Origin of the sequence: Microbulbifer variabilis (genome assembly GCF_020524905.1) — a bacterium.
Taxonomy (GTDB): Bacteria; Pseudomonadota; Gammaproteobacteria; order Pseudomonadales; family Cellvibrionaceae; genus Microbulbifer; species Microbulbifer variabilis_A.
In genome coordinates this window covers 115,343-230,199 of sequence record NZ_JAIVKI010000002.1, presented here as the reverse complement: position 1 = coordinate 230,199, position 114,857 = coordinate 115,343, and the positions used below count along the sequence as shown (strand labels likewise).

The window sequence follows — 114,857 nt, the reverse complement described above, 5'->3', positions numbered from 1 at the left end:
GGCCCCGGCGGTCACTATCAATCGCAATATGGCCATGGTGCGTTGGCAGGAGGAGCTGATACTGGTGAACCCGATTCGCCTGCGGCCAGCCCAGGAGGAGAAGCTGCAGGACCTCGGCCGAATTTCCCATGCGGTACGCCTGGGATATCACCACGGTCAGGATGACCTCTACTACCGTGATCACTTCGACCTGACTTTTTGGCGGCAGACAGGTTCAAATTTTTATCCTCCCAGTGCAGATAAGTTGGTGAAAGACGGGGGTAGCACTCCAATACCGGGAAGTCAGTTTCTAGAGCTACGTTATAGCCGTCATCCTGAGGCCTTTTGGTGGTTACCCTTTAATGGCGGCTTGTTACTGGGTTGTGATGCCTTGCAGTATTGGGGGAAGTGGAGTGGCTGTAGCTGGTGTGGTCGCAATCTGATGCGCCTCTCGGGTATACGCGCCGGTATGCAGGTACCTCCCGCCTGGCGAACGCGAATGACCCCCGATGGCAGGGACCAGCGCTGTTGGCTACAGGAGGACTTTCAACGACTACTGCAGTTGCCATTTCTACACTACCTGGCCGCCCATGGAGAGTTTTGTGCTGACCGGGCCCATGAAGAGATTGCCGCAGCATTGACCCGAGCTTTCCCTGGCCTCTACAAAGCTGCTTGATTCCTATATATTGCGTCAATCAAAGTAAGTGACCACTTACTTTGGGCGTCACTGCATTCAGCCGGATCGTGTTAAGATTGCGCCCCATTTGGGCGCGGTACTGGTGCTATCTGGCTGGCCGCGATGATTTATTCGAGAAGTAGAGTTTCCATGAAAAGCAAAATCCTGCTCAGCGGCCTACTGGCAGTGCTGCTGGCGGCCTGCACCGCAGTGACCACTGACACAGCGCCCAGCGCGAATATCGACAATATCAGTCGGGATGTGAATTACCTGGCATCTGCAGAGCTGGCGGGAAGAAATACGGGCAGCGAAGGCTACCTCAAAGCGGCGCAATATGTGGCCGATCAGTTTCAGTCTATGGGCCTCACTCCGGCAGGGGTGCAGGGCTTCTTTCAAAATGTGCCCTTCCGCAGTGCCAGCTGGAATGGTGCTGAGCCCGGTCTCGTTGTGAAAGGGGAGAGTGATGAGATCACTTTTACCTTTGGTGAGGACTTTATCGCCTCGCCTTCTGCTGTTAGTGAGGAAGCTAACCTGGAAGCCGAGCTGGTGTTTGTCGGCTACGGAATTGAGGCGCCGGACTATGGCCTGGACGATTACACTGGGCTGGATGTGAAAGGGAAGATCGCGGTGATACTGAGTGGTCGCCCCAAGAGCCTGCCCAGTGAAGTAGGGGCTCACTATGCTTCCAGTTATAATAAACGTGAAACCGCCGCTCGCCACGGTGCGGTGGGTTATATCACCCTTTATACACCCGAGCGCGAAAAGCGTCGCCCCTTCGCTCGCTATGCGGAGCATCGCCACGAAGATACTTTCGACTGGGTAAAGCGTACAGGCGAACCGGGTAGTGCCACCCCAGGCTTGTATCCCGGTGTTATGCTCAACATTGATGCGGCGAGCAAACTCTTCAACGGTACCCAGCAGAGCCTGGAAGCTATCTTCAGCGATATGGAAAAAGGTCAAAATCCTAAAGGTTTTGAGCTTCCCTACCGTGCGGCGCTAAGCACAAGTTCTAAGCACCAGGATATTCTCAGCCCTAATGTAGTGGCGGTATTACCGGGCAGTGACCCGGCACTAAAAAATGAATATGTAGTCTTCTCTGCCCACTTGGACCATATCGGTAAAAAAGAGGATGGCCAGATTTATTATGGTGCTCAGGATAATGCTGCAGGCATCGCGGTCATGTTGGAAACAGCACGGTTGTTTGCGGAGTCAGGCCAGGCACCACGGCGCTCCCTTTTGTTTGTAGCTGTGACTGGAGAAGAGAAGGGATTGCTCGGTTCAGATTACTTTGCCGAATATCCCACCGTGCCTCTGCAGTCCATCGTGGCCAATATCAATCTGGATATGCCCATGCTGCTCTACCCGTTCCGCGACATTATTGCTTTTGGTGCCGAGCACTCGTCCCTGGGCCAGGTTGCCGAAAACGCCGCAATCCGTAGCGGCCTAAAGCTGAGCCCTGATCCCATGCCGGAAGAAGTGATCTTCGTACGCAGCGATCACTACAATTTTGTACGCCGTGGAGTGCCCTCTATCTACCTAATCACTGGGCGTGAAGCACAGGACCCGAATATCGATGGTACAGCGATGCAAGTGGCTTTTCTGAAAGAGAGTTATCACAAACCTGGAGACGCACCGGATGCAGGGGTGAGCTATGCAGCAGCTAGGCAGTTTACCGAAATTAATTACTTGATCGCTCGTGAAGTGGCGGATGCCGAAGATAAGCCATCATGGTATGAGGGGGATTTCTTTGGGGATTTGTTCAGCAAGTAATTAACTTGAGGTAGTCGTTATTGGTGATTCCCTTGATACCTGCTAAGTAGAAAAGGGGGTCGCCAAATCATGAAGCTTTTAGTCGAATTTCTCGTGTTGCTGGGCCTTCAAAACTATTGCGGTAAGTACCTATTACCTCTTTAGGAGTAAAACTGGGCGCAGGCCTAGCTACGAGGGAAAGGAAGATATCTTCTTGAGGCTGTCCACTCCAACAGCGGTATTCAGAATAGGGTTCAGGCCAATTGTTTTTTTGGCCAATCGGTGAAGAAATTTTAAGCAGTGTACCTAGTGCATCACCACTGCATTTGGCAAGCGCTTCCTTCATCGTCCAAGTTTTTATGAACTCTTCCTTTAATAAGGGGATTGGTAGACTCTGTAACCAGGACACTTCATAGGAACTAAAGTAATTTTGGGCGATTAGCAGCCAGTCTCTTGTTGGATGACCTCTTTCACAGTCAATACCAACGGGAATTTTTCCGATGGAGACCGCAAGGTAGTCTGCCGTATGACTGATCGAGAGATTAATAAAAGGGGTTCCTAAGAGGTAGGCAACTGAAGGGGTCTTAGGATCAATCTCTAGATCTGAGAGAGAGCATCCATACTGTTCAGCAATAAGGGTTTTCACGAGTAAACGCCCGGCTAAAAATTGCATCCTCCGTCTTGGGTTACGAATATTTTTTAAACGTAAATGTTCTGCGCTACTCAAGAATAGTGATGAGTTCGCCTGCCAGTCCCCAGGCCAATATTTAAACGACGAACAAGTAAAATAAAGCATGAAGTCTTATTTATCGAATCAGAAGTAGAGTGTAATCACAAACAAAGCAAAATAGCAGAGTGACCCTCACGATTGATAGTAGAGGAAAAGAGGGGTTACATCATCTGTTACATCTGAGAACTTTAATCTGATCTCCCTAAGGAATTAGATTATAGATGCTGGACTGGGCAATAAGAATCATTCTCTCCATTAGAATTTCTCCCCTAAATTTGAATATTTAGAGAAATTTTATTCTTTGCAAGAGTTTCATCTGGTCAGCTAACGCGTTGATTGACCTTATGTCAGTTAAAGTCTGGTCGGTAGTATACGAGAAATGTTCAAAGAAATAGTTCTTGTGTATGTCCGTGTAATGAAGAAACTCACCAGTCCCAATTGAAGGTTCTTTTGCTAGCGGGAATTGATCATTTTGTGTACCATTCCCGCCCTGTCACCGGTCACGAAAAGCTCAAAAAGCCACCTAAAAACAATGGCAGAGCTGACAGGTTAGAAAGACTTGGTATTTGAGGGGTGGAGCACGGCTCCATGAGAGTAGTTTGTCTATTGAATTTGTAATTTCCGATTGGCGAGCTTGGTATGCAGGGGTTTCGGAGCCTGCGGACTGGCAACGTTGGCGTAGTGGTGAGCTAAAGCTGCAGGAAGATATCCAGGCGGATGTGTCCTTTCTTCCAGCAATGCTTAGGCGCCGTCTGAGTCCCTTGTCTAAGGCCGTATTTAATACTGCTTACCCACTTCTTCAGCAGCGGGATATTCCCCTGTTGTGTTGCTCTGTACATGGAGAGGCGATGAGGACTTACTCTCTTCTTCAGGGTGTTGCTGCGGGTGAAGATTTGTCCCCTACTGCGTTTGGATTATCGGTACACAATGCAATTGTTGGTCAGCTGTCGATAGCTAATAAGGTGCGATCACCAGCTCTTGCTTTGGCGGGTGGTGACTACCCATTGCTAGCTGGTTTTATGGAAGCCGCTGGTATTTTGCAGGAAGGTATAAAAGAAATACTGCTGATATTTAGTGAGGAACCCCTACCACAAATGTATCACCCAAGTGCGGAAAGCCCTTCAGCAATTTGTGCTACAGCCTTACTTCTAACCTTACCCGCTGAGGGCATTAAAGGTACTGGAGTGACTCTGGTAAATTCTTCAAGCATCAAAGTAAAAACAGCATTTGAAGAGGCTGATTATCAGTTAGCCCTGGTAAATGCCCTTGTTGAAAACTCAGGGAAGATACCCCTAGCCAGAGAGTGGGAGTTACAAATCAATGCAAACTAAATTGCTATCTGGCAAGAGGGATGATCGGTATTGGCTTAGACTGATTGCAACAGCTGTTGCGTTTAGTCTATTTGGTCTGGGTGGTCTGGTTCTTCGATTTATATTATTTCCACCTCTGAGAATAATATATCCTAACGCAAGTGTACGAATACGTAAGGCAAGGCTGATCATACATTATGCCTTTCGTTTATTTATTGGATTAATGCACAAAACAGGGATATATACCTATGATTTTAGGGGTGAAGCTAAGTTGCAGGAGTCTGGCCAATTAATATTGGCAAATCATCCCACACTTATTGATGTTGTTTTTCTTATTTCTCGAATACCTAATGCAAACTGTATTGTAAAGGCGAGCCTGTTTCGAAATCCCTTTATGCGTGGAGCGGTAATGACCGCAGGTTATATTCCGAATGATGATCCTGAAAAAATAATAGAGCTCGCTTCAAAATCATTGAAAAAGGGTGAGTCAGTAGTTTTATTTCCAGAAGGGACCCGCTCCGTGCCTGGAAAACCATTTAAGTTTCAGCGGGGAGCTGCCTATATGGCAATTCGTTCCGGGGTTAGTCCGACTCTAGTTACCATTCGCTGTAACCCACCAATGTTAATGAAAAATATACCGTGGTACAGCATTCCGTTATCGCGACCACATTTTGAATTTGATGTCTCTGAGTCTTGGGAAAAGCTCAAGATGAAAGAGGAAAACGAAAGTCCACTGGTAGCCAGACAAGTTACCCAAGAATTAAAAGCATTTTATACTGAGGAGTGTGCTGCGTGAGTGAGTTGGTTGATGAGCTAAAGACACTGATTATTGAGGTACTAAACCTGGAGGATATTACACCAGAGGATATCATCGCGGATGAATCTTTATTTGGTGAAGGGCTTGGTTTGGATTCCATTGATGCGCTTGAACTAGGTCTGGCATTGCAGAAGAAATACAACATATCTATCGATGCGGAAAATAAAGAAACCAAATCACATTTTGCTAGTGTGAATAGCCTGGCCAAATTTGTCAGTGATAGTCGCGCTTAAGAGAAGTTTATATGTTGAAAGATAGAGAAGATATATTATCAAAATTGACCGAAATTCTTGTTGAGATGTTTGAGGTTGATGAAGAAGATATAACAGAAGATGCCCATCTTTCCGAAGATCTAGATATTGATAGCATTGATGCTGTTGACCTGATTGTTCGTTTGAAAGAGCTTACAGGTAAAAAAATTGCACCTGAAGAATTTAAGAGTGTGAGAACAGTAGGGGACGTTGTAAGCGCAATCCAAAAGGTAATGGAAGAGCAGTGAGTCGTTTCGCGCAGTTGATATTGGTCATAATTCTGACTCTTTACCCGTTTGCGATCTATCTTGGTATTGAATACCTGTCTCTTGGCAGTATTTTGATATTAATGTTAATCGTCGCAATCTTGCGGGTGTTGATTGGCAGCGCGAAAAAAACGATTGGTACAAAGTTACTGGCTTTAGCCTTGGCTCTTGCCGTTGGAATTTCTTGGCTAAGGGATGATCCAGCTGGGCTTCTTTGGTATCCAGTCCTTTGTAACCTGATATTATTTTCAGTGTTTTTTTATAGTTTAAAGCAACCCCAAACCTTAGTGGAGCGGTTAGCTCGCCTAATGGAGCCGGACTTACCGCCTGAAGGGGTTCTGTACACACGTAAAGTAACCAAAGCTTGGTGTCTTTTCTTTTTACTGAATGGGGGTCTCGCACTGGCAACCGTTATAAACGGTAATATGAAACTGTGGACTATTTATAATGGGCTGGTTTCATATGTATTAATGGGAATTATGATGAGCTGCGAATGGATATTGCGCCGTCGTATCCAGAATAAGGTGTGAGTTAAAGCCGTGAACGAAGTACTGTTCGAACAGCTGTTTGCTTACAGAAATGACAAAGCCATTGTAAGTTATACCAGCCGTGGAAAAATTTCCTTTGCACAATTTAAGCATGACTTGGCTTTTGTGGCTAGGGACCTGAAGGAAGTCATAGAGAAAAGAGGATCTACGAGTGTGGCCCTCTTCTGTGAAGATACCTATGAATTTAGTCTTCTGTTTTTTTCAGCTCTTTCTTGCGCTCAAAAGGTTATTATTCCTGCAAACAACAAACGTTTCACACAGAAAAATATCGATGAAGAAACTCTTTTGTTGGGTACTTGGTTAAATTGCCCATCTTTTAGGGTCGATATACCAGAAAACCACAGCAGTAATATTTCTCCTCCCAAAAGCTTTTCAACAGAAATTCGATTATTCACCTCGGGTAGCAGCGGTGAGCCACAGCTTGTTGTTAAATCTTTATGGCAGTTATTGGCTGAAGTGAAGGCGCATGAGTTGAGCTGGCCATCTCAGCTCACTGGTACAACGACTTTAGCAACAGTGAGTCACCAACATATTTATGGCCTTTTGTTTAAATTATTATGGCCTCTTTCCAGCGGTCGGCCGTTTGTCAGTAAGACATATGTTGATACCGCTGGTCTACTTAATGATTCTCACAAATATGCACCATCCGTTTGGATTGCTAGTCCTGCTCAATTAAGTCGTCGCATATCATCCTGGCCTTGGGAATTGGGTAAATCACTAGTAATGATATTTTCTTCCGGTGGACCCTTAAAGGAACTGGATGCTCAGGCTATTTACGATTTATGTGGTGTAGCTCCCCTTGAAATTTATGGGAGTACTGAAACTGGTGGTATTGCTTGGCGCAGTCAAATGAGCCAAAAGGATTGGATCCCTCTGGAAGGTGTAAAGATTGTAAAGACCTCTGATGGTCTTTTACAGGTTTCTTCTCCCTGGTTGCCTCAAGAGTTTATTTGCCAGGATAAAGTGGAAATATATGAAGGTGGCTCATTTGAATTACAGGGGAGGGCCGACCGAATTGTTAAACTTGAAGAAAAAAGAATTTCGTTGACGCAAATAGAATGCCTTTTAATGAGGGGTGAGTATATTAACAAAGCTTACACTCTTGTGATGGAACGAAAACGAAAGACTATTGCGGTAGTAGCCACATTAACTGAGTCTGGATTTAAAATATTGAAGAACAATGGGAAAGCATTTCTGATCCGAAAGTTGAGAGAGAGTCTTTCCGAAGATGTGGATGGTGTCGCCTTACCACGTTCCTGGCGCTTTGTTGATGAAATGCCGACCAATTCACAGGGAAAAATAACGAGAGACCTGCTAATGCAGCTTTTTGATGTAATGCCTGCGGCAATGGTGCCACAGATTATTAACTGCAATTTTTTAGATAATAGTGGGAAAGTTGAGTTCTCAGTAAATAACGATCTTCCTTGCCTGGCCGGCCATTTTGATGGATCTCCAGTAGTGCCTGGTGTGGTTCAATTGGATTGGGCCATGCATTTCGGCAGGACTCTTTTAAAAAATAATAGTACTTTTTCCCACATGGAAGTTATCAAGTTTAAACAGCTAATGATACCAGGTGACAGAGTTGAACTGGCACTGGAGTTTAATCAGGAAAAAAACAAACTAAATTTTTCTTTTCATAATGCTAATGATAACGGAACAGAATATAGCAGTGGTAGGTTGTGCTTTAGCCATGTCTAAATTTTGTTTTGTAATACCGGTTTACAATCACGAAGGCGCGATTGCAGAAACGCTTGGGTCCCTGGATACATTCAATCTTCCATATATCTTGGTGGATGATGGCTGTGATGAATCCTGCCGTAAGGAATTACAACGTTTAGAAAAGAGCTATGGCTCTCAAGTTCACCTGGTAATTCATCAGGTAAATGGTGGAAAAGGTGCAGCTGTAAAGAGTGGTCTACGAGCTGCGAAAGAACTTGGATATAGCCACGCAATTCAAGTCGATGCCGATGGCCAGCATAGCCCAGCCGATATCCCACAATTCTTTGAACAGAGTAAGAAATTTCCCAGAGCGCTAATATGTGGATATCCCTTATATGATAAATCTGTACCTAAAGTACGCCTATGGGGCCGTTATCTAACCCATATCTGGATATGGATTAATACACTTTCTCTAAAGATTAAGGATTCAATGTGCGGATTGCGTTGCTACCCCATATCCTTAGTGGTCAACCTGCTCGATAGAGAATTTACTGGAGATAGAATGGATTTTGACCCTGAGATCCTTGTGCGATGGTACTGGAATAAAGGAGAACTTCAACAGGTACCTGTTAATGTGAGCTACCCAAAAGATGGTGTTTCTCACTTCCGTGGCTTTGAGGATAACTTGTTAATATCGGCGATGCATACACGTTTATTCTTTGGCATGGTCACTCGGACTCTACGCATCTCGAGATTGGGGTTAAAGGTGTGAATAATTTGCACTGGTCTAAATATCGGGAGCAGGGCTTTTTCCTGGGTATACGATTTTTATTTTGGCTCCATCATAGATTGGGCCCTATTGCTTTCAAATTAGCGGTTTATCCAGTGGTGCTGTGTTACTACGTAAAGAATCATAGTGGCCGGAACTCGATAAAAGAGTATTTGGAATTATTTGCAAAGCGTTATCCAAATAGCAGTATTAAGCCTAGTTGGTTGTCAGGATTTAGAGTTTTTCTCAATTTTGCAGATAGCGCTAGAGAAAAACTGGAAGCCTGGTTTGTGGGTATTCCTGATAGCCAGGTTAATTTCCCAAAAAGAGCGGGCCTTCACCAGTTGGCAGCAAGTGGTCAGGGTGGTGTGATTATCGGGTCTCACCTTGGAAATTTAGAGGTATGCCGGGCACTTGGTAGCCTGACCAAAGTACGGGTAAATGTATTGGTGCATACCAAACATGCCGTAAAGTTTAATCGCATGATGAAGATGCTCAACCCACTTAGCCAGGTAAGACTTATTCAGGTAACTGAAGTATCTCCGGCATTGGCAATGCGGCTCTCGGAGGCCGTTGAAGCTGGAGAGCTAGTCGTAATTGTTGGTGATAGAACGCCGATTAATTCGCTAGGACGTACCTGTAAGGCAGAGTTTCTAGGGCGTAGGGCACCTTTTCCTCAGGGTCCCTACATTCTCGCCTCCTTATTAAAGTGCCCGGTTTATACATTGTTCTGTCTCCGTAGCGCCTCTGGTTACGATATCTATATGGAAAAACTCTGTGATCATGTCGTGATGAAGCGTGGCGATCGAGAGGGACATATCCGCTCCCTAGTTGAGGAATTTGCACGAAGGTTAGAGCGCTATTGCCAGATAGCACCTTTGCAATGGTATAACTTTTACCCATTCTGGGATCAGCAAAAATGAATTCAGCAGTACTACAACGCACCCAAATAGTCTTTGATGGGAAAGATCTATCAATTGACCAGGTAAATACTATCGCAGCTGGCCGTGGTGATATCTCTTTATCAGAGGAAGAGAGTTTTGTTAGCAGGATAAATCGCGGTGCTGAATTCCTTGATAGCCTTTGGCAAAAGGAAGGCGTGATTTATGGTGTAACTACTGGTTATGGCGACTCCTGTACCGAAAGTATTCCCGCAGACTTAGTTGAAGAATTGCCTCACCGGTTGTTCACTTTTCATGGTTGTGGAATGGGGGAAGTCTTTACTCTTGAGCAGAGTAGGGCAATCGTTGCAGCAAGAATTGCCAGCCTTGCAAAAGGTAGTTCTGGAGTTCGATATCGGTTATTACAGCAACTTGTTTTACTACTTCAAAAAGACATCATACCAGTAATACCACAAGAGGGCTCAGTTGGAGCCAGTGGTGATTTGACCCCGTTATCCTACGTTGCTGCAGTTTTATGCGGAGAGCGAAAGGTTTGGTATCGGGGCGATCAGAGAGATACCGCTGAAGTATTTGGTGAACTGAAGATTGAGCCATTGAAGCTGCGCCCAAAAGAGGGGTTGGCAATAATGAATGGCACTGCTGCGATGACTGGATTGGCTTGTCTGGCTTATAAACGCGCTGAATATCTTGCACAATTAAGCGCTCGTATTACTTCTATGATGAGTATTGCTTTAGATGGCAATGCCTACCATTTCGATAGTGCACTTTTTGCTGTGAAGCCTCACCCTGGTCAAAACCAAATTGCAAAATGGATTCATGATGATCTAAATGTAGGTGCTGCACCAAGACAGAATAGTCGATTGCAAGACCGCTATTCATTGCGATGTGCTCCCCATGTAATTGGTGTATTACAGGATTCCCTACCGTGGTTTAAACAGTTTATTCATAATGAATTAAACAGTGCCAATGACAATCCGATTATTGATGGTGAGAATGAGAGAGTACTTCACGGCGGGCATTTTTATGGTGGTCATATCGCTTTTGCCATGGACAGTCTGAAAAATGCGGTAGCAAATCTTTCTGATTTACTGGATCGACAAATAGCCCAACTGGTTGACGTTAAGTTTAATAATGGACTGCCTGCTAACTTATCCGGAGCTTCAGGGTCCCGTAGATCGATTAACCACGGGTTTAAGGCTGTTCAAATTGGTGCTAGTGCCTGGACTGCTGAAGCATTAAAACAAACCATGCCCGCGAGTGTCTTTTCCAGGTCTACGGAATGTCACAACCAGGATAAGGTTAGCATGGGCACAATTGCAGCTCGGGATTGTATTAGGGTATTACAGCTAACTGAACAGACAACTGCTGCAGCGCTAATGGTGGCGTGGCAAGGCATACAACTTCGTGTTCATACTGGCACTCTGGCTTTGGAGAAACTGTCAACTGCGCTTAATAACACAATTACGCAGGTAGCAGATGAGTTTTCTTTCTTGGAGGAAGACATAGAGCTTGAACAGCCTTTAAGAAAGTTTGTTACATTGATTCAACAAAGGCATTGGCGCTTGTATGAAAACAAGTAAATCGAGACGTCCAGAAAAATGGTCCGCGCAAGTTGAATTACAAATTCCATTCCATGATGTAGATATGATGGAGGTGGCTTGGCACGGGCATTATACTAAGTACTTTGAAATTGCCCGTTGTTCTTTGCTTGATCAACTGGATTACAACTACCCACAGATGAAAGAGTCTGGTTATGCCTGGCCGGTAATCGATTTACAAGTGCGCTATGTAAAACCGTTACGTTTTCAACAATGGATTGTTGTTCATGCCGAGATATCCGAGTATGAAAATCGATTTAAGATTAATTACACAATTACAGATAGAGATACAGGAGTTCGGTTGACAAAAGGGTATACGGTACAAGTAGCGGTTGAAATCAAAAGCTCAGAAATGTTGTTTGCCTCGCCCCCAATTTTATTAGAAAAGTTGGGAGTTAACTAGTGAAATCCATCAGTCTCCTATTCATATCTATAATTACATTATTGATTTCCACAGTAGTTTTTGCTTTGACTTCAGAACAACTGCAAGCTTTAAAAGAGATAGAACAAAAAGTAGATTCTTCTCCGCAGATGCTTGGTACATTTTCTCAAACAAAAATACTGCCACAATTGCCAAGGCCGCTGGTTTCTAATGGTATTTTAGCTGTTTCTGAAAATATAGGACTGAGTTGGCGAATTAATAGCCCTATTGAGTCACATCGCATTTTTAAAATTGCTAGCAGTGAAAATGATAGTCAATCTCCTAATGATATTATAGAAAGCCATGTAGCTGATCCCTTAATACAGATTGTCAATGGTGATTTTTCAAAGCTTAGCCAATCTTTTATTTTGAATCCAAAAATTGAGGATGAGTATTGGCAAATTAAGCTAGTCCCCAAGCAGGAATCTTTTAGAAATATCATCCAATCGATTGAAGTAACAGGTGATGAAAAAATTCGAAGAATTACTCTGGCTGAAGCCAGCAAGGCCATCACTGAAATAAAAATTGAAAATTTTCATTCAGTTGAACCAAATAATGGGCAACTTTTGAGTGAATTTTCCGAAGATAACCAGAAATAATTTCATGTCCCGTCGAGTTGCTATTTGGTTTTGTTTTGTTGGCCTACTTATAGTTCTAACGATATTTCGTTATCATGAAGGCTGGCTTCAAACAGATATTTTACAGTTAGCAGATAGTAGTAGCTCGCTGAGTAGTGAGAAGATTCAGAAAAAGGTCAATCAGCAATTACAAGGTAGTCTAATTTGGGTTTTGGTCTCTAAAGAAAAAGATGTACAGAACTTAGCTAGAAATACACATGTGCTGGCAAACAAGCTAAATTCAAGTAAAACCTTATTGTCTGTAGAATATCGTTGGGCCGATTCTGAAAACTATAAAAAGGAATGGGAACAACTTTTCCCACTGCGCCAGCAGTTACTAAGTCCTATTGATAGAGCTATTTTTAATGATCGGCCAGAACAGATCGTGCGGCGCCAGCTCGGTAAACTCTATGGGCCTGATGGTGCTGGAATTGATTTGGAGATGGATCCTTTTTCAACGTTTCGTAATTATTTTACGTCTGATATAGGAGTTACTCCAGAAGTCGTTGATGGTATTCCAATTCATAAGATGGAAAAGCAAGTTTATACCTTGCTTTTTACTGTAGCCGCACCGGTGGATTTGACAACGAATGGTGACTCATCGCTCCTTTCTTTACAGAAAGAACTAAAACTTTGGGCCATTAAAAATGGATCCTCATTACTTGTAGCTGGAGCTCCCCTGCACACAGAATATGCAGCAGCGCTGGCACAAAGTGAAATACGACTGATTGGTGCTCTCTCAATCATTACTATTTGTATTTTGTGTATTTTAGTTTTTCGTTCTCTAAAACCTCTTATTGCTTCTACTTTTGCAATTCTTTGTGGTGTAATTAGCGGCATCTCCGGCGTCATTATAATATTGGGTCAAATACATATATTGGCCTTTGTTTTTGGTTCTACAATTTCTGGGCTGGCAATAGACTACGCATTTCATTTCATCTGTAATAGATTGAGGCTTGGCGAGCCAAAGGATAAAGATATTCTGCCGAGCCTACTCTTGGGTTTGATATCAAGCTGCTTGGCCTTCTTCTCCCTTACCTTGACACCATTCCCTCTTTTAAAACAAATAGGAGTTTTTGTTGGTTGTGGATTAATTGGTGCCTGGTTGACTGTAATTTTACTTTTTCCAAGTTGGATTAACATTAAACCAAGAGCTTTATCCTTTTCCAAGCAGGTGCTCAAATTAAATATTAGCTACTATCTATTCCCACTGGTGGGTTTTTTAGTTTTGGGCGCTATAGCGCTTCAGAAAATCCAATTTAATGATGATTTGTCTTTATTTTATCAACCACCAGAATTCCTGCAGCAGGATGAAGCTCATATTAACTCATTGATTAAATCACGGCCTGACTCTCGTTATTTCCTTATTTCTGGTAAAGATGAACAAGAAGTATTGAGCAGAGAATGGCAGCTAAGAAGTCAGTTAAACAGGTTAGTAGAAAAGCAGATAATCAGTGGCTTTCAAGGGGTTACAAATCGCGTACCTCCAAAAGAGGTTCAGATATCTGATTGGAATCTACTCTCGAAATTTTATCGAGGAGATGCAGCGAGATCTTTCTATCAGCAGCTTGGATATTCAAAGCGAGAGATAGATCAGCAAATAGAGTCAAAAAACAAACCTTTCTATACACTAAGCTTCTCTGACTGGCTGTCAGTAGCGAGCCGTCAATACCAAGGACTTTGGTTAGGCTGTGAAGATAATGACTGTTATTCTATAGTACGTATTTATGGTCTGAAGGATGAACTTTCTAGTTTAGAATTAATACCAGGTGTTGTTTATGTAGATACCACCAAGAGTATCTCGGAAATTATGTCGCAACAACGTGACCTACTATTACAGTTGCTACCATTAATATTCGCAGTTGTATTTTTTGTAACTGTTTTCAGAGTTGGAATAAGTAAATCTTTAAGTATTGTTGTTATGCCTTCCAGTGCTGTATTGGGCACTTTAGCGATAATTATTTTTCTGGGGGCAGCAATTAATTTATTCCATGTTGCAGCCTTGTTACTCGTTTTTGGTATAGGCATTGATTACGCAATATTTAGTCATACAAGCCAGAAAGAAGAGCAACATTATACGTTGTTAGCTATCGCTATGGCTGGGTTAACAACCTTGTTAGGCTTTGGGTTACTGGCATTATCTGCCACACCGGCTATCGCAAATTTTGGGTTAGTTCTTGCTGTGGGTACAGTATTAACCTTGATATTGGCATTTTTATATTTTTGTACACGGGGTAAAGGATAATAGCCAATGAAGGAAATTAAATCAGATGTTGTTATTATTGGTGCCGGACCTGCTGGAGCAGTAGCGGGTGCTTTGTTGGCTAGAAATGGCTGGCGTGTCTCGATAGTTGAGCGTGAGATGTTCCCTCGCTTCTCTATAGGTGAGAGTTTGCTGGCACAATGTATGGAATCCCTTGAAAACGCGGATATGTTGGAGGCGGTAAAATCAGCCGGCTTCCAATTTAAAAATGGCGCTGCTTTCGAATGCGGCGGTGCTCGTACTTCATTTGACTTCCGTGAAAAATTCTCACCAGGACATGGTACTACTTTCCAGGTGCAGCGAGCCAAGTTTGACAAAATATTGGCCGATGAAGCCGAGCGCCAGGGAGTAATAATTTACTATCGTCATTCTATAGTTTCAGTGGATATTTCGGAAAATAGTGCAGAGCTGATCGCAGAGCACAATGGCGAAAAGCTTGCTTTTTACGGCCGTTTTGTCCTGGATGCGAGTGGTTTTGGTCGTGTTCTACCAAAATTTTTGGATCTGGATCGTCCATCAGAGTTTCCTGTACGTGAATCCGTATTCACACATGTAGAAGATAATATTACCGATAATAATTTTGATAGAGATAAAATTCTTATCACAGTTCATCCTAGTGAGAGGGATATTTGGTACTGGTTAATACCCTTTGCCGATGGCAGAGCTTCTATTGGAGTTGTTGGTGAGAAGGAAAAAATAGCAGCTTGGGGACAGGAACCAGAGCAGATTTTGAAAGGTGCTATCTCGTCTGCACCATCTCTGGAAAAAACCTTACGCCATGCAAAGTTTGATTCCGAGATTCAACGTATTCGTGGATATTCAAGCAATGTAACCAAGCTGGCAGGTCCAGGTTTTGCCCTTTTGGGAAATGCCGGTGAATTCCTGGATCCCGTGTTTTCATCCGGCGTTACCATCGCAATGAAATCATCAGAATTAGCTGCTGAGTGTCTACATCGTCAGCTTTCTGGCGAGACTGTTGATTGGGATAAAGAGTTTTCTGAACCCTTGAAGCACGGTGTCGAAGTTTTTAAAACATATGTTAAGGCTTGGTATGACGGCCGTTTTCAGGATGTAATTTTTTATCAGACCGAGCAAAAAGAAATTAAAAGAATGATTTGCTCAATATTGGCTGGCTATGCCTGGGATAAGAAAAATCCGTTTGTTGTTGCAGCGGAGCGCAGATTAAATACGCTGGTGGAAATATGCTCCGCTGGTTAGTACTTTTTATTAGTATTCTGACTCTCGTGGGTTGTATTTCCCCAAGGGTAGCAAATGATAAGCCAAAAAGTTGGCCTCTGGCTCCTCTTTTAGTTGAGCAAACGCGTCAGCTGAATCAGCATTTGCGCATTGTCTATCAAAACAATGTGTATGAAGTGATTGCTGCCACTTTGCTCTCTGCAGAACACTTGAAAGTTTCGTTGCTCAGCCCTGAGGGTATGAGTCTGTTGGATGTCATATATGACGGTAACGAGATCAGCACTCATTACTACATGCGTAAAGCGACGAGCCTGCCACCTGAAAAATTGTTAGCAGACCTCCAATTCGTATACTGGCCTGTTCCTCAGCTGCAAGAACAATTACCTGTTGGTTGGAAGCTGGAAGAGTCCATAGTTGACGGGACTTATACCCGTCAGCTTTTCCATAATGGGCAAGTGACTACAGAGGCACGCTTCAGTACTAATGATATTTGGGAAGCCCAAATTGAACTGGAGCATAAACGACTTGGTTACAGGTTAAGCATCAGGAATTTTTAGGTATGACAAATTTCTATCTTAATCATATGGGCATCATTTGTACCATGGGAGATTCTGCTGAATCGGTAGCAAACTCCCTGTTTCGCGGTGATGGTTCTTCTATGCAACCCGATGAAAGCCGATTACCAAACTATCTGGGAAACCTGGGTATTGTGAAGGGGAAGTTGCCAGAATTACCGGATTCGCTACGAGCTTATCATTGCCGTAATAATCAGCTCGCTTTGGCTGCACTGGAGCAAATCGAATCAGAGATCGGTGGCCTGATTGAAAGATATGGTGCAGGCCGAGTTGGAGTGGTTATGGGAACCTCAACCTCTGGCATCGATTCTGGTGAATCCTACCTTAGTGGTAAAAGAGACACGGGCTATAATTATCGCCTTCAACAACAAATGGCGGGTCTTAGTAGTTTTGTAGCAAAGTACCTGGGTGTGCAAGGCGTAAGACTTACAGTTTCTACAGCGTGTTCATCCAGTGCCAATGCCCTTGCCAGCGCCCGACGTCTTCTCTTTACCGATATTTGTGATGCTGTCGTTGTTGGTGGTGTGGACTCTCTTTGTGGTATGACGATTCGAGGCTTTCATAGCTTGGGAGCACTCAGTGCCGGTCGGACCAATCCTTTTAGTGTTAATAGGGATGGCATTAACCTTGGGGAAGCCGGTGCAATATTTGTGATGACCAAAGAACCAGGGCCTGTGGTTTTATCCGGTGTTGCTGCCACGTCCGATGCCCACCATATTTCGGCTCCAGATCCAGAGGGGCGCGGTGCGGAGGCCTGTATGCGCGGAGCACTGGAAAATGCGAGCTTAGATGCAACTGATATTGATTATCTAAACCTCCATGGTACTGGTACACCGCATAATGACTCAATGGAGGCTTTAGCCGTTGAGAGGGTGTTTGGAAGCGAGCTGCCTTGCTCTTCCACTAAACCTTTAACCGGGCACACATTGGGTGCCGCTGGTGCTCTTGAAGCGGCCTTTTGTTGGCTTGCTCTTCAACATGATCAACTTCCCCCCCATCAGTATGATGGTCAATATGATCCAGAGATTGTGCGGCTAAACCTGTATCAGGGGTGCAAAGCTCCTGGAAAATTGCGCTATGTAATGAGTAACTCCTTTGCATTTGGTGGGAGTAACTGCTCGGTAATTTTAGGGAGTCAGAGGTAAAATACGTGCAAAAATATATTGCTGAAGAATTAGTTCCACATAGTGGAAATATGTCACTTCTCGATGAAGTAGTGTCAGTAGGTGAGGAACAACTACAGGCAAAATTGCGGGTTCGAGATGACGGAATTTTTTCTCGCAATGGCCATGTTCCCGCCTATGTGGGAATTGAGTATATGGCCCAGACAATAGCGGCATTTTCCGGCTACCACGCGAAGGAACGAGGTGAAGAGGTTCGCCTGGGCTTTCTATTGGGTACCCGTAAATTTTTATCTAATGTTGAAAGTTATCGCTGTGGTGAAGAATTGACAATTAATGTCCAGCGTCTGCTGCAGGCTGAGAATGGCATGGCGACATTTGAGTGTGAAATAACGGGGCCCGCTATCGAGCAAACTGCACGGTTAAATGTATTTCAACCCGATAATGTTGAACAGTATTTGAAAGGTAGAAATTAAATGTCTGAGTGGATTTTAGTTACGGGCTCAAGCCGTGGCATAGGTCGGGCAATTGCACTTCAGCTGGCAGAAGATGGCTACAACATCGTTTTACATTGTCGCAGCCGAAGTGACCAAGCCGAAGAGGTCGCAAAGGAAATTACTAAGTTAGGACAGAGAAGCAGAATTCTGCAGTTTGATATTTCTGATCGGAACCAGGCCAGAGATATTTTGCTGGAAGATATTGAGGCTCACGGCTGTTACTACGGGGTTGTGTGCAATGCAGGTGTAACTGCTGACAACGCTTTTCCCGCAATGCCTGCCGAGGATTGGGATTCCGTCGTACACACCAATCTGGATGGCTTCTACAACGTCTTACATCCCCTGACCATGCCGCTGGTTAGACGCCGTGCTCCCGGTCGAATTGTTGTGATGACTTCGGTATCTGGTATCGCGGGAAACCGGGGACAGGTAAATTATTCCGCATCTAAAGCTGGCTTGATTGGTGCGAGTAAAGCGCTCGCGCTGGAGCTGGCTAAGCGAAAAATAACTGTAAATTGTGTTGCTCCGGGCCTTATTGATACCGACATGCTGGATGAAGACTTGCCCGTTGAAGACATATTAAAAATGGTACCTGCCCGCAGAATGGGTAAGCCTGAAGAAGTCGCAGCGACTGTAGCCTTTTTGATGCATGAACGAGCTGCTTACATTACCCGTCAAGTTATTTCCGTAAATGGTGGTCTCTGCTAATGAAGCGTGTTGTTGTTACAGGAATGGCCGGAATATCTCCAATCGGCCAAGATTGGGGGTCGGTTAGTGAGTCTTTGCAGAGCCGTCGTTCTGGAATTGTTTATATGGAAGACTGGGACAAGTATGAAGGACTTGAAACTCGTCTTGGTGCCCCAGTAAAAGACTTTGAAAAGCCATCTCATTATAACCGCAAACGCGTTCGAAGTATGGGACGTGTTTCATTAATGGCAGTTTGCGCGAGTGAGATTGCTCTTCAGGATGCTGGATTACTGGATGATCCAATTCTCAAAAGTGGCGCTGCCGGTGTCGCCTATGGTTCTTCTGCGGGAACTCCAGCTGCAATCGCTGACTTCGGCAATATGCTACTAAATCATCGTACTGATGGGCTGAATGCCACCAGCTATATAAAAATGATGTCTCACACGGCTGCGGTCAATATCGGAGTATTTTTTGGCTTATGTGGGCGGGTTTATACCACTAGCTCCGCTTGTACTTCTGGTAGTCAGGGAATTGGGTATGCCTACGAGGCGATCCGCAATGGTAGCCAGACCATTATGGTCGCTGGTGGCGCAGAGGAGCTGTGTGCAACAGAGGCAGCGGTATTCGATACCCTTTATGCTACCTCAACAAAAAATGATACACCTGAAGCCACTCCACGTCCCTTTGATCGAAACCGGGATGGATTGGTGATCGGAGAAGGCGCTGGCACACTGATTCTGGAGGAGTATGAACACGCTGTTGCACGTGGAGCGAAAATTTATGCGGAAGTTGTTGGCTTTGGGACCAACTCCGATGGTAGCCATGTTACCCAACCTCAGTCGGCGACTATGCAAGTAGCTCTGGAGCAAGCAATAGCTCAATCTGGTGTAGATGCTAATGAGATTGGTTATGTCAGTGCACATGGTACTGCCACGGATCGAGGAGATATCGCCGAGAGCCATGCGACTCGCAATGCGTTTGGTCGTGCTGTGCCTATCAGTTCCCTCAAAAGTTATACCGGCCATACTCTAGGCGCCTGCGGCGCTTTGGAAGCTTGGACAAGTATCCAGATGATGCGCAATGGTTGGTTCCATCCCACAATGAATTTGGCAGAGGTTGACTCTGATTGTGCCGACTTGGAATATATCCAAGGGCTTGGCAAGCATATCGATACAGAATATGTCATGAGTAATAATTTCGCTTTTGGTGGAATAAATACTTCGCTTATCTTTAAACGAAGTACTTAATTAATAGATAATAGAACTTTAAATAAGGGATAGCAGATGAAGTGGATACTGGCTGTAATTTCGATAATCTTCTTGGCTCAGCCTGTTTCCGCTGGTGAATTTTTGTTGAGTCTTGGTGGTGGACCACAGCCCGATTCCAAGCAAAATAACAAAACCTTTGGTGTAGATTACTCATTTAAAACGTTTGAGAAAAGTTATCGGCAGCATATTGATATAGGTGTAAGTTACACTGAAGTAAGTACGGATGCCGAAGAGAGTAAACATCTAAGAGCCTTTTCTATTTATCCTCAATTAAATCTATATCCTCGACAAAGGAGTTGGGGACAACCCTATTTTTTTGTACGAGCACTGGGACCTAGTTATATTTCAAGCAATCAGTTAGGTAATCGTAGACAAGACAATAATTTTTCTTTCCAGGCACAAGTGGGGTATGGGGCAAGAATAAACTGGAAAAGTAAGGAAGATTTGGTACTCATGGTTTCTTGGAAGCATTTCTCTAATGCTAACCTGTTTGATGATAATGATGGTATCGATATGCCATTCGTCATAAATTTCGGAGTGAAAATTTAACAGTTTGACTCGGGTGAATATTTCCCCGGTAATGTAAATGTTACCGGGGAAATATTTATTTAGATGGATAGTTCTTTAATAATCGCATCATTTAAATTTCTTACCCAGCGATTATAGTTTCTATGGATAGTGTAATATTTTTCGCTATAATCCAGCATGTCGCTATCTTTATAAGTAATACTATAACTATCCATATCGTATTTTATATCTGCTTCAGCATGATGTTTGCGAACATTAATTGAAGCTGTTATTTGTCCTGGAGCGACCTCGCGACAAATCCAATTTCTTGCAATACATCCCGCGATAATTGATTTTTTAATGGTGTCCTGAGTTTGGGCAGAACCATCAAGACGGTCAGGAATACTTCTTTCTTGTATGTTCATGACCGGGTTACTGGTGCAACCAGCGAGAGTTAATACAAAAGCCGCAGAGAAGAATATTTTCTTAAAATTTTTCATTTAAATTTCTTGTTGGTAGTTTTAAGATTAAATTTCGTGATTTTCCTTCATCCACTTGGCTACATCATTACCAAGTGTATGAACGCAACGTTGGAGAACTTGGCAAGAATTTTTAAAATTTGCACCAAATCCGCCACTAGAATTCCTGGTATTATTAAAGCTATCTACTAATATTCCGTTATTGTAAAGCTCAGCTTCAATTGATACCGATTTCCGATGCCCTAACCAAGCGTTACCAGAGCTCTGGGCATTGAGAATGCTTAGTTTGAGGCTATAGCCTTCTGACTGAAGATCTAGTTCAGGCGTTGAGGAGATATAGTAGCCATATTTACTAAGAAACTTCTGAGCTGAATTAGAAAACTGTGAACCTAGATCCGGGCATTCACTAAGTATATTGGCAGCAATTACTTTCTCATCATGATAGTGCGCTGCTGAATTGACCTTAACGACATCTTTTGCCATTGCTAAAGATGAAATACCTAAAATTGTACCAGCTAGTACGACTTTAAATCTGCTGATATTCATATAGCCTCAAAGGAATACTACAACTGCTGGGAAGTATACAGAGGTAGCCAAATTGATAAATTGTCGATTTTTTATGCGCGATAATTTACCAGATAAAACAGCCTGAAAATAGTGGTTAGACGAACTTTAGAGTAGGTAATCTCTTTGTCGAAAAGTAAGATAAAGGGACTCAATATTCATTTTTTACCCATCAGTCATCTTAAATTTTCTCGACATTGAGACAGATGTATGTTGCCGTCAAAAGCAAAATTTTAAGCAGTTCATATTGTAGCCTTTGGAAGAACTAAACACTTTAAAGGGATTCATTTAATTGTTTCCGATTGATTGACATAACTCCAGCCACCGCTCAATCCCCGCACTCCTATATTTTTGCCGATGCAGGGCGAAGTAAAACTCTCTATGGAAATCTCTTTGTGTTACCGGCAATTCGATCAATGACCCCCGCTTAAGAGCGTCGGCTAAAGAGACCCTGGATAGGCAGCTGATGCCGAGCCCAGCTTCCACGGCTCGCTTAATTGCCTCTGTATGCTGCAGTTCCAACAAAATATGGAGGTTTGGAAGTAATCCGACCATTGCTCGCTCAAAAGTCTGGCGTGTGCCAGAACCGGGTTCCCGGGTAATCCAGGTGGCTTTGAGCAGATCTCTGTCTGTCAGGCGCTTGCGCTTGGCCAGGGGATGAGAGGGGGCACAAAAGACGACCAGTTCGTCGCTGCGCCAGGGAATCATTTCCAGATCCGGGTGGTTAAATTCGCCCTCAATAAGCCCAAGGTCTAACTCAAAGTTGAGCACCCGCTCTGTTATTGCCGAGGTATTGGCGACCTCCAGCTCCACGCGTGTGCCGGGTTGCTCCTCCATGTAGCGCGCCATTACGTTCGCAGCCAGGTAATTGCCAATGGTTAGGGTTGCGCCAATTTTTAGTCGCCCCAGATCTCGATGACTGGCCAGGCTCTGTTCCAGTTCCTGTGCCCGTTCCAGCAGCTCTTCCGCCCTAGGCCATAGTTGCCTACCCAGCTCATTCAGGCGCAAGCGCTTGCCGGTGCGCTCAAACAGGCGCAGCTCAAACTGTTGTTCAAACTCTTTTAGGGCGGTGGAGGCGGCAGATTGTGACATGCTCAGGCTCTCGGCTGCACGGCTCACATTCTCGTGGTGGGCACAGGCCAAGAACACCTCCAGTTGGCGCAAGGTATAGCGCAAAGGGAAATCTCCACTTGATCGTTAAAATAGATAAGGAATATCGAAATATCCCACTTTGCCAATAGATCTTCCAGGGCTAAAATTCAACTATCAAGAGACTCGTGGAATAACCGGTTTTAAGTTTATGTCCAAATTGAATATAGAGAAGGTGTTGGAAGTCCATCATTGGAACGACACCCTGTTTAGCTTTAAGACCACCCGGGATTCGGGTTTTCGCTTTGAGAACGGACATTTCACAATGATCGGTCTGCAGCAGGACAATGGTCGCCCATTACTGCGCGCCTACTCCATTGCCAGCGCAAATTACGAGGATGAGCTGGAATTCTTCAGCATCAAGGTACCCGATGGTCCCCTGACATCCCGCCTGCAGAAGATTGTGCCGGGCGATGAGATCTACGTGAGCCAGAAGCCCACCGGAACTTTGGTTGCGGATCACTTGCTACCCGGCAAGCGCCTTTGGTTGCTGTCTACGGGTACTGGTTTGGCACCTTTCATGAGCATTATCAAAGACCCCACTGTCTACGAACGCTTTGACCAGGTGATACTTACCCACGGTGTTCGCTATGTTTCCGAGCTGGCCTATCAGGAGCATATTGAGAATGAGTTGCCGGAGCACGAGTACTTTGGCGAAATGGTACGCGAGCAATTGCTCTACTATCCGACTGTGACCCGTGAGCCCTATCGCAATACCGGACGCCTGACCGACCTGATGTTGTCTGGCAAGCTCTTCACAGATTTGGGTTTGCCAAAGCCGAATGTTGAAGATGACCGCTTTATGTTGTGCGGTAGCCCGGCGATGTTGAAGGATCTCACCAATATCCTAGATGACTGGGGATTCAAGGAAACACGTGCAGGTGTGCCTCATGAGTATGTGATCGAGCGTGCTTTCGTAGAAAAATAAGTTGGTCTGTCCAATGTTAAAGAAACCACCCTCGCGGTGGTTTTTTTATGGGGGAAATACCCATGATGGAAACTATCCTGACCTTGTGAAACACCTGTCTTTTATCCTGATTCGCGGGCGGATTTGCTGGGAGTCGCTAAATGAAGCTGTTTTCGTTGGGATTATTGCTATTTTCCTTCCTATGGCTGGGAGCCTGCACACGGGTACCGGAGGGGGTAGAGCCAGTACAAAATTTCCAACTACAGCGTTATTTAGGCCATTGGTATGAGATTGCTCGCCTGGATCATTCCTTTGAGCGGGGCCTGACATTGGTAACTGCGGATTACAGCCTCAACCCCGATGGGTCTGTCGCGGTGGTCAATACCGGCTATTCGCAAGGGCGCGATGCCTGGCAGCTTGTGGAAGGGAAGGCTGAGTTTGTCGGTCCCAAGGATGTTGGCCATTTGAAAGTCTCTTTTTTTGGACCTTTCTATTCTTCCTATATCGTTATCGCCCTGTCGGATGACTATCAATATGCGATGGTATCCGGCTATAACAAATCCTATTTGTGGATACTGTCCCGCACTCCGACTATGCCAAAGGATGTGCTGGAGCAGTTTTTGCAGAAGGCTAAGGCGATGGGATATCCCGTCGATCAGCTGATATTCCCCAAGCAGGAAGCACAGCCGGGTAATAAACCTTCGGCGCAGTCCTCAAGATAGTGATTTATTTAATTAGGCTGCGCTCCCGCCACCAGCTAATGCACACTAGTAATAGCAAAATCAGGGCCGGCCACTGGCGTTCAAGCGGTATTTTGCTTGAGTGATTACTTGCTGTTGGTCCTAAACGTGCGGTGGCCATTTGCCGAGTTTCTTTGGTATTTATAGATCGCTGCCACAAGGGCCAGTCCTCTTTGGCAAAAATATAGAAATCCAATGCCGCTTCACCCTTTATATCCGTCTTAAGCTGATGCCAGCCAGAACTCTGTGGCCAGAAGCTGTAGCACTGGCCCCGGGTATTACTGCCTACAGCGGTCCCGCCGCTAGGTTGGGGCTCAGCTTGAGAGCTAAATACGAATGGGCTCTGGTTAGAAAATTTTGGGCTGCACAGGGTGAGGCGTTCATGTATACGGGGTAATTCATCGGAGAGAGTTACTGACCGCTGGCTGCCCAAATACTTGAGTTGATAATCGACAATGGATTTCCACAAACTGGCAAATTCCGCAGTAAAGCCGCTTGTTAGCCAACGATGGCTGTCGCTAAATAGGATAAAACCCAGGTGCTGAGTTTCGGTCGAACGCCCCCAGAAAAGAGGGACTTCTCCATTTCCTAGTAAGAAGTCACTGGAGCCGGGCTGCACGGCTATAAAGCCAAGATTGCGCAATGTGGGAGTCCCCGGGTTGTTCGCTTTTTGGTAGCCAAAGCCAGAATGTAATTGGGTAGCTTCTCCCTTTTGTAGAGGCATGGAATGGGCAGCGGCGTATTGGAGAAACTCTTCAGAGCTATCGTCACTGACCAACCACAATAGTGACTTTGTTGTGGCTATTGCGTTGAGCCGATGCTTTTGCTCAATGGAAAATTGTGGCCACAAACTACTATCAAGAATTATTAAATCGAAGGGGCTCTCGTCTACAAGTAAGTCCGCAGACTCGATAAATGGCAATCTATTCAGGGTTTCTTTTCTTATAATTTTAGGTGCCAACTGAGTCATCACCTGTGCTGGAACGCCGGATTGACGTAACCAGCGGGAAAGGGCGGCTGTCTCGAAAGAAGGGCGTGCGAGCCAAAGCAATACTTTGGGCTGGAGCGGTTCCCGCACCAGAATGGGTAAGGGATTTGAATGGGACCCGCCAGCTTTGCTTTCAATTCGTACTCGGTATAGCTGGGGACCTGCAAGTTTTGGCGTGGTGGTGAGTTGTGCCTGTACTTTTTCTCCCGCATGCAGCTCAAGATTTTCCTCGATATGGCCGTAGGGATTTAGCAGGCTAATTTGTGTGTTTTCTGCCAGTGGTTGTCTGCTGTAAATCTTTAACTTTAGAGAACCCCCCAAGGTAATTTGCCGCTGCCAGTCGAACTCCCAGCCGGTATTCGATAACTGGGTCTTTGATAACTCCAGGCGCACCGGTGCCAGGTCTCGCAGGTTGTCGCGGCTGAGTGGCTTGCCATTGAGAGAGATACTTTCCACCCCTTTGAGATTTAGCGGATGTGAGCTCGCCAGCGCTTTGCTATCGACAGAGATATGGTGCTCGGCAGGAATTATTGGCGGAGGCTGCCAGAGCATCCAGGCACTGAACCAAATGGCTAGTTGCAGGCCACAGTCGAGTGGTTTGGCACGTCGACGGTGTCGCAACAGTAAAAGTGATGCTATACAGGCCAACAGGCATAGGGCGGGTATCAATAACTCAATCACAGTTACGTCTCCCCCTGCTTGTGTAGCCAACGGCTGAAATGGCCATTTGCTTCGGTTTGTAAAGGCAGTGAAGGCGCAGACTCCGGTGCAGGCAGTAACTGATAAAGCAGCTGATTAAGGGAGCCCTTGCAGTCGGCGCAGTCTGGTTGTTGGTGGCGCTGTTGGTATAAGCGCAGCTGTTTGGAGAGCTCCAAGCCGAGATCTTGTGATTGCTTTGCGGCGAGTTTATTGACTTGCTTTACCAACTCCGGGTCGAGTTCGATCCCAACCCTTACCTGTTCCATTAAGGTGAGCAGCTGTGCTCTTTGTTTTTGTTCAAAGGCACTGCTAACGGTTTCAGGCGCTACTTCTTCCCTTTCTCCGCTGAAGCGGCGGCTTTCGTCTATGGGCGGCGCTTCGAAGCCAATTCTCTGCAAGTAAATACGCGAGGCCTGTTGTACTTCCTTGATAAAGCGCAGAGCCCGGTGCTGATGGGGCAGGGAGGCCTGAGGTTCTATTACTGAAAGGTCGCGCCAGGAACTCCACATAGCATTCAGAGCGCTGCGCAGTAACTCCTTGGTTTGTGGGTCAAACAGGGTGGCATGTTCAGAACTGTCATGTAGATGTCCGGCAGAGGCGGCTATGCGAGCTGCCTGTTCGAAATGGGAATCCCGCTGGGCAAAAGGAGTGGCAGTTTCTTCGCTGTGTGCCTTATGTTCATTCTTCTCTGAATAATGGTGACTATCGTCGTGTTCGGATTCCTCTTCAGACGTGTGCTGTTCACCCTCTTCTTCAGGGTGTCCCTCTTCTGAATCCTCCTCACCGAGAAAACGGCCGTAGCGCAAACGCAACAGATTCTGTTCATAGGCCAAGCCTTCAGAGCGTTTGCGAAACTCCTCCGGCTGTAACTGCTCGCGCTCAGCTAATAGAGCTTCGGTATCAATAATCAGTTGGCGTTGGCTGCGGAAATACTCCGGCAAGACTTTAATCGCCATACCTTCGCTATCGCTCAGCCCAAAAATTTCCTCCTGTGGCCAACGCAAAATAAAGTGCTGACTCTTGGCCACGTTAGCGCTGGGCTCCCGGTTATCCCTGGCTTCAAGATACCAATAGAGTTCATCGCCCGCCTCCATGGAAAACCGGTGGATGGGCAGGGTGAAATCGTAACGAACTTCTTTATTGTTTGCCGAGGGGCTTATAGATAAAGGAGCGGACTGCAAGCTGGTGAGTGCAATGCGCTCCTCGCGAAAGCGTAAATTTTCCCCGGTGCCGCTGGTGAGGGTGACCAATAAATCCGCAGAGCTCACCTGATAATCATCATTAATGATCACTTTCACGGGAATATCTTCGGTGCTCCCTTGAATGGTATCGACGCGCAGACTGGGAGCCTCAAAGGTAAACTCAGGGGCATTATCTTTTTGCGCTCGGATATTGTGAATTTCCGGCAATAGTATTTGGCTCTCCGCGAGTTGCACTGAGAGCTGGTAAAAGTCTGCCTTGGCGATAGTGCGTTGTAATTGCCATTTTTTACTAGGTAGACCACCTAGCGGAGAAAAGGCAAAGCGCTCAGCTTCGGCCAACATTTCCAGTCCTTGCACAGGCTGATTCAATTCAAGTTGCCACTCGACTTTGGATTGCTCTGGTACATCGACTTGTAGGGATTGGCTGTCGTCTGCGAGCCCAGTGTAGGCGGGCGGCTGGATATAGGTTGCCGCGCGTGTTACTTCGACAACGGGAATAGCGGTATTTTGTTGCGTGGTCTCGGTTTTTTCCCCAATGACGTGAGAATCGCTCAGTACAAATAACAATAGTCCCAAGCAGGCACCGAAGGCATTTGCCAGGGCACTGCGCAGTCTTTTTGGACCGAAAGATGATTTATCGCCACTTTTCAGTAATTGTCGCAGCTCTGTTTCGACACGCGCACGCTGCAATTGCTGCAATGGACTTAGGTTGGTTTCCTGCTGCCTAAGCAGCTGGCTGCTGTCTTGCAGCTGTGGATATTGACCATCCAATTGTCGGCATAGGCGGTTAGAGCTTGGGCGCCAGGTGCGATCCAATAGAATTGCTGTAACAACAATTCCAAGCCAGGCGGGCAATAGCCACTGGGGCCAGCCAATTACAAAAACACCGAAGCCGGCCAGAAGGCTGAGGCCGGTGGCGAGCCAGAGGTAGGGTCGCAGGGCTGTCAGTTGCCAGCGTCTACGCACAGCATCCATGGTTGGCAGGCTCTTATCCATGGCTTGCCACTCTGTTACGTCTGGTTGCCATATTGGCTGGAGACCGCGATAGGGCAATTAGGCGTTCAAAAGCCAGCAGTAACAGTAAGGCGATGATCAACCAGGGTTGCAGTTGTTTAATTCGACGGTTTTCCACTTCAGTATCTGCTACAGGAAGGTCTGCCCCAGCTATGTCTGCCCCTATTGCGTTAGCAGACCAGTGGCCACGATTTTGGTGCTGTAGCGCCCAGTCTTGCCCAGACCATTGCTGCCATAAGCGTTCAGGCAAATCTGCGCGGCGATAAAACGCCTCGCTGTGCCAGTCGTCTTGGTAGCGCAGCCAGCTCCCCCGTCCAATTGAGGCCGCCTGAATTGATTGACTGTTATCCACCGTATCGAAGTTGAGGTTATCGAAAGGTGGGATACTGTTGTCGGTGATTAACAGGCCGCCGCTTGTCACAAACTCCAGCAAAGCTTGTGGCAGGGGAGCGGTGTCTGTGTAGATAAGCCAATCCGTTTGCCCGACGCTGGGCGCCTCTTCTTGTTCCAGAATGTGCACCGATAGTCCCGGCATGCTGCTGTGCCAGTCTTCCAGCACTGGCGCCCACCAATCGGGCGCTTTGCCCATTAAAGCGATACTCGGTAACACTGGGCTTAGAGCTGTGGATGGTTTATCGAGGCTGTGCCACTGCCAGTGGGGGCTGACTCTCAGTGCTTGATGGGAAGTTGGAACCCCGTTGTTTATCAACAGGATATGAGCCCTGCGTAAATCCGCGCGACGTGATAGCTGCGTTAGAGTTTTCCACAGGTCCACATTTTGTGGTGGGGGTGCGGTTATGGAAGGCGTTTCTGGGGATAACCACAGTACTTTGTAATCTTCCCCTAGAAGCTGCGGTAGTGAACTGTGGATAAATGTATTCGCTTCGCTCGACTCAATTCTGGGGTCCAACAGTATCACCCCCTCTTGGGGATAAATTTCCCGTTTTATCAGCGGCTGTGCTAACAAACTTGCCAGCAGGGCGACGATTAGTAGGCGCAATAGCAGTAGCCACTTGTTATCCACAATGGGGCGGTGAGCGCGACTCTGTGAATATCTTTGTACCCATTGCAGCGCAGCAAAGGAGATCTGCTGTGGATTACTTCGACGCAGCAAATGAATGGCGATAGGGATAATCAGGGCTGTGAAAAGCCATAGCCACTGTGGGGATTGAAATACGTTAGTTATCCACAACATCTCAGCACAACCTGTCGTGCAGTTGAATAAATTGCCGCAATGACTTTTCCACAGGCTGCTCGATAAGATCGGTCTGTAGTGAACAGGCCTGCGCGGCAAAGCGCGCTTTTAACTCGCTCTGTGCTTGGGCAAAAGCGTCCAGATAAGACTGGCGTTGTCGCTCGGCGTCCACTTCTAAAGTTGCGGGAGTACTGGCGCTTACTTCTGGATTGAGCAGCTTTAGCTCTCCACCAAAGGGAAAGGTCTGTTCGGCTTCCACTAACAACTGCAGTGGTAGGCAGGGGCGGCCGGCGGCATGCAGGCGTGCGGCAAAATCGCTGATCTCATTACCCTGTTGAAAAAAATCACTCAGCAACACCACCTGGCAGGGGCGTTCGAAGTATTGCCACAGCGGCGCCAGCTGAGAAGGATCTGGCCAGTGGTCGCTAGCTTTAAGTTTTTGTAGTTGCAGGGCGATTTGGCGTTGGTGGCCCTCGCCCCGGCCTTCGGGCACATAAACGGTCTGTCGGTTGTTAAATGCCAGTAGGGAAAAGCTATCTCCCTGGGCGTTGAGCAGCCAGCACAGGCTGGCGATCCAGCATTTGGCGTAATGCAGTTTATTCAGGCTGGGCTCGATAAAGCTCGCCTGGCCCAGAGAGGCACTGGTATCGAGCACAAAGCACAGGTGCATGCGGCTCTCCTGCTCGGTCTCGCGCACAAAGTAGCGATCGCTGCGGGCGAACAGTTTCCAGTCGATATGGCGGATGGAGTCACCCGCTTGATAGCCGCGGTATTGGTGAAATTCCAGACCGGTGCCACGGCGCTGGCTGTGTTGCACACCGAGCATCACGCCCTCGGCGATATGCCGCGACAGCCACACCAGATCGCGACAACTGGCCAGGGTTTTGGGGGACAGGTATTCCATGTCGATCAGTCCCGGCCCGGTTCAGGCACCGCTGCTAGTAATGCGTCAATCAGCTGTGGCATCTGTACGCCATCGGCCTGGGCCTGGAAGCTGAGCAGCACGCGGTGGCGCAATACTGGCAGTAGCAGGCTGCGGATATCCTCACGGGTGACGGCGAGGCGCCGCTGCAAAAGGGCCCGTGCCTTGGCGGCGAGAATCAGAGCCTGCCCCGCTCGGGGACCGGCGCCCCACTTGATCCACTGTTGCAGGGTATCGCTACCGCTGGTTTCCATGCGGGTGGCGCGCACTAGTGCCGCCACGTAGCGGTACAAGTCGTCGCTCACATGAATTTCCCGCACCAGTTGCTGCATTTCGCGCAATTGCTCCGCATCCAAGCTGGGGCTGGGTTTGACTCTGGCGGCCCCGGTAGTGGAGCGCAGGATTTCCACTTCATCCTGCTCATCGGGATAGTCGATATGAATATTTAACAGGAAGCGGTCTAGCTGCGCCTCCGGCAGCGGATAAGTGCCGGCCTGTTCGATGGGATTTTGTGTGGCCAGCACGAAATAGGGATCGGGCAATTTCAGCGTTTTGCCACCCACGGTTACCGAGCCCTCCTGCATGGACTCCAATAGGGCTGCCTGGGTCTTCGGCGGCGTGCGGTTAATTTCATCGGCGAGCAGGATATTGGTAAATACCGGGCCACGCTGGAATTTAAAAAAGCGTTTGCCGGTGCTGTGATCCTCTTCGAGGATCTCACTGCCGAGAATATCTCCGGGCATTAAATCCGGGGTGAACTGCACCCGCTTAAAATCCAGCGCACTGGCATCGGCGAGGGTTTTTACCAGCAGGGTTTTACCCAACCCCGGCACCCCTTCGAGCAGGGCGTGTCCCCCGGCCAACAGGCAGATCAGCATCTGCTCCACTACGGGCTTCTGGCCGACAATTACCCGCGCAATCTCCTGTTGCAGATTGTCGAGGCTGTGAAGTTGTTCTTCGATACTATTTTCCAGGGTGGTCAGCATAATCAGCTCGTCAGTGCGTAAATAACAAGGTTCACCGCAAATTTTGTGTTGTCGATGGCAAGCCAGCGCTTGTTGCGGTAGTCGTAGTCCCATTCGCAGCCGAAATCCTTGTTGCTGTAGAGCACGGCGATGCGGCCGTTAACAACAATGGCTTTTAGATAATCGTGTACCAGATCATCGCCCCAGCCATTTAACTCAAAGCTGGTTACCGGCAATTCATCAAATTGGAAGAAACAGCGGTAGAGGTCGTGATCATCGGGGAGTTTTTGCAGGCAGTCTTTGCCAAACAGCTCGGCCATTTGTGTTTCGAAGGATTTGGCAAAGAGACCGTCGATATCGTGGTTGCAGTCGTCGACAAATACAAAGCCGCCGCGATTGACGTAATCGCGAAAATTCTTTGCCTCTTCCTTGGTGAACTGCACCAGCTTGTGACCGGCCAGATAGCAGAAAGGGGCCAGCAGCATTTTCTTATCGGCCAGCGGCACTATGTGTTCTTTGGGATCGACCCTGAGGTTGGTGTATTCCACTAGCGAGTTGAGCAGGTTAGAGGGCATGCGCTGATCCACATCCCAGTCACCGGACTCGTACATTAAGCGGGTGAAATAAAAATCGTAGAGTTCCGGCGCGCTACCCGGGGCGGTATTTTGCGCGCGTGTACCCAGTGGCAGCGCTGCAGCGCAGCTACCCAGGATCAGGCGCTGGAGAAAAGCCTTGCGGGTGAGGGACACGGGATAACTCTATTACTGCGTTGGTTTTTATTGTCGGGAGCGAAGGGAAGAAGGTGCTCCGTTCGAGACATGCTGTGAATACATCCCTGTACGCTCGTAATCGGCATCCATGCCTCATACGGTCCCGAACGGAGCACCTTCTTTCCTTCTACCTACTTTTTTCAATGCTGGGAGCTGACCGGTTTTCGGTCTGCCGCCAGCATGGATCAATGATCATCCCAGCTTGCGCTTGGTGTTGATCACATTGATACCGTTAAAACGAGCGGTGGCACTGCCGTGGGATACGGCACTGCTCTGGCTGGGCTGCCCCTTGCCATCAAAGAAAGAGCCTCCCAGACGGTAGTCGCGTTTGTCACATACCTGCGAGCAGGCATTCCAGAATTCCTGGGTGTTGGACTGGTAAGCGACGTCCTCCACCATGCCGGTAATTTTGCCGTCTTCAATTTCGTAGAACAGCTGACCACCGAACTGGAAGTTGTAGCGCTGCTGGTCGATAGAGAAGGAGCCGTCACCGATAATGTAGATGCCTTTCTCCACATCCTTGATCATGTCGTCAACGCTCAGCTCTTTCTTGCCTGGTGATAGCGAGACGTTGGCCATACGCTGGAATTGCACGCTGGACCAGCTGTCGGCGTAGCAGCAGCCCTGGGATTCCTTCTGCCCCAGCATATGCACCTGATCGCGGATGGCCTGGTAGTTCACCAGAACGCCGTCCTTTATCAGATCCCATTTATCGGTTTTCACGCCCTCATCGTCATAGCCGACGGCGCCAAGGGAGCCGGGCTGCACCTTATCGGCAAAAATATTGACCTTTTCGCTGCCGTATTGGAATTTGCCACTGCGCCATTTATCCATAGTGGCAAAAGAGGTGCCGGCGAAGTTGGCCTCATAGCCGAGCACGCGGTCCAGTTCCAGCGGGTGGCCGACGGATTCATGGATAGTGAGCCAAAGGTGGCTTGGGTCCAGCACCAGGTCGTACTTGCCTGGTTTTACCGATTTAGCGGTGAGCTTTTCCTTGGCCTGTTGCGCCGCCAGGCGTGCATCTTCGGCCATATCATAGGAATCGCGGTAGAGCACCGTCTGCGATTGGATCTTGTCTTCGGCGCGGCCATCCAGGTATTCAAAGCCGCGTCCTACTGGCTGGCTGAGGCCCTGGCGGTTGCGAAAGCCGCCGGTTTTCTTGTCCACCGCAGTTACCCAGAAGGGCGCCCACAAACGGTGAACATCCTGGTCGATATAGGAGCCGTCGGTAGAGGCAAAATACTTTTGCTCGTTGACCAGGTACAGCATGGAGTTGATAAAGCTGGCACCCGCATCCATTGCGGACTTATTCACGTCCATCAATAGATCCACCTTGTCGGCCAGAGGGATCTGCATGGCATTTTTTTGGATTGGTGTCTGCCAGCTGATTTCGCCGTGGCCTTTTACCGGGGCCAGTTGTACTGGCTCCTGCTGGTACTTGGCGTTGGCCTTGGCGGTGGCAACCGCCTGGCGGGTGGCGCGGGCGACGCCATCGGCAGTCAGGTCATTGGTAGCGGCAAAACCCCAGGTGCCGTTGGCAATGACCCGAATACCCATACCGATAGATTCGGTATTCACCACATCCTGGACCTTCATCTCGCGGGTAACCACGTACTGGTTCAGGTAGCGGCCAATGCGCACATCGGCATAAGTAGCGCCGAGTTTCGTGGCGGTATTCAGGGCCACATCGGCAAATTCTTTTTTAACTGCAAGATCGATTCCGCTTTGCGTCAGTTTACTCTCGGCCACCAGATTGCCGGACAGCGGCAACATGGAAACACCCAGGCCGGCACCGCTGAGCTGGAGAAATTTTCTTCTATCCATTTTGTTATCCTCAATTGGTGCTGGCGGTTATACGGCGTCGGAAAGGCTGCTGAAGGTGAAGTCGCGTACCTTCAACGCGGGAATCATGGCGGACATGTCCCACATGCTTACGCGCTGGGGTATCCCCATATCCTCAATATTGTTGAGCATAATCACCGGACTCTCGTTGAAGCGGAAGTTCTTCACCGGGTATTTGATCTTGCCGTTTTCGATATAGAAGGTGCCGTCGCGGGTGAGGCCGGTCAGCAGCATGGACTGGGGATCGACCATACGGATATACCAGGTGCGGGTTACCAGGATGCCGCGACGAGTATTTTTGATCAGGGCTTCGGTGGTTTTATCGCCGCCGACCATAATCAGGTTGTTAGGCTCGGGCACCACTTCGCCTTTGCTTTGCTCGGCCCAGTAGCGGTCGCGCACCAGATTTTTCACTACACCATCTTTCACCCAGTCGGTGCGTTGCAATCTCATAAAGTCGTTGTCGGTCCAGGGCTGTGCCGGCACATCGAGATTGGTGGGATCGGAGTAGAAGTGTACGCGCTTGTCGAACATCTTCTCGCCGGTACGGTTGCCGCCGCCCTTCTTGCTCATAAAGCTGCGGCCTTCGTCGGCACTGCGCGCATCAAAGCCGCTCATCATATAACCCACCAAGCCGGACACCGCATTGGGTTCCAGAATTACGGTGTACTTGCCCGGCTCCAGGGCGCGGGCTTCTTGGGACAGTACCGCCTTGTCGATGGCTACAGAGGAAGTGCTGCCGGTATTCATCGCGCCGAAATCGGTAACATCACTTTCGGCCCAACCCGAACCCAAGCCATTCTCGGTGCGCATGGTCACGGTGAAGTTGGCGGAAGTGGAGGCGTGGTAGCCGAACAAGCCCTTGCTAGTGGCGACTGCGGCAAAAGAGCGCTCGTCCTCCAGGTAACCTGCGGCAACCACTTTCTTTTCCTTGGCTGCAATAATGGAATCTGCCGCTGCCTTGGCGCGCTGGTCTGGGGTGATATCCGCAGTGGACTTGGCAAAGCCGTCTACGCTGACATATTTCTGTGGGCCCAGCATCGGCATGGCTTCCGGATTTTCCGGCGACAGCTTGGCCAGCTCTTCCGCGCGGCGCATCACTTTTTCCAGGGAGGCATCGCTGAATTCGTTGATGGTAGCTACACCGGACTTCTTACCGAAACGGGCCTCCACAGCCAGCTCGATATCATTGACGATGCCACTGGTGGAAACACTATTGCGCGCGTAGCGAATATTACCGGTCTCGCTGCCGGCCAGCTGCGCGCTGGCTTCATCGGCGCGGCTGTATTTTAAAACCTTGTCGAGAATACGCTTCGCTTCACTTCTACTTAGAATTGCCATTGCCTTTCCTCCAATTATTTATTCTTGTGCGCTCTTCAGGAAATCTTGCGCTTGGTATTGATTACATTAATTTTGTCAAAACGGGTGGTGGAACAGCCGTGGGATACCGCGCTCACCTGGCTGGGCTGGCCCTTGCCATCGAAGAAGGTACCACCCAGGCGGTAATCACTGCTGTCGCAAATCGCTGAGCAGGAGTTCCAGAATCCCTGGGTGTTGGATTGGTAGGCGACATCCTCAACCTGGCCGACGATCTCGCCGTTTTTGATCTCGTAGAACAGCTGTCCGCCGAACTGGAAGTTGTAGCGCTGCTGATCGATGGAGTAGGAGCCGCGCCCGACAATGTAAATGCCTTTTTCCACATCGCCGATCATGTCTTTAGCCGAGTACTTTTTCTCGCCGGGAGCCAGTGAGACATTGGGCATCCGCTGGAATTGCACGCTGGACCAACTATCGCCGTAGCTGCAGCCAAGGGATTCCTTTTGGTCGATCATATGCACCTGATCGCGGGTCGCCTGGTAGTTCACCAGGATGCCATCTTTCACCAAATCCCAGCGCTTGGTTTTTACGCCTTCGTCGTCATAGGCAACGGCACCGAGGGAACCCGGCTGCACCTTGTCGGCAAACAGGGTGACTTTGTCACTGCCGTACTGGAACTTGCCGCTGCGCCACTTATCCAGAGTGGCGAAGGAAGTTCCGGCGTAGTTGGCCTCATAGCCCAGTACGCGGTCCAGCTCCAGTGGGTGACCCACGGATTCATGGATAGTGAGGCACAGGTGCGAGGGTTCCAGAACCAAGTCATATTTGCCTGGCTCGATAGACTTGGCCGATAGCTTGGCCTTGGCCTGTTCGGCGGCAAGCACCGCATCTTCGGCCATATCATAGGAGGCTTTATAGAGCGTCGTCTGTCCGCGAATTTTGTCTTTCTCATGACCCGCCAGGTATTCATAGCCTCTTCCCACCGGGTCGCTGAGACCATTGCGGGTTTTAAAGGCACCACTTTTCTTATCCACGGCAGTTACCTGCAGTGGCGCCCACAGGCGGTGGATATCCTGATCGATATAAGAACCGTCGCTGGAAGCGAAGTACTTCTGCTCATTCACCAAATACAGGGCTGACTGGATATAACTGGCTCCAGCTTCGAGTGCGCTGTTATTGACCTCCATGAGGAACTCAACTTTTTCACTGATGGGCACCTGTAGGGCATTTTTCTGAATCGGAGTTTGCCAGGAAACCTCACCGACCCCTTTAACCGGTGCCAGTCGCACGGGCTCCGTTTGGTATTTGGCGTTGGCCTTGGCCACGGCAACCGCCTGGCGTGCGGCGCGGGCGACGCCATCGGCGGTAAGGTCATTGGTAGCGGCAAAACCCCAGGTGCCATTGGCAATCACGCGAATACCAGCGCCGAGGGATTCCGTATTGACGATATCCTCCACGTTGGTTTCGCGGGTCATAACGTACTGGTTGAGATAGCGACCAATGCGCACGTCGGTATAACTGGCCCCGGCCTTGCGCGCCGTGTTCAGAACTACATCGGCCAGGTGTCGTTTTTGCGAGCTGTGCATACCCTCGTTGAGTAACTGCTCGGCGCAAACCTGAATGCCTTGCAGAGGTAACAAAATACCACTGGAGCCAGCGCCGGCAATCTTGAGGAATTTTCTTCTTTCCATTGGCTACCTTTGTCCCCTCAATGGGATTTGGGGGATATGATTATTGTTGTTGTGCCCGATACATAAAGAGGCCCGGCAGGAAAGAGCCCGGCTGAGCATATTGTCCAGACAATAAACCTATACAGGTAACAGGCCTTGATTGCTTTTGTAAAGTGTTAGCTCGGTGAAGTGAGGTTTGTTGGGGGCAAGTGGTTGTACTGGGAAGAGGGGGAGTACTGTTTGCTAAATGGCAGCGCGGTTACGTATCTCAGTAAAAGTTGTTTCTAGCAGGAGCTTTCCATTACAAAATACTGGTCTTAGTAGGTTTTTATGCTGTCCCAATTCCTCTATTCTGATGGTTCTGAACTTACCATTCTCCCCTTGAATCAGGGCCAGGCGCCCGCGCTTGGATCTTTTCTCTGGTCCTGTGCGCGGGTCTTTGTAGATATCCCGCCAAATACCGTTGATGCGTATGGCGCTGGCCTTCATGGCAAAGCTCATTAGGTCCCGGTCAACCTTTTGTAACAACTCGCCTCCCATACCAAAAGTGACATTTTCAGCGCTCTGTTTATGCTTCTTCATTGTCTGTAGTATTTTGGGAATAGTAATGCGAGAGATACTGTCCCCCTGGATTACACGAATGTAATCGGGCAAAACACGATAGCCTTTGCTATTGGTATGAGTTCCAAAAATTCGCATTAACCGCTCTATACATTCGACAACGATCTGCACGGGATTGCCGGAATCCGGGCGGATAACCAAAGTTCCTCCACTGTTTTGAATAGTATTTTTTAATCGCCCTCCCCAGATTTGTTCCACTGCGTTCCACAAGTCATAGCTATCACTAACCACAGCAACAGTTTTATTTTTTCCCGAGAAATGCTGTAGGATATTTTGATAGGCCAATGCTTCTCCATCACGACCCCAGGCTGTGATAGTACTGTGTTCTGCAGCTGGAATTGAAAAACCAGGCATATCGGCAGCGTAAAAATTCCTTGCACCTAATATTCCAGAGAGAGTATCAGTACCATGGAAATTCACCAAATGTGCCATGCCTCCCAATAAAGCGCTTTCATGGCTACTCACCCCGCGGGCGCCAAAATCGTGCAGTTGATAAAGAAGGCTATTTTGAGTGTCGGCCGTCTCCTGCAAAAAACGCGCAATAGTCTTTTTAATCTCCCGGCTCTGGGTGGCGACAGTGCAGGGATACCAGAGAGCGCGAACTAATGCGGTTTCAATATAACTTGTTAACCAGAAACAGGAAGGGCAGGTATTAACGATTTGCGCAGTGACATTGTGTAGAGGAATTACCGACCCCTCCTCGACAGCGCTGATCTCAAGAGGTAGTAAACCTTGATGTACGTGAACTATGTGTTCCCAACCCTCACGATAAAAGGGCAGGCCGTGGTCCTTAAGTAGCTGCCCTGCTTCCACAATATTGGAAATAGTGATGGGGCTTTGTAGATACTGCTTTATAAAAGCCTGCAAACCAAAAAATACCGTTTCAGAAAAATCCCCACCACGGCACTCGATATAGCTGCTGATAAATTCCGTGCCAGGCGGATATTGCAGGTAATGGCTGGCCTTATAGCTATCGACGTTGAGAATCAGGTTTTCTATCGACATTAAGTTCGTCAATTGGCGATGGGATTGTTGAGCTTGTCACCAAAAGCCTGTTCTGGTGGGCGGTAAATAAAAGTATTTTTGGCGGAAATTTATCCCTGTAAGCGTGTGTAATTTAAAACGTCTGGCGGAACTAAAAACAGTTTTTTACAAAAATACTCTGAATTATAGATAGCACAGTTACTAGCAGAATATTTTTCTACACGGGCTGGTTCTGCCGTACTAATAAGCCACGCGAGTTTTTATTGACCCCACGCGTAGTCGTGTGTACTTTTGTATACACGGCAAGTAAGGGATCATTATGCTCAATAAAACTCAATCTATATCGGCGCGCCTATCGGCGGAAGATTATGCGTATCTGATGTCGATTGATCGCAATGGGGCGATCACCCAAAGTGAGAAAGTACGCGAAATTATTGCAATGGCGAGAGAGTCAGTTGGCGGGGACAGCCTTTCCCGCAGCTATCTCTCCTCAGCAGAGGCCATGTTGCCGTTAAAGGCCCGCTATTTAGAGGAAAACCAGCGGAGCTTATTGATAGAAGCAGTAATGGAGTTGCTCACAGAAAGTGCCGCCATTATTCAAAATGGGGCTGGCAATGAGCCAATGGCGCCGGAATTGGAAAAAGACTTGTTGCCGAGCGTCGAGGCTTTCCTGGAAAAAATGTTGCTGCTATCGCAACAGAGCAGCCCACGAAGTATTCACCGTGATTCAGCTGTGAAAATTCGTGAACGTCTAGAAAGTGAAACTGCGGAATAAGCGTCGGCGAAATTTATTTTTATCGATAGACGATGAGACTCAGCTGCTGACATTAACGCATTAAGTCAGCGGTTTCTTGAGAAAGAATTTTTGAAGGTTTGTCGGATCGTGAGGGATTTGGTCTGGCTTTGGTAGAAATTGAAACAGTAAAAGGAAAGAAAATTATGAGAGAAGGATTAATTAAGCGCATCTCACGACTGATTTCGGCATCTGCCAACGCGGTGGTCGACTCGGTAGAAAGTGCAACTCCTCAGCTGGTCATGGAGCAAGCCATTCGTGAAATAGACGATGCTTCTGCCGACGTGCGCGAACAGCTTGGTAAGGTAGAGGCGGCCAAGTACCTCAATAGCAAGGCGCTCAATGAGGAAAATAATCGTCACAGTGCGTTGGCCGGGCAAATTGATATCGCGGTAAAGGAAGGTCGAGATGACCTGGCTGAAGCTGCCATTGCCAAGCAGATGGATATCGAAGCTCAGTTGCCGGTATTGGAAAAGGCCATCGCTGAGAACGACACAGAAATGCAGGAGCTCAATGCTTACATCAGCGCATTGCAAGGTAAAAAACGGGAAATGCGTGAGCAGCTGAAGGAATTTGTTAAGGCTAGCGAGCATGTGGCCAATGGTGTGAGTGACACAGGCCGCGGCACCAGCCGTAAAACCGAGACGCAAGTGGAACAGGCAAGCGACGTCTTTGACCGTGTGCTGGAGCGGGCCGGTGTACACACCTCCAAATCCAGTGCAAATGCAAGCAAGTTGGCTGAGCTCGAGGAGCTAGCGCGTAACAATCGCATTAAAGAACGGCTAGCCAAACTCAAGTCGGAGGCCTGATGGCTTTTCTGTTACAAGACCAGAATCTGATATTTACCGGCGCTCTGATATTGATGTTAATGATCGCGGTTCTTGAGGGCGTGATGACATTAATTGGCATCGGTATTTCGGATCTACTCGATAACATGCTGCCAGATATTGATATCAATGGGCCGGATGGTAGTGCATCAGGTGGATTGACTAAAGTTTTGGGCTGGCTGCGTTTTGGCGAGGTGCCAGCACTGATCCTTTTAGTGGCACTCTTGGTTGGTTTCGGTGTTACCGGTTTACTGATCCAGATGTTTGTTGAGTCTACTTTTGGTCTGTTATTACCGGGCGGCTTGTTGGCGCTGGTAGTTTTTTTCCTGGCGCTGCCACAGGTGCGTTTTGTCGGTAATTTACTGCGACGTTTTGCTGTTGGTGATGAAACGCAAGCGGTGGGAAGAAAATCCTTTATCGGTCGGGTGGCGGTAATTACCATCGGCAAAGCCGAAGCCGGATCACCCGCAGAAGCGCGTTTTAAAGATGAATTTGGCACTACCCACTATGTGATGGTGGAGCCGGATGAAAGTGAAATTTTTAACCAGGGGGAGAAGGTGTTACTGGTAGAGGAATTGGGTGTGCATTTCCGTGTGACTCGTCCCACCAGCCAGCATCTGATGGAAAATAATTAAATGGAGAATCTAGCAGTGATAGGAAACCTACCCGTCGTAGTATTTATTGCCGGTGCAGTACTCGTTGGCCTGATTGTAATCGGTACTATTTTCGCTCGGCTTTATACCCGTGCCTCTAAAGAGCGTTCTTTTGTGCGTACCGGCATGGGTGGACAAAAAGTCATTATGAATGGCGGCGCACTGGTGTTACCGGTATTACATGAAATTATCCCGGTGAATATGAATACCCTGCGCCTTGCAGTTTCCCGTAAAGAGCATCAGGCGCTAATTACCAAGGATCGTATGCGTGTGGATGTACTCGCTGAGTTCTATTTGCGCGTGAAACCCGATGCCGAAGCGATTGCCAATGCGGCACAGACTTTGGGTTTGCGCACCCTGGACCCTGAAGCCTTAAAGGAAATGATTGAAGGTAAATTTGTCGATGCTCTACGCTCTGTGGCTGCCGAAATGGAAATGGCAGAGTTGCATGAACAGCGCAGTCAGTTTGTACAAAAAGTGCAGCAAGTGGTCTCTGAGGATCTACTGAAAAACGGATTGGAGCTGGAGTCTGTCTCTTTGACTGGATTGGATCAGACCCATAAAGAGTTCTTTAACCAGGACAATGTGTTCGATGCTGAAGGTCTTGCCAGCATGACCCGCTCTATTGAAGCGCGCCGCAAGGAAGTTAATGACGTCGAACAGGAAACTATGGTGCAGATCGAGAAGAAAAATCTCGAAGCTGAGCGCCAGAAACTGGAAATCGATAAGGAAAAACGCTACGCCCATTTGGAGCAACAACGTGAGTTGGAAAATCGCGAAGCCGCGCAAAAAGCTGATATCGCCCGTGAACTGGCTGCACAAGAAAGGGCTGCACGTCAGGCAGAGATTGAAGCCCAGCGAGAGGTGGATCAGGCGCGCATAACTGCGGAACAGGCGACCAAGCTCTTGGAAATCGAGAAGGAGCGTCGCCTGAGAGAACAGGAAATCGAGCGTGAGCGTATCCTCGATGAGCAGCGTATCTCTAAAGAAAAATCTGTAGAGATTGCTGAGCAGGAACGTGCAATTGCCGTTGCAGAGAAATCCAAAGAGCAGTCCCTGGCTGACCAACAGGCGAACGTGGCCTTGGCGGAAGCAGTAAAAGCCGAAGAGATGGTGCGCACTGCCAAAGATGTGGAAATCGCTGAACGTAACAAGCGTATCGAGATTATTGAAGCGCAAAAGGTGGCTGAGCGTCAGGCTACTGGCATTAAGGTAATGGCTGAAGCGGAGAAAGCGGCTGCAGAAGATAAAGCCGAAGCGTTACGCCTGCAGGCTTCTGCGGAAGCCGAAGCGGTTCGAATCAAGGTTGAAGCAGATCGTGAAAAATACGCGGTAGATGCCGAAGGCCAGCGCTTGATGAACGAAGCATATAACAGCCTCAATGAAGCGCAGATCGCATTGAAGAAAGTGCTGAGTCTGCACGAGAATCTGCCCAATATTATCCGTGAAAGTGTTAAGCCTCTTGAGAGTATCGAGGGAATGAAAATCATCTCTGTCGAAGGCTTAAATGGCCTGAATGGTCGCACATCTAGCGGAATTTTAGATGGAGAATCGGAAGGCAAAAGTCAAAGTTTGCCGGAAGCTTTAATTGGTAGCGCACTTAAACATCGTGCGATGGCGCCATTGGTAGATTCACTATTAAAAGAAGCGGGCGTTGGTAATTTGAGTAAGCCTGTTGAGACCGAGGTTTAGTGTATTTAAAATTTTTCAAATTGGAAAATTTAGGTTTTAATTAATTAATTAGTTAATTAACTAACAGATTAAAACCATAACTTCTCAACCCAGACTTTTGAGATAAGTCTGGGTAATTTATTTAAGGGAATGAATTAATGCGGCGCTGTACGAGTTGTAAAGAAGGTGTATTAAAGCCAGATCTTATTGAAGGGTTGTTTCGCGCATATACCTGTTCAAACTGTGAAGGTAACTGGATTCTGGTTGAAGACTACTTAACTTGGAAAAGAAAAAATCCTGAATATCAATTTCCAGAAAAGCTAAAAGGTCTAAGTGAGGTCGTTGCAGAAGACACCAAACGAGCTATTTTATGTCCTGTATCGGGCGTAATTATGCAGAAGTTTAAAATTGTAGCTGGCAGTGAACACCGTTTGGATTACAGTCCTGCGGTTGGTGGTATTTGGTTGGATAAAGGGGAATGGGAGCTGCTTAAGGCTGAAGGACTTGCAGATTCCTTGAACTTTTTAGTTACCAATGAGTGGCAAAAGAAAGTCAGAGACAGTAATGCCAGGGGCACTTTCTCTGAAGTTTATCGGAAACGTTTTGGAGAGGAGACCTATGGAAAGGTGAAGGAGTTTCGTGAGTGGCTACAAACCCAAGAGAACAAGGCAGATATTACAGCCTATTTAGTTGCAGAAGATCCTTATTCTGCCGAGCGCTGAGTTGAATCAAATTCAGTGTGTCGAAGGCAACTATATGCCGTAGAATTTTCCTCTTTTCATGGCAGACTGCAATATCAACGGCTTATATTAAACCCATGGAATACAAGGACTACTACAAGATTCTCGGTCTGGAACGCAGTGTCGATCAGGCGGAGATCAAGCGAGCTTATCGCAAGTTGGCGCGTAAGTATCATCCCGATGTCAGTAGTGAAAAGGATGCGGAGGAGCGCTTTAAAGAGGTGAATGAGGCCTACGAGGTGCTTAAGGACCCGGAGAAGCGCACGGCTTACGACCAGTTGGGAAGTGGCTTCCAGTCTGGTCAGGACTTCCGCCCACCACCTAATTGGGATCAGGGCTTTGAATTCCATGGCGGTGGGTATACCGATACCGATAGTGAGGCTTTCAGTGACTTCTTTGAGAGCCTGTTTGGGCGGGGTGGCTTCAACCAGGGCTATGGCGGCAGGCAAAGGCGCCAATACAGCGCTCAGGGGGAAAATACCTATGCACGTATCGCGATAGACCTGGAGGACAGCTATCGCGGCAGCAGCCGGCAGATTACCCTCAAGCACACGGTGTTGGGAGCGGACGGGCGTCCCCAACTGCAGGAACGCACTCTAAACGTCAAGATTCCCAAAGGTATTACCGAAGGCCAACAAATCCGCCTGGCCGGGCAGGGGGAAGCGGGCATTGGCGGTGGTAAGGCTGGCGACCTCTATCTGGAGATCACATTCAATCCCCACCGCCTCTATCATACTGAGGGCACAACGGTTTACCTGGATCTACCCCTGGCGCCCTGGGAGATGGCACTTGGCGCCAAGGTACAGGTGCCAACACCGAGCGGTTCCCTAAAAGTTACCATTCCCGCTAATAGTGACAACGGCAAGAAACTTCGCCTAAAGGGTCGGGGTATACCCGCCAAGCAGCCTGGGGATATGTATATTGTTTTGCAAACGGTTACTCCCAAGGCCACGACTGATACCCAGCGCGAAGCTTATCGCCAATTAAGCGAGGCATTTGATTTCAATCCGCGCCAATCCATGGGGAGCTGATAATGAAGGTCAGAAAGATTGAGCAAGTGACCGGTGTGCTCCTGGATGAAGAGAGCGAATTGAGTTTGAGTGAGTTGTGCCGCGCCTGTGGGGTCCCGGCGGAACGCATCTTGGCACTTGTAGAAGAGGGAGTTATTGAGCCCCGTGCGCGCAAACCCCGCTGGCGCTTCAGCGGTATTTGTGTGGGCCGGGTTCGCCGAGTTTACACGCTGGAGCGGGATCTTGGGGTTAATCTTGCCGGTGCGGCACTGGCGCTGGAATTGCTTGAAGAGATTGAGCGGTTGCAGGCACAGTTAGCCAGACTGGAGGAGCGTCGACGGCGCTAAGCTGGGTTGCTAGATGTTGATAGTTGTTTGGGGCCGTTTCGGCCCCAAACAAGTTATTAGCTGTTAAAGAGCGGCTTTGGTAATCGTGGTGATCAGATAGCCGGTATAAACGAGGTAGGCGGTTAGCAGGGCGCCCCCTTCCCAGCGGTTGATACGTCCCTGGCCGCGAAAGCCATAGGCGAAGACAAACAGGGCGAGAGTCAGGCCGATAACCATGGGCCAGTCCCTGGTGAGTACTTCCGGTGGGACGTTGGACATCGGGGCGATCGTGCCGGCAATCCCCACTACGGCCAGCAAATTGAACATATTAGAGCCCACTACGTTGCCGATGGCGATATCGTGTTCGCCTTTGCGCGCGGCTATTATGGTTGCGGCAAGTTCCGGTAGGGATGTACCCAGGGCGACGATAGTGAGGCCGATAATCAGGTCGCTGACCCCCAGAGACTCGGCGATAGTTACCGCCCCCCAAACCAGCAGCCGAGAGCTGACAATCAGTAGTACCAAGCCGGCCAAAACCCAGAATAGTGCACGGCCCAGGGGCATGGCGTGTTCTTCCAACTCCCCGGCTACCTCGCCTTCCAACATATCGCCCTTGCCACGCAGGGCCGAAAATACACTCCAGCCAATCAGACCGAAGAAACCTAACAAGAGGATAACCGCTTCCCAGCGTTCTAATTTGTCATCCAATAGGAAAGCGCCACTCAGCAGGGTGATCGCCATTAATAGTGGCAGCTCCTTACGCACGATTTTTGAGTGTACGCTCAAGGGAATAATCAGGGCGGTGAGGCCCAGGATCAAACCGGTATTGGTGATATTGGAGCCGTAGGCGTTGCCCAGGGCCAAGCCAGGGCTGCCATCCAGTGCGGCGATGGCGGAGACCACCATTTCCGGGGCAGAGGTACCAAAGCCGACAATCACCATGCCGATCAACAGCGTGGGCATACCGGCGTGTTTGGCCGTGGCTGCGGCGCCCTCCACGAAGCGGTCAGCACTCCAGACCAACACAATAAAGCCGGCGATGATGGAGAGAGCGGCGAGAAGCATAGGCAGTCCTCAAAAAATACAGGCGGATTTGGTGCATAGCCCGACAAACGGGGTGCGATTGTACCGGCTCTCGGTGTCACAATCAGTGGATTGCCAAAGAGACAGGCACGATATCTGTAAAAAATCGAAAGTGACTAATTGGTCAGATGCTTCTGCTGCCAGTGTGGGCTACAGTCAATGCATGGCCCGGTAAATCTACGGGATGGCTGAGAGGCTCTGTGCCCCGGTGCGAAGTCCGCTCAGTTGGTGGAGATGTCGGGCATGTTTACGCGGGTCGCACAGAGCCATGGGCGGCGGATTCCGCGACATCCATGTCACCGGCCACTCGCCGGCTAGTTAGGAGGCCTATATGCAACTCAAAGCTTCAATCGGAATACTGGCGGCTGCGCTGGTGCTGACCCTGTCTGCCTGTGAACAGAGGAAAAAGGAAGAATCCATGGACAAAGGCGGAATGGGCGCCGCCGAAACCGGATGCTGCCAGCATGCGGAAAGTGCCTGCGCTGGGGATGTGACCAAGTCTCAGTGTGACCAGATGAGCGGTAAGTTTCATAAGGATCATATGTGCCGAACGGATACCGGCAAGTGCGCCCGCAAATAGCGCTAGTTGCTGAGGGTGCGGCACAAGCCAGTGCTGCACCCACTTTTCTCACATCGCGCAATACCGCTAAGCCTCCCTTCTGACTGTTCGCACACTCGCGAAAACCACCCATCTCAAGTGACCAAAGACGGCCCTTTGGTATGCCTTTCTGGCACTCTTGACATTAGTTACATCTGCAACTAACTTCGTTTGCGCTTGAAATTAACCAGCGCGCAGCCTCGATAAATGGCGCCGCGAAGATAAGAGACGGAGGACTGCATGGCCGACTTATTTGAGAACCCGATGGGTTTGGATGGCTTCGAATTTGTAGAATTCACTGCGCCGGAAAAAGGCATTCTCGAAACTGTGTTTACCGCCATGGGCTTTACTAAGGTGGCCCGCCACCGCTCCAAAGCGGTGGAGTTGTGGCGCCAGGGTGATATCAACTTTGTCACCAACTACGAGCCCAGCAGCCACGCCTATTACTATGCCCAGGAGCATGGTCCCTCCGCCTGTGGTCTGGCCTTCCGTGTGAAAGATGCCAAGTTTGCCTACGAGGAGGCTCTGCGCAAGGGCGCTCAGCCAGTAAACGTACAGACTGGCCCGATGGAACTGAAACTGCCGGCCATCAAAGGCATTGGTGGTGCCACTTTATACCTGATTGATCGCTACAAAGATGGCGAATCCATCTACGATATCGACTTTATCTGGGAGGAGGGCGTAGAGCGCCGTCCGGAAGGTTGTGGCTTCCACACCTTGGACCACCTCACCCACAACGTCTATCGCGGCCGCATGGATTACTGGGCCAAGTACTACGAGGATCTGTTTAATTTCCGCGAGATCCGCTATTTCGATATTAAGGGCGAATACACCGGTCTGCTGTCCAAGGCTATGACCGCGCCGGATGGCAAGATCCGCATCCCGCTGAACGAAGAAGCAGCCGGCGGCGGCGGCCAGATCGAAGAATTCCTGATGAAGTACAACGGCGAGGGTATCCAACACATCGCCTTTGCCTGTGACGATCTGGTGGCCTGTTGGGATCGCCTGAAAGAGCGCGGTATGGAGTTTATGACCCCACCGCCGGACACCTACTACGAAATGCTGGAAGAGCGCCTGCCCGGCCATGGTGAGCCCACTGAGGAATTCCAGAGCCGCGGCATCCTGCTTGATGGCACTACCGAGGGCGGTCAACCGCGTCTGCTGTTACAGATTTTCTCTGCCAATATGCTCGGCCCGGTCTTCTTCGAGTTTATCCAGCGCAAGGAAGACGAAGGGTTTGGCGAGGGCAACTTCAAGGCCCTGTTTGAATCCATTGAGCGCGACCAGCTCAAGCGCGGCGTCATTAAAGAAAAGGAATAACAACCGGAGGCTTCAATGGGCATTAAGCGCATTCACCACGTGGCGTATCGCTGCAGGGACGCCAAAGAGACCGTGGAATTCTATCGTGATCTTCTCGGCATGGACTTCCAGCTGGCCATTGCCGAAAACGAGGTACCCTCAACCGGTGAGCCGGACCCTTACATGCATGTCTTTATGGATGCGGGTATGGGGAATGTGCTTGCCTTCTTCGAAATCCCCAACTCCCCGGAGATGGGGCGCGATGAAAATACCCCCAAGTGGGTGCAGCATATCGCTTTCGAAGTGGAGTCCATGGAAGAAATGCTCGCGACCAAAGAGAAGCTGGAAGCGGCGGGGGTTGATGTACTCGGCCCCACCGATCACACCATTTTCCAGTCGATCTACTTCTTTGATCCGAACGGCCACCGTATCGAGCTGGCTGCTAACACCGCTAAGCCCGGTATGCACAAAGAGCTGAAGCGTGTTGCGGAAGATATGCTGGAAGAGTGGTCGCGCACTAAAAAAGCCCCAAGGCATGCAGCCTGGATGCATGGGGAAGAAGAGTTTGTGGAAAAAGTTGAAGGGGAGGCACAGTGAAGTTAGCCAGCCTTAAATCCGGCCGTGATGGCCAACTGGTTGTCGTTAGCGACGATCTCACCCGTATGGTGCCGGCCGGCGATATCGCTCCCACCATGCAGAGTGCATTGGACAACTGGGCAGCAGTGAATGGCGAGCTGGAGAAGCTGCACGAGCGTTTGCACAATGGCGAGATTGCCGGAGAGCCATTCGAGCAGGGCCTGTGTGCATCGCCTCTACCGCGTGCCTATCACTGGGCCGATGGCAGTGCCTATGTGAACCATGTGGAGTTGGTGCGCAAGGCTCGCGGTGCCGAGGTGCCGGAGAGCTTTTACAGCGATCCGCTGATGTACCAGGGTGGCTCCGATACCTTCCTGGCCCCACGCGAGCCGGTGACCATGCCCCAAAGTGAGGGCTTCGGCATCGACTTTGAAGCGGAAATTGCCGTGATCACCGACGATGTGCCCATGGGAGTAACTGCCGAGGATGCGCTCTCCCATATCAAACTGGTGATGCTGGTAAATGACGTTTCCCTGCGCGGTTTGATTCCTGCTGAGCTGGCCAAGGGTTTTGGTTTCTATCAGTCCAAGCCCTCCAGTGCTTTCTCACCGGTGTGCGTCACGCCCGAGCAACTAGGAGAGAACTGGCGTGAGGGCAAATTGCACCTGCCTCTGGTTTCCCACCTGAACGGCGAGAAGTTCGGTGAGCCCAATGCCGGGGTGGATATGACCTTCCACTTTGGCCAGTTGATTGCCCATGCGGCCAGGACCCGCCCACTCTGTGCCGGCACTATTATCGGTTCTGGTACCGTGTCCAATAAGATGGATGGCGGCCCCGGTAAGCCGGTGGCAGAGGGTGGAGTTGGCTACAGCTGCATCGCTGAGATTCGCATGATCGAAACCATCCAGAATGGTGCGCCCAGTACACCATTTATGGATTTCGGCAACACGATCGCTATCGAGATGTTCGATGGTGAAGGCCAGTCAATTTTTGGGCGTATCGAGCAGACCGTGGAGAAGGTGTAATACCGCCTTTTCGCCACGGTTTACACTGTAAAAAAAAGGGGCACCTAACGGTCGCCCCTTTTTTATTTAGATACTCATTATTTAGACACTTTCTATTATTTAGACTATTTAGATTCCTAGTCGGCGCATGGAAAGTAATGGCATTTGTTGCCTCACCTTAGCCAGTCTCTCAGCATCCAGTGTGGCAGTGATGACGGTTTCACCCTCGCCGGCTTCGGCCAGGATCTCACCCCAGGGATCGATGATCGCTGAATGTCCCCAGGTGCGTCTTTTTTCCGAGTGGATGCCGCCCTGATTGGCCGCAATCACAAAGCAGCCATTCTCTATCGCGCGTGCTCGCAACAGGGTCATCCAGTGCGCTTTCCCAGTGGTATGGGTAAAAGCCGCTGGTACCACAAAAATCTCAGCGCCGTTCATTGCCAGTTGTCGGTAGAGTTCGGGAAAGCGCAGATCGAAACAGATGCTGAGCCCCAGTACACCCCAGGGTAATATCGCCACACAGGGATCGTCACCGGCTTCAATACTGGCGGATTCACGGTAGCTTCCGGCTGAGTCTTCAACTTCCACATCAAACAAGTGCATCTTGTCGTAGCGGGCCTGCAAAACACCGCGATCATCGAACAGCAGGCAAGCTGAGCGACTGCGCCTGCCCTCGGTTGCAGTGCCATCTGGCCGTTCCAGCAAGGGTACCGCGCCGGCTACCACCCAGATACCCAGCTCCGCTGCCCAGCTCTGTAGCGCGTGTTGAATGGGTTGTCTGTCTGCGCTGGCCTTATCGTTTCCGCAGAAGGGTTCGGCCGCGGAGAAACTGCCCTTATCGGAAAAGTGTGCAAAATTTTCCGGTAGCAGTATTAGCTGGGCTCCGCCTCCGGTGGCTTCCTTCAGAAGTTTGTAGGCTTGTGCGAGATTGTCCTTGACACTCTCACCGCTGATCATCTGCACTGCTGCGACACAAAGGGTTTTCACAAAGACTCTCCTGATTTTCCGCTAGCCTCGAGGGGCAGGGAAAAGCTAGTGTCTGACAGTATAAATCTCAAATGTGGTTAGCCGTACAAACTATTCACAGGTCAAAAATACAATGAAATGAATAGCTCAGTCTGTTGCGGCTAGGGTAAGCTGGTAACGTAAAGTTAGTGGTATTTATGACGGTGTAAGATCTATTGATCTTGAAGTGTTCGATAGTGATTGTGAATTCACTGTCGGTATAGTGATGCATTCTCAGAGCAGGTAAAATCTTCTAAGCAAAGACTAACCGGTTAAAAACGCTAAGAAATTTTCTAGAAGTCCCTCCCCGATTTTTCACTCACATTTTTTGACCAATTAAAAAACTGGATGGTTTTGTATATAGTCTTAGCGGAAATGGTAATTCCTCTGCACTCATTGAGTGACTAAAATCTTGCGTATTGTTCTAAAAATGATTTTTTCTCAACTGCCTAGCATTTTGTTTAAAAAACTATCGCATTAGCCGATAAAAATTGGTTAACACTTCTCATTCTCTCCCTCCTAAATAAGCCTTTATGCGGCCTGGAAAAATAGTGCCAGAGTCGATTTAAAAAGCTTTTGTATTTCCTGTTGGCGCTGAAACTTTTCTGCTTCAATGCCGGCCCAATTCGATAAGTGGCGTAGAAAAATTCCACAAAATTTTTAAAAGGGATTTTAAAAGCGCTTTTCTTGCCAAGCAGAAGTGAGAGAATAAAAATGCCTATTTGGGTCGACAAAACAATTCTGAACGTGACCGGCACACGTGTACGACCAGTGCAGCAAGCGGTGCCCAACTACAATGGGCACGTTGTTAAGGACTTCAGTCAGTGCTTCGATCCGGTAAAGGGATTGATTACGGTTCACGAGGATACCTCTGGCGGCGTTTGCGAATCGCTCTCGGCCTTCTGGATGAAGTATCACTCCGAAGGCGGTAGCCTGTGGAGCTGGTTATATCCCAATAACACCCTTGATGAGCGTCATCTTTTTCATGTGATGACCCTACAGCAAGCGGGCATGCACGATAATCAGGACAGGGTTACCGAAGCCTGGCTGGGTGTGCATAACCTGTATCCAGTCAGTCAAAATGTGTTTGGTGGTGCCTTCCCCAATGGACGTGGAGGCAATACGATTCACGGGATCAATAATCCGCGTAGAGCCAATGGACAAAGTGGTTTGTTTTCCCCCAACGCCTTGGCTCGGGAAATCATTCTGGATCAGACTGGCGGTGCGGGTTGCTATAAGAAAATCAGCCTGGATGGCGCCTTCTCCGGCCATACTATGTCTGCTTGGGTAGCGCAGGACATCGCATTCTTCGATCCAAACTTTGGTGAGTTTTGGTTTGAGTCCCGCGCCTCATTCTTTAATTGGTTTACTCAGTCCTTCTGGTATCAGTCCATGTATTCTGCGGGTCTGAGTGGTAGCTATGCTATTCGGTCTTATGCACGCAGGGGCTAACTAGCCACAGATATTGAGGGAGCCGCAGGTATGGCGGTTCCTTTAATGTATTGCACTTCCCGCTTCTGCTCTCACCCAATTTCCCATTTGCTCACCCATAAGTCATAAAACCTTCCTGGTTCCAGGGTCACAGATAGCAATCTCGCCGAGTGTCACTCGTGTTAAGGTTGACCGATCATTACAAAAACACTTTTGAGTGCAACAAACGGAGCACTCGCGAACAGAATTAATGGAGAGTAGCGTGAAATCCGGCAAGGCCTTGGCAAAATACCTCAAGCGGGCATCTGGCTTTATCTTGGTCACTTGGGTGCTGGCTCCCACATCCTGGGCCGCAACGGCAACCGAGCGACTGCAGGATTTGATCGAAGATCACTGGCAGTACTCTTTGCGTGAGAATCCGATAACCGCCGGGCGTATGGGGGTGTCAGAATATAATCGTCAACTGCCTGGGGTGACTACCGAGGATAGAGCGCGTCGATTGAAGACCGAACAAGAGTTACTGCAGCGCCTGCAGTCCATAGATGCCAGCAAACTGGAGAGTTCCGATCAGGTAAATCGAGAATTACTTTCCTGGGTACTGGAAAATTCCATCGAGGCCAATCAGTTATTCTTGAAGCGCATACCGCTTAATACCTTCTCCAGTTTTTTCGGAGAAGCCCTGGATGCGCACCGTGGTCTGGCGATGACCAGCGTCGCCGATTACGAGGATTACATCGCTCGTATCCGCGAGTTTGGCCGCTTCTTCGATGAGAATATTACCAATATGCGCGAGGGTATCCGCACAGGTTTTGTCTTGCCCAAAATAGTGGTACAGGGCATAGCGCCTACGGTGCGAGCCCAGGTTTATAAAGACCCAACTAAAAGCAGCTTGTATAAGCCCTTTACCGAGATGCCTGCTGTAATTACTGCTGAGGAGCAACAACGCCTGCGCAATGCCGGCAAAGAAGCCATTGAACAGGTAGCCATTCCGGCTTTTGACCGTGTAGCAAATTTCCTGGAGGGGGATTACCTGAAAGCCGCCAGCGAAACCCTTGGGGTCGAGCAAATGCCTGGTGGTGAGGATTACTACCGCCACAATATTGGCTATTACGTTACCCTGGATATGGATCCAACAGAAATCCACCGCACAGGTCTTGCCGAAGTGAAGCGCATTCGTGCGGAAATGGAAGCGCTTATCAAAGAGTCTGGTTTTAAGGGTAGCTTTGAAGAATTTACCCATTTTCTTCGCACTGATCCCCAGTTCTATGCAAAAACCCCGGAAGAATTGCTGAAAGAGACTGCCTATATCTCTAAGCGAATCGACTATGTATTACCGGAGTTCTTTAACCTGCTGCCACGCACTCCCTATGGAGTGGTTCCGGTACCCAGCGAAATCGCACCCAACTACACCACGGCTTCCTATAATCCTGCCGCTATCGGTGGCACCCGTGGTGGGGCCTATTGGCTGAATACACACGGCCTGGATCAGCGCCCACTGTATGAGCTTCCTGCCTTAACCCTGCATGAGGCGGTGCCCGGCCACCACCTGCAAGGCGCCCTGTCTCAGGAGCTGGAGAATGTGCCGGATTTCCGCCGTGATCTGTATTTGAGTGCATTTGGTGAAGGATGGGCACTTTACTCCGAGCGCTTGGGCAAGGAGATGGGCATATACACTACTCCCTATGAGCATTTTGGCCGCCTAAGCTATGAAATGTGGCGCGCTGCGCGGTTGGTGATTGATACTGGAATCCACTCCCAGGGCTGGACTCGCCAGCAGGCGCTTGATTTCCTCTCCAGCAATACCTCCCTATCTCCCGCGAATGTACGCGCAGAAGTGGATCGTTATATTTCCTGGCCGGGCCAAGCTCTCTCTTACAAAATGGGAGAAATTAAGATCCGCCAGTTGCGCGCACAGGCGGAAAAGGAGCTGGGAGATAAATTTGATCTTCGCGCTTTCCATGATGCACTGTTAAAAAATGGAGCCCTACCACTCTCCATGTTGGAAGAGCAGGTGCAGCGATTTATTGCCGAGCAGAAAGCCTCTTAAAATATCTAGGCATCACTCGCTTAAAGCGGATGGTGCCTTATCAGGCATATTTTAAGATTCTTAATGTTAAATTACCTATTGATTATTTGAAGCTCTGAATACAATCTCAGCACACAAACTTTTGTAAAATCTATTAAAAAATAAAAATATGATTACCAATTTAGAGACAGAACGACTTTTATTGAAGGCTCCAGGCAAGGACAATCTCTCATTGTATAATTTATTTTATACAGATGAAGAAGCTTCTAGGGATTACGGTGGCCCTCTTTCTCCCATTGAAGTTTGGAATAGGTTAAAAGCTGATCTTGGTTCCTGGTATCTCTGTGGGTTTGGTGTTTGGGTAATAGAAGAAAAATATACAGGGACACAATTAGGTACCTGTGGGTTTTGGCAGGGGATCGGGTGGCCAAGGGAATTAACCTGGTGGCTGTTGCCCGAGGCTAGGGGCAAAGGCATAGCTCACGAGGCTTCTCTTGCGGCTATCAACCACGCCTATACTAATTTCCAGTGGGATTCCGTGGAAACTTATATGAATGATAATAATGTCCCGGCCCGTTCTCTAGTCGAAAGGTTAGGCGGTATCAAGATAAATAGAATTCAGTTTCCAGACGGGCTGTACAGGGATATTTACCAATTACCCAAGAGTTAATTAATAAGGCGTTTTAATACGGTGAGGATAGCACCATATTTTCATCCTGGATGTAAAAGTATTATCGCAGTTACATATTAGTCACTTCTTTTGTTCAACATAAGATTTGGAGATTTGGTCTAATTATTCGGTTTGTATCTTGAAGATATAATAGGGGTTTAGGTTTTAATAAGCTGCTCAAATTTAAGTCCGTATTTCTCCAATAATTGCCTCACCCGGTGAGAATCGTTATTGGATTTTTTGGTGGCGCGACTCACCTGGAATAGTTTGCGACCGGCTTCTGCCATGGAATTGGATTCCTCGCATACCTGGATTAGCCCTGCCAGTTTGATTTGCTCGTAGTAATCCATTTGTTCAAAACTGCCAGGGCCCAGTAACGCTTCGATACGCGCAAAGGGTAGCGATGCTTCATTATTATTTGGGGTTTGCCACTTGAAGCGCAGCCGCTGAATTTCCTCCTCCACCACTTCAGTGGTGATGCGCCCACCATCGGCAAGAGTGCCCATACGCAGGATACTGGCATTAAGGTCGCGGAAGTTAGCGGACCAGCTGGCCTCTGCTGAACGGCCAAAGTTGAGGTACCTCTCCCGTGCCGCTTTATTGAAACTCACCAAGTGGCCGGACTTTCTGGAAAAAGCTTCCAGCTCAAAGTCGATATTGGGTTCCAGGTCTTCAATGCGCTCACGCAGGGAGGGTAGGCGGTAGGTCCATAAGTCGATACGAGCCAGTAGGTCTGCGCGAAACTTACCCTCGCGGCTGAGCTGTACAAGATCCCGGTTGGTGCCAGCGATCAACTGGAAGTGACTGCTCACTTCTTTGTCTGAGCCGAAGGGCATAAAGCGCTTGTGTTCTATGGCTCGCAGCAGCATTGCCTGCTCATCCAGTCCAAATTCACCGATTTCATCCAGAAATAGCAGGCCCTTATCCGCCTCCATTAATAGCCCAGGGCGGTGTGTGGTGGCACCGGTAAAGGCGCCTTTGCGGTGGCCGAATAGGGCGGACATGGCATTCTCGCCGCGCAGGGTAGCGCAGTTTACCGCTACCAGGCCCCCTTCCAATTTTCCCCGTTGCTTGCGTAACTCATAGACACGCTGGGCCAGCTGCGATTTTCCTGCTCCCGTCGGTCCTGTAATCAGAATGGGCGCGTCGGAGCGGATAGAGACCTGCTCCAACTGCTCGATCATCTGATTAAAGGCGAGATTATTCGTCTCAATGCCTCCTTTCAGGTAGGTGGTGCCCTCCTGGTGTTCTCGCTGGAAGCGTGAGGCAATCTGGTCGTACTTGGATAGATCCAAATCGATAATCTGGTACTGACCCGGCAGGTTACTGTTTTTATGTGCAGGAGAAGTTTGCAGCAGGCGCCCAGGGAAATAACCGGCCTCTGTGAGCAGGTATAGGCAGATCTGGGCCACATGGGTGCCAGTCGTGATATGTACCAGGTATTGCTCCCGGTCCGGCTTAAAAGAGTAGTCGCGAGCGAAATCCAGCAGGTTGCTGTACACACTCTCGAAATCCCAGGGGTCATTGAAGTTGACTCGGTGATGGACCACCTCCGTTTCAGGGGAAACGCGTGCAATGTCCTCGGTGACCTGGTCTGCCAGGCTCTTCGAATGGTTGTCGAAAAGGAGTTCCAGCCGATCGATCAGTAGGTCATCGTGCTGACACATGGAGATATTGGGCCGCCACTTATCCCAACGCTTGTCGCCTTTGCCGCGCCGATCCTTAGTGGTACCGAGAATACTGATAGCTACTGTTTTCATGCTATCTAAAATAATAAATAGCTATCTAAAAAGATAGATATCTATTGTTTTCAACTTGGCTAAGGTTTCCTTAGAAATCTACTTATGAAATTATTTTTCTTTTAAAAACAATGACCTACATGATTTCCAGAAGTTTTTTCAAAAGTTGGCACCCAATTCGCTATATCAATGGCAAGAGAAACCCATGAAGTGATAACGCGGTTTCACGAGATTTCAGCGGTTTCATGAGATTTAAAAGGAGCGAGAGATGAAACCATTGCCGTATGAAGTGATGCAGGCAGGTGGGGTACCGATTAAGTCCTGGACCTTAGGTGTGCCCTTTGAAGAAGAAGCCAGGGCTCAGCTCAGAAATATTTCGCAGTTGCCTTTTATCCACAAGTGGGTGGCGGCAATGCCCGATGTACACCTGGGCAAAGGGGCCACCATTGGCAGTGTGGTACCCACCCTGGGCGCGGTAATCCCCGCAGCCGTGGGTGTGGATATTGGCTGCGGCATGATGGCGGTGCGCACCAGCCTCACGGCGGCACAGCTGCCAGATAACCTGGCGGGTGTACGCAATGCCATTGAGCGCGCCGTGCCCCACGGGCGCACTGGTCGGCACCGGGGCAGAGGTAGGGATAAGGGTGCCTGGGAGAATCCGCCAGATGATGCACTAGCCGGTTGGGCGCCTTTGGCAGCGCCGTTTGAGTTGCTCAGGGAGAAGCACCCAGTACTTAAAAATACCAATAATATCAATCACTTGGGGACTCTTGGCACCGGTAACCATTTTATTGAGATGTGTCTCGATGAGCACGGCAGTGTGTGGCTGATGTTACATAGTGGTTCTCGCGGTGTGGGTAACCGTATTGGCACTTACTTTATCGAGAAAGCCAAGCGGGATATGGAGCGTTGGCATATTCATTTGCCGGATAGCGACTTGGCCTATTTCCCCGAGGGCACAGAGCATTTCGATGACTATGTGCAGGCGGTAGAGTGGGCACAGGAATTTGCTCGCATCAATCGCGAGGTCATGATGGCGCGTACTATCGGCGCGGTGAAGCAGGCACTGGGCATGGATTTTGAGGCGCGTATGGAGGCGGTTAACTGCCACCACAATTACGTTTCCCACGAGCACCACTACGGCAAGGATGTACTGGTAACCCGCAAGGGAGCTGTAAGGGCGCGTGTTGATGAAATGGGCATTATTCCCGGAAGTATGGGGGCCAAGTCTTTTATTGTGCGGGGGTTAGGAAACGAAGAAAGCTTCTGCAGCTGTAGCCATGGTGCCGGGCGGGTGATGTCCCGTACCAAGGCGAAAAAACTGGTATCCCTGGAAGAGCATCGCGCGGCTACTGTCGACGTGGAATGCCGTAAAGACGAAGGTGTGATCGACGAAACCCCATCGGCCTACAAACCTATTGAGAAGGTTATGGCAGCACAACAAGACCTGGTGGAAATCGTTTACACCCTCAAGCAGGTAGTCTGCGTCAAAGGATAGTCAGCGCTGGCCACGGAAAGGCCTTTAGTAGTGAGGAATGTCGGAAGTTACGCCCAAAGGGCAGGCTCTCCGCAAACAAGTTTGAATGTTTTGTCCCAGTCAGCGGAGCCGGTTCTGTATGCCGGCCTGACACCATCGTCGCTGGCGGCAGGTGTATCCACTGGAACAACACTCAAACGCTAACTTTGTAGCTCAATTGGTAGAGCAACCGTTTTATCGGTTTGTTACAGGTTCAATTCCTGTCAAAGTCATGTCGTCTGGAAAGCGACCTTAAGGAAAGGCGAGAGCCTGGGGTTCGAACCCCTACAAAGAAGTCCTCTTTGTTGAAATCTATCCGGGGCCCACTGTGTCTATGGTTTGGACTGTTGGATTTTGCATCAATGGTCAAATACAAAGGCACACCGGTGACAGTGTCGCCTTGCGTGGGTTTGCGTTGTGCGAGTGGATTACAGGATTTGCATTGATTCTATTTTAGCCAGGGATATTGGCTGTGTTACCCGGGAGGGGTGAATGAAGAACTCCGCAAAACCGCTGTAATTTGCTCCACTGTGTACAAGCGTTGGGCCACCCTGTGATCGAGTGGGCCCCACCCAAAGGAATAAAAAGATAAGAGATCAGAGAAATGAAATCTCTCTTTAAAATATGGAAGATTGTGGATGTAGCCGATAGCGAGAGAGCATTACTGTTTCGGCGTAGCCGCTTTGAAAGAGTGCTACCTCCAGGGCGTCACCGAATCTGGCTGCTTTCTGGTGATGTGCGAGTGGAAACTTATGATATTACCGAAGTGGTTTTTGATGCGATCAAGGCAAAGTTCCTACTGAACACTTACGGAGAAATACTGGGAGAGTATTTGCAGTCCTATGAGCTGTCAGATCACCAAGTCGGCCTTTTCTATCGGGATGGTCACTTGGTGGACATCCTTCCTCCCGGTACTTACCGTGCTGTATGGAAGGGTATTGAAACCGTGCGTGTGGGTATTGTGGATATCTCTGAGGAATACTCAATTGATGAGCAAGTACTAGGGCTCCTCGGTCGGGGTGTTCGCGCAAATCAAATGCGCATTGCCGCACAGGCGATTAGCTACAATGAAATCCCCGATGAGCACGTAGGCCTTTTGGTTGTAAACGGCAAGCTAGAAAAAGTTCTGCAACCTGGTCGTTATGGCTTCTGGAAATACAATCGCTCTATTGCAGTAAAATTAATGGATATGCGTCTGCAAACTATTGAAGTGAGTGGCCAGGAAATACTTACCAAAGATCGGGTAAGTTTGCGTATCAACCTGAGTGGAAGTTTCAAAATTACTGATCCACAGCGGTTGGCATTAAAGCTTAGTGACTACAAAAACTATATTTATCGTGAACTACAACTGTATCTGCGAGAAGCGGTGGGTACCCAGACTCTGGATAGTTTATTAGCAGATAAAGATCGCCTGAATATTGTCATTGCAACAGGTATCCGAAAAAAACTAGCTGAGTATGGTATCGAGATTGTCAGTGTGGGAGTGAAAGATATTATTTTACCCGGTGATATGAAGATGATTCTCAATCAAGTGGTAGAAGCACAAAAAGAATCTGAAGCGAATTTAATAAAGCGACGTGAAGAGACCCAGGCTATGCGATCCCTGCATAATACTGCCAAGATGATGGATAACAATCCTACATTGCTGCGTTTAAAAGAATTGGAGTCTCTGGAAAGGGTTAGTAATCGCATCGATAAAATTTCAGTTTATGGCGGCCTAGAAGGTGTGCTTAATGATCTGGTGAAACTACGCTCAACTGCTTGATGAAAAAAATCAACTGAATTATTTAATAGTAAGAAAGGAATCAATTAGTGATTGAGATAGACGGCGCCCAGGGGGAGGGCGGCGGGCAGATTTTACGAATCTCTCTGACTTTGTCCATGTGCCTGGGGGTAGCGGTTCGTATAAAAAATATTCGCAGAGGCCGTGAAAAGCCAGGTCTGTTACGTCAGCATCTTGCCTGTTTGCGAGCAGCAAAAACGATCAGCAATGCCGAAGTCTCAGGCGAGCAGCTGGGGGCTGTAGAAGTGACGTTCATACCGGGAAAGGTGCAATCCGGTGAATATCATTTTCCGATTGGCTCAGCCGGCAGCACCAGTTTGGTATTGCAAACGGTGCTTTTGCCACTTTTATTTGCAGATGGCATTAGTGAGCTGTGTTTGGAGGGGGGTACCCATAATAAAAAGGCACCGAGTTTCGACTTTATTAAACAGGTCTATTTACCACTGTTAGCTCGAATGGGTGCGGGAGTGGAAGTGGAGCTACAGGATTATGGCTTTTATCCTGCTGGTGGTGGTTCTTGGCGCACACGTATCCAGCCTCTTACCTCACTGTCGGAACTGGACCTGACTGAGAGGGGCGAATCACTGGGCCGTAAAGCCCTAGCGATTTCCGCAAGTATTCCGGCACATGTTGGTCAGCGTGAATTGGCTCAGGTTAGTAAGCTTTGTGGTTGGCCGGATGAGCATTTACAGCGAATACAAGTGTTCTCCCAAGGGCCAGGTAATCTCCTGTCGTTACGTTTGCAGTTTGAACAGATAGTAGAAATTTTTGACTCGATGGGGGAGCAAGGCGTAAGTGCTGAACGCGTTGCCCAGCGTGCAATCCGGCAGATGCATCGGTACTTAAAAGCTGGTGTGCCGGTAGGTGAGCACCTGGCCGATCAGTTAATACTGCCTATGGCTCTTGGTAAAGGCGGTCGCTTCCACACTTTAAAACCGAGTCAGCACCTACTGACGAATATTCAGGTGATCAAGCGAATTACCGGCGCCAGGATAGACCTACGTGAAATGAGCGAAGATTGTTGGGAAGTGACTGTGGAGACAAAGCTCGTCGATCTGTGAACATTTTTGGGATTAAATGGATTTAGTACCTGATCCAGATCCATTCTTTGCTTGCTTCTTTACAGGAGAAAGGGGAGATAAAGCTGAGTTTGAATCTTGTGCTGGTATGCAGAAGTTACTTATCCAAACTATGCTTTTAATTCGGCAATATTTATTAAAGCCGATATGAGAATCTGGAAATGCTAATAGTAATAAGTGTTTTTCAAGAATTAACTTCTTGATTTTATGCGAGTCGATAGTCACCTTCATATTTGGGATTTAAGTCGTGGCGACTACTCCTGGATTAATGAGAAACTACCAATCCTAAATCGTAGTTATCTGCCGGATGAGTATGAGCCACTTATACAGAAACATGGTATTGAACGTTCGGTGCTGATCCAGGCGGCGGAAACAGATGCAGAAACTGACTACCTGTTAGCTTTGGCAGATAAATATAATTTTATAGCCGGAGTTGTGGGGTGGGTTGATATGGCCAGTAAGCAGGTAGGGTCTAGACTCAATGAATTGAAAAGAAATTCAAAATTTCTTGGAATTCGGCCAATATTACAGGATATGCCAGATAGTAACTGGATTCTGAGGGAAAAATTAGGTCGATGCTTCAAGTGGTTGGAGATTAATGAGAAAGCTTTTGATGCGCTTGTCCGCCCCAGGCATTTCGCAGCACTGCTCACTCTATCTAAACGTTATCCTCGATTGAGAATAGTGATTGATCATTGCGGGCAGCCGGAGATAAGCAATAAAAATGATTTGTTTTGGTATCAGGGCATAGAAGAGTTAGCATTAAGAAAGAATATCTACTGCAAGCTTTCATGTTTTCCAATTTTAACAGAAATTGTGGCTGAAAGATTAGCGATCGAACCCTATTTTCAGCATATTCTCCAATACTTTGGCGCTCATCGAATCATGTGGGGAAGCAATTGGCCAGTAGTAAATTTGGTATGTAATTTTTCAACTTGGTTTCATGTCACTAATCAGTTGCTAAGTTCACTGCATGTATCACAACAAGAAGCAATCTATGGGGGCAGTGCTCAAACCTTCTATAAACTAGTGGATTAAAGACTCTTTCGTTGAAGGGTGAATCTCTGGAGATACATTTACTTTGCGCATCAAGGTTTTAAAACTGCTCGATAATACTTCCAGAGATTCTTGTAAAAAGAAACGTTTGCGAGTGGCTTGATTAGTTGAGGTTTCACTTGCTCTTTTCTAACAGCCCGGTAACTTCGCCCTTTGGATTCATTTGGGTATGTAAGTTTACGTAAACCTTACCTCCCATTAAATCTCCGCGGTACTGCTCTTCTACAAGCCATTTTCCCATAATAGCGCCGCTGGTACCTGTGGAGCATTTTGCCTCAAGTCCCTGGCGACCCTGATTGGCTTTGGTTGATGGCCAATCGGGGGTTTTACCCGGTTGTGTAGGCATGCCGCAGATGGTTTGAATAACTGGGGCGCTGGGGCTGCCAGGTTTGCATATCGCTGGTTCTTTACCCTCACCTGAACAGCGAAGGTGGAAATGTGACATGGATACCCCTGACCCGGAAAGGTTTTGATATCCGATCATAAAGTTCAGCATATGGGTTTGTTGATTATAAACGCCTAAGAAATAACCACGGGCATCGGCGGGTGTTTGCTTATCCACGGCATTATTACTGAGTATCTTTTCTTCTCCTGGTGTGAGATTAGCTTTGAAAATGTAATAATTATTATTTTCGCCAGCCTCGGACCAAGCATTTTTATCCGAAGATTGTTCGGTGCCCGTTTGGTTTTTTTCTTTCTTTGCCTGAGGATCAGCGAAGGTAAAGGCTGAATAGATAGATAGAAAAAAGGTTAGGATGAAAGAGGTAAGTGTTGAAAAAGTATGCAATTTCATAAGTAGTGCTTCTTAATTAGATGACTCGTTCAATCATATAGTTTGTGGCGAAAGCTGGGTTGGCTGGCGTCCAACACTACCCATTTTCACGATTACTTCCTGAAGAAGTATCCATGTTTGAACCACAGGGTACTTGTAGCATAAGAAGGGGAGGGCAGCCTTTCTAAGAAATCTTAAAGGCGACAACTTGAATATTTGATTCTTATTAAGTTTGAATACAAATTCTAAAGATTGATTAAACGACATTAACTCCAGGGGGAAGCCTTATAATGAATCAAGCGGTATCCCGCCAAATCACTTCTCGCTCCCTTGCATAGTGAGGCACAAATTGAAAACGCACTTCTGTCCCGCCCTCTTGGCGCCGGCGGATTTTCAATTTGCCATTTAAATTGCTGGCACGCTCCTGCATGATCGACATACCGAAGTGATTACGTTTCTCCGGCAGACTACTGATTCCAACACCATTATCGCGAATATGCACATTGAGGGCATGGTTTTCAGCCTGGGTCAGGCTAATCTGGATCATATCTCCTTGAGAGTGATACACAGCGTTCTGAGTGGCTTCGCGCACTAGTTGCAGTAAATGAATCTCCTCGTGGGGCGTGAAAGGCACTTCGTCCAGGTGGTAGTCCAACAGAATGGTGATTTGTGGGTGCTGCTGCCGGTAGGCGAGGATGGATTGCTCCAATATATTGCGCAGGCCGCCGGGACCAATTTGTAGGCGGAAGGTGGTGAGCAGCTCGCGAAGCTGTCGATAAGAAGAATCCAGGCCTTCCCTCAGCTCAGTGATAATTTCCTCCACCTGGGCCTTGTCCACCCGTTCGCTAAGGTTGGCGCGACTGAGCCGGGTTACCTGGATTTTCAGATAGGAGAGGGACTGGGCCAGGGAATCGTGTAGTTCGCGCGCAATAATGGCACGCTCGTCGAGCAGAGCTACACGGCGGTCTTGAGCCTCGCGTTCATTGATAGCGATGGCAGCGGTAACGCTATCGGCGAATGTGGCCAGACGTTGCAGCTGTTCTTCATCCAGGTCCTTGCCCTGAGGCAGGGTGCAAGTCAGCACACCATAGTTGCGTTTATCCACCTCCAGGGGGAAACGGTGGATGTGAAAGCTGCCCTCATCGGATGGCCCACAGCTACTCACACAGATTCTGCATTCGTAGCTCTCACAGTGGTTATATCCTTTTCCCTCTACCAGGTGCTCGTAGGGTGCCTCGCCCTCCGGGGTCATCAGACACAAGTCGAGGTTATCCAGGTCTGCCACATTGGCAAACTCCTCTAACCATTTACCTAGTTCAGCGCCGGCTAGAGGCCCCTCGCTGATACGCCGCGCCAGGCGGTACTGGAAATCCAAGGCCTCATGGCTTTTTTGTAACTGTTCAGTTTTCAGTTCTACGCGCTTGGCCAGCTGTTGATGGGTCGCATGGATCTCGTCGCTCATGTAGTTGATGGTGCGCGCGAGCACCCCGAGTTCATCCTCGCTATCGATTTCCAGGCGATGTTGATGGAAGTTGCCCTGGGCGATGCTCAGTGAACGGCTGGTAAGTTGTTTGAGAGGCAGTTCCACCGAGCGATGCAGAATATAAAGAGACAGGTAGACAAGTACTACGATAGCGAACAGTGAGCCCAGCTGCACCAAGCGCAATAGGCTGATTTTCTCCTCGGCGATAGTTTGGTAGTCAAATACCAGGGTATCGACATCGCCGATAAAGGGCTCTAAGTAGGTGGCTAGTTGCAGGGAATCCATGGATAAGCGACCGGCGGCAATGGATTCCAGTAGCGGGCGAATCTCCCGCTCCCAGCTCCCAATCACTTTGCGATAGTTACGTGCTGCGCGTAAGTTGTCGCTGGCGCTGAAGTCAGAAATGCTAAGGACACGTGCCAGGCGCTTGGCGACTTCGTCGGCAAGATCAGCTGTTGCCTGTACATTACCGGAGGGCGCTGTGGCCGAGAGCCGATAACTCATAGCGCGTAGGGAGCCTGCAAGGTTTACTGCGGCAGCGTCGTTCTCGGCCGCATCGGAGATCACATAGGATGCTACCATGGAGCTGAGGGCCACCAGAACGGTGAGTAACATCAGCGTGCCGATGCGGTAAACAATAGACTGTTGTATTCGGTTCAGCATACTGACTTCGCTTCTTCCCTGATTGGCTATTATTCCTAGCCACTGAATGTCTTTCCTTGCTGTGCAACTGTGTGAGTCGCAGCGGGTAATAGTAAAGCTCTGTCAGTTTTCTACAATATCAAAGTCCTGAGCTTCTAACTGATTTTGGTTTTTAGAGAGTATTTAGGGGTACTTCTCACACTTGACGTAGATCAAGATCCGTTGAAATACCTCCATTACACTTCCGTTATCGAAAGCGATTACACTCTTAAGGCCACTTCTTAGTCTGTGTAATAGCTAGGCAGATCGATGTTGCCACAGAAATTGATATTTTCAGATAGTTCAAAATAAATTTCGTTCTTTTGGAATGGGATATGCATTGATTGCCGAAATAGGAGTGAGATATTTTTTTGTAGTAATAAAGAAATGATGCTTTAAAGAATTTCTTATTCACTACGGAGAGTCCGCAGTTTTATAAAAAATTTTACCAGTACCTTTTATCCTTATTAGGAATTCATGCACAAACTTAGTGCACCTAAAATATTTTTCAGAATTACTTGGATACGTTTGCGAGAAGGTTTACCGGTTTATCTGATAAGCATGTATGGAAATTATGGAAACAGTTCGCAATTTTTACTAAGTCAATAGGTTACTTGTGAGGCATTAAAATAGTCCAGTATTCAGTCAAAAAAATTCTTATTGTGAGTTTGATGAGGTAACTAGAGCATTACACGGATAGGTAGTACCCACTAGCTAAGGATGACTCTATTGGTTCACATGTGATGAGAACAAAAAAATTTCTCCACAAGGAAAATTGTGTTTTCAACGCTATCGAAAAAAATGTAATTTACTTCTGTCCACATCGCTGATGCAAAGGAAAAGCGAAATGACCATGCAAAGATTACCAAAATTTCTTGGAGCTATACTGCTCGGTGCTTGTAGCACTGCGGCATTGCAGGCTAGTGCACAGGATGGCGAAAATACCACTCTTGCCGATGCCCTGAAATCCGGTGAGGCGCACTTAAATCTCCGCTATCGTGTAGAGATTGTCGACCAGGAAGATTATGATCAGGATGGTATCAATGGGGACGCACTTGCTTCCACCCTGAGAACCCGCCTTAACTGGTTAAGCGGTAGTTACCATGGCTTTAGTGGTTTTCTAGAGTTGGATGATGTTACTGCTGTTGGCAATGACAATTACAATTCTACCGTCAACGGTAAAACCAATTATCCGGTGGTTGCTGATCCGGATGGTACCGAGGTTAACCAGGCCTACGTTCGCTATAACGGAGTGAATTCTGTAATTACTGCCGGTCGCCAGCGCATCAATCTGGATAACCAGCGCTTAGTCGGTGGGGTTGGCTGGAGACAGAATGAGCAGACCTACGATGGCGTGCGCTACCAGTATGGCAGTGCCGATAGCCTGCAGCTGGACTACAGCTACATTTACAATGTGAACCGTGTTTTCGGTGAGGACAGCTCGAACGCCGAATTCGAAGGCAATATCCAATTACTGCACGCCAGTTACCCTTTGGTCGAGGGGCATAAGATTAGCGGCTTCGCCTATAACCTCGACCTGGAAAATGCCCAGAGTAATTCAAGCCGTACTTACGGCGTGGATTACAAAGGAGATTTTGGCCTGTTGAATGCCAACCTGAGCTATGCACGTCAGAGCGATACGGGTGATAACCAACAAGACTACAGCGCAAACTATTATCTGGCAGAACTGGGTGCGGAAAAGGGTCTGCTAAGTGCTAAGGTCGGTTATGAAGTGCTGGGTTCTGATAACGGCATTGGTTTCAAAACTCCACTGGCCACACTGCATAAGTTCCAGGGCTATACCGATCAATTCCTGGCGACTCCTGCTGATGGTATTGAGGACCTGTATGCCTCAGCTGCCGTAAAAGTCGCTGGAGGCAAGCTGAATATGGCCTACCATAATTTCGATGCAAACGAAAACTCAACGGATTATGGTCATGAATGGAATGTGAGCTATGGCCGTAATCTCACCGAAGATATTTCTTTGTTAGTTAAGTACGCTTCCTACCAAGCGCATCAGTACAAACTGGATACCGATAAGTTTTGGTTGATGGTGAGTGCTAACTTCTAAGGTTGGTCTGATACAAGCTGTCTGATATATATTGACAAAACCCCGGCATTGGCCGGGGTTTTGCTTTTTATATGGCTAATTTTTTGCAAGCACTTTCAGCGCGTTATCGAATTTTCTTTAATTTATAGTTTCGACCTTTCTTTTGCATTATTTAGGTGCAAATAAAAAAAGAATGAGCTTTTTTGCTTCATCACAGGGCGGACATATTTTATTCGAGCATAAATTTAATACCCTGTTACACTGGCACCCGTTTAAACACCGAGTCCCGCAATCTAAACAGCAATACCTAATGGTACTTCTGCATGGTTTCGGCACCGTGGCTGTAACAGCCACCAGGGTTGGGTAGGAAACTGCACAGCCTCCCGGCTATGGAAAGGCGTTTAATGTTACAAGACAATTTTGGTCGTAGGTTTTACTACCTGCGTCTGTCCGTGACGGATATTTGCAATTACCGTTGCAACTACTGCCTGCCCGAAGGTATTGGTTGCGACCGTTCCCTGATGGGTGAAAATCCTCTCTCAGTCGCTGAAGTGGGCACCCTTGTGCGCGCTTTCGCCTCTTTGGGTACGGAGAAAGTGCGCCTCACCGGCGGCGAGCCGTCCCTACGCAAAGACCTGGTGTCGCTTCTCGAAGCGGTGCGGGCCAGTGACAAGATTCGCCGCATTGCTATCACCACCAACGGTTACCGCCTGCCGAGCCAGATTGACGACTGGCACCGTGCCGGGCTGAACCAGGTTAATGTCAGTATCGACAGCCTCGATCCGGCTCAATTCCACCATATCACCGGCCATGACCGTCTCGACAAAGCCCTCGCCGGTTTGGATCGCGCCCTGGCCCTAGGTATCGATACCAAGGTCAATGCAGTGCTGCTGCGCCAGTACAATCTGGCCGAGCTGGATAATTTCCTCGCCTGGATTCGGGAAACCCCAGTAACCCTGCGCTTTATCGAATTAATGCGTACCGGCGACAACCGCGAGTTCTTTGCCAGCAATCATGTCTCCGGCAATGATATCGAATCCCTGTTATTGCGCGATGGTTGGCAGCAGGTCGCCCGCGCCCGCGACGCCGGTCCTGCGCGGGAGTATTTTCACCCGGACTACGTAGGTCGTATCGGCCTGATAACCCCCTACGGCAAAGACTTCTGCGCAAGCTGCAACCGCCTGCGGGTATCGGCCCAGGGCAAGCTGCACCTGTGCCTGTTTGCCGATCAGGGCTTTGATATGCGCGAGATAATCGCCGCTGGTGATAGTGACGTGTTGGCGGCGCATATCCGCGAGTTGATTGTCGATAAGACCGCTGGCCACCAGCTGCACGAAGGTTTTACCGGCGCCACCCGCAACCTGGCGATGCTGGGGGGCTAGGGTTATGGCCAGGACTTTAGTTGGCAAATCAACAATCGGCGTGGTGCTGGCCGGCGGCCGCTCCAGCCGGATGGGCCGAGACAAGGCCCTGCTGTCACACCCCCAGCGAGGCAATTTTTTGCAGAATGCTGAGGCATTGCTGAGTGAGTTGCCGCTGGAAAAAGTCGTAACCAGCGGCGCCCGCCCGGGGGCTATTGAAGACCTTGTGCCAGAGCGGGGTCCACTGGGTGGTATCTATTCAGTAGCGATGGCAACTGATGCCGATGCGGCTCTTGTGATTCCCGTTGATATGCCCCTGCTCGGGCGAGAGCACCTTTCAGAGTTATTGGCCGAGGGGCAGGCAAGTGGCCGGCCCTGTTATTTTGCAGACTTCTTTTTTCCCCTGTGGCTGCCTTTCAATAGCGACTGCCTGGATTATTTACGCCATGCGGTCGAAGGCAGTGCGCGCAATTCCGTTGGCGCACTGCTGCGTCACTTGGGAGCCAAATCCATACCCATAAAAAGTGCTGACGATTGGCATCGCAATATCAATACGCCGGCAGATTATCTTGGCCTGAACTCGCCGGATAAGACTTCTGAATTCCATTTTGAAAACAGTTTTTGAGAGACCACTGATTATGTCCGCCCACGCCAGCAAAGAATTTGTACCGCTCAATATCGCGGTGCTGACTGTATCCGATACCCGCAACGAGCAGACTGATACTTCTGGCCAATACCTAGCGGAGGCACTTAAAACTGCCGGCCATCAGCTCGCAGATAAGCGCATTACCCCAGACGATATTTACCAGCTGCGTGCTGTGGTCTCCGCCTGGATTGCAGATCCCAATGTGCAGGTAGTACTGGTGACTGGCGGCACGGGTTTTACCCAGCGCGATTCAACACCGGAGGCCTTGAGTCCGCTGTTCGATAAAACCGTCGATGGCTTCGGCGAGCTGTTCCGCCATATTTCCCTGGAGGATATCGGCAGCTCCACCATTCAATCCCGCGCATTCGCCGGCCTTGCCAATCGCACACTGATATGTTGTATGCCCGGTTCCACCGGTGCCTGTCGCACTGCCTGGGAAGGTATATTGCTGGAGCAGCTGGATGCCCGCCATAAGCCCTGTAACTTTATCCCCCATGTGCGTGCTGCCAGTGGGGCCTGCGAGAGCAGGGGGTAATTCGTGAGTCAGTTAACCCATTTAAACCAGCAGGGTGAAGCCAGCATGGTGGATGTTACCGAGAAGGACATCACCGACCGCAGCGCCCTGGCCGAGAGCAGTATCCACATGAGTGCGGAGGCTTTTGCATTGCTGAGCCAGGGGGCGCACAAGAAAGGCGACGTGCTTTCTGTAGCTCGCATTGCCGGTATACAGGCAGCGAAAAAAACCGCAGATTTAATTCCCCTTTGCCACCCACTGGCGCTGACCAAGGTGGCAGTGGATTTCGAATTACAGCCAGAAAAACACAGCGTGCATATCACCGCTTTCTGCCGCCTGGCCGGGCGCACCGGCGTAGAGATGGAAGCTTTAACAGCGGCTTCCGTAGCGGCGTTGACCATTTACGATATGTGCAAAGCCGTGGACCCGGGGATGGAAATCGGTCCAACCCGCCTGCTGCAAAAAACCGGCGGCAAGCGTGGCCACTGGCGTGGCGATACCACGGAAAAGGCGTAAGAAATTTAGAGATAAGTAGCAATGGTAAAGGTTCTGTTTTTCGCACGCCTGCGCGAGCAATTGGGCGTGGGTGAGATTACCCTGGAAGACTTTTCCGGCAGCCTCGGCGACCTGCGCAAAACCCTATGTGAGCAACACCCTAATTGGAGCCCACACCTGCAGAGGGACGATATCCGTATGGCCCTGAATCAGGAACTGGCTGAAACCGGGGCCCAGGTGAAGGCTGGGGATGAAGTTGCATTTTTCCCGCCGGTAACAGGCGGCTAGTGGTGCCAATATGAAAGCCGTTGATCGTATCGAAGTCTGTGAAACGCCCTTCGATGTAGCGGCTGAATATACCGCGCTGCAAGGCAACAGTGGCGATGGTGCCTGTGCTTTGTTTGTGGGGTCTGTGCGGGACTTCAATGCCGGTAGTAATGTTTGCGGCTTGGCCCTGGAACACTACCCAGGCATGACCGAAAAAAGCCTGCAACGGATTATTAATGATGCCCGCGATCGCTGGTCCCTGGGGCGTGTGGTCATTGTTCACCGGGTTGGCCCTATGCAGATCAACGACGAGATTGTTTTTGTCGGCGTTACCAGCCCCCACCGCCAGGCCGCCTTTGCCGCCTGCCAATACATCATGGATCGCCTCAAAACCGAGGCGCCTTTTTGGAAGCGCGAAGTGGTTGTGGACACGTCTGGTAAGCCTTCAGAGCGCTGGGTGGCGGCTCGGGCCAGCGATGCTGCGGAGATGGAAAAGTGGTCCGCCGGTTGAATCTGCTGCTATCTGCTTTTCTGGTGGCAATCGCGCTGCCAATAAATGCAGATAATTGCACCTTGCGAGTCGCGGTAGCGGCCAGCTTTCGACCGGCACTGGAACAAGTACTGCCGGAATTTGAGCGTCACCATGCCTGTGTGGTGCAAATCAGCAGTGGCAGTTCCGGAGTGCTCTACCAGCAAATAGCACACCGCGCACCCTTCGATTTATTCCTGTCTGCCGACCGCGAACGGCCCAAGCTATTGGAAAAGCAGGGCTGGGTGCTGGGTAACAGTCGCCAGACCTACGCCCTGGGCTTACTCGCTCTCTGGCACCCAAAATCGGAATCGAATATCGAGCAGCTTCTGCAAAGTTGGCCCGATAAAATCGTACTAGCTGATCCCAAGGTGGCCCCTTTTGGCAGCGCTGCCCGGCAGGCACTGCAAAGCCTGGGCTTGTGGGAGAAAAAACAAACCCAACTGGCCTGTACGCACAACGCAGGCCAGGCCTATTTAATGCTGGATTCCGGCAATGCGCAGTTGGGCTTTGTCGCTGCCAGCCAGATGCAAGCAGCTGGCCGAGATAACTTCTGGTTGCTGCCGCAGCATTTGTATAACCCGATTGAGCAGCAGCTAGTAATTCCTACTCAGAGCCTCCAGCCTGAAGAGGCAGGGTTCCTCGCCGACTATTTGCGTTCAGCGAAAGTACAGGCGCAACTGCACCACTTGGGTTACGGTGTTTTGCCTGCGCAATATAGTGAAACAGACGGGGGGCGACGGTTATGAATATCGCCATTGCCGACTGGCAGGCCCTGTGGCTAACCTTAAAATTGGCCGGCCTTACCACCTTACTGTTATTTATTATCGGCGTGCCTCTGGCCTGGAAATTGAGCCGATGGCAGAGCCGCTGGCGTCACGCTATAGAGGTATTGATTACCCTGCCGTTGGTACTGCCACCCACGGTATTGGGCTTTTATTTACTGCTCTTATTTTCCCCTAACTATGCTCCTGGTCAGTGGCTGTCGCACATTTTTGATGGCCCCCTGGTGTTTTCTTTCACCGGCCTGGTGTTTGCCTCTGTTATTTATTCCCTGCCGTTTATGGTGCAGCCATTACTGGCCACCTTTAATACCAATGGCCAGCGCCTGATCCAGGCCGCCGCAGTACTGGGTATTCCGCCCTGGGCGGCATTGTTCAAAGTACTTTTACCGGCGAGTCGCGCCGCTATTGTGAGTGCCTGTGCTTTAACGTTTGCCCATACCCTGGGTGAGTTTGGGGTAGTGCTGATGATTGGTGGCGCTATTCCCGGTGAGACCCAGGTGGTTTCTATCGCTCTTTATCAACATGTGGAGGCGATGGAATACGGTGCGGCGCACCGGCTGGCTTTGATGCTGATGGGAATTACTACGGTACTCCTACTCGCTGCCCGCTGGCTGGGACATAATTTGGCCCCACGCGGATTAAACAGCGAGCAGGTTAAACCGGTAATGGGGGTGCTGGGTTAATGGAAATCACCTTACCCCTATTCGGTGCTGCGACTACCACCTCTGATTCCACCGGACTGAACGTTGCGGGGCTGGTGACCTCACTTAATGCAGCCACACCCTGGCAATTAAACCTGCCTGATTCTGGGATTTTTGGCCTGACCGGTCCCTCCGGCAGCGGCAAAAGTACATTGCTGGCGGCCTTGGCTGGCCAGCGCCATTGCCGTGGCCATATCACTTTTGCCAATACGGTCTGGCAGCGCGGACACCGCGGCCTGGCTACCCACAAAAGAACCCTCTCTCTGGGCTTTCAGGACAGCCGCCTGTTTTCCGGCCAGTCGGCGGCAGATAACCTGGCATTGGCCCGTCGTTACAGCCGCAGGCCACTGCCTGTAGCTGAGTGTGATCGGCTGCTAGAAGCTTTTGGTATTGAACCACTGCTACATCAGCCGGTGGAGTTATTGTCTGGCGGAGAGGCGCAGCGAGTGGCCGTATTGCGCCAGCTTTTTAACAATGCACCGTTACAGTTGTTTGATGAACCGCTATCAGCGGTAGACCGCGCCCAAGTGCTACGACGCTTATTGCCGACCCTGCGGGATTTCTGGGCCCGATATCCGGCGCTGGTAATCTGGACCAGTCACGACTTTGATGAAATACAGCTGCTGGCTCAGCGCTGTTTGTGGATGGATTCTGCCAATTTGTCTGCACCGCTTCCCCTGCATGAAGTTGCCCAGCGCTTGGATAGCCGTGGTGTGGGGGATAGTTGTCGCAGTCGGATCGAAGCGCGAGTGGAATCCCTTAACGATGGTCTGCTGACTTTGGATTTCGGTGGGATTTCCATCTTTGCAGATAGAGTGACAGGTCATTACCGTAAAGGTGATACCGCAGCTTTTCTACTGGAAGCTGGAGATATCAGCCTCAGTGTAGAGAAGCCGGGTCTTTCCAGCATCCTCAACTGCCTGCCGGTAACTCTAATCGCTAAGCAAAAGCTCGCCGATGGCCGCATTCGTCTGCAATTAACTGCTGCAGAGCAGGTATTTTATGCCGATATTTCTCACCTATCTTACGAGCGTTTGCAGCTGTATATAGGTGGACCTTACTTTGCCCAGTTTAAGGCCGGCAGTCTTACCGGTTTGTAATCCCGGCCCTGAAATAGCCAATACATCAGTAACAAAAAAGGGGAGGTAAAACCTCCCCGTATCAATAGAATCCTGTGAGAAAAATCGAATTATGGGTTATAGAATTCGCCATTCTTGCGCAGGTAGAACCAGTAATTAATTACCAGGCAAACCGCATAGAAAATGGCCATGCCCGCCAGTGCATATTCCGGTGTGGTCGCCTTGATCTGTTCGCCGAAGACTTTGGGAATGTAGAAGGCTCCGTAGGCGGCTACCGCTGAGGTCCAGCCCAATACCGGCCCGGCCTGCTCCTTGGGAAATACCATGGCGATAGTACGGAAGGTGGAGCCATTGCCAATACCGGTGGCAGCAAACAACAGTAGGAACAATAGGAAGAAGGGCAGGAAGAATTCTTCTGGAGTGGCCGAGGCATAGGCGGCTTTCATGTAGTAGGCCACCCCCAGGGCGCTTCCCACCATTAGCGCGGCACAGATCTGGGTCACCAGGGCGCCACCGATACGATCGGCAATCCAACCACCTACCGGGCGAATCAGTGCACCAATAAATGGGCCCATCCAGGCATACATTAGGGCACTGGGACCATTACTATTGATGGTATCGTGGGTCATGACTCCATCCACCATCACGTGGCTGTAGCCGAAGATAACTTTAATGGCCAGCGGGAAGGCAGCGGCGAAACCGATAAAACTGCCGAAGGTCATGGTGTAAATAACACTCATCACCCAGGTATGTTTGTTGTTGAAGATGCGATATTGGCGTTGCAGGCTGGCTCTGATGGCGCCGGGCAGGAGTTTCAGTCCGAATACCGTAGCACTAATAACCAGCACCAACACAACTTCTTTGGGCACCCCCCAACCGGAGCCGTTGGCGGCTTCGGGCAATAACAACCACAGGCCGATCACCGCGGTAAACAGGCCGATACTCAGCATTAAGGTCATTTTTGCCATAGCGCCGAGGGTGCTGCCCACATCTGGGCTCACTTCTTCCGTGCGCAGGTTGTTCATACCGAACCAACCTAATAGGGCCAGCGGAAGCAGGAACAGTAGCCACACAAAGCCGGCGTTTTGAATCCATGTTTCGGAGCCCGCCGGCACCTTGCCGATCAGTGAGCCGGAGCCGCTCACCAGTATCATGGGATCGCCGCCGGCCGCGCCAAAAGCGCCGAAGGTCATAAAGAGCGGTACCAGTATCTGCATACTGGTTACGCCGAAATTTCCCAGGCCCGCATTTAGGCCCAGTGCCAGCCCCTGTTTTTCTTTGGGAAAAAAGAAACTGATATTCGACATGGAGGAGGCGAAGTTACCGCCACCGATTCCAGATAGCAGCGCCAGCAATTGGAAAACCCACAGTGGAGTTTCCTTGCTCTGCAGGGCAATGCCGGTACCCAGAGCGGGAATCATCAGCAACGCGGTGGTGAACACAATGGTGTTGCGACCGCCGAACAGACGAATAAAAAAGCTACTGGGAATGCGCAGGGTGGCACCGGTCAAGCCAGCGATTGCCATCAGGGTGAATAAATCAGCCTTGGCGAAGGGAAAGCCCAGGTTGAGCATTTGCACCGTGATAATGCCCCAGTAGAGCCACACGGCGAACCCACACAAAAGGCTGGGAATAGAAATCCATAAATTGCGGTTTGCGATTTTCTTGCCCTGGGACTGCCAGAAGCGGCGGTCCTCCGGGGCCCACTCATAAATATCAGACACGGCGGCCATATCCTCCTATCAATGTTCCTTGCAGCCACTATGGGCCGCTGCCTCAGCGCACTCAATCACCATCAGTAAGTAATCCCTTTGCGCCGTGTTCAGTGCACTTACCTCCAAGGGAGTAAGCGCAGTCTGTGGGCGCTATGGTAAAGTCATTGGCATCATTTAATACAGACTGAATCACTAAAGCAGGATATTGCATGACCCAATCTGCCACGGTAATGATGGTTGACGACCACCCGTTGTTTCGCAAAGGTCTCAAACAGCTGTTTGCCATGGAGCCCGGTTTGGAATTAGTGGCGGAGGCCAGTAGTGGCGAGGAAGCCCTGCAGAAGGCCAAACTGCATGAGCCGGATTTGATCTTGCTGGATTTAAATATGCGCGGCATGGATGGGCTCGATACCCTGCGGGCGATGCGCGCCGCTGATATTTCCTCACGAATCATTATTCTCACCGTGTCCGATAACAACGCCGACGTGGTGTCCTGTATTCGTGCCGGAGCGGATGGCTACCTGCTCAAGGACATGGAGCCGGAGGATATTCTCGACCAGGTGATACAGGCTACCCATGGCAAGCTCGCAATCAGCCAGCGCTTGACCGAGGTACTTGCCTCGGCCCTGCGCCAGCCGGACACCTCTGGAGCGGATACCTTATCCACTCTCACCAGTCGTGAATTTCAGATACTGCAGCTAATTGCCGATGGCCTCAGCAACAAACTGATTGCCCGCGAGTTGGATATCAGCGACGCAACAGTGAAAGTCCACGTAAAACATTTATTAAAGAAATTAGGGATGCGCTCGCGCGTGGAGGCCGCCGTTTGGATGGTCAATCAAAAGCGCCCGGAATCCCTGGAGCGGGTTCATTGAAAAAGCTATCCCGATAGCAAACGAATGAAGTGAGAGAGTTGTCCATGCCTATCATCGATTCTTGCAGCACCCATGGCCTGATGACCATAGAGGGCGCTCGTGAAAAACTGCTGCAAGCACTGAGACCGATTCATGGCACCGAAACTTTGCCGCTAGTCCAGAGCACTGGCCGAGTATTGGCCGAGCCGGTTTCCTCCAGCGTAAATCTACCTCCCTGTGACAATTCTGCGATGGATGGCTATGCCTTGCGCTTTGCAGACTTGGCTAGCGGTCTGCCACTGGAGTTGATTGGCAAGTCCTTCGCCGGTGCGCCTTTCGAGGGGGTGGTGAATCCTGGTACCTGTGTGCGAATTATGACTGGAGCGCCGCTGCCTGCAGGGGCCGACACCGTAGTTATGCAGGAGCATGTCGAAGCCCAGGCAGAGTCTGTCCGTATCACCTGTGAAGTGCGCAAAGGCGAAAATATTCGCCGCCGCGGTGAAGATGTGGTCGAGGGTGCAACCCTGCTGCAAGCGGGGGAACCTATCAGCGTTGCCTATATTGCCCTGCTCGCCGCCGCCGGTGTCAGTATGGTTACGGTAGTGCGCAAGCCTGTGATCGCACTCTTCTCCACCGGCGATGAGTTACGCCAGCCAGGTGAATCCCTGAGTGAGGGCGATATTTACGATAGTAATCGTAACGCCCTGCTGGCAGCTCTAGCTCAGATGGACCTGGATGTACTGGACCTGGGCATACTGCCCGATAATAAACAGGCCATCGGCGATGCCCTACAGCGTGCTGCCAGAGAGGCCGATGCCATTATTACTTCCGGTGGTGTCTCTGTTGGTGAAGCGGACTACACCCGTGAGGTGCTGGAAGAACTGGGTGAGATCGCTTTCTGGAAAGTGGCTATGAAACCCGGCAAGCCATTTGCTTTTGGTTTTCTGCAAGGAATTCCATTCTTTGGCCTACCTGGAAATCCCGTCTCCGCCCTGGTGACCTTTTACCAACTGGTTGTGCCCGCCCTGAGTGTAATGAAAGGTAACCAGTGGAGTGGCCCGAAGATTTTGCAGGCCCAGCTTTTAAAGCCCCTAAAGAAAAAGCCTGGCCGTACTGATTTCCAACGGGGAGTTTATCGCAGTAATGAAAATGGGGTACTGGTGGTGGAGCCAGTTGGTACCCAGGGCAGTCATATTCTTACCGGCCTGGCTGTTGCTAACTGCTTTATTGTACTGGCACGGGAGAGTGGCAGTGTGGAGGCTGGAGAACAGGTGGTGATTGAGCCTTTGGGGGTGCCGTTGGGATAATAATGCACTACAGATAAATTTTAATACTCCATGATTGCTGTAAGTCAGCAAGGGGTATCAATACCTCTATTAAAATCTAATTTTGGCGTAGGTCGGACGTTGTTGCTTTAGAACCCTATCAGTTTATCTGGCTAAGCAATTTTTAATATTGTTTACGAAAATTTCAGCAATATTCTCTAGTTTTTCCTTCAAGTGATTATCTCGATCGTATCTATTATTTCCTGAGGTTTTCTGGGCCAATTGGCACTCTCGGTGATAAGACGTACCGAGATTACGCTGTGCTGGCGGGCACGTTTAGTCCACGTTGCACTGCCGGTCGCGCCAGCGCCCGATCGAGCCATGCTGGAAGGTGTGTGAGACTGTCGTAATCGACAAGCTCTCGCGCCTCATAGAACGTGATGAGGTTTTGGACCCAACCAATGGTGGCGATATCGGCGATGGTGTACTGATCACCCATGATCCACTTGCTTCCTTCGAGCCGATGGTCAAGCACGACCAGGAGTCGTCGCGCCTCCGCGACGTAGCGCTGGAGCGGCCGTTTGTCTTCGATGGCCTTGCCCGCGAACTTGTTGAAGTAGCCGACCTGCCCGAATATAGGACCGATCGCGGCCATCTGGAAAAAGAGCCACTGAATGGTTTCGAGTCGAAGCGACCCATTCGCTGGTACAAGCCTTCCAGTCTTGTCCGCTAAGTAGAGCAGGATTGCTCCAGACTCGAACATGGCGATGGGCTCACCTTCAGGGCCGTCCGGGTCGAGGATGGCCGGGATCTTGCCGTTCGGATTCAATGAGAGAAACTCTGGCGTCGCATTTTCATCCGTCATGATGTCCACACGATGCGCCTCGTAGGCCAGCCCGGTTTCTTCCAGCATGATCGAAACCTTGACCCCATTGGGCGTTGCCAGGGAATAGAATTGCAGCCAATCAGGGTGGCGCGCTGGCCAACGACGTGTGATCGGGAAGTTCGTTAATCTGTTCATGGTTTCTCCTGTGCAAAACCCTCTCGAAAATTATCTTGACGCAAAGATAAATCGCAGATAGTTTTGCGTCAAGATAAATTGAGGAGTGCCGGGATATGGCGAGTGACGAACGGAAAGCGAGCGGCATCCAGCCCGATGACGTGGACCGGTTCATCGAACAGCGGTCGATCGAGACGCCGGAAATCGACACTTCGGGCATGGCCATCTTTGGCCGCATCTACCGGCTCGCCGCACGTATCACGCCGCACATGGAGGCGCTGTTCGCCCGGCACGGGCTCGAGCGCGGTGAATTCGACGTACTGGCCACTCTCCAGCGCGAGGGCCCCCCCTACCGGCTGACACCGACCGCGCTTTGCGCCTCGCTCATGGTTTCCTCAGGTGGGTTGACCCATCGACTGAAGCGGCTGGAGAAGTCGGGCTGGATTGAACGGGTTCCTTCCGAAGAGGATAAACGCAGCCTGATTGTCGTACTCACTGATGCTGGCTATGACCTTGCACGCCGGGCCTTCGACGAAGACATGAGACTGGAATGTGACTGGCTCGCGTCGCTAGATGCCGGCGAACAGCGCAAGCTGGCAGAACTGTTGCGCAAGCTCGGTCATGCCGTGCCGGTTTTTGGCAGGGAAAGCGACCCGCCGGGTTAGGGCCGCCACTCAACGCGACTTCTCAAGTTCAATTTGATCCACCCAAGGGTTCCGTTTGCCGGAAATCGAACGGTTCTGCTCGCCAAGAGTAATGAAACCATGACTTCTCACGTCCAGCCTTCTTCGCACGCCATACGCTGTTTTGCCTCGTCCCCCCTTGGCCTCCTGCTGGTCGTCGGATCGTTGCTCGCGATCTCTTTACTCTTGTCGAAAATCGCTGCGGGCCTGCAAGCGCCGATGCTGACCTATCTCGCCCTGGCCATGGGCGGATCTGGTCTGGTCCTGATGCTGATTACGCGAGGCGTCCGTGTCGGTTCAGCCGGAATGCTTGCGGTCCTGGTCTACAGCCTTGGCGCCGGTGGTCTGATGGCGCTCGGCAGCGCTGTTGGCTACATGACCATTCATGAAGTGGGTGCGGCGTTCATCGCGCTCGTACTTGCTTTTCCTCCCATGTTCACATGGCTCCTGCCGCTAGTCCTGAAGTTGGAGCGGTTCGACGCCTTTCGGTTGCTCGGACTTCTGATCGGTTTAGCGGGTGGTGCATTTCTGGCCGTGAGCAAGGGAATCAATGCCCCCACGGACATGGGTGCGCTCCTCGTCGCTTGTACGATGCCTATGATCCTGGCGGCCGGCAACGTGTTCCGCGCCAGGTACTGGCCCAAGGGCGCAAGTCCACGCGAATTGGCGAGCGCGATGCTGATCTGCGGGGCATTACTGACACTTCCCTTCGCTATTTATATTGAAGGCGGGAGGGCCTTTCTGGCCGTTTTCCAATCGCCCATGCTGGTTGTTCTCACAGTCGCAATCATGACCTTCGTCGCACAGTATGTGTCTCTATTTCGACTTCAGCAGGTCGCCGGTCCTATCTACTTGAGCCAGATCGGCTCAGTTGCGGCAATCGTTGGTAGTCCGGTGGCCGTGCTTGCCATGGGTGAGCACCTACCTGATGGATTTGTCGTTGCGACGATGCTGATCGTGCTGGGTCTCTCGATTTTTCAGTATCGAACCGCTATGCCCTTCACAGCGATTTCGTCATGAATCAGATCATCGCCAACAACACACTAACCCTCGACTATAAGAAAATGCTTTATGCAAAGGTCGTTGAGCGGGTGGTGATTGAGCCTTGGGGTTAGCCATATACAAAGAAGCCCGCTTAATCGGGTAGCGTAGGAGAGGATTAGCTTCGCCCTTTGGGCTCGCTGCTCTGCGGCAGCTGGGCTGCCTCCGAGTCGAACCTGAGTTCGAGCGAACCCTGGGAGTGGGCCATACATAAGAAAGCCCGCTTATAGCGGGCTTTCTTATGTATGGCCCGCCCGAGAGGATTCGAACCTCTGACCTTCGCCTCCGGAGGGCGACGCTCTATCCAGCTGAGCTACGGGCGGATTTGGCTATCTGTGCCAATGGGAGGCGGATTATACAGAAGGGTGGGGGCGGGTGAAAGGACTTATGGCGCTTCTACGCAGGCTTTGGCAGGGGGCTGCACAGTGCTTATAATGCGCGGCGTGTAAGTTTGCGGCAGTAAATCGATAGTCTACGGGCCAACTCACCTCGGTCCTTTGGGGGAATAGCATGAAGAGCATTTTGGGTATTGTGGCGGCACTGGCCGTCAGTGCAGCTGCGGCAGTGGCCCAGTCTGTTGACCAGGAAATTGAACAGCGCACCGCTCCGGCGGGTGAGACCTGTATGAAGGGCGAGGAGTGCGCGGCAGCGGTAGCGGCAGCTCCAGAAGCTGCCAGTGGCGGCGCCCGTAGTGGTGAGGACATCTACAACAAGACCTGCACTACTTGTCATGGGGCAGGCGTAGCAGGCGCGCCAAAGTTTGGCGATGCAGCCGCCTGGGCTCCGCGTATCGCCCAGGGCATGGATACCCTCTATACCCACGCCCTAAATGGCTTCAACGCCATGCCGCCCAAAGGCCTGTGTATGGATTGTAGCGATGACGAGATCAAAGCTGCCGTGAACTATATGACAGATAACAGCAAGTAAGCTGTTTAGCTGTTAGAAAAAGGCCGCTAATTAAGCGGCCTTTTTTATTTCTCGCTAAGAAAACTTACCTTCAGCCAATTGGCATTTTTCTTTTTGTGACTTTCAGCTACCACCTTGATCTTCAAATAAGCTTATTAAATGTCACATAAAACCAAACGATGCTGACTGTCGTAACCGACCATAAGAAAATTCAGCATTAGATAAGCTGTAACAGTAAATGCACTAAATCGCAATTAGGCATTTAATTCCTCCTGACGAGACAACTCTGTATTATCCGCGCCTGCTCGTAAAAATATGTACAAAACAACACAGGAAATAGCTTATGAAGCTGGGGAAATTACTTTCTTTTACTGCTCTATCGTTTGTATTGGCTGCTTGCAGCGGCGGAGGCAGTAGCGGAGGTGATAGCGATACTGACGGATCATCGGAACCGTCTGGCGGAAGTGGTTCACAGTCAGCCCAGATTACTATTCAAGGTTTAATAGGGGAAAAGGTTGAAGGCGTTGCTTCTGTACAAGTCAAGGTAGGTAGTATTGATTACAATGCAACTGTCGATGGAAAAACGTTTAAAGCGGAAATCAAAAATGCAGCAGCTGATGAATTAATTAGTGTAGTTGTCCGATATCCTGCCACCGAAGAGCACAAAGAAATTATCCTCAAGTCTTATGTAGGGAATGTTTCACAGTTCGAGGCGCGAGAAAAAGAAGGCTCTGTTTCTGTTGATGAACTGCCGACACTTTATGTCAATGCTTTGTCTACCGCTTCGGCTGCTTTTCTGGAAAAAGTGAACGAAGGTGATATCACTACATCTAATGAGTTATTAAGTGCTTCACAGGTTTTACCGCAGGAAATATTATTAGAGAGTGCTGTTGGACTTCGTTATATTATTAATGGTGGTGAGTCGCCGTTATTTTCTCATGAAAATACTTATGACTTTGTTCGGGAATATCCCGTGGCTGCAAAAGTAGCATTAGAGTTAAAAAATAAATCTTCTTCAGGTTTTGAAAAATATAAGCAGATTTTTGAACAGTTTGTAAGTGATAATGAACAGATTTTACCTGTTGAAAATTACTCTGGTGAGGATTTGATATTTGTCGCAGTGGATCCCACAGTAGCACGTATATATGGATTTGCTATGAATCTAACCGGGGAGGAATCGGGTTCTGGGTATTTCGCTGATAGTAATTATTCAGACCAGTTAAATAATTCTGTGAGTTATGTAAAAAAAGACAATTTGATAACTTTGGAAATGTCTGGCTCGGATCGAGTAAATTTTTCTTTCAGTGAGTGTTGGGGAGAAAATGGAAACTCTGGAGCCAAGTTGAATAGTGTCCAGTTGAAAAAATATTACGATGCTGCATTTTATTCGGCGTATAAGGTTGACTATGATTATTCTTGCCAACAGTTAGGTGGAAACGAAGTATCTGCTGATTCCTTTGTGGTGACTAGCTTTGTTCAAGTGGATACCCAGAGAACAGGAGGTTTAGAAGAGATATCTTCAGCTGCGTTTTCTATCGCAGGATTCAGGGATAGATCGGATGACGATAGCCTTTCAAAGACCCATGCCTGGGAGCCGTCCATTATTGGTCCAAATACAAAGGGCACAATTAACCAAAGATTTGATCATCGCTCGGGCTATGTAGATGATGGAATACTTTCATTCAATGATGCTGGGAATTTGGTTATCGAAAGCAATCGGGGGAGTAAAGTAGAGTATTATACTTTCGGTGCTGATGGTGTGGCTATGCGGACTTTGGGAGTGTTACGTCGAGAAGACGGTTCTTTAGTTTCGGTTGGTGGGCACTATGCCACTCCGGTTGTGCGTGTTACGGAGATGCCTGTTGCTTCAGATATTTTCAATTACGGTGGAATCTTCGATTTACTTGATCCGGAATTTCCTAATTATTATGACCAATTTGGATTTAGGTACTATGCGGATGGAAGTGGTTATCAAGTGTATAAAGGGACAGACTACATAACCGAGGCCGAGTGGAGTCGTTTTGGTTGGTCTGATAAAGATAATTTTCGAGAACAAAGATATTTTGTAGATTCTGTTACTCGTGAAACATATAGTAGTTGTCCTGAAGACAACATGAATTGTGTAGAGTGGCGTTATCGGGAAGTTGAGCCTCTATTTTTTGATGGTACCTTTTATTATCTCCGTGTTTATCAGGAAATTGATAGTTGTAAAATGAATGGCACCGGCTCTTGTGTGGACATCTCAGGTTATATTGATCGCTGGAAGGTGTCTGCAATACAATGATTTGTTAACGCTTCTAGCTGTTGAAGTGAAATGGCAGGTTTAGAGGGGTTTATACGAGTGTATGTAAGATATTACTGGCAATATGAAATAGAGTTTTTTAGCCAACTAATTATCTGAAGTAAAAAGGCCGCTTAATAAGCGGCCTTTTTGTGGCGTTGATTGAGTGGTCTAATTCCCTTCATCAAACATACTCAACAGCGATCCCAAAGTTTCCTCCCCCTTCGCCTGATTCTGCTCCGGCGTCGCCTTACCAAATCCCTCCAGCAACACATCCTCTTCCGGCAGCTCGTCGATAAAGCGGCTGGGCGTGGTATCCTGTGTTTCGCCAAACTGTTTGCGCTTGCCCGCCAAGGTCATGGTGAGAGTGCGCTGGGCGCGGGTGATACCCACGTAGGTGAGGCGGCGTTCCTCTTCGATATTGTCGTCTTCGATGCTGTTGCGATGAGGAAGTAAGTTCTCTTCCATGCCGATCATAAACACGTGGGGGAACTCCAGGCCCTTGGCGGCGTGTAGGGTCATCAGGCTGACCTTATCTGTAGCTTCCTCTTCTTCCTGGCGTTCCAGCATGTCCCGCAAGATCAGTTTGGAGATGGCCTGTTCCAGACGGATATCCTGTTCCAGTTCATCGTCGGTGCCCTCCATAATCTTGTTGAGGCTTTCCAGCAGCCAGTACACATTCTCCATGCGCTTTTCGGCCACCTTCTCGCTGCTGGCGTTTTGTGAGAGCCAGCCGGCGTAATCGATATCTTCCAGCATTTCGCGCAGTGCGCCGTTGGGGCTGGTGTCGCGACAGTTGCGCTGCACCCCTTCGAGCCACAGGGCGAAACGATTAAGGCGCTCGTAGCCCTGCTCGTTGATATGTTCCTTAAAGCCCAGTTCCGAGCAGGCTTTGAACATGGAGATCTCACGGCCCTTGGCATAATTGCCCAGGGCTTCCAGGCTGCTGGTACCAATCTGGCGGCGTGGAGTGTTGATAATGCGCAGGAACGCGTTGTCATCGTCCGGGTTTACCAGGAGGCGCAGGTACGCCATTACGTCCTTGATCTCGGAGCGGGCAAAGAAGGAGGTGCCGCCGGACATCTGGTAGGGGATCTGGTGTTCCTGCAATTTCATTTCGATCAGGCGCGCTTGGTGGTTGCCGCGATAGAGCACGGCAAAATCCATAAACTTGCAGCCGCGACGACTCTTTTGCAGGAAGATCTCGGTCGCGACCCGCTCCGCTTCCTCGTTTTCATTGGCCACTTTGAGTACGCGGATCTCCTCCCCCAGGCCGCGATCGGACCACAACGCCTTGTCGAACTCGTGCGGGTTGTGGGCGATCAGGTGGTTGGCCACTTTCAGGATGCGGCTGGTGGAGCGATAGTTCTGCTCCAGCTTGATCAGGCGCAGGTTGGGGAAGTCGGTCTTGAGCGCACTCATATTCTCCGGGCGTGCGCCACGCCAGGCATAGATAGATTGGTCATCATCCCCCACCACAGTGAGGCCGCCACGTCCGCCGACCAGCAATTTCACCAGCAGGTACTGAGAGTTGTTGGTGTCCTGATATTCGTCCACCAGCAGGTAGCGAATCTTCCTGCGCCAGCGTTGCAGCAGCTCTGGGTCTTTGTCAAACAGCTGTACGGGTAACAGGATCAGGTCGTCGAAGTCGACCGCATTGTAGGCTTTTAGGGCCTCGCAGTAGCGATCGTAGGCGATAGCAATGGCCTGCTCACCGGGGCTTTGCGCCTGCTCCAGGGCGCGGCGCGGGGTGAGCATATCGTTCTTCCAGTTGGAGATTTGGTTCTGTACTCGATCCAGCAGATCCGTATCCAGATCGCCATCCCTGAGCATCAGCTCCTTGATCAGAGCGCGGGCGTCCTCGGCATCGAAAATGGAGAAACCGGGCTTAAAGCCGGCAGCGCGATACTCCTTGCGCAGAATATTCAGCCCCAGGTTGTGGAAGGTCGACACGGTGAGGCCATGGCTCGCCTTAGAGCGCTTGCCATTTGGGCCCGCCAGCAGCTTGCCGACCCGCTCTTTCATCTCCCGTGCCGCCTTATTAGTGAAGGTGAGGGCGGCGATATTGCGCGCGGCATAGCCACACTGATCGATCAGGTAAGCGATCTTGCGGGTGATTACGCTGGTCTTGCCGGAGCCGGCACCGGCCAGTACCAGGCAGGGGCCATCGACATACTTCACGGCTTCAGATTGGCGGGGGTTGAGCTGGGTCATAGATGGGGTTGCATCTTTGCGTCGCGGAAAAGCGGGAGATTCTAGCAGCCTTGGCTCGAATCATCCCAGCCCAGTGCGAACCATCGGCCACACGTGTACTTTGCCACTGGGATTGGCTATAACTGCGCCTTATTCCCTGTTTGTGTAAACCCATGCAACAACCTATTGCCGGCTATCACTTGGATGAAGAAGAGCACTGGGTCGCGGAGCTCGTCTGTGGCCATTTCCAACATGTGCGCCACAATCCCCCCTGGACCAATCGACCCTGGGTGATTACCGAAGAGGGCCGCGAGTCTATGTTGGGCTACCAACTCAACTGCAAAAAATGCGATGAGGGCGCGCCGCCTGATACGCTTAAAAAGGCTGTACAACCATGACAAAACTCTGGGTCGATGCCGACGCCTGCCCGGTTGTGATTAAAGAAATCCTGTTCCGCGCCGCCGAGCGCACCGCCACGGAATTGACGCTCGTTGCCAATCAGGCGGTGCGGGTGCCGCCGTCGCGTTATATACGCTCTCTGCAAGTGACCGCCGGCTTTGATGTTGCCGACAGTGAAATCGTGCAGCGTTGCGAAGCGGGGGACCTGGTGATTACCAGCGATATTCCCCTGGCGGCGGAAGTGATCGATAAAGGTGCAGAGGCCCTGAATCCCCGCGGTGAGCGCTACACCAAGGCCAATATCCGCGCGCGCCTGAATATGCGTGACTTTATGGAAACCCTCCGTTCGAGCGGCGTTCATACCGGTGGACCTCCGGCCCTGAGTCAGGCGGATCGTAAGGCCTTTGCCGATCAGTTGGATCGGTGGCTGGCAAAGAGTCGCAAGTAAGTCTAAGGAGAATTGCCATGGAAAGTTTAAGCCTAAAACCAATAGAGGAATGGCAATTCCCAACATTAATGTCCTGGCTACCGGATAAGGAGCAATGCCAACAGTGGGGTGGCCCCAATTTCAGGTTCCCGTTCGAGCTGGAGGCTTTCTTGGAGGACTGTCGTTGGCCAGAGCTGCCCAGCTATGCGCTTCAGGACAGTAGCGACGATTTGCTGGCTTTCGGCCAGTATTACCAAAACCTGGACCGCTGCCATTTGAGCCGCTTAATTGTCGCTCCTAATCATCGTGGAGCCGGATTAGGGCGCGCCCTGATAACACAGCTTGCCCAAATCGGTGCTGGAGCCCTGGATACAACAGAGTGTTCCCTATTTGTGCTGCGCACCAATTTGGCAGCACGCAGGCTTTACCAAAAGTTGGGTTTTGTGGAAGCGATCTATCCCGAGCAACGTGAATGGCTGGAATTGTGCGATTTTATGGTTGCCCCGGCTGAAGGTTTTCAACCAGAACAAAAAAAGAAATAGTACTTTTTCAATGTCTGAATTAATACAACCCATCACCGAACGCTTACAGCTGCGCCAGTGGCGTGAGGAAGATAAACCTGCGTTTGCCGCAATGAATGCCGATCCGAGGGTGATGGAGTTTTTTCCAGCGCAACTCTCAAGGCAAGAAAGCGATGCGGGCGTCGACCGCTGTAGTGCCCATATAGAAAAATACGGTTGGGGTTTCTGGGCGCTGGAGTTGAGGGAAAGTGGGGAGTTTCTCGGCTTTGTCGGTATTAAAAATGTTACCGAGGATCTGCCCTTTGCTCCAGCGGTGGAGATCGGTTGGCGACTGGCCTATCCCTATTGGGGGAAAGGCTATGCCAGTGAGGCCGCGCGTGCATCTTTACAAGTTGCTTTTGATATTTTGCATCTCAATGAAGTGGTTTCTTTTACCCCCCTGCAAAATATTCGCTCGCAGCGGGTAATGGAACGGCTGGATATGCAGCGGGATTCCCTGGTGTTTGAACACCCCCAGGTCCCCAGTGAGAGCCCGCTATTGCGCCATTGCCTTTATCGCTTACCTGCAAAAGAGTGGAAAAAACGATCCGAATAAAATCATTACGCGGGTGACATTCTTTAAAAAAGATCTCGATTCGACCCGCTAATTAGACATGCCAGGCCAGTCAGCACGGGCGGTTCATACCCGCTCGACTTTTCCCGGTACGATATCTACTCAAATCAACTTTGGGAAAAAACTTTTCTTAATTAACGTCGATATCGATGGCCATGAACTCCCCCGATGGCGTCAGCATACGGATATCGTAGCCGCTCGAAGTGCAGTCAGCCCAGGCGGCAACGTTCACCGGCAACAAGCTGTTGCAGGGGGCGGATAGCAGTTCAGAAGTCAGAAACACATCCCAAAAGGGAAGGGTTTGGTTGGTGTCGGCATTGTCGATTGCTGCATCGTAGCTGATAAAGCGGCGCAGTAGGCGGATACTGCGACGAGCCTGGGTATCCTGGATACCGAAGGGCAACCACTGGCTATCGGGCACCCCCCGGGGTGAGTTGCCGTTGTCGGTCCGCTCGCCGGCGATATGCCAGATGCCGATTCCACTGTCGCCCAGCCCCTGGTCATAAAAGCCGGGGGTGTTTGATCGCCGGTTTTCCAACAGGTAGTACTCGTCCCCCAAAGGCTCGTTATTGAAGTGCGGCAGCACCAATACGCGATCACCAACTTTTATGTCCTGCAGTAGGTAGGTGCCCCCCGAGTGCACCGTCACCGGTGTCACCCAGCCCAACGCCAACTTGTGGAAGGGGCCCGGATGGGGCGAGATTCCCTCGGCTCCATCGCCAGATTCAGCCCGCGCAGACATCAGACTAAACTGCCAGGGGCCGACCACTTCACGCGCTTTGGCGGCGCTGTTGCCGCTGTGATAGATATCGTCAAGGCCAAAAATCTGGTGGGCCAGCTCATGCGCAGCTACCAGAAAGTCGGAGGGCTCGGCATCGGTGAACCACTCTGCGACATCGGGAATCTCTACCCCATCCACAATGAAAGGGCCACCGCCGCAGGCCGGGTCCGTCAGCCGTCCGCGGGCGGTGCCGAAGTCACTGTTTTGGGCGATAACAATAACGACCGCCAACTCGTTCCATTCCAGGAAACCATCATCATTGGTGTCGAAGGCAGAAAAGTCGAAGAGGGGATCGGCCTGCAGTATCGCATCTGCACGCTTTTCAATCTGGCGATTCATATAGCCGTTAATGCAGAAGGGTTTGGGCACCGTGTAGTCGGCCCCTAAGGTGCTCGGGAACCAGCCGAGTACGCCGGCATTGTTGAGACGAAAGCGCCCGCTGGATGTCTCGCGAAAATAATCATCTGCGCTATCGGTTGCGCCGAATAACCGGTTGCTGACATCCATCATCGGTGCCGGCATCACGTCGTCTCTGAGAGGGTCCCACAAGATAGCGATTACATTGCGACTGCCGATCATCGGTTCGAGACCGACCACATTATCGTTGACGGGTTCTTCCTCACCATCGACGACTTCGCTATAGCGAGCCGGCGATAGCGGCAGAGCCTCGGCTAGATCTGGAATAAAACCCTTTTCGCTCAGCACCGTCAGGCTGCGATCGCCCATGCCGGCGGTGCCGCCGCCCTCGGCCCGCCAATAGACGGCAATATTGTGTATCCCTGGTGTAAGGCGCTTAGCGTCAAAGTTGAAGGCTTTTGCCTGACCCGCCTCCTGACTGTTGATATAGCGAGTGGATATCTCGTCCAGGATCACGCCATCGACCGCAAGCGCCAGGGCGGTAGTCGCGCCGTTGTTGGCGAAAACCTCGGCGCTGACGATGGCCGCCACTTCACCATTACCCCTGGGACTGACGCCAACAGTCGCAGTGAGGCCGGGCACCGGCTGAAAATTGCTCGATGAGGTCTCCAGGTTGGCGCCGCTGGGAGGTGAGACAAAGGCGTGGGTGGGATTGCTGGTGGTTGATGGATAAGCGGCCAGCACCATGGTCCTGTCCGCGATGGTCGCGGTCGCCCCTACTTCGGCGAACCACTGGAAACGGACCCGATGCCAACCGGGCGCAATGTTAGGTGTGCCGAAGGTGTAGGCGTGTGACTGAATGCGCGAGCCGCGACGGAACACCACGTTAGAGGGTGCCAGCGGTACACCGTCTACCAGCGCGCGCACCACCATGGCCAGGTTACCGCCGCCGCTGACCGTGGTTTCACCGCCGAGACTGGCGGTCAGTATTGCGTTCGGAGGCACATAGATCCAGCGCGCCATGCCCGGAATATCCTGCCAGGCATTGCTCGAGGTAGAGGGTGGCGTAACGCCTCCGGGCTGTGATTCGGCGACCAGGGTGCCGTTCTGTGATATCGCGGGGCCGGTGCGCACCAGTACTGAGGCGTTACGCAGGAAGCCGGTGGCCCCCTTATCGACTAACCACTGCATTTCCACCGTGTGTATACCTGCATCCACAGTGGTGCTAAACAGCATCGAGCGCGGCGATTGTTCCGAACCCACGGCAAACACCACATCTCCCGGTGTAATAGGGCTACCGTCGATTAGAGCGCGAACAAACAAGCGTCGATTGCTGCCGGTATTGTCGTCTTCCACGTAAGCTTCCGCCGAGAAGTGGATAGCAACCTGCATGTTGTCGCGTTCGGCGACGAACGAAGAGGTCATTTGGTTGCCGGCGGTTTGCTGAAATTGCCCCCTGAAAAAGGCGGTGCGCTTCATATTGATAAAATTTGGCGACCGAGTACTCAGCCAGGGCCCTTCCTGGCAGTAATCCGTATTGTTGTCCAGGCTCTGCTGAGTGCAGGATGGGGTGCCTAGCTCGGCTTCCACGCGTATTCCAAATTCCTCTACCGCCCTGGGCGCTATGCCAAATCCCAGGTTGAATAGCGGTACTGCGTCGAGCACCGTGGCGACCTGAAGGGTGAGAGCGTCAATTTGTTCGCGCAGCGCATCGCGTTGATGTTCGGGCAGGGTCTGCAACTGTTCCAGCGCTTCCTGGAGTGCCTCCAACCGCAGCTCGATATCATTTAACCGCTGACTCTGTGTTGGTGCGCCAGGAAGTTGCTGTGCCTGGTTAAGATGGCTGCGTGCAGCGGCAAGTGCTTGCTGCAGCTGCGATAAGGGCGTTGCCACTGCTGCCTGTGCGTCTTCGCTCATGGCGGTGGTGAGGAATAGGCAAATTAGCAGTAACAGACCTGTAACAGACATTTTCAGATTTACGGGAATGCTCACAGAGTGCTTCATCATCAATAAATCCATATCGATGCACTGGGGTAAAAATAGTGTAATTCAGGAAGATGAGGCCACTGAGTTTGCAAAGACATCGGAGTCGGAAAAGGTGTCGGTATTATATTTGAAAATGTCAGCCGCAGTTCAATGGAATTCCTCATCGGCTACAGGTGTTCGAAGAAAGTACTGCCGCAGTGAATCAGCGCAGAGAGAGACTAAATCCATAAATAGGTCTCTTCGCCTGGATAGGCAAAACTGAACGGTCAGAATTGCAATAAGTGATTGATCTTTCAGTAACCATTTAGATCCTATCCACTTTAAGATTACTTTTAGGAGTAAACCCATGAAGTTTATTAGAACTTAGTATTTGGATTACCGGGCAATGGGCAGATTAATTCAGCCGGAGTCTCAGCGATTGCAATTGCGTCAATGGTATGAAGAAGACAGAGGGGCTTTTGCAGTTTTGAATGCTGATCCTCAGGTCATGAGGTATTTTCCAGCGACTTTCAGCCGGGATCAAAGTGATACTATCCTGGACAGCCTTAAAGCACATATCAATGAATATGGGTGGGGCTACTGGGCGCTGGAACTTAAAAGCAACAAAGAATTTTTAGGTTTTGTTGGTATCAAACACGCTTTAAAAGAGTTGCCCTTTTCTCCCTGTGTAGAAATTGGTTTTCGCCTTGCCCAGCCCTATTGGGGATATGGGTATGCGAGTGAAGCTGCGCGTGCTGTATTTAAAATGGCATTCAAAGAACTGAATCTCACTGAGATCGTTGGCTTTACCGCATTACAAAATCTGCCCTCGCAAAGGGTGATGCAAGGCTTGGGTATGGACCGCGACGCTTTGATATTCGATCACCCTTTGGTTCCAGAAAACAATCCTTTGCGCCCCCATTGTTTGTATCGTCTCTCATCAGAGAAATGGTTGGAACAGCAAGGGAAAAATGCTCTGGAAGTTAGTTAAGCCGAGCATTTTAAGTATTCTTTAAGTTAGTTGATGGAACGAATGTAGGATACATGTATCTCAAACAGCACTTTTAATAAGCATAAGAAATAAATACTACTGGAGGTGCATCGTGGAAAACTGGTTTTGCGCCGGGGTAATAAGAATTGCCCTGATTCATATTCTACTTATCTATGGTACCCAGCAAGTTAATGCTGACCCTTTAACAAACACCAGTAAACGTCCGGATGGATCTACAATCTACTGGTCTATTGAACACCCCTCCCAAAGTGAGCCACACGGTCTTTTCCTGATCGCCCAGGGATCGGGTTGTCTGCCGGCCATTAAAAATTCATCGATTCAACAAGCTAAGAAGATTGCTCCAAATTTTGCCGTATTAATGGTAGAGAAATATGGCGTAACTCACCATGATAGCCCCGAGGAACCATTTAAAGATTGCTCACAAGTGTATGTGGCCAACCACACTGTTGAACAGCGTGCACTGGATATAGTGAATATTATTGAAGAGCAAAAAAGGTCTGACTGGTGGAATGGTCAACTCGTTCTACTTGGTGGTTCAGAGGGTGGAGCTGTTGTCGCTCGCTTGGTTCCAAGATTGCACCCGGATGCCGCAATGATTTTCTCCAGTGGTCTGGGGAAGTCTTTTGCAGAGGTATTAAAAGACTTGGTCCCTCCCGATGTGGTTAAAGAGGTGGATGCAAAGCTCGCTTTTGCGCGAGCGAACCCCAACAGTGGTGAGGTCTGGGGAGGGAATTCCATACGCTGGTGGGCTGATGTCGCAGACCGGGTACCGGTAAATGACCTACTTCAGAGCCAATCCCCTGTTTTGTTGATCCATGGCACTGAGGATAAGTCCTCCCCCGTCAGCTCTGCCCGTGCAGCGCGCGACGCTTATGCCTCTGCGGGGCGCTGTGAGCTGAGCTACTGGGAGTATCCTGGTTACGATCACTTTATGACCGATAGTGAAGGGGTGAATCACCGTGAGCAGGTCTTTAATCGTATGGCTATTTGGCTAGAAAGTACTCTTGCCGAAGGTGCTTTGGGATGTAAGAACGATAAAATTAAAAATGTTTATCGAGGCTACCGATAAATTTAATCGTAAGGAAAAGAGATGGCTTTAAGAGCGGAATTAGGCGCACTGATTATGGCGATGTTTTCTGGCTTCGTCGTAGCGGAGGACTTCGCCCTGCTACCACAACTAGAAAACTATAAAGCGCCTAAATCCTGGCGACAGCCTGTAGCTCCACTGAAAATTTCCGATCATACTTGGCAGATTGGGACACAGGGAATTACTTCACTCCTTTTAATTGGTAGTGAGGGTGCCATCCTGATTGATGGCGGCATGGCACAAACGGCAGACCATTTACTGAGCAATATAGGTCGGCTTGGATTAAAACCCAGTGATCTTAAGTTGATTCTGCATAGCCATGCCCATGCCGATCACGTGGGTTCGCTCGCTGCAGTACAGCGCGCAACCGGTGCCAAAATCGTGACCAATGCGGAGTCTGCAGTGCTGCTAGCACGTGGCGGTGCTAATGATATCCACTTCGCCGATAAAATCCTGTACCCTCCGGTAAAAGCCGATCGTATTTTGCATCACGGTGAAGAAGTTATTCTTGGTAATTTACACCTGCGTGTGCATTTTGTGCCAGGTCATACTCCGGGCAGTATGGCTTGGACCTGGCAGGATAAAGTGGAAGGGGAAGATACGAAGATCGCTTATGTGGACAGCCTTACCGCCCCTGGCTATCAGCTGATTGATAATCCCCGTTATCCAGATATTTTGCAGGACTTCGGTACAAGCCTTAAACGGGTGCGCACCCTGCCTTGTGATTTACTCATCACACCCCACACTGATGCCAGTGGCTGGGTATTTCAAGAGAGTATCGAGAGAGGCTCGGTACTCGATTGTAAGGAATACGCTGATATTGCCGAGCAAAAATTGGGGCTAAAGCGGTTGGAATAATAGGTTAGTTAGTGTTTGATCGCTGTTCAGTCAGTAGGGGTGCCAAGGTATATGCTTGCAGTAGAACGTTTCTCTGATATTTATTCGGCCGATGTATTACGTATTTCCCTTCCCCCTGATCAATTACAATACGTCTGTACTCCGGAAAGCTTTATCTCCGATAGAAGTGATACAACCCATCTTTACCTGATTAAGATGGGTGATGAAATCATTGGCTTCTTTAAGGTGGATCTGGCTTACTCGACATCTTACTCTTTCTGCCCGGAAGATGGGCTCGGTCTACGCGCATTCGCGATTGATATGGCGTGTCAGGGTAGGGGGATCGGGGTCTTGTCGGTTAATTCAATCGTAGACTATTTGGCAAAAGCGTATAGCAACTATGCCACCGTGTATTTGACCGTTAACTGCAACAACTTAAAAGCTATTCGCTGTTATAAAAAATGTGATTTTCTGGATACGGGAGATCTGTATTTGGGTGGGACTGCGGGACCCCAACATGTCCTTAGAAGAAGTCTCCGTTAATTTTTTTGTCCGATATTTTGCGTGATGGGTAGAGATTGCAATGTTAAAAGAAAAGATAAAAGAAACTATTAATAAGCATTGGCGAGTACGTTTTACTGCTCTGGGTCTTGCCGGGATATTGTTCACAATGGGTGTTCCGCAGGCATATTGCGCAGACACCTTCGCAATTGAGGGGGGCCGTTGGTTTGATGGGACCGAGTTTAAACCGGCAACCTGGTTTGTGGATAAAAATGGCTCCTTAACTAAAACCCGCCCGAAAAAGATTGATCACATCATTGATGCCAATGGGAAATTTGTAGTACCGCCCTATGGTGAAGGACACAATCACAATCTGCAAAACGCCTATACAGCTAAGAATTTTGGGCCACTGCAGGTCAGTTCTGGGGTTTTTTACAGTGTGCAGATGTGTAGCTTTGGTGAGGAGGTCAAGACGCAGTTCAGCAGTAGGGATACCATGGACGTCTTGTTTGCTTCAGACTGCATGACCGCATCGGATGGACATCCAATCGCTTACTTTTTTAAAGATCGCTTGAATCCGACTGAAGAAGAGGCTGAGGAGGGAAGACGTGGACAGTTGATCGTCGACAGTTTGACGGATCTTGATAAAGTATGGCCGGCGGTCCAAGAGAAGGCCCCAAGATTTCTTAAAATTGTTCTTGTTGGCAGTGAAAAGTTTGAGGAGCGCCACGGTGATAAGAAATATCTTGGTATCAATGGCCTCAATCCGAAATTAGTACCCAGGATAGTCGAGCGCGCTCATCAATCGGGAATTCCTGTGGTGGCCCATGTGGATACCGCCCACGATGCTGAAGTAGCTATTAAGGCAGGTGTCGACGTACTTGGGCATTTGCCCGGATATCGAATCGCCAGAGATGAGGGCTTCGATAGGCAGGACTATGTGTTGAGCGATGCCGTCATTGCCGAAGCGGCCAGGCTCGGTACCAAATTGATCGCCACAGCCAGTGCCCCCTCTATGAGCAACTACTCCGAAGAGGCGCTTTCGGAAATTCAAGCCATCCAGAGAGATAACCTGAGACGTCTGCGCAAAGCCAAAGTGCCCATGTTGATGGGGAGCGATAACTTCGCCGGTACGGTTCTTATTGAGATTCGTTACCTGGATGCTTTGGATATTGCCCCGAGAGAAGCACTGTTGAAATCCCTGACCATGGATACACCGAAGTGGATGTTTCCAGAGCGCCGTTTAGGGGTATTTGCCGAGGGTGCTGAAGGCAGCTTCCTGATATTGGAAGGGAACCCTCTGGAGGACCTTGGTTTTCTCGATAAGATTCATATTGGCGTTAAGCAGGGCTATATTTTGACTGGTAGTCCCAAATAATAGTGAAACAGAAAAAATCTTTCGGTGGATCTAAAGCCTCTGCAGAATGATCTGCAGAGGTCTGTGAGATAACGGTAGGCTCAAGTCTATTAGTTGCTGGCTAGGAAAATTTTTAAAGAGAAGCCGTAACTGTTTGACGCCTGTCTAGATTTCGATAGGCCAACGCCTCGGCAATTTGTGCGGTGCCAATCTTTTCCAGTTTGGCCAGGTCCGCTAGAGTGCGCGCCACCTTGAGCACCCGGTGGTAGCTGCGCGCGGAAAGCCCCAACTTTTCTACGGACTGCCGCAGTAGCAGTTTTTCTTTATCCCCCAGTGCGCAGTGGTTTTCCAGCTGTGCGCCTTTTAACAGGCTGTTGATCGTCCCCTGCCGTTGTAGTTGCTGTTGCCGGGCATGACAGACCCGCTCTCGTACACATTCCGATGACTCTCCGGCAGGCGAGTCCTGCAGCTGCACTGCACTCATTGCCCCCACTTCCACCTGCATATCAATTCGATCTAATAGTGGTCCAGACAGCTTGCCGCGGTAGCGGTCAATCTGATCCGGGGTGCAGCGGCAGCGCGGTTCCCCCAGATAACCACAGGGGCAAGGATTCATGGCGGCCACCAGCTGGAAGTGGGCGGGGAAGGTGACCTGGGCTCGTGCACGTGAGATACGCACCTCACCATTTTCCAATGGTTCGCGCAGTATCTCCAAAGCGTGGCGGGGAAACTCCGGCATTTCATCCAGAAACAGGACGCCGCGGTGGGCTAGGGAGATCTCCCCTGGGCGCGGGGTACTGCCGCCGCCGACCAGGGAAGTCGGGGAGGCGCTGTGATGCGGCGCACGGAATGGTCTGTGACTCTGATAGGGTAAGCCGGCGCTGGAGTATACGGCTGCGACTTCAATAGATTCATGGCTGGTAAGAGGTGGCAATATCCCAGGTAGACGGCTGGCCAGCATGGTTTTGCCTGTACCCGGGGGCCCGTAGAACAAAAGGTTGTGGCCACCCGCTGCGGCGACTTCCAAAGCGCGCCTCGCCTTGAGCTGGCCGCGCACATCGGCGAGGTCTGTGGTGTGAGTGATCACTTGCTCAATTCGCGCTTTCCCGCGTGGCAACTTCTCTCGGCCGTGCAGTTCTGCGCACACTTCAAGTAGCGAGTTGGCGCTAGCTACTTCGCTACCGGCCAGGGCAGCTTCGCTACTATTTTCGTTGGGCACTATTAATAGACGCTCGGCGGCGGCGCTGGCGATAGCTGCTGGTAGTGCGCCACTGACTTGGCGTATTCCGCCGGTAAGGGCGAGCTCTCCGATAAATTCGTAGCTTTCCAGCGGTTCACTGGGTACCTGGCCGGAGGCGGCGAGTATGCCGATAGCAATAGCGAGGTCGTAGCGCCCGCCCTCTTTGGGCAGATCGGCGGGCGCCAGGTTAACGGTGATACGTCGTTGTGGGAATTCAAAATGGCTGTTGATTAGGGCACTGCGTACCCGGTCGCGGCTCTCGCGTACGGCGGCTTCCGGCAGGCCGACGATATGGAAGGCGGGGAGCCCGTTGGCTAGGTGGGTCTCAACGGTGACCAGTGGGGCGTTAACACCCAGCTGTGCGCGGGTGTAGGTAACTGACAGGCTCACATTTTCATCCTTGATGTGGAGGCTTGTGGGGGAAACTAGTCCTCGGGCTTGCGTTCTCTTTGTGTGAGGGCCTGCTCCAGTATTTCCACCTTGTCTTCCAAGCGGGCCAGTTTTTCCCTGGTGCGTCTCAGTATCTCCACTTGGGTATCGAACTCGCGCTGGGAGACCAGCGGTAACTTGTCCAGGGAGACCTCCAGGGCACTGCGCAGGTCATTAGTGACTACAGTGCCCTGCTGTTGCAGTTCTTTTAAGAGTTGTTGCAGTTTGTCCGCAGCCACGGGCAACTCCTTACTGTTTAAAACATTTCTATTGGCACAGGATTGTAACTCACACCCTATAGCCACAAAAGCTGACTCTTTGTGCACTATTCTGAACTTTGCCTCTGCAAGATTCCCCACTTCTGTGCACGCAATGACAAATGGTCCCATCTTGGTGCGTAAGATTTTGCGGGCACTTTGTTCGTATTTATTCCGATTGCTTATTCTGCCGCTAACTTGTTGATTTTATTGTGTATTGCAGTCTTGGCACTAACTCTGCAAAGAAAGGGCAGGTGTGCCATTTACGATCACGGGAGTCTGGGAAAGTAGCGGTTCACAAGACGCAAGAGACCCTCTGTCATACCCGACAGTGCAGGACCGATTGCAGGCGGCGCCATTACAGCTCTTGAAATACAGCCTACAGAAATTTAGGAGAAATAAAGTGGAAGTTAAAAAGCATAAAATTGCCACTATTTTCGCTGGCGCTTTACTGGCGTTGGGCACTGCCAATCTATCGAATGCTGAAGAAAATACCTCTTCCAGTAGCACTCAGGAAGAGGGCATCAGTTTTAGCGCCAACCTGGGTATGGTGTCAGATTATCGTTTCCGGGGTATCTCACAAAAAGATAGAAATCCCGCAATTCAGGGTGGTCTCGATCTGGATTTTGGCAACGGTTTCTATGTCGGCACCTGGGCCTCACAGGTGGACTTTGATTATGAAGTTGATGAGACCGATTACGAACAGGATTTTTACGGCGGTTTTTCTGCGGATATCAATGACTCTATTAGTTACGACGTTGGCTATATCTATTACGCCTATCACGGCAGTGACCAGGATGAAGATTACTGGGAAGTGTATAGCAACCTCAGCATTAAAGATCTGACCCTCGGATTTGCGTACTCACCCGATTATTGGGCGCAGAGCGATGAATTTTATTACACCTTTGCAGAATACAGTTTCTCACTGCCCGCAGAGCTGAGTCTGGATTTACATGTTGGTTACAATATTTTCAAGGAGGATGAGTTTCTTTATGAGGAAGATAACTATATCGATTACTCCGCAACGCTCAGTAGAGATTTCGGTGGGTTGAACTTGAGTGCTGCATATGTTGGAACTAATTTGAGCAAAAAAGAGTGCTTTGATTATGACTGGTGTGAACCCTCGCTGGTAGTTGGCGCTACCTACACTTGGTAATCCATTCGCCCGCGATAATTCGCGGGCATGTTTTTTTGGGGGAGTCCATGAAATTAATTACCGCAATTATCAAACCTTTTAAGTTGGATGCCGTGCGCGATGCCCTCAGAGAAGTGGGTGTGAATGGCGTTACCGTTACAGAAGTGAAAGGTTTTGGCCGGCAAAAAGGCCATACCGAATTGTATCGGGGTGCTGAATATGTAGTGGATTTTTTGCCGAAAACTATGCTGCAAATTGCCGTAGAGGATTCCCAGTTAGACAAGGTGTTGGAAACGCTGGGCTCCAGCGCACACAGCGGAAAAATTGGTGATGGAAAAATATTTGTTGCCAACCTGGAGCAGGTAGTGCGGATAAGAACCGGTGAAACCGGCAGGGATGCCATCTAAATTGATAGCAACCAAACATAATTTTAACAATATCCAGACTTGAACGGAGAGAAACATGGAAAACCAGATATTTCAATTGCAGTACGCAATTGATACTTTTTATTTCCTTATGTGTGGTGCGCTGGTCATGTGGATGGCCGCGGGTTTCGCCATGCTGGAAGCCGGCCTGGTGCGCTCTAAAAACACCACGGAAATCCTCACCAAGAATGTCGCGCTGTTTGCCATAGCGTGCATTATGTATCTGCTCACCGGATACGCCATTATGTACGATGGCAGCTGGATGCTCTCTGGAATTGAAGCATTTAGTCTCGATACTGTACTGGCAGATTCCTCCAGTAATGGGTTTGATGGCGATTCCGTTTATTCGAAAGCCTCTGACTTTTTCTTCCAGGTGGTGTTTGTTGCCACCGCCATGTCCATCGTGTCCGGCGCCGTGGCCGAGCGTATGAAGCTTTGGAGCTTCCTCGCTTTTGCGGTGGTATTGACCGGCTTTATCTACCCGCTGGAAGGCTCCTGGACTTGGGGTAGCCAGAAAGTTTTTGGTCTGTACAGCTTGGGGGATCTCGGTTTCTCTGACTTTGCCGGCTCTGGAATCGTGCATATGGCAGGTGCCTCTGCAGCGCTAGCCGGGGTACTGTTGCTGGGCGCGCGTAAAGGCAAATACGGTCCTAACGGACAGGTCTATGCGATTCCTGGTGCCAATCTGCCGCTGGCAACCCTAGGTACCTTTATCCTGTGGATGGGCTGGTTCGGTTTTAATGGTGGTTCCGTATTAAAGCTGGGCGATGCAGCCAGTGCGCACTCAGTGGCTATGGTATTTGTGAATACCAATACTGCCGCAGCCGGTGGCGCTATCGCCGCGTTGATCACCGCTCGTTTACTCTTCGGTAAAGCCGACCTCACGATGCTGCTCAATGGTGCCCTGGCGGGCTTGGTGGCAATCACTGCGGAGCCTGCTACTCCTACCGCGCTGCAGGCGACTGTGTTCGGTATGTTTGCCGGTATCTTGGTGGTCTTCTCCATCATCACCCTGGATAAACTCAAAATCGATGACCCGGTTGGCGCTATTTCCGTTCACGGTGTTGTCGGCCTGCTTGGTCTGCTGTTGGTGCCCCTCACCAATGAGAAATCCACCCTTGTGGGCCAGCTGGTTGGAGCCTTGACCATCTTCTTCTGGGTCTTTGTTAGCTCCCTGGCGGTTTGGTATCTGCTCAAGCTGGTAACCGGTATCCGCGTCAGTGAAGACGAAGAGATGGAGGGTGTTGACTTGGCCGAGTGTGGAATGGAAGCTTACCCGGAATTTATGAGCAAATAGCCGCTCTATAATGGCGTCGCCCAGATATCCAATATCCGATATTGGGGCGATCGCCGGATTGAGGTTCCCGCAAAGAAGATAAACCAGGGGAAAGACACAAGATGAAATTAATAACGGCCGTAGTGAAGCCCTTCAAACTGGATGATGTGCGCACTGCACTTTCCGAAGTCGGCGTCCAGGGAATGACGGTGACGGAAGTGAAAGGCTTTGGTCGCCAGAAGGGGCATACCGAACTCTATCGCGGTGCAGAGTATGTGGTGGACTTTCTGCCTAAGGTCAAACTGGAGCTGGCCGTCGATGACAGCATGGTCGATGCGGCTGTTGAGGCTATCACCAAGGCGGCACAGACCGGAAAAATTGGCGACGGTAAAATCTTTATTACCGCATTGGAAGAAGTGATACGTATCCGTACCGGTGAAACTGGTAGCGAGGCGGTGTAACAGTTACCGGCTAATTTGGGTATTTCGTTAAATGATATCCAGGCGTTTTAAGCCCCGTAAGGGGCTTTAGCTTTGCCCTCCCTCTAAACTCGATCATGAACGCTTCCAACCGGTGGGTTTCACCACTCCTGTCGCTTAAATCACCATAACAAACTGCAATATCTCCCCGATTTTCACCCAACAAAAAACTCTACGGGCTCCGGTGTCTGCGGCTGGCAGCGTGGTTAGTAAGTGCCTATATATTAATCGCCGCTTTTAATGCGGTAGGTGATTGTCACCCCGGTGGCTTTCAATTCCATTGACGCCGCGGGAAGGGGCGGCACAGAGGTACTCCCTCTGTAACAGGAGTAAGGGTTACAGGGTTTTGCTATGAAAGATGGTTATGAAGATCAGGGTAAGAACGCTCGCAATAAGGAAACCGAAGAATTTGCCGAAGAGCGCTCTATTACCTCCCGTGAACGCGCCAGAAGCCAGCTGAGTTCCGATGTCGAGGAATTCTTAGCCAGTGGTGGGGCGATTAGTGAAGTTGATCCAGATGTCACCGCCGACCCTCCACGCAAACCGCAACCTAAATACGGTAGTCGCCCTATTTAGCATCTCTCAACTTTGCCGCCCCTGATATCAGGTCGGCGGCAAGACCTCTTCTCGAAGAAGTTTTTATAGGCCTGCGCTTATCGACTTAGAAGTGGTGCTGGTCAATCTCAGGGGTTCAGCAGCCTGGGCAGCAGGCGCTCCAGAACTTCTCCAATGTAAGAGAGAAACAGGGTGCCGAGGCTGGAGCGATAGTATTGTGGATCGGTTGATCCAACGGCCAGCATGCCCAGCTGGTTACCCAGTGGGATCACTGCGGCGGAGGCAACCTCCTGCCAGTTTTCACCAAATAGATACTCTTTTTCACCGGGGCGCAAAATTCCGCAGATCGGCCGGCCATTGCGCAATATGGCGCCAATGGCTGTTTCCGCGCTGGAGAGCGTGCTGGTGCGCACTTCCCCGAGCCTGTCGGTCGGAACCCCTAGCGGACCAAACAGGGTCAGGCTGGTGAATTCCACAGCGAAGTCGTTGGAAAAACTGCTGTAGAGAGCCTCAGTGACCTCGCCAATGGTCTGCGCTTCCAGCAGTGCGAGGATAAGGCGGCGGCTGTTAAAAAATAGCTGGTCGTTGTCGCGGGCATTGTGCAGCAACTGGTCGAGGCGTTGGCGCATCTCGATATTGCGCTCGCGCAGCAGGTTGGTGTGATGTGTCATCAGCGACACGGTCTTGCCGTTTTCCCGAGGTAATTTGATGGTCTCGAGCAGATCCATGCGCTCGACAAAAAACTCAGGATTTTGCGTTAGATAGCGAGCTACCTGGCGCGCGAGCAGCTTGTCATCGCGCTGGGTTTTCCTGTGGTTGCCGGCGACAATCTCATCAGAAGTTTGATTGGCGTCTGTGTGTTCCATCATATTCTGTTCACATTGGCGCTGACGCGTGGTGAACCCTGTTCTCTGTTGGAGAAAAGGTTCGCCCGCGCGCGTAATTACTTAAATAATGATTTGCCCGTGGAAAACTGTAGTAGTGGGCCCGGTCATAGTAACTGGCTGTCCTGGCCCACTCCAGTGGATTGTCAGGGGCCCGCCGGGTAGGCGGATTTCTACCTGGTCATCCACCAAGTCGCGCATGCGGGCATACACCATAGCTGCGCAGGCACCGGTGCCACAGGCGCGAGTCTCGCCTACACCGCGCTCAAATACGCGCAGTTGTGCCTGGGTGCGGGAGTCAATTTGCAGGAAACCCACGTTGACCTTCTGTGGGAAGCGAGGGTGTGCCTCGATTGAAGGGCCGAGTGTCTCTACTGGGGCGCTGTGAATATCGTCGACCAGTAGTACCGCGTGTGGGTTGCCCATGGAGAGGGCACCGATGGTATAGGTCTCGTCATGGACTTCCAGTGGATAGCTATCCGCGCGACGATCGGCATTGAAAGGTATTCTCTCCGGCTCTAAAACCGGCGCGCCCATATCGACACTGACCTGGTCGTTATCGAGTACTCGTAGGTGCAGCATGCCCGCGGCGGTTTCAACTGTGAGGCGTTTTTTACCAGTCAGGCGGCGTTCGCGCACGAAACGGGCGAAACAGCGCGCACCATTGCCGCAATTTTCCACTTCACTACCATCGGCATTGAAGATCCGATAGCGAAAGTCCGCGTCTGGCTCCCGTGGCGGCTCGGCCAGCAGTACCTGATCGCAGCCGATACCAAGACGCCGATCGGCAATTCGGCGAATTTTATCCGGGGACAACTTGAGTCTCTGGCTGATGCCGTCGAGCATCACAAAATCATTGCCGAGTCCGTGCATCTTGCTGAATTTAACGCGCATTCCATTTCTCTGTAAGACTGATTGAGCCTGCCATCCAAGGGCTGATCGCCGCCGGTGACGCCGCGGTTGTTGGCGCCCCGGTATTTTGTTGGGTGGTAACTTGGGTGATAACTAAGGGACAAGGATGACACAAACCGTCAGACCTTTTCAGGCACCGGGGTCTCACCCCGAACCAGGTCGTCGAAGGTTTCCCGCGTGCGCACCAGGTAGCTATTCTCCCCATCCACCAGCACTTCCGCTGCGCGCGGGCGGCTATTGTAGTTGGAACTCATGGTGAAGCCGTAGGCGCCTGCAGACAGCATGGCCAGCAGCTGCCCCTCGCGCAGGGCCAGGGCGCGATTCTTGCCGAGGAAGTCGCCGGTTTCGCAAACAGGGCCAACGATATCCCAGAGCGTGTCCTCACCGTCGCCTGGTGTGACTGGCACTATGTCCTGCCAGGCTTGGTAGAGAGCCGGCCGCAGATTGTCGTTCATAGCCGCATCGACGATGCCGAAGTTGTGTCCTTCGGTGTGCTTCAGATACTCAACTCGGGTTAGCAAAACACCGCCGTTGGCGGCAATTGAACGGCCCGGTTCCAGTATCAGGCCCAGCTGGCGTTCACCGATACGCTCCAGAATCGCTTGCAGATAGTCTGCAACCACAGGGGGTTCTTCCCCTCGGTAACGGACCCCGAGGCCACCACCCAGGTCCAGGTGTTCCAGCTGGATTCCCTCTGCGGCGAGTGTGTCCACCAGTGCCAACAGGCGGTCGAGGGCATCCAGGAAGGGCGCCACCTCGGTGAGCTGGGAGCCGATATGGCAATCCACTCCGGTCACTCTCAAGTGTGGCGAGCGGGCTGCGTACAAATACACATCCAGGACACTATTGATCGCGATGCCGAATTTGTTTTCCTTGAGGCCGGTGGAAATATAGGGATGGGTTTGCGCATCCACGTCCGGGTTGACCCGCAGTGAGATTGGGGCAACGGCCTCACATTCCGCTGCCACCTGCTCTAGACGGCGCATTTCGGCTTCCGACTCGATATTAAAGCAGTGCACACCCACTTCCAGGCCGCGGCGCATCTCCTCCGCAGTTTTGCCTACACCAGAGAACACAACTCGTGAGGGGTCTCCTCCTGCCAGCAATACCCTCTCCAGTTCTCCCCCCGAGACGATATCAAAACCGGCGCCGAGCTGGGCCAGCAGCGATAAAATACCCAGGTTGCTATTGGCTTTCACCGCATAGCAGATCAGGCCCGGGTGGCTGCCCAGTGCCTCGGCATAGGCTTGATATTGGCGCTCGAAGTGGGCGCGGCTGTAGACATAGGTGGGGGTTCCGAAACGCTCGGCGACCTCTTCCAGTGATACCTGTTCTGCCCACAGGCTGCCTTGGCGATAACTGAACTCACTCATTTCTGCGGTGCTTGCTCCTCTGGGTAGCCCTCTTCCGGGTAGTCTTCCGGCTCAGAGTAATCTTCAGGTTGCGAATAGTCGTCCGGTTCGGAATATCCCTCCGGTACTACAACTTCCCCTGCAGGTAGAAGTTCCGGTTCATCGGGCTCCACCGCAGTGCTACTAGTGGGCACCGTGGAGGGCGGGCCAGTGGTGATAGCCGGCGCGGGTTCAGCCGGCGCCTGGGGCAGGTACAGCGGTCCCTTCTGTCCGCAGCCGCTGAGGAGTGCGGACGCACTCAGCAGGGCGTAAAGGGGGAGGAGCATTTTTTTCGGCATGGGTGACATCCTGCACTCGGGCTTTAGAGCGGTGTTCGGCAAAAGCCTGATAGTATAGCGAGCCAATAGATTGAACACAGTAGACGGTAACAGAAGTAATAAAAGATGAGCCAAACGGAATATGAAGCGGCCATTGAGCATACCCTGATGTCGATCGAGGATGCCCTGGACGATTGTGACTGGGATATCGATTACGAGCGCAGCGGTGCGGTGCTTACCCTGACTCTGGAGGATAATGGCAGCCAGGTTATTCTCTCCCGGCAGTCCGCCAATCAGGAGCTTTGGGTCGCCGCTAAGTCGGGCGGTTACCACCTCGCTTTTACCGCGCCCGGCTGGAAATGCAGCACCACTGAGGAAAATCTGCCGACCCTGCTCAATCGCGTGCTGACAGAACAGCAGGGGGAGCCGGTCGATCTGGGATTATCACAGTAATCCCGGTTTATTGATTGGCCGCATTTCGAACGCCCGGTTTCAAAAAAACCGGACGCTTTGCTCTGCTGGAACTCGTTCTCAGTGGCGCTCTTCGATCTGCGCCCGCGCCCGCGCACAGGCGCTGCGAACCTGATCGGGAGCGGTGCCGCCGATATGGTTGCGGGCGGCTACCGAGCCCTCCAGGGTGAGCACTTCAAAGACATCCTCGCCGATATCAGCGGAGAATTGCTGTAGCTGCTCCAGGCTCAGTTCCGCCAGGTCTTTCTCCTCTTCAATGGCAAAGGAAACCGACTGGCCGACGATCTCGTGGGCATCGCGGAAAGCAATGCCTTTGCGCACCAGGTAATCCGCCAGGTCGGTGGCCGTGGAGAAACCCTTGGCGGCTGCCGCCAGCATATGTTCTTTTTTTGCCTTGAGTGCGGGCACCATATCTGCAAAAGCGCGCAGGCAGTCCAGTGCGGTGTCGGCGGCGTCGAACAAAGGCTCTTTATCTTCCTGATTGTCTTTGTTGTAGGCCAGCGGTTGGCTCTTCATCAAGGTCAGCAGTGCAATCAGGTGGCCGTTCACACGGCCGGTTTTACCGCGTACCAGTTCGGGTACATCCGGATTTTTTTTCTGCGGCATGATAGAAGAGCCGGTGCAGAAACGGTCCGGCAGGTCGATAAAGTCGAACTGGCTGGAAGTCCAGAGCACCAACTCTTCGCTGGCGCGGGACAAATGGGTGAGCAGCAGGGCGGCGAAGGCGCAGAATTCAATGGCGAAATCCCGGTCGCTCACCGAGTCCAGGGAGTTTTCGGTCGGGGCATCGAAGCCCAGCAGTTCGGCAGTGCGCGCGCGGTCGATTGGATAGCTGGTGCCCGCCAAGGCTGCGGCACCCAGGGGCGAGCGATTCACCCGTTTGCGGCAATCCATCAGGCGTTCAAAATCCCTGCTGAGCATGGCATTCCAGGCCAGCAGGTGGTGGCCGAAGGTAACCGGTTGCGCGCTCTGCAGGTGGGTAAAGCCGGGCATAATGGTATCGGCTTCGCGTTCGGCCAGGTCTACCAACCCGGTTTGCAGGCGGGTTAACTCGGCGCCGATCCGGTCGATGCGGCCGCGCAGCCATAAGCGGATATCGGTAGCGACCTGGTCGTTGCGGGAGCGGCCAGTGTGCAGTTTTTTACCGGTGGCACCGATGCGCTCGGTCAGGCGCGCCTCGATATTCATGTGGACATCTTCCAGCTGCACCGACCAGGGAAAGTCACCGGCCTCAATCTCCGCAGCGATCTCTTTCAAGCCATCGGCAATCTGGTGATATTCATCACCGCTCAATACTCCTACCTCGGATAGCATCTGTGCATGAGCGAGGGAACCCTGGATATCTTCGAGCGCCATGCGCTGATCGAAGGTGACGGAGGCGGTAAATCGCTCTACGAAAGCGTCGGTGGCTTCGCTGAAACGACCGCCCCAGAGTTTGGCGGCGGGATTAGTGGCGGAGTCGGGTTTGTCGTTGCTCATGGTTTTCCTGGCTGCAGTGAGGTGAAAGGCCGGGGAGCTTGGTGGTATCGTGCGCTTTGAATACAGGGACAATCAAGAATAACAACTGCATGTCATTTCCCAGGCCGTCGGGCATTATATCGCAGAAAATTCGAAAAACTGACATCAATAGCAAGGATTCTGCGCTCACCGGACAGGTGCCTTTCCTGCCGGATTTATGCAGTGTCACCGCCCTGGCCGCACTGGTATTGATGGGGGAATTACTGGCGCTGGTGCTGGTGCTCGCCTTGGACGGGCTGCGTGACTTCAATTGGCAGCGACTTGGCTTAGTGTCCCTGGTGATTCAGTGGGTGATATTGCCCTGTGCCGCCGTGCTTTGCCGGCTGCGCCCCTATCTAGCAAAATTACCCCACAAACATGCTGGCGCTATCAGTTTTATTGCGGTGTTGGGCGTGCTTGGAATGGTAATGGGAATTCAGCGCTACCTGCGCGCTCTGTTGCTGCAGGCAGAGTTCGACTGGTGGGGCCTGGCCAGCGATTGCCTACTGGGGGCTATCTGTGCCGGGGTGGTATTGCGCTACGCCTATTTACAGCAGCAACTGTACAACCAGCAACAGGCGGAGCTGGGTGCGCGTATTGAGGCGTTGCAGTCTCGCATACGACCGCATTTTTTGTTTAACAGCATGAATAGCCTGGCCAGCCTGATCGCGGTAGACCCGGATCGCGCCGAGCGATTGGTGGAAGATTTGTGCGTGTTGTTTCGGGCCAGCCTCGCCGATCCAAAGCTGGTGCCGCTGTCGCAGGAAATACAATTGGCCCAGCGCTATCTGGAGATTGAAGCCCTGCGCCTGGGAGAGCGTTTACAGCAGCAATGGCAGCAACAGGGCGCTCTAGAGGATATGCAGGTACCCAGTATGTTGCTGCAGCCGCTGCTTGAAAACGCTGTTTTACATGGTGTGGCTCAGCTGCGTGAGGGCGGCACAATTGAAGTGGCCGTAAAAACCGAAGACGGTGCACTGCGTATTGATATTGAAAACCCACTTCCGGCGGAAACTGTGCGTTCCACCAGGGAAAGCAACGGTATGGCGGTGGAGAATATTCGCCAGCGCCTTGCGGCCTATTACGGTGATCGCTTCAAGTTTACCGCCGGTCGGGTGAATGGCCACTACAGAGTAAACCTACAGCTACCCTTGTTTCCCCTAGGGGTGGTCCAGCGTGAAACAAAAGCCGCCGTAAATTCCAGTAGAGATACTGAGGTGATGGAGTGACCCAGTTGCGAATCCTGATTGTCGATGATGAACCCCTGGCCCGCGCGCGCCTGCAGCGGCAGTTGTCGACAATCGAAAATTGCATTCCGGTAGGTGAGGCAGCGGATATTGATTCTGCGCTGATACAGGTGCAGATATTGGACCCGGATCTGGTATTGCTCGACATAGAAATGCCCGGCGGCAGCGGCTTGGCATTGGCCCAGCAACTTTCCACCCGCGAGTGCCCACCAGCAATAATTTTTTGTACCGCCCACGATGAGTTCGCCCTGCCGGCCTTCGCCACCGCCGCAGTGGGTTATCTGCTCAAGCCTGTCAGCGTGGAGCAGCTGCGCCAAGCGCTGGCAAAGGTGCAGCGCCTTAATAAACCCCAACAAAAGCTTGTTAGTGGTGACGAGAAGGATCGTGGCCGCAGCCGTATCAAAGCAGTGAGCCGTATGGGGGTGGAGCTATTGGAAGTGGATAGCATCCGCTGCCTAGTTGCCGACAGTAAATATGTGGTGGCCCATCACCCTGGCGGTGAGACGATACTTGATGAGTCATTAAAAGAGCTGGAAAGCGAATTTGGTAAGCGCTTTGTGCGAGTGCATCGTAGTGCACTGGTGGCAGCTACTTTTATCACTGGTTTGCGCAGAGACGGAGTGAATTATCGGGTAGAGTTGGAGGGAGTGACGCAGGCACCACTGGTGAGTCGGCGTATGCTGTCTTCGGTCAAATCGCTGATTACTGAGATGTGCTGAGTAATTGGTTTTACTAGTCGAAAACTACGAATAAAAAAGCGGGCACAGTACCCGCTTTTATGTCTTTAGTGTGACTCACAATTTTTAAAGTTGATGGGGTAAGGGTCAGTAAAGCTGCGGCCCACCATCGCCATACTCAGAGTCATTTTGCAGACTCAACTCACCGGCGGCACTGTTTAAATACTCCGCATCGGATTCAGACTTGAGCTTGATCATCAGGCGCAAGTCGTTGGCGGAGTCGGCGTGGGCGAGGGCGTCCTCGTAAGTAATTTCGCCGCGATCGTAGAGTTCGTAAAGGGCCTGGTCGAAGGTCTGCATGCCCTGTTCACCGGAGCGTTTCATCAACTCTTTCATCTTATGTACTTGGCCTTTGCGCACCAGATCCGACATCAGCGGCGTATTGATCATGATTTCCAGGCAGGCGCGGCGGCCGTCTCCATCCGGTGTCGGTACCAGCTGTTGGGCGACCATGGCCTTTAGGTTCAGGGATAGGTCCATAAACAGCTGCTGGTGACGGTCTGCCGGGAAGAAGTGAATGATCCGGTCGAGGGCCTGGTTGGCGTTGTTGGCGTGCAGTGTACACAGGCACAAGTGACCGGTTTCGGCGAAGGCGATGGCGTGTTCCATTGTCTCGCGGGAGCGCACCTCACCAATCAGAATCACATCTGGCGCCTGGCGCAGGGTGTTCTTCAGGGCTATCTCGAAGGAGTCGGTATCCAGGCCCACTTCGCGCTGGGTCACAATACAGCCGCGGTGTTGATGAATAAATTCGATCGGGTCCTCAATGGTGATGATATGACCCTTGGTGTTCTCATTACGGTGGCCAATCATCGAGGCCAACGAGGTGGATTTACCGGTACCGGTGGCGCCCACAAAAATGATCAGCCCGCGCTTGGTCATGGCCAGATCTTTGAGTACATCTGGCAGGCCGAGGCCGTCAATAGTGGGAATTTTTGTTTCGATACGCCGTAACACCATACCCACCAGATTGCGCTGGAAGAAAGCCGATACCCGGAAACGGCCCACGTTGCGTACCGCAATAGCGAAATTTAATTCTTTTTTTTCGGCGAACTCGCGGCGCTGTTTTTCATTCATGGTACCCACTACCAGCTCACGCGCCTTTTCTGGGGTGAGTGCCGTGCTGCTGCAGGGCACCACGCGACCATGCAGTTTGATAGATGGTGGGACCCCGGCGGTGATAAATAGATCCGATGCGCCTTTCTCAACAACCAGTTGTAGCAGTCTTTCAATATCCATGGTTTTTTACCGCGTTTTATTTTTTGACAGAGGTAAGGCCTGTGATGCTTAAAAGTTATCCGGCATCTTGGCTTTTTCCCGCGCGATTTCGCGGCTGATGATGCGTCGCGCCACTAGATCTTCCAGGCACTGGTCCATGGTCTGCATGCCGACGCTGGCACCAGTTTGAATAGCGGAATACATCTGCGCGATTTTGTCTTCGCGGATCAGGTTACGGATTGCCGGGGTACCGCGCATGATTTCGTGGGCGGCGACACGGCCACCGCCGTTTTTCTTCAGCAGAGTCTGCGAGATTACCGCCTGCAGGGATTCCGATAGCATGGAGCGCACCATGGCTTTTTCCTGCGCTGGGAACACATCCACCACCCGGTCGATGGTTTTGGCAGCGGAGGTAGTGTGCAGGGTGCCGAATACCAGGTGGCCGGTTTCTGCGGCAGTCAGTGCCAGACGAATGGTTTCCAGGTCGCGCATCTCACCCACCAGAATAATATCCGGGTCTTCACGTAGGGCCGAGCGCAACGCTTCCGAGAAGCCGTGGGTATCCCTATGCACTTCGCGCTGGTTTACCAGGCATTTTTTGGATTCGTGTACGAATTCAATCGGGTCCTCAATGGTGAGGATGTGTTCGTATTTATTGTCGTTGATGTAGTCCATCATCGCGGCGAGGGTGGTGGATTTACCGGAGCCAGTGGGCCCTGTCACCAGGACCAGGCCGCGCGGGGTATCGGAAATCTGCTTGAAGACCTGGCCCATGCCAAGGTCTTCCATGGTTAAAACCTTGGAGGGAATGGTCCGGAATACTGCACCGGCGCCGCGATTGTGGTTAAACGCGTTAACACGAAAGCGCGCTACACCGGGCACCTCGAAAGAGAAGTCTGTCTCGAGAAACTCTTCGTAGTCCTTGCGTTGCTTGTCGTTCATGATCTCGTAGATCAGCCCGTGCACCTGCTTGTGTTCCATGGCCGGCAGGTTGATGCGGCGCACATCGCCATCCACACGGATCATCGGCGGCAGGCCTGCGGAGAGGTGCAGATCCGAAGCGTTTTGTTTGGCGCTGAAGGCGAGGAGTTCAGTGATATCCATACTGCTACCTTATGGTTCTTGTTTGGGCTCAGGTAAAATCGCCACTCATTTCGGTAAGGGCCTCAGTATATGCGCAAAGAGACAATCGTCGAAAACCTGAATGCAGTGGGTGAGCGGATTGTGACATGCTGCAACAACTGCAATCGCGATCCCTCAGAAATCACTCTACTGGCGGTTTCCAAAACCCGTCCGGCGGAGGACTTACGCATCGCTTATGCGGCCGGCCAGCGTCACTTCGGCGAAAACTATTTGCAGGAAGCCTTGGAAAAACAGGATGTCCTGAAAGATCTGGATATCCATTGGCATTTTATCGGGCCCTTGCAGTCGAATAAGACCCGTGCGGTAGCCGAGCGCTTTGCTTGGATGCACACGGTGGACCGCCTCAAGGTCGCCCAGCGCCTGTCATCCCAGCGACCAGATCATTTGGCTCCTCTCAATATCTGCCTGCAGGTCAATATCGATAATGAGCAGAGCAAGTCTGGCATAGCTCCACAGGATTTGGAGGCGCTGGCGCGGGAAGTGGTGCAATTGCCGGGGCTGCGCTTGCGCGGTTTGATGGCGATTCCTGCGGCGCGGCAGGCTGTGCAGGAACAGCAAATACCTTTTTTAGCGCTGGCAAAGTTGCTGCAGTCTCTGCGTGAGTTATTTCCTGATGAGGAGCTGGATACACTTTCAATGGGGATGTCCGCTGATATGGAAGCGGCGATTGCCTGCGGCGCGACCATTGTGCGCATTGGCACAGATATTTTTGGCGCACGCAATTACTCTGAGTGAAGTATTTATTGTTTACCGAGTGGTTACCCAAGGTTCTGGGTCGGGATTCGCGGGAAAGGTATAAAGAATAAATGGAACGCTCAGGGATACTCGAAGTGATATTGCTGGGGTTGACGCTGTGCGCAGTGATTTCCCTGTCTATGGCGCACACCCTGCTGGTGACCTGGATGGCGTTGGAATGGCTAGCTTTTCTTTGCCTGCTTTCCTTTGCTCTACCTAAGGTCACTCTCATCACCAATTTCTTAGAGCGCACAATCTCCCAGGCCCTGTGGCCAGAGAGTCGGCACTGGTTGTGGATACTGGCCATAGCGCTCAACTTGATCGCTATTGTGGAAACATTGAGATTGAAGCCTTAAAAAATAAACGGCCCATAGGGCCGTTTATTAAGCATCGAGATTTAGAAGAGACTTTGGCACTACTCAACTAAAGTCAACTTTTCTTTCTGTGTTTCGTCGAGCAGGTGTTCGCTAAAAAACAGTGTAGTGGCCTGGGTGAAGACATCATTATTCTCTTTTTTACGGTAGCCATGTCCCTCGTTTAATGCATTCATATACCAAACCTGATTGCCATTTTCACGTAAAGCGGCCACGATCTGTTCCGCCTCGGTGACGGGGACGCGGGGGTCGTTTTGCCCCTGCACCACAAACATGGGTACCTGGATTTTTTCCACATGGTTGTTGGGGCTGATGTCTTCCAGGAAGGCGCGCATTTGCGGATCCCGTTCGTCACCGTATTCCACGCGGCGAAGGTCCCGGCGATAACTCTTGGTATTGGTGAGAAAAGTGACGAAATTGGAGATGCCGACAATATCTACGGCCGCTTTTAGGCGATCCGAATAATGGACGCTGCTGGCCAATACCATATAGCCGCCATAGCTACCGCCGAAGACGGCAACCCGCTTGGCATCCAGGTCCGTCTGGGTGGCGATCCAGTCCAGTAACGCGCCAATATCTTTCACAGAATCTTCACGCTTGTAGCCGTTGTCCATGGCCAGAAAACTTTTTCCGTAACCGGCAGATCCGCGCACATTAGGGGCGATCACCGCGGCCCCCAGCTTCTTCAACCACAGTTGGTAGTTGCTGGAAAACAGCGGGCGGTACTGGCCCTCGGGGCCACCGTGAATGGAAATAATGACCGGCACAGGTGCCTTTATATCGCGTGGCTTGTAGACGAAGGCGGGAATCTTGCGTGGCTCGCCGTTTACCTTATCGAAAGTGGGGTAGTGCACCAGCTCGGGCTCGATAAACTGCTCGGTATCCAGACCGCCCACTTCGCTGAAGGTCCAACGGTTCAGGTCGCCACTGGATAGAGGCCGCCGGCCCAGATCCAATACAAAGGTGTCGGTGGGGGTTTTCGGGGTATTCAGTGATAACGCTAACTTGTCTCCGTTGGGGTTGAATTCGATATCGCCGATAACGCCGATAGGTAGTGTGTCAACTTTGCGATAGCGGTCATTGCGTGGGTCGTACAGGTACAGGGCCGACATGCCGTTCTCGTTGGAGACGAAAGCACCGCGACGGCCGTCCTCACTAAGGACAAAGCTGCTGATATCCCAGGGAATATCGGCGCTGATAATTTTCTCATCGCCGCTGGCCAGGTCTTTACGGATCAGCTGGGTGAATTCGCCATTTTTATCGCTAATCAAGTATATGGAGCGGTCATCGTAGCTAAAGCCGGCGGGGAAGTTGCGAGAATCCTTTTCATCATCACCGGAGAGCAATGTTATATCGCCGCTGTCCAGGTCCAACAGGTGAACCTTGGAGCGGGTGGAGGAAACATATTGCAGAACCAGTAGCTGGCTGCCGGATTGAGAGAAGTCACTGGGCCCCCACCAGCTGCCATCTTCCGATTTTAGTATCAGGCGATCTTCATTTTTCTTGTCGCCAATCGTAGTCAGCCAGATATCGTTGGCTCTGCCATCGCGGCGGGTACTTTGGTAAGCCAGGGCCGAGCCCCGTTTATTCCAAAGAATGACACTATTGCGAGATTCGCCGTCGCTGAGCATCTTGCTCTTGCCGTTGGCACTGTCGAACAGGAAAATCTGCGCATACTCGTTACCGCCGGCGTCCATGGTGTAGGCCAGCTGTCGGTGCTGGGGGCGGGTAAGCACTTCCCCGATTGGTTCATTAAAAAAAGTCAGCTGGCGGCGGGCGCCCCCAGCGCGCTCTACCCGGTGCAGCTGGTTTACCTCGCCAAAGCGGGTACTGATATACATACCGCTGCCTTCCATATCCCAGCCACGGAAACTGGCTGAACGCACATTCTGGTAGCGGTCGAGTTCTTCCACCAGGCTCGCTGGGATTGGGGGAATGTCCTGTAGCTGCAGCTGGCCATTGTTCTCGGTGCGGGTCTCCATCCCGTTGGCAACGGCAGCCGCGCTAAGCATTACGGCGGTCGCCAAATAGCGCCATTTCAACATAGTGTTCTCCTTGGCTAGCACGCTGGGGCGCGCTTCTCTTGTTATTGGAATTGAGCGACCACATATTATCGGAATCCCTCCGGGGTATAACAGCCAGTAAAACTCACCGAAAATGAGGCGAACGATCGCCGAGGTAACCCAAGTGACTGCAACAAATCCCAAAATTGTTTTTATCGGCGGTGCTGGAAATATGGCCGGTGCGGTAATCGGTGGCCTGCTGGCGGCGGGATATCCGACTGATAGGATTGTGGCTACCGGGCGCGATCCCCTCAAACTTGAGGCATTTGCCAAGCGTCACAATACCGTAGTGCACAGTGACAACATCGTCGCGATTGATGGGGCCGATGTCATTGTTTTGTCAGTAAAGCCCCAGGTGATGCGCGATCTGTGCATGGATCTACGCCCCCACCTGGAAGGCCGTAAACCGCTGATTATTACTTTGGCTGCAGGCATTCCCCTGGCAGCCTATCAGCGCTGGCTGGGGGAGCATCTACCGATTGTGCGGGCTATGCCCAATACGCCGGCTCTAGTGCAGAGTGGGGTGACCGGGTTGTTTGCAGATGAAGCGGTAACCGCCGCTCACCGCGCCATTACTGAGCGCATAGTCAACGCAGTGGGTATCTCCCTGTGGGTGGATAAGGAAGAGGGCATCGATCAGGTGATCGCTGTGGCCGGGTCGGCGCCGGCGTATTTCTTCCAGTTTATGGAGGCGATGATCGACGCATCCGCGGCTAGTGGCTTTGCCCGCGCCGACGCCGAGCGCCTCGTGTTGCAAACTGCACTGGGCGCCGCCAAACTGGCCATGACCAGTGATCTAGATGTAGCCCAATTGAAGCGCAATGTGATGTCGCCTGGTGGTACTACCGAGCGCGCTGTGCAGCGCTTTGAGCAGGGCGGCCTGCCGCAGTTGGTGGCCGATGCCATGCGTGATTGTGCCGAGCGCGCTGCAGAGATGGCTCGCGAACTGGACCAATAAACTTATCAACACAATCAATGGTGCAGGCTGCGCCGTGAGTTAATCACTCTGTAGGGATTTTCAATGACAAGTACCTTTAGCAACATCGGCGTTTTCCTGGTGGCTACCCTGGGTATCCTCTTCCTCTTTACGGTATTGATGCGATTCTTGCTGCAGTTGGCCCGTGCGGATTTCTATAATCCGATTTCCCAGGGCATTGTGAAAATTACCAACCCACTGCTACTGCCGCTGCGCAAAGTGGTGCCGGGTCTTTTCGGTGTGGATATGGCTTCGGTGGTACTCGCCCTGCTGGTCGGGCTGGTAATGATTCTGGTTTGCGGTGCGTTTGCCGGTTTTGGTCTGTTCAATCCCCTGAGTGCATTGCTTTGGTCTCTGATTGGCTGTGTGGCTACCATGATTGCGGTGGTGTTTGTGGGAATGCTGATCTCTATTGTGTTCAGCTGGATCGCTCCGCAGAGCAGCCACCCGGCACTGATGCTATTGCGCCAGCTGCTGGAGCCGTTCTGTGCACCGGTACGTCGCTTGATCCCACCTTTGGGGGTGATCGATATCAGCCCTATCTTCGTGTTTATCCTGCTCACCGTGGCGGATAAATTACTACTGGGCTTTGCCAGCATGGCCAATATGCCGCGCTTCGTTTACAGCCTTTTCTGGCATATTCCCGGTTTTTAAATC

General features: G+C 50.5%; 112 protein-coding genes, 1 tRNA gene and 1 riboswitch (1 of these 114 cut by a window edge). Of the genes, 79 read left to right on the top strand and 34 right to left on the bottom strand.

The window, feature by feature from the left end; translation table 11 throughout:
* Window positions 1-655: the 3' portion of a hypothetical protein gene (locus tag LC073_RS04005; RefSeq protein WP_226643751.1), read on the top strand. 89 nt of this gene lie to the left of the window's left edge; the window shows 655 of its 744 coding nt (coding positions 90-744); its start codon lies off the left edge, out of view; it ends in the stop codon at window positions 653-655.
* A gap of 150 nt (window positions 656-805) precedes the next feature.
* Window positions 806-2,425, top strand: coding sequence for a M28 family metallopeptidase (locus LC073_RS04000; RefSeq protein ID WP_226643750.1), 1,620 nt, complete (start codon window positions 806-808; stop codon window positions 2,423-2,425).
* Window positions 2,426-2,492: 67 nt separating this feature from the next.
* On the opposite strand, the gene LC073_RS03995 is transcribed toward LC073_RS04000, so the two are convergent.
* Window positions 2,493-3,077: a 4'-phosphopantetheinyl transferase family protein gene (locus LC073_RS03995; protein ID WP_226643748.1), complete on the bottom strand. Its 585-nt coding sequence runs from the start codon at window positions 3,075-3,077 to the stop codon at window positions 2,493-2,495.
* Between the two features lie 656 nt (window positions 3,078-3,733).
* Between LC073_RS03995 and LC073_RS03990 the strand changes: the two genes are divergently transcribed.
* The 19 genes from LC073_RS03990 (at window position 3,734) to LC073_RS03900 (ending at window position 20,449) form a co-directional block, all read left to right on the top strand.
* A complete protein-coding gene (locus tag LC073_RS03990; protein ID WP_226643746.1) occupies window positions 3,734-4,465 on the top strand; it encodes a beta-ketoacyl synthase chain length factor in 732 nt (243 codons plus the stop codon).
* Entirely contained in the window at window positions 4,455-5,240 is a 786-nt protein-coding gene (locus LC073_RS03985; RefSeq protein WP_226643744.1) for a lysophospholipid acyltransferase family protein, read from the top strand. Before LC073_RS03990 ends, LC073_RS03985 begins: the two co-directional genes overlap by 11 nt.
* Window positions 5,237-5,494, top strand: coding sequence for a phosphopantetheine-binding protein (locus tag LC073_RS03980; RefSeq protein WP_226643743.1), 258 nt, complete (start codon window positions 5,237-5,239; stop codon window positions 5,492-5,494). The genes LC073_RS03985 and LC073_RS03980 overlap by 4 nt, the downstream gene beginning before the upstream one ends.
* A gap of 11 nt (window positions 5,495-5,505) precedes the next feature.
* Window positions 5,506-5,760 carry an acyl carrier protein gene (locus LC073_RS03975; protein WP_226643741.1) on the top strand — a complete coding sequence of 85 codons (255 nt, stop codon included), beginning with the start codon at window positions 5,506-5,508 and terminating at the stop codon, window positions 5,758-5,760.
* Window positions 5,757-6,308: a hypothetical protein gene (locus tag LC073_RS03970; RefSeq protein WP_226643739.1), complete on the top strand. Its 552-nt coding sequence runs from the start codon at window positions 5,757-5,759 to the stop codon at window positions 6,306-6,308. The genes LC073_RS03975 and LC073_RS03970 overlap by 4 nt, the downstream gene beginning before the upstream one ends.
* A 9-nt stretch (window positions 6,309-6,317) precedes the next feature.
* The gene (locus tag LC073_RS03965; RefSeq protein WP_226643737.1) at window positions 6,318-8,024 is read left to right on the top strand and encodes an AMP-binding protein; all 1,707 of its coding nucleotides are present in this window, start codon (window positions 6,318-6,320) and stop codon (window positions 8,022-8,024) included.
* On the top strand, window positions 8,017-8,757 hold the full coding sequence (locus tag LC073_RS03960; protein WP_226643735.1) for a glycosyltransferase family 2 protein: 741 nt from the start codon (window positions 8,017-8,019) through the stop codon (window positions 8,755-8,757). Before LC073_RS03965 ends, LC073_RS03960 begins: the two co-directional genes overlap by 8 nt.
* A 170-nt stretch (window positions 8,758-8,927) precedes the next feature.
* On the top strand, window positions 8,928-9,677 hold the full coding sequence (locus LC073_RS03955; RefSeq protein WP_226643732.1) for a hypothetical protein: 750 nt from the start codon (window positions 8,928-8,930) through the stop codon (window positions 9,675-9,677).
* A complete protein-coding gene (locus LC073_RS03950; RefSeq protein WP_226643730.1) occupies window positions 9,674-11,236 on the top strand; it encodes an HAL/PAL/TAL family ammonia-lyase in 1,563 nt (520 codons plus the stop codon). Before LC073_RS03955 ends, LC073_RS03950 begins: the two co-directional genes overlap by 4 nt.
* Window positions 11,223-11,657 (top strand): acyl-CoA thioesterase, encoded by a 435-nt coding sequence (locus LC073_RS03945; RefSeq protein WP_226643728.1) that lies wholly within the window; start codon window positions 11,223-11,225, stop codon window positions 11,655-11,657. The genes LC073_RS03950 and LC073_RS03945 overlap by 14 nt, the downstream gene beginning before the upstream one ends.
* A complete protein-coding gene (locus LC073_RS03940; protein ID WP_226643726.1) occupies window positions 11,657-12,274 on the top strand; it encodes a LolA family protein in 618 nt (205 codons plus the stop codon). Before LC073_RS03945 ends, LC073_RS03940 begins: the two co-directional genes overlap by 1 nt.
* 4 nt (window positions 12,275-12,278) lie before the next feature.
* Entirely contained in the window at window positions 12,279-14,537 is a 2,259-nt protein-coding gene (locus LC073_RS03935) for an MMPL family transporter (protein WP_226643724.1), read from the top strand.
* Between the two features lie 6 nt (window positions 14,538-14,543).
* Window positions 14,544-15,773, top strand: coding sequence for an NAD(P)/FAD-dependent oxidoreductase (locus LC073_RS03930; protein WP_226643722.1), 1,230 nt, complete (start codon window positions 14,544-14,546; stop codon window positions 15,771-15,773).
* Window positions 15,758-16,309, top strand: a complete 552-nt coding sequence (locus tag LC073_RS03925) for a DUF3261 domain-containing protein (protein WP_226643720.1) — start codon at window positions 15,758-15,760, stop codon at window positions 16,307-16,309. The genes LC073_RS03930 and LC073_RS03925 overlap by 16 nt, the downstream gene beginning before the upstream one ends.
* Window positions 16,310-16,311: 2 nt before the next feature.
* On the top strand, window positions 16,312-17,472 hold the full coding sequence (locus LC073_RS03920) for a beta-ketoacyl-ACP synthase (RefSeq protein WP_226643718.1): 1,161 nt from the start codon (window positions 16,312-16,314) through the stop codon (window positions 17,470-17,472).
* A 5-nt stretch (window positions 17,473-17,477) separates the two neighbouring features.
* Entirely contained in the window at window positions 17,478-17,924 is a 447-nt protein-coding gene (locus LC073_RS03915) for a hotdog family protein (RefSeq protein ID WP_226643716.1), read from the top strand.
* Window positions 17,925-18,653 carry a 3-oxoacyl-ACP reductase FabG gene (gene fabG, locus LC073_RS03910; protein ID WP_226643714.1) on the top strand — a complete coding sequence of 243 codons (729 nt, stop codon included), beginning with the start codon at window positions 17,925-17,927 and terminating at the stop codon, window positions 18,651-18,653.
* The gene (locus tag LC073_RS03905) at window positions 18,653-19,879 is read left to right on the top strand and encodes a beta-ketoacyl-ACP synthase (protein WP_226643712.1); all 1,227 of its coding nucleotides are present in this window, start codon (window positions 18,653-18,655) and stop codon (window positions 19,877-19,879) included. The genes fabG and LC073_RS03905 overlap by 1 nt, the downstream gene beginning before the upstream one ends.
* A gap of 36 nt (window positions 19,880-19,915) precedes the next feature.
* Window positions 19,916-20,449 (top strand): acyloxyacyl hydrolase, encoded by a 534-nt coding sequence (locus LC073_RS03900; protein WP_226643711.1) that lies wholly within the window; start codon window positions 19,916-19,918, stop codon window positions 20,447-20,449.
* Between the two features lie 59 nt (window positions 20,450-20,508).
* Here the strand turns inward: LC073_RS03900 and LC073_RS03895 are convergent, their stop codons facing one another.
* The 3 genes from LC073_RS03895 to LC073_RS03885 form a co-directional block, all read right to left on the bottom strand.
* Window positions 20,509-20,907, bottom strand: coding sequence for a hypothetical protein (locus LC073_RS03895; protein ID WP_226643710.1), 399 nt, complete (start codon window positions 20,905-20,907; stop codon window positions 20,509-20,511).
* A gap of 27 nt (window positions 20,908-20,934) precedes the next feature.
* Window positions 20,935-21,432: a hypothetical protein gene (locus LC073_RS03890; RefSeq protein ID WP_226643709.1), complete on the bottom strand. Its 498-nt coding sequence runs from the start codon at window positions 21,430-21,432 to the stop codon at window positions 20,935-20,937.
* Window positions 21,433-21,738: 306 nt separating this feature from the next.
* Window positions 21,739-22,626, bottom strand: a complete 888-nt coding sequence (locus LC073_RS03885; protein ID WP_226643708.1) for a LysR family transcriptional regulator — start codon at window positions 22,624-22,626, stop codon at window positions 21,739-21,741.
* A 124-nt stretch (window positions 22,627-22,750) separates the two neighbouring features.
* Between LC073_RS03885 and LC073_RS03880 the strand changes: the two genes are divergently transcribed.
* Window positions 22,751-23,527 carry a ferredoxin--NADP reductase gene (locus tag LC073_RS03880; RefSeq protein WP_226643707.1) on the top strand — a complete coding sequence of 259 codons (777 nt, stop codon included), beginning with the start codon at window positions 22,751-22,753 and terminating at the stop codon, window positions 23,525-23,527.
* Between the two features lie 140 nt (window positions 23,528-23,667).
* Entirely contained in the window at window positions 23,668-24,228 is a 561-nt protein-coding gene (locus tag LC073_RS03875; RefSeq protein WP_226643704.1) for a lipocalin family protein, read from the top strand.
* Window positions 24,229-24,232: 4 nt separating this feature from the next.
* On the opposite strand, the gene LC073_RS03870 is transcribed toward LC073_RS03875, so the two are convergent.
* The 10 genes from LC073_RS03870 to LC073_RS03825 form a co-directional block, all read right to left on the bottom strand.
* Window positions 24,233-25,915 (bottom strand): hypothetical protein, encoded by a 1,683-nt coding sequence (locus LC073_RS03870; protein WP_226643703.1) that lies wholly within the window; start codon window positions 25,913-25,915, stop codon window positions 24,233-24,235.
* Between the two features lie 2 nt (window positions 25,916-25,917).
* The gene (locus tag LC073_RS03865; protein ID WP_226643702.1) at window positions 25,918-28,131 is read right to left on the bottom strand and encodes a hypothetical protein; all 2,214 of its coding nucleotides are present in this window, start codon (window positions 28,129-28,131) and stop codon (window positions 25,918-25,920) included.
* Complete coding sequence (locus LC073_RS03860; protein ID WP_226643701.1) at window positions 28,124-29,344, bottom strand: BatA domain-containing protein; 1,221 nt, start codon at window positions 29,342-29,344, stop codon at window positions 28,124-28,126. The genes LC073_RS03865 and LC073_RS03860 overlap by 8 nt, the downstream gene beginning before the upstream one ends.
* A 1-nt stretch (window position 29,345) precedes the next feature.
* Window positions 29,346-30,248 (bottom strand): DUF58 domain-containing protein, encoded by a 903-nt coding sequence (locus LC073_RS03855; protein ID WP_226643699.1) that lies wholly within the window; start codon window positions 30,246-30,248, stop codon window positions 29,346-29,348.
* 5 nt (window positions 30,249-30,253) lie between these two features.
* On the bottom strand, window positions 30,254-31,252 hold the full coding sequence (locus tag LC073_RS03850) for an AAA family ATPase (RefSeq protein ID WP_226643697.1): 999 nt from the start codon (window positions 31,250-31,252) through the stop codon (window positions 30,254-30,256).
* A 2-nt stretch (window positions 31,253-31,254) separates the two neighbouring features.
* Entirely contained in the window at window positions 31,255-31,980 is a 726-nt protein-coding gene (locus tag LC073_RS03845; protein WP_226643696.1) for a DUF4159 domain-containing protein, read from the bottom strand.
* A gap of 213 nt (window positions 31,981-32,193) precedes the next feature.
* Entirely contained in the window at window positions 32,194-33,825 is a 1,632-nt protein-coding gene (locus tag LC073_RS03840) for a TldD/PmbA family protein (RefSeq protein ID WP_226643694.1), read from the bottom strand.
* A 27-nt stretch (window positions 33,826-33,852) separates the two neighbouring features.
* Window positions 33,853-35,184, bottom strand: coding sequence for a TldD/PmbA family protein (locus LC073_RS03835; RefSeq protein WP_226643692.1), 1,332 nt, complete (start codon window positions 35,182-35,184; stop codon window positions 33,853-33,855).
* A 35-nt stretch (window positions 35,185-35,219) separates the two neighbouring features.
* A complete protein-coding gene (locus LC073_RS03830; protein WP_226643690.1) occupies window positions 35,220-36,851 on the bottom strand; it encodes a TldD/PmbA family protein in 1,632 nt (543 codons plus the stop codon).
* Between the two features lie 222 nt (window positions 36,852-37,073).
* The gene (locus LC073_RS03825; protein WP_226643688.1) at window positions 37,074-38,456 is read right to left on the bottom strand and encodes a nicotinate phosphoribosyltransferase; all 1,383 of its coding nucleotides are present in this window, start codon (window positions 38,454-38,456) and stop codon (window positions 37,074-37,076) included.
* A gap of 298 nt (window positions 38,457-38,754) precedes the next feature.
* On the opposite strand from LC073_RS03825, the gene LC073_RS03820 reads away from it, so the two are divergent.
* The 7 genes from LC073_RS03820 to LC073_RS03790 all read left to right on the top strand — a co-directional run bounded on the left by LC073_RS03820 (window position 38,755) and on the right by LC073_RS03790 (window position 44,476).
* Window positions 38,755-39,210, top strand: a complete 456-nt coding sequence (locus LC073_RS03820) for a hypothetical protein (protein WP_226643685.1) — start codon at window positions 38,755-38,757, stop codon at window positions 39,208-39,210.
* Between the two features lie 164 nt (window positions 39,211-39,374).
* Window positions 39,375-40,037: a PspA/IM30 family protein gene (locus LC073_RS03815; RefSeq protein WP_226643676.1), complete on the top strand. Its 663-nt coding sequence runs from the start codon at window positions 39,375-39,377 to the stop codon at window positions 40,035-40,037.
* Window positions 40,037-40,690 (top strand): YqiJ family protein, encoded by a 654-nt coding sequence (locus tag LC073_RS03810; protein WP_226643673.1) that lies wholly within the window; start codon window positions 40,037-40,039, stop codon window positions 40,688-40,690. Before LC073_RS03815 ends, LC073_RS03810 begins: the two co-directional genes overlap by 1 nt.
* Window positions 40,691-42,400 carry a flotillin family protein gene (locus tag LC073_RS03805; RefSeq protein WP_226643671.1) on the top strand — a complete coding sequence of 570 codons (1,710 nt, stop codon included), beginning with the start codon at window positions 40,691-40,693 and terminating at the stop codon, window positions 42,398-42,400.
* A 137-nt stretch (window positions 42,401-42,537) separates the two neighbouring features.
* On the top strand, window positions 42,538-43,101 hold the full coding sequence (locus LC073_RS03800; protein WP_226643669.1) for a hypothetical protein: 564 nt from the start codon (window positions 42,538-42,540) through the stop codon (window positions 43,099-43,101).
* 95 nt (window positions 43,102-43,196) lie between these two features.
* The gene (locus LC073_RS03795) at window positions 43,197-44,150 is read left to right on the top strand and encodes a DnaJ C-terminal domain-containing protein (RefSeq protein ID WP_226643667.1); all 954 of its coding nucleotides are present in this window, start codon (window positions 43,197-43,199) and stop codon (window positions 44,148-44,150) included.
* 2 nt (window positions 44,151-44,152) lie between these two features.
* Window positions 44,153-44,476 (top strand): chaperone modulator CbpM, encoded by a 324-nt coding sequence (locus tag LC073_RS03790; protein WP_226643665.1) that lies wholly within the window; start codon window positions 44,153-44,155, stop codon window positions 44,474-44,476.
* A 63-nt stretch (window positions 44,477-44,539) separates the two neighbouring features.
* Here LC073_RS03790 and LC073_RS03785 read toward each other — a convergent pair whose 3' ends face one another.
* A complete protein-coding gene (locus tag LC073_RS03785) occupies window positions 44,540-45,520 on the bottom strand; it encodes a calcium/sodium antiporter (protein WP_226643662.1) in 981 nt (326 codons plus the stop codon).
* 349 nt (window positions 45,521-45,869) lie between these two features.
* On the opposite strand from LC073_RS03785, the gene LC073_RS03780 reads away from it, so the two are divergent.
* The 4 genes from LC073_RS03780 to LC073_RS03765 all read left to right on the top strand — a co-directional run bounded on the left by LC073_RS03780 (window position 45,870) and on the right by LC073_RS03765 (window position 49,036).
* A complete protein-coding gene (locus tag LC073_RS03780) occupies window positions 45,870-46,118 on the top strand; it encodes a hypothetical protein (RefSeq protein ID WP_226643660.1) in 249 nt (82 codons plus the stop codon).
* Window positions 46,119-46,376: 258 nt separating this feature from the next.
* Window positions 46,377-47,456: a 4-hydroxyphenylpyruvate dioxygenase gene (hppD, locus tag LC073_RS03775; protein ID WP_226643658.1), complete on the top strand. Its 1,080-nt coding sequence runs from the start codon at window positions 46,377-46,379 to the stop codon at window positions 47,454-47,456.
* Between the two features lie 15 nt (window positions 47,457-47,471).
* Window positions 47,472-48,032 carry a VOC family protein gene (locus LC073_RS03770; protein WP_152450463.1) on the top strand — a complete coding sequence of 187 codons (561 nt, stop codon included), beginning with the start codon at window positions 47,472-47,474 and terminating at the stop codon, window positions 48,030-48,032.
* Complete coding sequence (locus LC073_RS03765; protein WP_226643657.1) at window positions 48,029-49,036, top strand: fumarylacetoacetate hydrolase family protein; 1,008 nt, start codon at window positions 48,029-48,031, stop codon at window positions 49,034-49,036. The genes LC073_RS03770 and LC073_RS03765 overlap by 4 nt, the downstream gene beginning before the upstream one ends.
* A 108-nt stretch (window positions 49,037-49,144) precedes the next feature.
* Here the strand turns inward: LC073_RS03765 and LC073_RS03760 are convergent, their stop codons facing one another.
* Window positions 49,145-50,002, bottom strand: a complete 858-nt coding sequence (locus LC073_RS03760) for a carbon-nitrogen hydrolase family protein (RefSeq protein ID WP_226643649.1) — start codon at window positions 50,000-50,002, stop codon at window positions 49,145-49,147.
* A 732-nt stretch (window positions 50,003-50,734) separates the two neighbouring features.
* On the opposite strand from LC073_RS03760, the gene LC073_RS03755 reads away from it, so the two are divergent.
* The 3 genes from LC073_RS03755 (at window position 50,735) to LC073_RS03745 (ending at window position 54,147) form a co-directional block, all read left to right on the top strand.
* Window positions 50,735-51,472 carry a YopT-type cysteine protease domain-containing protein gene (locus LC073_RS03755; protein WP_226643646.1) on the top strand — a complete coding sequence of 246 codons (738 nt, stop codon included), beginning with the start codon at window positions 50,735-50,737 and terminating at the stop codon, window positions 51,470-51,472.
* A gap of 241 nt (window positions 51,473-51,713) precedes the next feature.
* Window positions 51,714-53,498, top strand: a complete 1,785-nt coding sequence (locus LC073_RS03750) for a DUF885 domain-containing protein (RefSeq protein WP_226643644.1) — start codon at window positions 51,714-51,716, stop codon at window positions 53,496-53,498.
* A gap of 148 nt (window positions 53,499-53,646) precedes the next feature.
* Window positions 53,647-54,147: a GNAT family N-acetyltransferase gene (locus tag LC073_RS03745; RefSeq protein WP_226643641.1), complete on the top strand. Its 501-nt coding sequence runs from the start codon at window positions 53,647-53,649 to the stop codon at window positions 54,145-54,147.
* Between the two features lie 158 nt (window positions 54,148-54,305).
* Here LC073_RS03745 and rtcR read toward each other — a convergent pair whose 3' ends face one another.
* Complete coding sequence (gene rtcR / locus LC073_RS03740; protein WP_226643639.1) at window positions 54,306-55,907, bottom strand: RNA repair transcriptional activator RtcR; 1,602 nt, start codon at window positions 55,905-55,907, stop codon at window positions 54,306-54,308.
* A 247-nt stretch (window positions 55,908-56,154) separates the two neighbouring features.
* On the opposite strand from rtcR, the gene LC073_RS03735 reads away from it, so the two are divergent.
* From LC073_RS03735 to LC073_RS03715, 5 genes are all read left to right on the top strand, one after another.
* The gene (locus LC073_RS03735) at window positions 56,155-57,384 is read left to right on the top strand and encodes an RtcB family protein (RefSeq protein ID WP_226643636.1); all 1,230 of its coding nucleotides are present in this window, start codon (window positions 56,155-56,157) and stop codon (window positions 57,382-57,384) included.
* Between the two features lie 622 nt (window positions 57,385-58,006).
* On the top strand, window positions 58,007-59,167 hold the full coding sequence (locus LC073_RS03730) for a slipin family protein (RefSeq protein WP_226643633.1): 1,161 nt from the start codon (window positions 58,007-58,009) through the stop codon (window positions 59,165-59,167).
* 47 nt (window positions 59,168-59,214) lie between these two features.
* Window positions 59,215-60,246 carry an RNA 3'-terminal phosphate cyclase gene (gene rtcA / locus LC073_RS03725; protein ID WP_226643630.1) on the top strand — a complete coding sequence of 344 codons (1,032 nt, stop codon included), beginning with the start codon at window positions 59,215-59,217 and terminating at the stop codon, window positions 60,244-60,246.
* 16 nt (window positions 60,247-60,262) lie between these two features.
* Window positions 60,263-60,415, top strand: coding sequence for a hypothetical protein (locus tag LC073_RS03720; protein ID WP_226643628.1), 153 nt, complete (start codon window positions 60,263-60,265; stop codon window positions 60,413-60,415).
* Window positions 60,416-60,471: 56 nt separating this feature from the next.
* Window positions 60,472-61,302: an amidohydrolase family protein gene (locus tag LC073_RS03715; protein ID WP_226643626.1), complete on the top strand. Its 831-nt coding sequence runs from the start codon at window positions 60,472-60,474 to the stop codon at window positions 61,300-61,302.
* A gap of 133 nt (window positions 61,303-61,435) precedes the next feature.
* Here LC073_RS03715 and LC073_RS03710 read toward each other — a convergent pair whose 3' ends face one another.
* Both LC073_RS03710 and LC073_RS03705 read right to left on the bottom strand, forming a co-directional pair.
* Window positions 61,436-62,113 carry a CHRD domain-containing protein gene (locus LC073_RS03710; protein WP_226643623.1) on the bottom strand — a complete coding sequence of 226 codons (678 nt, stop codon included), beginning with the start codon at window positions 62,111-62,113 and terminating at the stop codon, window positions 61,436-61,438.
* A 274-nt stretch (window positions 62,114-62,387) separates the two neighbouring features.
* On the bottom strand, window positions 62,388-64,238 hold the full coding sequence (locus LC073_RS03705) for a histidine kinase (protein ID WP_226643621.1): 1,851 nt from the start codon (window positions 64,236-64,238) through the stop codon (window positions 62,388-62,390).
* 865 nt (window positions 64,239-65,103) lie between these two features.
* On the opposite strand from LC073_RS03705, the gene LC073_RS03700 reads away from it, so the two are divergent.
* From LC073_RS03700 to LC073_RS03655, 10 genes are all read left to right on the top strand, one after another.
* On the top strand, window positions 65,104-66,327 hold the full coding sequence (locus tag LC073_RS03700; protein WP_226643619.1) for an alginate export family protein: 1,224 nt from the start codon (window positions 65,104-65,106) through the stop codon (window positions 66,325-66,327).
* 244 nt (window positions 66,328-66,571) lie between these two features.
* A riboswitch (molybdenum cofactor riboswitch) is annotated at window positions 66,572-66,722 on the top strand.
* Window positions 66,711-67,688, top strand: a complete 978-nt coding sequence (gene moaA / locus LC073_RS03695) for a GTP 3',8-cyclase MoaA (RefSeq protein ID WP_226643617.1) — start codon at window positions 66,711-66,713, stop codon at window positions 67,686-67,688. It overlaps the preceding riboswitch by 12 nt.
* A 4-nt stretch (window positions 67,689-67,692) precedes the next feature.
* The gene (locus LC073_RS03690; RefSeq protein ID WP_226643615.1) at window positions 67,693-68,292 is read left to right on the top strand and encodes a molybdenum cofactor guanylyltransferase; all 600 of its coding nucleotides are present in this window, start codon (window positions 67,693-67,695) and stop codon (window positions 68,290-68,292) included.
* 13 nt (window positions 68,293-68,305) lie between these two features.
* Window positions 68,306-68,848, top strand: coding sequence for a molybdenum cofactor biosynthesis protein B (moaB, locus tag LC073_RS03685; RefSeq protein WP_226643614.1), 543 nt, complete (start codon window positions 68,306-68,308; stop codon window positions 68,846-68,848).
* A gap of 3 nt (window positions 68,849-68,851) precedes the next feature.
* Window positions 68,852-69,343: a cyclic pyranopterin monophosphate synthase MoaC gene (gene moaC, locus LC073_RS03680; RefSeq protein ID WP_226643612.1), complete on the top strand. Its 492-nt coding sequence runs from the start codon at window positions 68,852-68,854 to the stop codon at window positions 69,341-69,343.
* Window positions 69,344-69,364: 21 nt separating this feature from the next.
* Window positions 69,365-69,610: a molybdopterin converting factor subunit 1 gene (gene moaD / locus LC073_RS03675; protein ID WP_226643610.1), complete on the top strand. Its 246-nt coding sequence runs from the start codon at window positions 69,365-69,367 to the stop codon at window positions 69,608-69,610.
* A 10-nt stretch (window positions 69,611-69,620) separates the two neighbouring features.
* Window positions 69,621-70,100 (top strand): molybdopterin synthase catalytic subunit MoaE, encoded by a 480-nt coding sequence (gene moaE, locus LC073_RS03670; RefSeq protein ID WP_226643608.1) that lies wholly within the window; start codon window positions 69,621-69,623, stop codon window positions 70,098-70,100.
* Window positions 70,085-70,867, top strand: a complete 783-nt coding sequence (gene modA / locus LC073_RS03665) for a molybdate ABC transporter substrate-binding protein (RefSeq protein WP_226643605.1) — start codon at window positions 70,085-70,087, stop codon at window positions 70,865-70,867. The genes moaE and modA overlap by 16 nt, the downstream gene beginning before the upstream one ends.
* Window positions 70,864-71,586 carry a molybdate ABC transporter permease subunit gene (gene modB, locus LC073_RS03660; protein WP_226643602.1) on the top strand — a complete coding sequence of 241 codons (723 nt, stop codon included), beginning with the start codon at window positions 70,864-70,866 and terminating at the stop codon, window positions 71,584-71,586. The genes modA and modB overlap by 4 nt, the downstream gene beginning before the upstream one ends.
* Window positions 71,586-72,704 (top strand): ATP-binding cassette domain-containing protein, encoded by a 1,119-nt coding sequence (locus LC073_RS03655; protein WP_226643600.1) that lies wholly within the window; start codon window positions 71,586-71,588, stop codon window positions 72,702-72,704. Before modB ends, LC073_RS03655 begins: the two co-directional genes overlap by 1 nt.
* Window positions 72,705-72,793: 89 nt before the next feature.
* Here the strand turns inward: LC073_RS03655 and LC073_RS03650 are convergent, their stop codons facing one another.
* On the bottom strand, window positions 72,794-74,416 hold the full coding sequence (locus LC073_RS03650; protein WP_226643598.1) for an MFS transporter: 1,623 nt from the start codon (window positions 74,414-74,416) through the stop codon (window positions 72,794-72,796).
* Between the two features lie 191 nt (window positions 74,417-74,607).
* Here LC073_RS03650 and narL point away from each other — a divergent pair, with 191 nt between their 5' ends.
* Both narL and moeA read left to right on the top strand, forming a co-directional pair.
* On the top strand, window positions 74,608-75,273 hold the full coding sequence (narL, locus tag LC073_RS03645; RefSeq protein ID WP_226643596.1) for a two-component system response regulator NarL: 666 nt from the start codon (window positions 74,608-74,610) through the stop codon (window positions 75,271-75,273).
* 44 nt (window positions 75,274-75,317) lie between these two features.
* The gene (gene moeA / locus LC073_RS03640) at window positions 75,318-76,559 is read left to right on the top strand and encodes a molybdopterin molybdotransferase MoeA (RefSeq protein ID WP_226643593.1); all 1,242 of its coding nucleotides are present in this window, start codon (window positions 75,318-75,320) and stop codon (window positions 76,557-76,559) included.
* Between the two features lie 271 nt (window positions 76,560-76,830).
* On the opposite strand, the gene LC073_RS03635 is transcribed toward moeA, so the two are convergent.
* Window positions 76,831-77,538 (bottom strand): glutathione S-transferase N-terminal domain-containing protein, encoded by a 708-nt coding sequence (locus tag LC073_RS03635; protein WP_226643591.1) that lies wholly within the window; start codon window positions 77,536-77,538, stop codon window positions 76,831-76,833.
* Window positions 77,539-77,633: 95 nt separating this feature from the next.
* Between LC073_RS03635 and LC073_RS03630 the strand changes: the two genes are divergently transcribed.
* Entirely contained in the window at window positions 77,634-78,182 is a 549-nt protein-coding gene (locus LC073_RS03630) for a MarR family winged helix-turn-helix transcriptional regulator (RefSeq protein WP_226643589.1), read from the top strand.
* Window positions 78,183-78,281: 99 nt separating this feature from the next.
* A complete protein-coding gene (locus tag LC073_RS03625; RefSeq protein ID WP_226643586.1) occupies window positions 78,282-79,220 on the top strand; it encodes a hypothetical protein in 939 nt (312 codons plus the stop codon).
* 267 nt (window positions 79,221-79,487) lie between these two features.
* Here LC073_RS03625 and LC073_RS03620 read toward each other — a convergent pair.
* A tRNA-Arg gene (locus tag LC073_RS03620) sits at window positions 79,488-79,564 on the bottom strand.
* Between the two features lie 187 nt (window positions 79,565-79,751).
* Here LC073_RS03620 and LC073_RS03615 point away from each other — a divergent pair.
* Window positions 79,752-80,168, top strand: coding sequence for a c-type cytochrome (locus LC073_RS03615; RefSeq protein ID WP_226643584.1), 417 nt, complete (start codon window positions 79,752-79,754; stop codon window positions 80,166-80,168).
* A 322-nt stretch (window positions 80,169-80,490) separates the two neighbouring features.
* Window positions 80,491-82,431 carry a hypothetical protein gene (locus tag LC073_RS03610; protein WP_226643582.1) on the top strand — a complete coding sequence of 647 codons (1,941 nt, stop codon included), beginning with the start codon at window positions 80,491-80,493 and terminating at the stop codon, window positions 82,429-82,431.
* 168 nt (window positions 82,432-82,599) lie between these two features.
* On the opposite strand, the gene rep is transcribed toward LC073_RS03610, so the two are convergent.
* On the bottom strand, window positions 82,600-84,642 hold the full coding sequence (rep, locus tag LC073_RS03605) for a DNA helicase Rep (RefSeq protein ID WP_226643580.1): 2,043 nt from the start codon (window positions 84,640-84,642) through the stop codon (window positions 82,600-82,602).
* 152 nt (window positions 84,643-84,794) lie between these two features.
* Here rep and LC073_RS03600 point away from each other — a divergent pair, with 152 nt between their 5' ends.
* From LC073_RS03600 to LC073_RS03585, 4 genes are read left to right on the top strand one after another with little or no spacing between them, the layout of a single operon-like run.
* Entirely contained in the window at window positions 84,795-85,019 is a 225-nt protein-coding gene (locus LC073_RS03600; RefSeq protein WP_226643578.1) for a DUF3565 domain-containing protein, read from the top strand.
* Window positions 85,016-85,468, top strand: coding sequence for a YaiI/YqxD family protein (locus LC073_RS03595; RefSeq protein WP_226643576.1), 453 nt, complete (start codon window positions 85,016-85,018; stop codon window positions 85,466-85,468). The genes LC073_RS03600 and LC073_RS03595 overlap by 4 nt, the downstream gene beginning before the upstream one ends.
* A gap of 17 nt (window positions 85,469-85,485) precedes the next feature.
* Window positions 85,486-85,989, top strand: coding sequence for a GNAT family N-acetyltransferase (locus tag LC073_RS03590; RefSeq protein WP_226643575.1), 504 nt, complete (start codon window positions 85,486-85,488; stop codon window positions 85,987-85,989).
* A 10-nt stretch (window positions 85,990-85,999) separates the two neighbouring features.
* A complete protein-coding gene (locus LC073_RS03585; protein ID WP_226643574.1) occupies window positions 86,000-86,563 on the top strand; it encodes a GNAT family N-acetyltransferase in 564 nt (187 codons plus the stop codon).
* A 148-nt stretch (window positions 86,564-86,711) separates the two neighbouring features.
* Here the strand turns inward: LC073_RS03585 and LC073_RS03580 are convergent, their stop codons facing one another.
* Window positions 86,712-89,726, bottom strand: a complete 3,015-nt coding sequence (locus LC073_RS03580) for a SlyX family protein (protein WP_226643573.1) — start codon at window positions 89,724-89,726, stop codon at window positions 86,712-86,714.
* Window positions 89,727-90,090: 364 nt separating this feature from the next.
* Between LC073_RS03580 and LC073_RS03575 the strand changes: the two genes are divergently transcribed.
* The 5 genes from LC073_RS03575 (at window position 90,091) to LC073_RS03555 (ending at window position 94,499) form a co-directional block, all read left to right on the top strand.
* Complete coding sequence (locus tag LC073_RS03575) at window positions 90,091-90,675, top strand: GNAT family N-acetyltransferase (RefSeq protein WP_226643572.1); 585 nt, start codon at window positions 90,091-90,093, stop codon at window positions 90,673-90,675.
* Between the two features lie 112 nt (window positions 90,676-90,787).
* Complete coding sequence (locus LC073_RS03570; protein ID WP_226643571.1) at window positions 90,788-91,765, top strand: alpha/beta hydrolase family protein; 978 nt, start codon at window positions 90,788-90,790, stop codon at window positions 91,763-91,765.
* A 21-nt stretch (window positions 91,766-91,786) separates the two neighbouring features.
* Complete coding sequence (gene bla / locus LC073_RS03565; RefSeq protein WP_226643570.1) at window positions 91,787-92,641, top strand: subclass B3 metallo-beta-lactamase; 855 nt, start codon at window positions 91,787-91,789, stop codon at window positions 92,639-92,641.
* Window positions 92,642-92,692: 51 nt separating this feature from the next.
* Window positions 92,693-93,163, top strand: coding sequence for a GNAT family N-acetyltransferase (locus tag LC073_RS03560; RefSeq protein WP_226643569.1), 471 nt, complete (start codon window positions 92,693-92,695; stop codon window positions 93,161-93,163).
* 40 nt (window positions 93,164-93,203) lie between these two features.
* A complete protein-coding gene (locus tag LC073_RS03555) occupies window positions 93,204-94,499 on the top strand; it encodes an amidohydrolase family protein (RefSeq protein ID WP_226643568.1) in 1,296 nt (431 codons plus the stop codon).
* Window positions 94,500-94,611: 112 nt separating this feature from the next.
* Here LC073_RS03555 and LC073_RS03550 read toward each other — a convergent pair whose 3' ends face one another.
* Both LC073_RS03550 and LC073_RS03545 read right to left on the bottom strand, forming a co-directional pair.
* Window positions 94,612-96,108: a YifB family Mg chelatase-like AAA ATPase gene (locus LC073_RS03550; RefSeq protein WP_226643567.1), complete on the bottom strand. Its 1,497-nt coding sequence runs from the start codon at window positions 96,106-96,108 to the stop codon at window positions 94,612-94,614.
* Between the two features lie 35 nt (window positions 96,109-96,143).
* Complete coding sequence (locus tag LC073_RS03545) at window positions 96,144-96,386, bottom strand: accessory factor UbiK family protein (protein WP_226643565.1); 243 nt, start codon at window positions 96,384-96,386, stop codon at window positions 96,144-96,146.
* Window positions 96,387-96,807: 421 nt separating this feature from the next.
* Between LC073_RS03545 and LC073_RS03540 the strand changes: the two genes are divergently transcribed.
* The 5 genes from LC073_RS03540 to LC073_RS03520 all read left to right on the top strand — a co-directional run bounded on the left by LC073_RS03540 (window position 96,808) and on the right by LC073_RS03520 (window position 100,295).
* Window positions 96,808-97,560 (top strand): TorF family putative porin, encoded by a 753-nt coding sequence (locus LC073_RS03540; protein WP_226643563.1) that lies wholly within the window; start codon window positions 96,808-96,810, stop codon window positions 97,558-97,560.
* 47 nt (window positions 97,561-97,607) lie between these two features.
* The gene (locus LC073_RS03535) at window positions 97,608-97,946 is read left to right on the top strand and encodes a P-II family nitrogen regulator (RefSeq protein WP_226643561.1); all 339 of its coding nucleotides are present in this window, start codon (window positions 97,608-97,610) and stop codon (window positions 97,944-97,946) included.
* 55 nt (window positions 97,947-98,001) lie between these two features.
* Window positions 98,002-99,261 carry an ammonium transporter gene (locus tag LC073_RS03530; protein WP_226643559.1) on the top strand — a complete coding sequence of 420 codons (1,260 nt, stop codon included), beginning with the start codon at window positions 98,002-98,004 and terminating at the stop codon, window positions 99,259-99,261.
* Window positions 99,262-99,362: 101 nt separating this feature from the next.
* Window positions 99,363-99,701, top strand: coding sequence for a P-II family nitrogen regulator (locus LC073_RS03525; protein WP_152450594.1), 339 nt, complete (start codon window positions 99,363-99,365; stop codon window positions 99,699-99,701).
* A 369-nt stretch (window positions 99,702-100,070) separates the two neighbouring features.
* Window positions 100,071-100,295: a hypothetical protein gene (locus LC073_RS03520; RefSeq protein ID WP_226643557.1), complete on the top strand. Its 225-nt coding sequence runs from the start codon at window positions 100,071-100,073 to the stop codon at window positions 100,293-100,295.
* Window positions 100,296-100,402: 107 nt separating this feature from the next.
* Here LC073_RS03520 and LC073_RS03515 read toward each other — a convergent pair whose 3' ends face one another.
* The 4 genes from LC073_RS03515 to lptM form a co-directional block, all read right to left on the bottom strand.
* Window positions 100,403-101,143, bottom strand: a complete 741-nt coding sequence (locus LC073_RS03515; protein ID WP_226643556.1) for a DUF484 family protein — start codon at window positions 101,141-101,143, stop codon at window positions 100,403-100,405.
* 78 nt (window positions 101,144-101,221) lie between these two features.
* Window positions 101,222-102,052, bottom strand: a complete 831-nt coding sequence (dapF, locus tag LC073_RS03510; RefSeq protein WP_226643554.1) for a diaminopimelate epimerase — start codon at window positions 102,050-102,052, stop codon at window positions 101,222-101,224.
* A gap of 137 nt (window positions 102,053-102,189) precedes the next feature.
* The gene (lysA, locus tag LC073_RS03505; RefSeq protein WP_226643552.1) at window positions 102,190-103,443 is read right to left on the bottom strand and encodes a diaminopimelate decarboxylase; all 1,254 of its coding nucleotides are present in this window, start codon (window positions 103,441-103,443) and stop codon (window positions 102,190-102,192) included.
* Window positions 103,440-103,760 (bottom strand): LPS translocon maturation chaperone LptM, encoded by a 321-nt coding sequence (lptM, locus tag LC073_RS03500; protein WP_226643550.1) that lies wholly within the window; start codon window positions 103,758-103,760, stop codon window positions 103,440-103,442. The genes lysA and lptM overlap by 4 nt, the downstream gene beginning before the upstream one ends.
* 105 nt (window positions 103,761-103,865) lie before the next feature.
* Here lptM and cyaY point away from each other — a divergent pair, with 105 nt between their 5' ends.
* The gene (gene cyaY, locus LC073_RS03495; protein WP_226643547.1) at window positions 103,866-104,192 is read left to right on the top strand and encodes an iron donor protein CyaY; all 327 of its coding nucleotides are present in this window, start codon (window positions 103,866-103,868) and stop codon (window positions 104,190-104,192) included.
* A gap of 78 nt (window positions 104,193-104,270) precedes the next feature.
* On the opposite strand, the gene argH is transcribed toward cyaY, so the two are convergent.
* Complete coding sequence (gene argH, locus LC073_RS03490) at window positions 104,271-105,689, bottom strand: argininosuccinate lyase (RefSeq protein ID WP_226643544.1); 1,419 nt, start codon at window positions 105,687-105,689, stop codon at window positions 104,271-104,273.
* Between the two features lie 89 nt (window positions 105,690-105,778).
* On the opposite strand from argH, the gene LC073_RS03485 reads away from it, so the two are divergent.
* On the top strand, window positions 105,779-106,936 hold the full coding sequence (locus tag LC073_RS03485) for a sensor histidine kinase (RefSeq protein WP_226643542.1): 1,158 nt from the start codon (window positions 105,779-105,781) through the stop codon (window positions 106,934-106,936).
* Window positions 106,933-107,673 (top strand): LytR/AlgR family response regulator transcription factor, encoded by a 741-nt coding sequence (locus tag LC073_RS03480; RefSeq protein ID WP_226643540.1) that lies wholly within the window; start codon window positions 106,933-106,935, stop codon window positions 107,671-107,673. Before LC073_RS03485 ends, LC073_RS03480 begins: the two co-directional genes overlap by 4 nt.
* A 105-nt stretch (window positions 107,674-107,778) precedes the next feature.
* Here LC073_RS03480 and LC073_RS03475 read toward each other — a convergent pair whose 3' ends face one another.
* On the bottom strand, window positions 107,779-108,930 hold the full coding sequence (locus LC073_RS03475; protein WP_226643538.1) for a PilT/PilU family type 4a pilus ATPase: 1,152 nt from the start codon (window positions 108,928-108,930) through the stop codon (window positions 107,779-107,781).
* 48 nt (window positions 108,931-108,978) lie between these two features.
* Window positions 108,979-110,013 carry a type IV pilus twitching motility protein PilT gene (locus LC073_RS03470; protein ID WP_226643535.1) on the bottom strand — a complete coding sequence of 345 codons (1,035 nt, stop codon included), beginning with the start codon at window positions 110,011-110,013 and terminating at the stop codon, window positions 108,979-108,981.
* A gap of 69 nt (window positions 110,014-110,082) precedes the next feature.
* On the opposite strand from LC073_RS03470, the gene LC073_RS03465 reads away from it, so the two are divergent.
* The gene (locus tag LC073_RS03465) at window positions 110,083-110,787 is read left to right on the top strand and encodes a YggS family pyridoxal phosphate-dependent enzyme (RefSeq protein WP_226643533.1); all 705 of its coding nucleotides are present in this window, start codon (window positions 110,083-110,085) and stop codon (window positions 110,785-110,787) included.
* A gap of 71 nt (window positions 110,788-110,858) precedes the next feature.
* A complete protein-coding gene (locus LC073_RS03460; RefSeq protein WP_226643531.1) occupies window positions 110,859-111,143 on the top strand; it encodes a hypothetical protein in 285 nt (94 codons plus the stop codon).
* Between the two features lie 59 nt (window positions 111,144-111,202).
* On the opposite strand, the gene LC073_RS03455 is transcribed toward LC073_RS03460, so the two are convergent.
* Complete coding sequence (locus tag LC073_RS03455) at window positions 111,203-113,206, bottom strand: alpha/beta fold hydrolase (protein ID WP_226643528.1); 2,004 nt, start codon at window positions 113,204-113,206, stop codon at window positions 111,203-111,205.
* A 142-nt stretch (window positions 113,207-113,348) separates the two neighbouring features.
* Between LC073_RS03455 and proC the strand changes: the two genes are divergently transcribed.
* Window positions 113,349-114,182, top strand: coding sequence for a pyrroline-5-carboxylate reductase (gene proC, locus LC073_RS03450; RefSeq protein WP_226643526.1), 834 nt, complete (start codon window positions 113,349-113,351; stop codon window positions 114,180-114,182).
* 63 nt (window positions 114,183-114,245) lie between these two features.
* The gene (locus LC073_RS03445) at window positions 114,246-114,854 is read left to right on the top strand and encodes a YggT family protein (protein ID WP_226643524.1); all 609 of its coding nucleotides are present in this window, start codon (window positions 114,246-114,248) and stop codon (window positions 114,852-114,854) included.
* Window positions 114,855-114,857: the final 3 nt, after the last annotated feature.

What these genes read in the sequence shown, in the direction of transcription:
- LC073_RS03850 (WP_226643697.1), bottom strand. Translation starts at nt 31,252, where the DNA reads ATGCTGACCACCCTGGAAAATAGTATCGAAGAACAACTTCACAGCCTC.
- LC073_RS03630 (WP_226643589.1), top strand. Translation starts at nt 77,634, where the DNA reads ATGGCGAGTGACGAACGGAAAGCGAGCGGCATCCAGCCCGATGACGTG.
- LC073_RS03825 (WP_226643688.1), bottom strand. Translation starts at nt 38,456, where the DNA reads ATGTCGATAGAAAACCTGATTCTCAACGTCGATAGCTATAAGGCCAGC.
- LC073_RS03895 (WP_226643710.1), bottom strand. Translation starts at nt 20,907, where the DNA reads ATGAAAAATTTTAAGAAAATATTCTTCTCTGCGGCTTTTGTATTAACT.
- LC073_RS03835 (WP_226643692.1), bottom strand. Translation starts at nt 35,184, where the DNA reads ATGGCAATTCTAAGTAGAAGTGAAGCGAAGCGTATTCTCGACAAGGTT.
- LC073_RS03580 (WP_226643573.1), bottom strand. Translation starts at nt 89,726, where the DNA reads ATGATGAAGCACTCTGTGAGCATTCCCGTAAATCTGAAAATGTCTGTT.
- rtcR (WP_226643639.1), bottom strand. Translation starts at nt 55,907, where the DNA reads ATGAAAACAGTAGCTATCAGTATTCTCGGTACCACTAAGGATCGGCGC.
- LC073_RS03880 (WP_226643707.1), top strand. Translation starts at nt 22,751, where the DNA reads ATGTCCAAATTGAATATAGAGAAGGTGTTGGAAGTCCATCATTGGAAC.
- moeA (WP_226643593.1), top strand. Translation starts at nt 75,318, where the DNA reads ATGCCTATCATCGATTCTTGCAGCACCCATGGCCTGATGACCATAGAG.
- LC073_RS03595 (WP_226643576.1), top strand. Translation starts at nt 85,016, where the DNA reads ATGACAAAACTCTGGGTCGATGCCGACGCCTGCCCGGTTGTGATTAAA.
- argH (WP_226643544.1), bottom strand. Translation starts at nt 105,689, where the DNA reads ATGAGCAACGACAAACCCGACTCCGCCACTAATCCCGCCGCCAAACTC.
- LC073_RS03555 (WP_226643568.1), top strand. Translation starts at nt 93,204, where the DNA reads ATGTTAAAAGAAAAGATAAAAGAAACTATTAATAAGCATTGGCGAGTA.
- lysA (WP_226643552.1), bottom strand. Translation starts at nt 103,443, where the DNA reads ATGAGTGAGTTCAGTTATCGCCAAGGCAGCCTGTGGGCAGAACAGGTA.
- LC073_RS03985 (WP_226643744.1), top strand. Translation starts at nt 4,455, where the DNA reads ATGCAAACTAAATTGCTATCTGGCAAGAGGGATGATCGGTATTGGCTT.
- LC073_RS03860 (WP_226643701.1), bottom strand. Translation starts at nt 29,344, where the DNA reads ATGTTGTGGATAACTAACGTATTTCAATCCCCACAGTGGCTATGGCTT.
- hppD (WP_226643658.1), top strand. Translation starts at nt 46,377, where the DNA reads ATGGCCGACTTATTTGAGAACCCGATGGGTTTGGATGGCTTCGAATTT.
- LC073_RS03465 (WP_226643533.1), top strand. Translation starts at nt 110,083, where the DNA reads ATGCGCAAAGAGACAATCGTCGAAAACCTGAATGCAGTGGGTGAGCGG.
- LC073_RS03960 (WP_226643735.1), top strand. Translation starts at nt 8,017, where the DNA reads ATGTCTAAATTTTGTTTTGTAATACCGGTTTACAATCACGAAGGCGCG.
- LC073_RS03520 (WP_226643557.1), top strand. Translation starts at nt 100,071, where the DNA reads ATGAAAGATGGTTATGAAGATCAGGGTAAGAACGCTCGCAATAAGGAA.
- LC073_RS03820 (WP_226643685.1), top strand. Translation starts at nt 38,755, where the DNA reads ATGCTCAATAAAACTCAATCTATATCGGCGCGCCTATCGGCGGAAGAT.
- LC073_RS03575 (WP_226643572.1), top strand. Translation starts at nt 90,091, where the DNA reads ATGGGCAGATTAATTCAGCCGGAGTCTCAGCGATTGCAATTGCGTCAA.
- LC073_RS04000 (WP_226643750.1), top strand. Translation starts at nt 806, where the DNA reads ATGAAAAGCAAAATCCTGCTCAGCGGCCTACTGGCAGTGCTGCTGGCG.
- LC073_RS03905 (WP_226643712.1), top strand. Translation starts at nt 18,653, where the DNA reads ATGAAGCGTGTTGTTGTTACAGGAATGGCCGGAATATCTCCAATCGGC.
- LC073_RS03795 (WP_226643667.1), top strand. Translation starts at nt 43,197, where the DNA reads ATGGAATACAAGGACTACTACAAGATTCTCGGTCTGGAACGCAGTGTC.
- LC073_RS03470 (WP_226643535.1), bottom strand. Translation starts at nt 110,013, where the DNA reads ATGGATATCACTGAACTCCTCGCCTTCAGCGCCAAACAAAACGCTTCG.
- LC073_RS03810 (WP_226643673.1), top strand. Translation starts at nt 40,037, where the DNA reads ATGGCTTTTCTGTTACAAGACCAGAATCTGATATTTACCGGCGCTCTG.
- LC073_RS03655 (WP_226643600.1), top strand. Translation starts at nt 71,586, where the DNA reads ATGGAAATCACCTTACCCCTATTCGGTGCTGCGACTACCACCTCTGAT.
- LC073_RS03900 (WP_226643711.1), top strand. Translation starts at nt 19,916, where the DNA reads ATGAAGTGGATACTGGCTGTAATTTCGATAATCTTCTTGGCTCAGCCT.
- rep (WP_226643580.1), bottom strand. Translation starts at nt 84,642, where the DNA reads ATGACCCAGCTCAACCCCCGCCAATCTGAAGCCGTGAAGTATGTCGAT.
- LC073_RS03780 (WP_226643660.1), top strand. Translation starts at nt 45,870, where the DNA reads ATGCAACTCAAAGCTTCAATCGGAATACTGGCGGCTGCGCTGGTGCTG.
- LC073_RS03920 (WP_226643718.1), top strand. Translation starts at nt 16,312, where the DNA reads ATGACAAATTTCTATCTTAATCATATGGGCATCATTTGTACCATGGGA.
- moaA (WP_226643617.1), top strand. Translation starts at nt 66,711, where the DNA reads ATGTTACAAGACAATTTTGGTCGTAGGTTTTACTACCTGCGTCTGTCC.
- LC073_RS03460 (WP_226643531.1), top strand. Translation starts at nt 110,859, where the DNA reads ATGGAACGCTCAGGGATACTCGAAGTGATATTGCTGGGGTTGACGCTG.
- LC073_RS03475 (WP_226643538.1), bottom strand. Translation starts at nt 108,930, where the DNA reads ATGGATATTGAAAGACTGCTACAACTGGTTGTTGAGAAAGGCGCATCG.
- LC073_RS03600 (WP_226643578.1), top strand. Translation starts at nt 84,795, where the DNA reads ATGCAACAACCTATTGCCGGCTATCACTTGGATGAAGAAGAGCACTGG.
- LC073_RS03445 (WP_226643524.1), top strand. Translation starts at nt 114,246, where the DNA reads ATGACAAGTACCTTTAGCAACATCGGCGTTTTCCTGGTGGCTACCCTG.
- LC073_RS03830 (WP_226643690.1), bottom strand. Translation starts at nt 36,851, where the DNA reads ATGGAAAGAAGAAAATTCCTCAAGATTGCCGGCGCTGGCTCCAGTGGT.
- LC073_RS03745 (WP_226643641.1), top strand. Translation starts at nt 53,647, where the DNA reads ATGATTACCAATTTAGAGACAGAACGACTTTTATTGAAGGCTCCAGGC.
- LC073_RS03515 (WP_226643556.1), bottom strand. Translation starts at nt 101,143, where the DNA reads ATGATGGAACACACAGACGCCAATCAAACTTCTGATGAGATTGTCGCC.
- LC073_RS03790 (WP_226643665.1), top strand. Translation starts at nt 44,153, where the DNA reads ATGAAGGTCAGAAAGATTGAGCAAGTGACCGGTGTGCTCCTGGATGAA.
- LC073_RS03805 (WP_226643671.1), top strand. Translation starts at nt 40,691, where the DNA reads ATGGAGAATCTAGCAGTGATAGGAAACCTACCCGTCGTAGTATTTATT.
- modB (WP_226643602.1), top strand. Translation starts at nt 70,864, where the DNA reads ATGAATATCGCCATTGCCGACTGGCAGGCCCTGTGGCTAACCTTAAAA.
- dapF (WP_226643554.1), bottom strand. Translation starts at nt 102,052, where the DNA reads ATGCGCGTTAAATTCAGCAAGATGCACGGACTCGGCAATGATTTTGTG.
- bla (WP_226643570.1), top strand. Translation starts at nt 91,787, where the DNA reads ATGGCTTTAAGAGCGGAATTAGGCGCACTGATTATGGCGATGTTTTCT.
- LC073_RS03865 (WP_226643702.1), bottom strand. Translation starts at nt 28,131, where the DNA reads ATGGATAAGAGCCTGCCAACCATGGATGCTGTGCGTAGACGCTGGCAA.
- LC073_RS03560 (WP_226643569.1), top strand. Translation starts at nt 92,693, where the DNA reads ATGCTTGCAGTAGAACGTTTCTCTGATATTTATTCGGCCGATGTATTA.
- LC073_RS03995 (WP_226643748.1), bottom strand. Translation starts at nt 3,077, where the DNA reads ATGCAATTTTTAGCCGGGCGTTTACTCGTGAAAACCCTTATTGCTGAA.
- LC073_RS03715 (WP_226643626.1), top strand. Translation starts at nt 60,472, where the DNA reads ATGCGAGTCGATAGTCACCTTCATATTTGGGATTTAAGTCGTGGCGAC.
- LC073_RS03815 (WP_226643676.1), top strand. Translation starts at nt 39,375, where the DNA reads ATGAGAGAAGGATTAATTAAGCGCATCTCACGACTGATTTCGGCATCT.
- LC073_RS03705 (WP_226643621.1), bottom strand. Translation starts at nt 64,238, where the DNA reads ATGCTGAACCGAATACAACAGTCTATTGTTTACCGCATCGGCACGCTG.
- LC073_RS03925 (WP_226643720.1), top strand. Translation starts at nt 15,758, where the DNA reads ATGCTCCGCTGGTTAGTACTTTTTATTAGTATTCTGACTCTCGTGGGT.
- LC073_RS03875 (WP_226643704.1), top strand. Translation starts at nt 23,668, where the DNA reads ATGAAGCTGTTTTCGTTGGGATTATTGCTATTTTCCTTCCTATGGCTG.
- LC073_RS03455 (WP_226643528.1), bottom strand. Translation starts at nt 113,206, where the DNA reads ATGTTGAAATGGCGCTATTTGGCGACCGCCGTAATGCTTAGCGCGGCT.
- narL (WP_226643596.1), top strand. Translation starts at nt 74,608, where the DNA reads ATGACCCAATCTGCCACGGTAATGATGGTTGACGACCACCCGTTGTTT.
- LC073_RS03770 (WP_152450463.1), top strand. Translation starts at nt 47,472, where the DNA reads ATGGGCATTAAGCGCATTCACCACGTGGCGTATCGCTGCAGGGACGCC.
- moaB (WP_226643614.1), top strand. Translation starts at nt 68,306, where the DNA reads ATGTCCGCCCACGCCAGCAAAGAATTTGTACCGCTCAATATCGCGGTG.
- LC073_RS03585 (WP_226643574.1), top strand. Translation starts at nt 86,000, where the DNA reads ATGTCTGAATTAATACAACCCATCACCGAACGCTTACAGCTGCGCCAG.
- LC073_RS03785 (WP_226643662.1), bottom strand. Translation starts at nt 45,520, where the DNA reads ATGCTTCTCGCCGCTCTCTCCATCATCGCCGGCTTTATTGTGTTGGTC.
- LC073_RS03535 (WP_226643561.1), top strand. Translation starts at nt 97,608, where the DNA reads ATGAAATTAATTACCGCAATTATCAAACCTTTTAAGTTGGATGCCGTG.
- LC073_RS03755 (WP_226643646.1), top strand. Translation starts at nt 50,735, where the DNA reads ATGCCTATTTGGGTCGACAAAACAATTCTGAACGTGACCGGCACACGT.
- LC073_RS03975 (WP_226643741.1), top strand. Translation starts at nt 5,506, where the DNA reads ATGTTGAAAGATAGAGAAGATATATTATCAAAATTGACCGAAATTCTT.
- LC073_RS03890 (WP_226643709.1), bottom strand. Translation starts at nt 21,432, where the DNA reads ATGAATATCAGCAGATTTAAAGTCGTACTAGCTGGTACAATTTTAGGT.
- LC073_RS03485 (WP_226643542.1), top strand. Translation starts at nt 105,779, where the DNA reads ATGTCATTTCCCAGGCCGTCGGGCATTATATCGCAGAAAATTCGAAAA.
- moaD (WP_226643610.1), top strand. Translation starts at nt 69,365, where the DNA reads ATGGTAAAGGTTCTGTTTTTCGCACGCCTGCGCGAGCAATTGGGCGTG.
- LC073_RS03625 (WP_226643586.1), top strand. Translation starts at nt 78,282, where the DNA reads ATGACTTCTCACGTCCAGCCTTCTTCGCACGCCATACGCTGTTTTGCC.
- LC073_RS03945 (WP_226643728.1), top strand. Translation starts at nt 11,223, where the DNA reads ATGAAAACAAGTAAATCGAGACGTCCAGAAAAATGGTCCGCGCAAGTT.
- moaE (WP_226643608.1), top strand. Translation starts at nt 69,621, where the DNA reads ATGAAAGCCGTTGATCGTATCGAAGTCTGTGAAACGCCCTTCGATGTA.
- LC073_RS03935 (WP_226643724.1), top strand. Translation starts at nt 12,279, where the DNA reads ATGTCCCGTCGAGTTGCTATTTGGTTTTGTTTTGTTGGCCTACTTATA.
- LC073_RS03530 (WP_226643559.1), top strand. Translation starts at nt 98,002, where the DNA reads ATGGAAAACCAGATATTTCAATTGCAGTACGCAATTGATACTTTTTAT.
- LC073_RS03930 (WP_226643722.1), top strand. Translation starts at nt 14,544, where the DNA reads ATGAAGGAAATTAAATCAGATGTTGTTATTATTGGTGCCGGACCTGCT.
- LC073_RS03615 (WP_226643584.1), top strand. Translation starts at nt 79,752, where the DNA reads ATGAAGAGCATTTTGGGTATTGTGGCGGCACTGGCCGTCAGTGCAGCT.
- LC073_RS03730 (WP_226643633.1), top strand. Translation starts at nt 58,007, where the DNA reads ATGAAATCTCTCTTTAAAATATGGAAGATTGTGGATGTAGCCGATAGC.
- LC073_RS03700 (WP_226643619.1), top strand. Translation starts at nt 65,104, where the DNA reads ATGACCATGCAAAGATTACCAAAATTTCTTGGAGCTATACTGCTCGGT.
- LC073_RS03650 (WP_226643598.1), bottom strand. Translation starts at nt 74,416, where the DNA reads ATGGCCGCCGTGTCTGATATTTATGAGTGGGCCCCGGAGGACCGCCGC.
- LC073_RS03855 (WP_226643699.1), bottom strand. Translation starts at nt 30,248, where the DNA reads ATGGAATACCTGTCCCCCAAAACCCTGGCCAGTTGTCGCGATCTGGTG.
- fabG (WP_226643714.1), top strand. Translation starts at nt 17,925, where the DNA reads ATGTCTGAGTGGATTTTAGTTACGGGCTCAAGCCGTGGCATAGGTCGG.
- LC073_RS03525 (WP_152450594.1), top strand. Translation starts at nt 99,363, where the DNA reads ATGAAATTAATAACGGCCGTAGTGAAGCCCTTCAAACTGGATGATGTG.
- LC073_RS03720 (WP_226643628.1), top strand. Translation starts at nt 60,263, where the DNA reads ATGGATTTAGTACCTGATCCAGATCCATTCTTTGCTTGCTTCTTTACA.
- LC073_RS03710 (WP_226643623.1), bottom strand. Translation starts at nt 62,113, where the DNA reads ATGAAATTGCATACTTTTTCAACACTTACCTCTTTCATCCTAACCTTT.
- cyaY (WP_226643547.1), top strand. Translation starts at nt 103,866, where the DNA reads ATGAGCCAAACGGAATATGAAGCGGCCATTGAGCATACCCTGATGTCG.
- LC073_RS03610 (WP_226643582.1), top strand. Translation starts at nt 80,491, where the DNA reads ATGAAGCTGGGGAAATTACTTTCTTTTACTGCTCTATCGTTTGTATTG.
- LC073_RS03590 (WP_226643575.1), top strand. Translation starts at nt 85,486, where the DNA reads ATGGAAAGTTTAAGCCTAAAACCAATAGAGGAATGGCAATTCCCAACA.
- LC073_RS03735 (WP_226643636.1), top strand. Translation starts at nt 56,155, where the DNA reads ATGAAACCATTGCCGTATGAAGTGATGCAGGCAGGTGGGGTACCGATT.
- LC073_RS03950 (WP_226643730.1), top strand. Translation starts at nt 9,674, where the DNA reads ATGAATTCAGCAGTACTACAACGCACCCAAATAGTCTTTGATGGGAAA.
- LC073_RS03690 (WP_226643615.1), top strand. Translation starts at nt 67,693, where the DNA reads ATGGCCAGGACTTTAGTTGGCAAATCAACAATCGGCGTGGTGCTGGCC.
- lptM (WP_226643550.1), bottom strand. Translation starts at nt 103,760, where the DNA reads ATGCCGAAAAAAATGCTCCTCCCCCTTTACGCCCTGCTGAGTGCGTCC.
- LC073_RS03800 (WP_226643669.1), top strand. Translation starts at nt 42,538, where the DNA reads ATGCGGCGCTGTACGAGTTGTAAAGAAGGTGTATTAAAGCCAGATCTT.
- LC073_RS03635 (WP_226643591.1), bottom strand. Translation starts at nt 77,538, where the DNA reads ATGAACAGATTAACGAACTTCCCGATCACACGTCGTTGGCCAGCGCGC.
- LC073_RS03840 (WP_226643694.1), bottom strand. Translation starts at nt 33,825, where the DNA reads ATGGATAGAAGAAAATTTCTCCAGCTCAGCGGTGCCGGCCTGGGTGTT.